Raw genomic sequence first — 115,343 nt, 5'->3', positions numbered from 1 at the left:
CACAGTTAATCAATTGTTTGTTGTCTCAAACTTACCCGAAAGACCGGGTAGAGTACTTGTTGGTGGACAATAATAGTAGCGATCGCACTCTCACCATCCTCAAGACATCTGCCGAAAACTGTCCGATTACAATTCGCCCATTGAGCGAAAATCAAATTCAAAGCTCATACTCTGCTCGTAATACTGGGATTCGCGCCGCTACAGGTGAAATTATTATTTTTACCGATGCAGATTGTCGTCCACAACCGCAATGGCTATATGCATTAATCCAGCCTTTTGTCAACAAAGAAGTGGTAATTGTCGCTGGTGAAATTTTGGCACTACCAGGCACAACTCTGCTAGAACAGCACGCAGATCGTCAAGAAACTTTGTCGCAAAAGCATACCCTTAACCATTCCTTTCGTCCCTATGGTCAAACGGCTAATTTAGCAATTCGACGCATTGCCTTAGAAAAAGCGGGTTTATTTCGTCCCTATCTTACCACTGGTGGCGATGCCGATATTTGCTGGCGGATTTTGGGGGAAAACATCGGGCGTTTGGAATTTGCTCCGAATGCGATCGTTCAGCACCGCCACCGCAATACACTTAAAGAACTGCAAAGTCAATGGCGACGCTATGGACGCTCAAATCGCTATCTGCACGAACTACACGGTGTAGATTTGATGCGAGATATTACACTCAAAGAATGCGGCTATCGTTTGGCACGTTGGTTAATCAAGGAAATACCAAGGGATATGAAAAAGGCGATCGCAGGTAAAGCCATCCTTGTAGATTTATTAAATACTCCCATTGGTTTGTTCACTGTTAGGGCGCGTGCTGCTGGGCAACGAGACGCCAAGTTGCCAGAAAATGCCAAGATAATTGAGCGACTGTAACAGTAAGCTAACGCCCCTATATATTGCACTATTTTCTGTGTAGACCGTCATTAGTCATTAGTCATTAGTGTTTACCAAGGACAAATGACAAAGGACAACCTCACTAGTAGATGTGCAATGTTTATAGGAATCCGGTTTGATTTGGAGAAAATATACGTAGGATGTGTTAGCACGGAGAGTACGGCATCAAACTCGTGTTCATAGTGCGTTACGAACTCCGTTCTAACACACTCTACAATACTTAATTTCGTTCAAAAATCAAATAGTAATCCTATATTTGCGTAACAGCTTATTAGGTTGGTTGTTTATTTTCGAGGATTTCTGTTGCTTTCTGCGCAGAAAGTGGTCGGTAGAATAAATAGCCCTGTACATCCTCACAATTAATAGATTTCAAGAACTCCAGTTCCTCTTCTTTTTCTACCCCTTCGGCTATTAACTTCAATCCCAAGCTGTGTCCCAAAGTAACTATCGCTTTGATAATATGAGCTACTTTGACATCCTGCGTCAAATATTGAATAAAAGATTTATCTATTTTCAGGTTGTGGAGTGGCAAAAGCTGTAGACGCGAGAGCGAGGAATGACCCGTACCAAAGTCATCAATGGAGAGGCAAACACCCATCTGCTGTAAATTCTTTAACACCGTTTTGGTAAAATCTAAATCCTCAATGGCTGTGGTTTCCATAATTTCTAATTCTAAAAAGTGCGGCTCCAGACCCGTTTGTTCTAAAACTGTAGCTATAGTCTCTACCAACTTGGGTTGGCGGAACTGCTTAAGAGAAAGATTAACAGCCATCGTTATGGGTGGCAATCCTGCATCTTGCCAGATTTTATTTTGAATACAGGCTGTCCGCAGCACCCATTCGCCGATGGGGACAATTAATCCACTTTCTTCGACCAGGGGAATGAAAACACTGGGTGCGACTAATCCCATCTCTGGGTGCTGCCAGCGCAATAGAGCCTCCATACCAGTAATTTCTTTTGTAATAATGTTTACGCGAGGCTGATAGTGTAGCGTAAATTCATTGCGTTCTAGGGCATAGCGCAAGCTCTTTTCTAAAGTCAAGAGTTCAGGATTTTTAGCACTGAGAGAAACACTATAGAATTGGTAGTTATTCCGCCCTTTGTCCTTGGCGTAGTACAAAGCAGCATCTGCGTGCTGGATTAGTGTTTCGGCGTCAGGACTGTTGCTATCAAGCAACGCAATACCGAGGCTGGCAGTCACATAAAGTTCATGGTCTTGGAGATAGAAAGCATCCTCCAATGCCTGTAATATTCTATACGCTACTAATGTTACCTCTTCAATATCATTGACTCGTGGGAGTAAGATAGTGAACTCATCACCTCCCCAACGGGCTATAGTGTCTCCGCTTCTGAGTGAGCCTTGTAATCTTTGAGCGACGCTTTGTAACAATTGGTCTCCCAGAGTGTGCCCCAAAGTGTCATTAATCACCTTAAAGCGATCCAGGTCGAGGAAGATCACAGCTAAACTTTCACCATTCCGAGTGGCGTTGGGGAGAGTTTTATTAAGTAGCTCATTAAATAGTAGGCGATTGGGCAACCCTGTCAGCATGTCATGTAGGGCTTGATAGCGAATCTTTTTTTCTACTTGCTGACGTTGCCGCGCACCAATGATACTGGCGGCCATCGTCAAAAGGGTAGATTCTTCGTGCTTTGACCAATGACGCTCAAAGGTGCAGTCTGCCAAGCCGAGGTAACCCCACAACTCATTCTCCAAGCAAAGCGGTACCAGAAGAAGGGATTGAATGCCATCTCGAATCAGGAATTCTTGTTCGGTGGCAGGAAATTGTTGGGTCAGTCCGCTAATCGACTTGCCGCTAGAGAGAACAGTGTACCAACGAGCTAATCCAGAACCTTGATAAGGCTGATTCTGCCAATATTTGTAAGTAGATTCAATAGAAGGATGTGTCCATTCAAACCGCAAGCTGACTACTATTTCTCCTGTAGCGGGATGGGGATGGTTCTGAAAAAGATAGGCACGATCTGCTTTGGCAGCTTCACCCAATACAGCTAGAGCTAGATCAATACCAGTTTCATAATTCATTTCCCCAAGCAAATAATTGGCTGCTTCTGCAACTGCCTGTAGCAAGCGATCGCGCTGACGTAGTTCGGCTGTGGCTTGTTTTTGCTCTGTAATATCCCTAATAATAAAAGTTCTAATTAAATCACTTTCAGGTAAGTAAAGAACGGATTGTTCAAAAACTTCTGTACCTACTTCCACCTCCCGCACAAAAGAATTTTTTTCTACATTTTTTGTACTTATAAGTCCTGTTAAAATCGGGTGTTTTGTTCCAATTTCCCTCAACTTGGGAAACTTGAGAGCTGCGGCTGGATTAAGATAAGTGACTCTTCCCTCCAAATCCATCTCAATGATTGGATTGGGGATGAGTTCAGGGAAGGATGCTAGGCGAGCTAAAGCAGACTCACTAGCTACTTCAAAGCTGGGATCGAGAGCTAAGGTTTGAAAAGGATTGGCAGGGCTACCTTGCTCTGATAGGAAACCAGATAAGTCTTCAACATCAAAAGATTCAGAAAATGCTTTTTCTGAAATGTTAGAAATAGCATAATATTTAGCTTGAGCTTGATTACTGCCAAAGGCAATGACATCTCCACTTCTAAGATTATGGGAAAAGCATTTAGTGCCATTGACAAATAAGCCATTAGTACTTCCCTTTCCCTTATAGTTACCATCAATAATCTGAAACCCATATTGATCAGTCTCTGGAACAGTTACTCGCAATAAAATTGCATGTTGCATTGATACTGACCGGGAAGACAAGATAATAGTGTTTGCGGGATGCCGCCCCAGAGAATAAGTAGTCTCTTGCAAGGGGACAGTTCGCCGACCTTGCAGGTCTTGAATGACCAACAGATGGCGTATTTTTTCCCGCTCGTTTCCTAGCATGATTGTTCCTCAATTTTTCATATTTTTATGTCTTTAGTCTGAATAATCCTACTCCCACAAGTTCCAATACCGTTAGGTTAAAGCCAACCTTTCTTAAAAAGCAGGGAATTCAGTTTTGCGGTAGAAGTTTTAGCTGTTTTCTCTATTCATGCATAATTTATAAATTTTCCCCCTTTGTCCATATCATCTCAGCTTGTCTTTCTTAGGATACCCAGAATAAAATCAAATGCTGAATAGAACACTTGGTATATTTGCGGATTTTTCTTCTGAATAGTAGAAAAATTCTGAATTAAATCAATAACAGTCTGATTTTTATTTTTTAATCAGTCAAATAGTTCTGTTTTACGCAATTAATTTTGCACAATAGATTAGAGCAAGGCAGGAATTAAATAAAGTGGGGGCATCCCAGTAAGGAAAAATATTTGAGGATTTGCAATCGCACGCCAGTTGCTTTAATGGAACGGGAATTCCAATTGGCGCAGCCTATGTTACAAAAGGCAAGGGAAGGAGAATGAACCCTTAAATTTTAAAAAGGATTATAGAATAAACTAAAATACAGTCCGTTTTCTTGTAATGTTCTATCATTCGAGTTAACAGATACTAAAGGAATGCCCCAGTCAAGACGAACGGTAAAGCGATCGCCTTGTGACCAACGCAACCCCAGACCAACAGAAGCTAGAGTATTAGGGCCGGGGTTCGGGTTTGTTGCACCAGAATTATTCCAGCCAACACCAAAATCCGCAAAGGGGACAGCCTGTAAGGTGCTATTTATCTGCGGTAAACGCAGAATCGGTACTTGAACCTCCGCAGAAACAAAGGTGGCGTTATCTGTCAGCAGATAATCTTGACGATAACCCCGAACGCTATCCAGCCCACCTAAGCCAATTTGCTCTATAGGTAAGAGTGTGGTGGATGCTAGTTGCGTATTTAAACGAAGTAAAAGTAAGGTTTGAGGAGCTAAAAGGCGTGCCCACTGCGCCTGCCCTTGCCAAGCAAAAAAACGGCTATCAGGACGATTTTGATTAACCGTGGCATTCAACACATCTAAACCCAAACTGAATTGAGAGCGTAGGGCGATGACTTCACGGCTGTTACGACTCGTCCATTCTTGGAAAAATCGTAAGGCAGATACCCTGGTGCGTCCCTGTTCATCAGCACCTAAACCGGGGAAAGGTAGTCGTACTTCTCTGAAGGGGAAATAAGAGGCTTTAGTTTCCCGTCGGGAGGCTGTTAACCCAAGGGCGAATTCTTGTGTGGGAGTTTGAACTATAGGCTGACGGAATGTCAATTCGTAGTAGCGAGATGCCGATTCGATATTTAAATCTTTGAAAGCAGGTTCAATGACATCACTTGATGTAGTGCCATAGTTGAAGCTAAGTGTCCCGTTGCGGGGATTGACAGGCAATGTGTAACTAGTGTCAAAGGAGTTGCTACCATCAGTGTTGGAGTATCCTAAACTCAGACTATCTCCAAATCCAAGTAAGTTGGCTTCATTCAATCGTAATCCACGGCGGAAACTGCCAACACTAGGCGATCGCCCATTATCAAGAATTATTGGGCTACTAAAGGTTTTTGCCTCGCTGATCTTGACTTCTAAAAGACTCGTACCAGTCCGCGATCCTGCGGTGAGTTCAGCAGTTACGTTTTTAATCAAAGGATTAAGTTGCAAAAGTTGCAGTGCCTCTAGTAGACGTTGCCGATTTAGAGGCGCTGATGTAGCTATTGCTAGTCGGCTACGGACATAATTCGGATTCAACCGCCGAGTTCCAGTTACCTGGATATCTTCTAATTTACCTTCGACCACCTGAATTTTTACAACACCGGATTGGATTGTTTGCGGTGGGATATAAGCACCAGAAGTAATGTAACCATTTTGTACGTATAAATCAGTAATTTTAGAACGTGCTTGATAGACTTCAGACAATGAGATCGGTCGTTTGGTAAATTCAGCAGTGGCGAGGGCTAACTCTTCGGGACTGAAGACTGTGCTACCAACAACTTCAAAACGTTCAACAACAATAGTTTGAGGAAGGTTGCCAGGGGGTGGTTCATCAGGTGTAGGAGTTGGTGCAGAGGGTGGAAATAGTTCTGCTGGCGGGGGGAGTGGCTGTGGTGGTTCAGGTGAAGGAACAGGTGAAGGTAAGGGTGGTTGGACATCCTGTGGTGGTGGGAGTTGTCGTGGGATAGAATTACTAGGTGGCAATTGTGTAGTATTAGCAGCCTGAGCTTTCACTGGACTAGAAGTTATGCTGCTGAGTAATAGAAGCATACTCAGTGGTAAGCAGGACACTATAAGATTTTGAGGATATTTATCAATCATCGCACTGGGCTATTTTTGTTAGAAACTATGGGATTATTCAAAGACTGTTTCAGATGTGAATCTTACTTCATCTGTTGTCACTAAAGTTGATATCTTGGGTAAATTTCAATTTAAAAGCTAAATAAACTAGTTATTGCAGACTTAAAAATATTGATGGTGTTCGAGCTGCATAAGCAAGCAGATATATTAGACATCTGGTGAAAATGATTGTAGAGACGTTGCAATGCAACGTCTCTACAAGGGTTTCAGGTAACGCATAATTAATTTCTGGAGATGTCTATTAGAATTATCTGTTGCTGCGCGAGTACGGCGTAAATCTACCTACTATCTCAACTAACAAGACTTAGGGCAAAATTCCTTTGTTAAAAGTAGACAAACTTGCGTTTTGTTATGGTTTAGGGTTACTGCATCAATACGATTCAGATAAGCTTAGGACTTACGCACACTCTACGAATTCTCGGCGCTCTTGGCGTCTTGGCGGTTCGAGAAATTAAGCTTTTTAGCAATTTTTGCGTAAGTCCTAAAGCTTTTTTCTTGCCCCCCTGCTCAAGAACAGCCTGCCTCAACGGATAAATTTATTAACCCAAGCGTATTGGTTACTGCATATCCCTTTGCTGAAACATTCCCATCAATTTACGTTTACGAGCGTGGGTTTGCATCAAGTTTTGACGATAGCTTAACCAGTCAGCTTTATTTCCAGATTCCAAGTAGGCGTTTCGTGCCTTTTTTAACCATTCAACTGCGTAGTAATAGTATTCGGCTTTACCTGCATCTATAATTTTTTCGGCACGGCAACGAGCATTAGCAATTACCCAACTAGGATTATGAGGGATAGCAGCATCCATGACTCGATGAATCAATTCTGAATTATAAGAACTGAGTTCACTAGCGATCGCAATTGCATCATCAATTAGCCCCTCATGCAAGAATATATCCACTTTGGCTGATTCTGTTCCCCCACCACTAACAGTACGAATAATTCTCAGCAGGTCTGTTTTGACACTTTCCCAATTTTCCCCAGCCAATTCTGCCATCTTCTGGTAGTCAAAAAAGGAGGGCTTCACTTGAAAAGCCGCCTTGATTGCTAATAAAGCAGCTTCACTATCACCCAACTCAATAGCCAAATCACTTGTCCAAATCCCCAATTCATACCGACACTTACCCGGTAAATTTAATCCACTCTGGGCTATACTTAGTGCTTGCTGTAATGCTCCTTGAACGCTGAGTGTTTTCGCTAGGGCAAAAGCTTCTTCCATTGAGTTCATTTGGGTTTGAGCAGCATCAATTGCTTCTTCTACCCTGCCTAAACGCCCTAGCATTGTTAGATACTGTTGGGTTTGTCCTTCTGCTTCTGCTAAATATAAGTATTCTTGGTAACGTTCCTGACGTTCGAGGATTTTTAGCCGAATTAGTGCCAAATCATCCGCGTAGTCTGGCACGTCTTCTTCCCAAGCTCCCCTTTCGGTAATATTACCTTGGAGAACTTGCACCAGTGGTGGATAATCCCAACCTTGGCGTAAAGCCTCCATAATCATGCCAAAATCAACATTCCACTCATCTTGCCAAGCTTCTAAATTTATTTGAATATCAACTTTTTCTTCTGGGGTGAGTTCAGCACTGAGAATTGCTTCACACCAGGCATTATTTAATTCTTCGATAAGTTCATCATTTTCGGCGCCGTATTCTGCAACATCATCCCAATTTTCCACACAGGTAGAGGTAATCGCTTCTAAAATGGCGATCGCATTTTTACCCTCTCCCCGTTCACTAAAATCTACCGCAGTTTGCACTACACTCAGCAATTCTTCACCAATTGGGTCTTCTTCGCACCCTTCCTCAAAGTAGCGCACGGTATCCTTAAGAATCTGCCGTACTTGCCGCCGAAAGGGAGCCGGATCAATAGTAATGTAGAGCAAGGGTTTTGTGGTTGTTTGCCTGTCAGTAGGATTAGTCATCCAACTTACATGGCGGTCAATCACCTCAATTAGTGGTGGGTCTTCTTTTACCAAGTCTTGCAGAAGTTTTTGAGTTTGTAAATAATCCAGGCTATTAAGTAATTCTTCTAGGGTGGGGCGCTTCTCAATGTTTTCTGGGTTACGCGCACAAACAAGCATCGTCGCTACAATGTGTTTGCACCACCCGTCAAAGTTGTAGGCACAGGTGCAGTTTGCTGAGGTTAACCCACTGCGATCAAAACTCAGGTTGACATGATAAGGTTTGGCTTCACTGCCCACAACATCTGCCTGAAGCAGATCGCCACGTAGGGTAACTGTATTGACAGCACCAGCCTCATAGTATGCCTCGCCCCGTTGGAAAGATTTGGCGTTGGCATGACGGCGGATAGTAAATTCACTAATTTGGGGAATAGACATCGAGCGATCGCCTGCGTAAATCTTCTGGATGAATCCTAAATCCAGCTTAGTGTTAGGCTAACGCGCTGTAAAGAAATTCAAAGTTATGGGCATGGGGCATGGGGCATTGGGCATTGGGCATTGGGCAGGGGAGAATTAGAACTTGAAGTTTCAACGAAAATCGGCACTTGAACTTCTCAACTCGGAATTTTCCGAATTCTAAAAGCATGTCACCTTGACAGGGTTACTCCAAACTCCATTTATAAAAAGCAATGTCTGACTATAGGAATCCGGTTTGATTTGGAGAAAATATACGTAGGATGTGTTAGCACAGAGAGTACGGCATCAAACTCGTGTTCATAGTGCGTTACGAACTCCGTTCTAACACACTCTACAATACTTAATTTCGTTCAAAAATCAAATAGTAATCCTATATATTTGACTATACAGAACTGAACTATATAGATTTGACTATAATTACTGAAAACATCCATATTTTCGTCAGAAGCGAGTGAATCATAATTTGAAGCAACGCCCGAACCTGAAATTAGTAAACAGTCAGCAGTGAACAGTTCTGATGGTCTATGGTGAGGAATTTAGAGTCAAGCAATAAAACTGATAACTGTTAAAGGGGTTGCGCTGATTGTCGGTCAAGTTGAGAATAAATAGGCGAAGCACACGGGGAAACTAACGTGAGTCAAGGATTTGATTACGATTTAGTAATTATCGGCGCTGGTGTAGGCGGACATGGCGCAGCCTTACACGCCGTAAGTTGCGGTTTGAAAACAGCGATTATTGAAGCTGCTGATATGGGAGGAACCTGTGTTAATCGGGGCTGTATTCCTTCTAAGGCGCTGCTGGCAGCATCTGGACGTGTGCGGGAGTTACGTAATGCCCACCACCTGAAGTCATTGGGAATTCAAATTGGTAGCGTGGAATTCGATCGCCAAGCGATCGCTAATCATGCTAATAATCTCGTCTCGAAAATTCAAGGCGACTTAACCAACAGCCTCAAACGTCTAAAAGTTGATATTATCAACGGTTGGGGAAAAATTGCTGGGGCGCAAAAAGTCTCTGTTACCGGAGATGGCGGTGAAAAAACCATCACAGCCAAAGATATCATTCTTTCTCCTGGTTCAATTCCTTTTGTGCCTCCAGGGATTGAAGTAGATGGCAAAACTGTCTTTACCAGCGATCAAGGCGTAAAGTTGGAGTCGCTACCAGACTGGGTGGCGATTATTGGCAGTGGTTATATCGGCTTAGAATTTTCTGATATTTACTCAGCTTTGGGTTGCGAAATCACCTTGATTGAAGCCCTAGATCAGTTAATGCCAGGATTTGACCGAGATATTGCCAAACTTGCCGAACGGGTACTGATTACCCCCCGCGATATTGAAACGAAAGTGGGGATATACGCTAAAAAAGTCATCCCCGGTTCACCAGTGGTGATTGAATTAGCAGATTTCAAAACCAAAGAAGATGTAGATGTCATCGAAGTAGATGCTTGCTTGGTGGCTACAGGACGCATCCCAGCGACCAAAAATCTTGGTTTAGAGTCTGTGGGCGTAGAACTGGATCGGCGGAATTTTATTCCAGTTGACGATCGCATGGCAGTGCTATCAGCAGGTGAAGTAGTACCGCATTTGTGGGCAATTGGCGATGCTAATGGGAAGATGATGTTGGCACATGCGGCTTCTGCTCAAGGCATCATCGCCGTAGAAAATATTGTTGGGAGGGAAAGAATAGTAGATTATCGCAGCATCCCGGCGGCGGCGTTTACCCACCCAGAAGTTAGCTATGTGGGCTTAACAGAAACCGCAGCTAAGGAGTTAGGACAAACCGAAGGTTTTGAAATCGCCACAAGTCGGAGTTACTACAAAGGGAATTCCAAAGCGTTGGCAGAAAATGAAGCCGATGGTATTGCCAAGGTAATATATCGCAAAGACACCGGAGAAGTCTTGGGCGTCCACATTTTTGGACTGCACGCCTCAGACTTAATTCATGAAGCCTCAGCTGCGATCGCAAACCGTCAATCTGTCCAAAGTCTCGCGCATCTAGTTCACGCCCACCCGACACTTTCGGAAGTGCTGGACGAAGCTTATAAACGAGCCATCGCAATTTAGGGAGTAGGGAGTAGGGAGTAGGGTATTTCCCTATTCCCCATTCCCCATTCCCCATTCCCCACTCCCCACTCCCCAATCCCCAATTATGCAAATCCGTCGCCGTTCACCTAACCCAGCTATTGATGTATCGATATTGCGTTATCAGGCTGTCGTACCTGATGCTGCGCCAAACAACATCTTGGAGGAAATTGTCTGGCAGAAAGAAATAGAATATGACCAAATGCGGGAAAAAGTTCCTTTGCAACAATTGCTAAAACAGGTAGTGACTGCGCCGCCAACCCGTGATTTTGTCGCCGCCTTACGGCAAGCTAAGACTAAGCCAGCATTGATTGCCGAAGTTAAGAAAGCTTCACCTAGCAAAGGTGTTTTACGAGAAGATTTTGACCCAGTAGCGATCGCCCTGTCTTATCAGCAAGGTGGCGCTAGTTGTCTTTCTGTGCTGACAGATGTCAAGTTCTTTCAAGGTAGTTTTGAAAACTTAGCCAAGGTTCGGGCTGCTGTAGATTTGCCCTTACTATGCAAAGAGTTTGTCGTTTATGCTTACCAAATATACTTGGCGCGGGTTCAGGGTGCAGATGCTATTTTGTTGATTGCCGCTATTTTGAGCGATCAAGATTTGAAGTACTTCCTTAAAATTGCTAACAACCTAAAAATGGCAACTTTGGTTGAAGTCCATAGCTTGGCAGAACTTGACCGTGTGTTAGCTTTAGATGGAGTCTCCTTAGTCGGAATCAATAATCGTAATTTGGAAGACTTCTCTGTTGACTTGCAAACTACTTGCCAACTTTTAGCTGCAAGGGGTAGCCAATTGCAGGAGAAAAACATCCTTGTTGTCAGCGAGTCAGGACTACACAACCCAGATGATCTGAGTATGGTACTGACAGCAGGTGCATCGGCTGTACTCATTGGAGAATCTTTGGTCAAACAACCAGATCCCGGCGCTGCGATCGCCCATATATTGCCGAGGAATTCATGAAATAAACACCCCTACGCCTCTTAGCATAAAGCAACTAACTGCATACAATAGTTGGTCAATTGGGTACACTATGCGTGGACACGCAGCACATTGCCATCAAATATCATCATATCTTTGCCAAACCTTCATTGCTAATCAACTCAAAGCCATAAACAACTAGTTATTTCTTATGTAACAATTTATTGAGAAAAGCCAAATGACTAATACAAAATCTCAAATATGAAATCAAAAGTTAACTTCATGGAGCAAATTCCTCTACCTTCTCCTATTCACTACGAACTTATACTTCAACTTTTAGAGAGACAAACCATGTTAGCTGTAAATGATAATCCAGATTTACGGCATCAGGTAAATCAACTAATTATTACTCTGCGTAAAGCTGCCGTACAGCAAAAACGCCTAGAAGAAATTTGCGAGTTTTCCTCTATGACTGTTGATCACCGTTGGTCAATCAACCATCATCACGATAACAAAGTTGTTGCTCCCGATTAAAGCTGATAACTTAATATCTCAACCTCAGATTTGGCATCTTTGTTAAGTTAGCTTACCAGCCTCAGAAAGTGTATCTCTGTATTAAACGAACCAGTATTCAAAACTTTCACTGCATTTACTTGACTCAAATGCAAAGTTTGAGGTGTGATTTAAAATGATTCTGTAACCAGAATCTCTGCTTTGTAAAAATATCTAGAAATGCTATAGGAATCCGGTTTGATTTGGAGAAAATATACGTAGGATGTGTAGCTGCGAGAGTACGGCATGAAAGCCGTGATTATAGTGCGTTACGAACTCCGTTCTAACACACTCTACAATACCTAATTTCGTTCAAAAATCAAATAGTAATCCTATAGATGAGAATTTTAAATAGGTAGTCAGTCTGAACGCTTAGATTATATTTGATAAACATTTTACTTTCCTATAGTTAATGTTCTAAATTTATAGATAGTTATTTTTTCTAATTTTTAACTTGATTCATTACAATTTATACAAAAGCTCTATTAATTCCGTATAAAAAATGTCATCTTTAGAAAAATTTTAGATGGGAAAAAGTTCATATTGATTTATAGGAAACTGTAGATCAGCTAAAATATTTATGAGATTCTCTCTCGAATTTAGCGAAAGATGAAATATAACAGCATTGATGAACTATTCAAAAATAATCAGGCTTGGGTTGCCGAGAAACTAGCAATAGACCCAACTTACTTTCAAGACTTATCAAGCGGACAAACACCACCTTTTCTATACATTGGGTGTTCTGATAGTCGTCTAGCATTAACAAGCTTTACTCGTACAGAACCAGGAGAGTTATTTGTACACCGTAATATTGCCAATCAAATTTCTCTAACAGATATAAACTTTTTAGCGGTTTTAGAATACGCAATTTTACATCTTCAAGTCGAGCATATTATCGTTTGTGGTCACTACGATTGCGGAGGAATTAAAGCGGCTTTAGAGGGGAGAACTATCGGAATTCTTGATAACTGGGTAAATCCGATTCGGGAACTGTATTTACAGAAACAAGAAGAAATTGATGCCTTGCCAACAAGAGAAGAACGTTTGAATCGTTTGGCAGAAATAAACGTTGTAGCGCAAGTAAAAAATCTTTACCAAACTTCCATTATGCGTCAGGTACTCTATGAGCGAAAAGCGCCTATGGTTCATGGCTGGGTGCTAGATATAAGCACTGGGTTAATCAAAGATTTGAACGTCTCAACTGTGCAATGGCAATTGCACATTTGCCCCTTGCTTCTAGAATTTAGACTCTATGCTATGTTAAAAAATGAGAGTTAATTCGGTATTTATCGACACATAAAAGCTCATATCTTTAAATTCCAAAGCTTTACCCAAGCTAGTCATCTTGCAGGTAATTTATTTTTCTCGTTTTCATACTCTGCATATAAATGTATTCATTGAGGCTCTGACTCAATTTATCACTATATGCAGAGCCTCAAAGCTACCCCTACAAAGAATTATTTCTTAGCAATTATCCATACTGCGTGAATAATTCCAGGAATGTAACCAAAAAGTGTCAAAACTATATTAATCCAAAAATCTATACCAAAACCTACTTGCAAAAAAACTCCCAGAGGCGGTACGAAAATGGCACACAAAATCCGAACTAAATCCATTTAAACCTCCTATTAATCTCCCAAAAAACAGCTTGTTGGCAAAGTGATTCACCAGTGTTCAAGCATATTTGTACCTTTCAAAGATAACATTCTCTCTCTTAATCTAGATCACGGTTGAGATGCGGTAAACCGCACTCAAGATTAGCCACCGCTAATTTTAGCTTTGTAACCTAGTTTGCTCAAAATCTCGACAATTTTTTGCTTGTGTTCGCCCTGAATTTCGATTTCGTTATCTTTAACTGTCCCACCTGTGCCGCACTGGGTTTTCAACTGCTTCACCAAATCAGCCAAGGTTTCTGGTTTGGCTTGAAAACCGCTAATCACTGTAACAGTTTTGCCTTTGCGTCCTTTGCGCGAAGCTTGTACTTTAAGATTTTGTTGTTGTGCGGGGAGTTCTGGAATTGGTCTTTCTGTGGCGGCGGAGTTGTCGTTGCCAAATTCGCGGTAGACAAAGCTTTTGTCAGAAGATTTGGGATTTGAAGAAGACATAAAATGACTGTTTAAGAAAAATTTCAAAGGCAGTGGAAACTTCTACGCAACCATTCTGCTGGGATATCAATTTCTAGGCTAACATCACAAATCCATTGCTAAGGATTCAAAGTAATTGGGCATGGGGCATTGGGCATTGGGCATTGGGCATTGGGCATTGGGTATCGAGGAAGATATTTAGCTTCCAGTCCCAAGATATAACCTGGATATGCCCTAGACTTTCTATAATAATTAAATCATTCTCGTCATTGCAAACAGCCCGTGACTACCACTCCCCTATCTCCAAACTCAACTGCTCAAGTTCCTGATACACTAGGTCGCTTTGGACGCTTCGGCGGTAAGTATGTACCTGAAACGCTGATGCCTGCTCTTACTGAACTAGAAACAGCTTATCAGCAATACCGCAATGACCCTGGTTTTCAAGCAGAACTACAGCAGTTGTTACGGGACTATGTAGGACGTGCCACACCATTATATTTCGCTGAACGCCTGACTGCTCATTATGCCCGACCCGATCGCACGGGGCCGCAAATTTACTTAAAACGCGAGGATTTAAATCATACTGGCGCTCATAAAATTAATAATGCCCTTGGTCAAGTATTGTTGGCAAAGCGCATGGGTAAGCAACGGATTATTGCCGAAACGGGTGCTGGACAACACGGAGTTGCCACAGCTACAGTTTGCGCTCGTTTTGGGCTGGAATGCATAATTTACATGGGCGTTCATGATATGGAACGCCAAGCTTTAAATGTGTTCAGAATGCGGTTGATGGGGGCAGAAGTGCGTCCGGTGGAAGCGGGAACTGGAACCCTGAAGGATGCTACTTCTGAAGCAATCCGCGATTGGGTGACAAATGTGGAAACAACTCACTACATTCTCGGTTCAGTAGCAGGGCCCCATCCTTACCCGATGATGGTACGTGATTTCCATGCAGTAATCGGCCAAGAAACTCGCGCCCAAGCAATCGAAAAGTGGGGTGTATTACCTGATATTCTCTTGGCTTGCGTGGGTGGTGGTTCCAATGCTATGGGATTATTTTATGAGTTTATGAATGAGCCTTCTATACGGTTCATTGGGATTGAGGCAGCAGGAGAAGGTGTCAATACTGAAAAACACGCAGCAACTTTGACAAAAGGACGAGTTGGTGTATTGCACGGAGCCATGAGCTATCTTCTGCAAGATGAGGATGGGCAAATCATTGAGGCACACTCAATTAGTGCGGGTTTAGATTACCCCGGTGTGGGGCCAGAACACAGTTATTTGAAAGATACTGGTCGCGCTGAATATTATAGTGTGACGGATGCAGAGGCTTTAGCAGCATTTCAGCGATTGTCAAAATTGGAAGGGATTATCCCGGCATTAGAAACAGCTCATGCGATCGCCTACCTCGAAACCCTGTGTCCTCAACTAACCGACAGTCCCCGGATTGTAATTAACTGCTCTGGACGTGGCGATAAGGATGTACAAACAGTAGCCAAGTTCTTAAATGATGCGTAAACATACATACAGCAGATTTCAAGTTCGTGAGGTATAGAAATAGCCCACCCGCTCTACCGCGCACCCTCCCCGATGCTTTGGGGAGGGTTGGGGAGGAGTGTAACTCATGTAGTTGCAAAACGCTGTATATAAAAAAATCTTTGGAAAAAGCAATTACGGATCAACAATTTCAACACCCGATGCTACCGTAACCCACTCATGACGAACGAGTTGGCACGCCAAAATTTTGCTCCAGCTTTGCTTCTGAATTCTTATTTCTGACTTCTTTTTCAACAGCTACAGAGATTGAAGCTTACGAACCGGATGCCAAGGTAATTAAGGAGCGGGAACAGTGGCGTGCGGAATATTTGCACAGGTGTTGCGCGTGGTACAGCAAGAGTTAGAAACCCTCAACAAAAGCTAGTAAAGCACCGCAGAAGTAAACTAACCATCCCAAATCAATGAAACCCTTGCGGTATAGGAATTACGAATTATGTCGCTTGCTTCTTGCCGAGGCAAGTATTACAAATTCCACGCAAGAGGTTTTCGTAGATAAATTTATGCCATTTATATCCCATTAGAACTTACGCATTGACAGAAAAGCCAAAATAACAGGTAGAGTTTTCAAGGCTGATAGCTAGATTTTTCAATGAGATTTTAGCGATGCCTGCGGCGGGCTACGCCTACGCACTCAATCAAAAGTGATTGATAAAAGCCCGAAACAACGTATTTAGGTTGATGCACAAGATAGTTATTTTGTACAGTGCGTAAGTCCTACCCATGTTACCCAATATTAGCCGTGGTAATACTTAGCACGCTATCTGTTCAGATTCAATAATAATTCATAGCAATTATCATTTTCTATGTATTAATACTGGCGAATATTATTATTCTTATGATTTTTTCTAACTCCTATTACTTAGATACAGAAATATTTGTGTATTACAAAATGAAGTTTTTAAAGTGGCTTAGATAGAAATAATCATACTAATGGTAGAGTGCAAAATTTTATAAGTAGCAATATTTTTTCCGTAATTCTATGCATTTGAAAGTCTACTGGTAGTTTTTGAACAAAAAACGCCATATATGGAGATATATAGACTTATAATCAAGTTGTCAGATTGATACTAGCTTGGTTAAGCTTTCTGGAGCTAAAGTTCCAGTTAGTTATCAACAAATGATTAAATCAACAATCTACAGCGTTGCTTTGGGCACTATCATTCTCGGTAGTGGAGCGATCGCTACTCCTGTAACAAATTCAACTTTGACGCCGACACCTTCAAGTGTATCAAATAGCACTGTTAAAATTGCAGCATCTAAAGTTGACACTGCTGCTTTAGAAGAGGAGGTTTTCAAACAAATTAATGACTACAGAGTTTCCCAAGGATTAAAAAAGCTGACTCGTAATTCTGCCATTGATAATCAAGCCAGGATTCACAGTCAGGATATGGCTCAAGGTAAAGTTCCCGCTGGACATACGGGATTTAGAGAACGTGTTATGGCAGTTGGTATTCCCTACAGTTTAGCTGGTGAAAATGTCGCTACTAACTATGGATATAGTGACCCTGTGACGACAGCTGTTCAAGGCTGGCTCAAAAGTCCAGCGCATCTTGCTACTATCAGAGGTAATTTTGAAACGACTGGGATTGGTGTTGCCGTTAGCAACAACAGTAGAGGCGAAATCTTCTTCACACAACTTTTCTTTACTCCTACAAAAACTTCTGCAACAACTCCTGCAAAAACTTCTGCAACAACTCCTGCAACAAATTCAACTTCTACACCGCCCTCTTCTAACGTATCAAATAATACTGGCAACCTTGCAGGATCTAAGATTGACACTGCTGCTTTAGAAAAGGCGGTTTTCAAACAAATTAATGACTACAGAGTTTCCCAAGGATTCAAAAAGCTGACTCGTAACACTGCCATCGATAATCAAGCCAGGATTCACAGTCAGGATATGGCTCAAGGTAAAGTTCCCTTTGGACATACGGGATTTTCAGAACGTATTAAAGCAGTCGGTATTCCTTACAGTTCAGCTGGTGAAAATGTCGCTAGTAACTATGGATATAGCGATCCTGTGACGACAGCTGTTCAAGGCTGGCTCAAAAGTCCAGGGCATCTTGCTAATATCAGAGGTGATTATGATAAAACGGGGATTGGTGTCGTTAGCAATAGTAGAGGCGAAATCTACTTCACACAACTTTTCTTTCGCTGATAGATTTGGTATAATTTAGGTTTTTTCTCAAATTCCCCAGACTTTAGCCTGCTAGCAAAGCTTTTGCTAGATATAAAATAATGTAGTTTCAATAACATTTGTCTATTGAATACTACATTATTTTTTTAGTAATTCATGAAAATCTTAAATTATCAGCAAAAATAACCGTAATTTTACGATGCTGACCTATTAAAGTATTGACCATTGCAAATCATTTTTTGTACTTCCTATACAAGGATGTAGCCAGATTGCCAAAATTCATCAATCCTTAATAGTATCGTGGTATATATCGTCGGAACAATAGGGTAGAGTATAAGTCTTATATCTCTACATATTACGCAATTTTCCATGTTCCGACAAACTGCTTTTGGCATCGCTTTAAGTGCGCTTGTCCTTGCTAGTGGGTTAACGACTGTTCCGATACCAAATCATCCTTCTACGAATACATCCACCCGTAATAAGCTGTTGTCGCTTTTTTCGAGTCAGGTTGCAATATCGACTCCTACTTTTAAGACTACGGAGCTAGAAAAATCCGTTTTTGAAGAAATTAATCGATATCGGGCTTCTAAAGGATTGCCAAAGTTGACCCTAAATGCAAATATCACTCGACAGGCAAGAATTCATAGTCAGAATATGGCTAAAGGTAAAACACCATTTAGCCATCAGGGATTTGAACGGCGAGTCAATGCTATCCCTATTCGCTACAGCAGTGCGGCGGAAAATGTTGCTTTCAATCGGGGATATAGTAACCCTGTGGATGAAGCTGTTACTGGTTGGATTAAGAGTCCGGGACATCTAAAGAACCTTAAAGGAAATTACAACCTCACTGGAATTGGTGTTGCTACTAATAATCAAGGTGAAGTCTACCTTACACAGCTTTTTTTTCGTACTAGGTAGATTTAATTTATGATTGTTTTGCACAATAATAATGTAGTGTCTGACAAGACTTATATTTGCTGGACACTGCTATTATTTTTGAACAATTCATGACATTACAAGATTTTCAGGTGAGCGATCGCGATCTGGGCGACGCAGCTCTAGTACAGTATTTAAAATCTACAGCGATCGCAGTTGATACAGAAACGATGGGATTACTGCCACAACGCGATAGGTTGTGTCTTGTCCAGTTGTGCAACGAATTCGGGAAAGTGACTGCAATTCGCATAGCCAAAGGGCAAGCTGATGCGCCAAACTTAAAAAAACTCTTGTCAGCGACGAATGTCGTAAAAGTGTTTCACTTTGCTCGCTTTGACCTTGCCACTTTGCGAGCTAATCTGGGGATTCAGGTTAGACCTGTTTTTTGTACCAAAATTGCTAGTAAATTAGCTCGTACTTACACAAATCGCCACGGGCTTAAAGATGTGGTGCAAGAGTTAGAACAAGTAGAACTGGATAAAAGCTCTCAAAGTTCTGATTGGGGTAACGCCGCTAGTTTGTCTGAAGCTCAACTGAGTTATGCTGCCAATGATGTGCGCTATTTACTTAGTGTGCAGCATAAGCTAACAGAAATGCTCAAACGAGAAGAACGTTGGGAAATTGCTCAAGAATGTTTTGAATTTCTGCCAACAATAGTTTCGTTAGATTTGTTGCAGTTTAAAGATTTGTTTGAACATTGAGTCAACACTAAACCTCTTGGAAAAGTTTTTGCTCTGGAGTACAAGCATTACAAGAGGAAATATTCTATCTTTTAATTTCTGAATTGTGACTTCTCTGACCATGAAAAATCAAGATTAGACCTCTTGGAAAAATTCTTTAACACCCACCCGTAACCTTTCCCCATAAACAAGGAGCGGAGATTTTAACATAAGCCAAAGGTAGAGTGGGGTTCTCATTATTGATTTATGCAAGAGGTCTATTGCTAATTTTCTAAGTTATTTTTCGCCTACGATCCAATATTGGAATCGTCATTGCCTTTAGGAGCGTTAGATTCACTAATGCCTTCTTTGACATTATTGACTCCCTCTTGAATGCCTTCCTTAAGATTACTGGCTCCCTCTTGAATATTATCCTTGAAGTCACTAGCTCCTTTTTTAATGGCTTCTGTCGCGGTAGGGCCTCCCTTTGGCAGAGTTTCTTGGTGAGTTTTTAAGCGATCTACAACATTGTAGTCATCTGCACCTGGGGGAGTTTTTGATTCAACAATGCCTTCTGTTGGGCCACCGATAGCCTTCCATGCAGCAAGACCACCTTTGAGTTGGGAGACATGCTCAAATCCATTAGAACGAAGTTGTTGCGCTGCTTGGGCGGATTCTTCTTCGTTAGCACCGTAAACGTAAATATCGCGGCTCTTATCTAAAGAAGGCACTGCACGTTGTACCAATTCATCTATTGGCATTGGCATAGCTCCTAAAATGTGACCTTCATTGAAGGTGTTGCGATCGCGCACATCCAGTATCGTAAAAGCTGGTTCGCCCCATTCTAGACGAGACTTCAATGTATGAACATCAGACTGTGATTCTACTGGTGGCTGTGGGGGAATTATGCCGCCGACTAAATTATTAACCATAAGTATCCCTGACTTGACGATATTGATAGCAATTTAACTGACTAAACATATTGAATTACTCTTTCTCTGGGCTGAATTTACTTAAAATATCTCTTAAGATAGACTATCTAATTAAAACTTTTTATACCATTGAATGCATTGCAAATTTAACCATATTAAACTATTTAAAAAAGTTATTTTGAGTTTTTATATTAATTGTATGAAATATATTTAAAGTTCTATTTGTGATATTTAATTACTGAAAAAAGATTGTGAATAAGGTTAAAATATTCAGCTATTAGTACAGTAATTATGTGCATTTTCAATATCTGCGATCGCTAACAATAACGCCTTATAACTTTTCATAATCAAATGAGTTACATCAGAGCAAGCTCCTCGTTTGCTCTTAGAGGATGTCTTAAAAGTCCTCAAGCCATTCTTCTTTAACCTCTTCTGTTTGTGTTGCGCCAGTTGCTAAAGAGCGGGAACGCTAAAAGCGTAGCAAGATCCCCGTAGGGGTACAAGTCGGGGAACCCTTTCGGCAGTCGCTCATGGGGTTTCCCCCAGACGCTCGTACCTCGCTAACGCTGCGCTATCGCCCTTGGCGTCTCCCCTTGGGAGAAGACCACCCTGCCTCACCAATGCACTAGCTTCTCTATGCCTCTGCGGTTAAATAAAAGACTTTTCAACCGCACAGACGCTGAGGGCGCAGAGAGAAAAAAGAGATTTTACCAGTTACCATTAAAAGGTATTTAAGTATTTAAATCTAAAATTGTACAATAAAAATCCAAAATTATACAAACTTCATAGAATCAATACTTATACAATTTATTAGCATTACAATGGCTAAAGTTTTGATAAACTTCATGGAAGATTAATTGTAAACAGTTACTACAGTAGCGATCGTACTCAGCAGAGACGCACGTGAATACACTATTAACAGAAACACGTAAAGCAAAACTGGCGCAACGAATCGCCCAATCTACAATAGGCAGCATTATGGTTATGGCTCCCACTACTACTCCTAAAATTCTGATCGTCGATGATGACTTTGGTGTGCGAAATCTGGTCTATCGTTTTTTAAGCCGGAAATATCAGATAGAGTCCGCAGCAGATGGTAAGACTGCCTTATCGTTGTTTGAGCAATTCAATCCGGCCTTAGTAATTCTGGATTGGAATTTGCCGGATCTTAATGGTTACAGCCTCTGCCAAGAAATGCAGAGCCGTACTAATGTTTTAGTGCTGATACTGACTAGTAGGACTGACGAGGCTGATAAAATTAAAATCTTAAGCGCAGGTGCTGATGATTTTATGACTAAACCGTTTAGTCTTGCAGAAGTTGAAGTTAGAGTGGAAGCTCTTTTAAGACGGATACGCTACATCAACCCCTCCCCAACACAACGAATCATTTTTAAGCAGTTAGCAATTAACCCAGAGGGTCGGGAGGTAACACTTAACGATAAACCTCTTGCTTTAACAGCACTGGAATTTAATATCTTACATTTTTTGGCAAGTCATCCTAATCAAGCTTGGAGTCGTCCACAACTAATCCAAAAAATTTGGGGTTGCGATTACGTAGGAGATGGCCGAGTGGTTGATGTGCATATTGGTCAGCTTCGTAAGAAGATGGAAGTCGATGCCAGCATACCGGAGTTTATTAAAACTGTGCGGGGCTATGGTTACAAGTTTGAAGTGCCTGACGAAAATACTCATTCCTGAGCTTTCTGATTTCAGAAGTGCTTATAAAAAGAATTGCTCGGATGAGTTAGCATTAGCATTATTGCTGATTTAAGCAGTTTTACTGAGGATTAACGGTATAACTTGCGTTGATTTGGAAAAAGGCTTTATTTAGTGCCAAAACCAAAAGTGCAAATATTGCCGATTTAAAATAGGTGATTTTGCCTTGTCACCTGAGTAAGTGAAAGATTTTCCTTACTTTGAAATTTATAAATCCACCAAAAATTACTAGAGTCAATCTAACGGATTTAACCGATAGCCGACTCAATGTAAGGCAAACCATTGTGCCGTTTCTCCATCAAAGATGAGTGTGCAGATAAGCTAATGAGCATTTAAGTTGCGTATAAGTAGGTCTGTAGCTCCTACTACAAGCAAATAAACCTGTAAAAATGAATGACGATTAGTTTACTATTTCGATCTCGTCAAATAGGCAGCTTTGGACTCTGACTTGTGTAGGCTAGCAAAAACCGTAGGCATGGCTCAACAAATCCTACAAGGTTAGCGGGGGCAAGTCAACGAAAAAAGTATACTTGGGTCTTGGCTTAACCTTTCAAATTTACCTTCCCTTCAAGCTTTGATCCATCTTGATGAGATAAAAATTTTTCACTACTGTGATAGCTTCTTCGCCATTTTTCCAGATGCTCTATAGATATTGATTTAGAAATGACGTTCACGCCATTTCCTCGCCAAGCAACTTCTGCATCTGTTGTGAAAACCCCACATTCTAATTGATCTAGCCTTATATTCCAATATTCACTAAATCGGCCTTTCAAAGTAATAACTTGCTCAAATACCTTGTTTCTGTGTTTATTTCTTCTTTTTCTTTCAGTAGCTCCTGTTGCTTCTGTATCAATAAACTTGGTTTCAATTAAAAACAGGCTTCCTTTAAAGGTCTGATAGACAAAATCACACTTTCCTAAATCTGTATAATCTGAAATTGGAGATTTTTCAAATAACAGTAATTCAGCACACGAGGGAAATAAGTCTTTAATATTCAGAAATAAATAAGCTTGCAATAGAAGTTCCTTATCATAAGGAAATAAGATAACTCCTTCAAAAAATTTTTTAATGTCCTCCTGAGTTTGGGGTTGAATAATTTTACAGTACGAAACAAATTTATGTAGCTCGTTCACGATCATCAAGTTATAACTCCTTCCCCTGGTCGCAGCCTTAAGGGTCTTAGCATAAAAATATACCACCGCCTCTAGGAAATTATCATCCGCATAAGTAACTAAAAAAACTATTATAAGCTTGGATATTTAAGGCAATTTACTGTTGACGGTTCAGTAAAACTGATTATTAAGCTGCTTTTCAGTATTGGTGGACTTTTCACTTTTGGCTTTAGATACCAGTCAGCGATTTGATATGAGCAGGAAAACTGGCATTTTGCAAAGCTTGAACGGTTATTCTAGAATCTTGTACGCAAAATTGCCAACCCAAACGAACAAGTTTTCGAGAATTTTCAGTTTGTATAATTCCAATCACTGGCATTTTTGCCTTTTCTTTGTCTCCTGAGTGTTCTTGCAAAATTATTTTCAAGCGATGTAGTTCATCGATATTACCTGCTTGCTGGGGATTTAATTCCACCATTACCATTTGTACTGTTTCCACTGGCTCTGCATCTTCAAGAATAAATTGAGTTTGCTCGTCACGTCGATCTACTTTTCCCCAAATAATCAATCTAGTGTCAACTTGAAGTAGGGAACTAATGCGTTCATAGGTTTTAGGAAAGACTACAGCTTCTGATTGCGTTGTGAGGTCTTCTATTTGCAAAATTGCCATTTGATCGCCTTTTTTAGTAACCACTTTTTTGACGTTATTTAACATGACAACTGCACAAAGCCTTGTCTCTTCCCTTTGCTCTCCCAGTTGCGAAAGGTTAATTGGAGTCAAAAGTGGTGTTATTTGCCGTAAGGATTTCAGTGGATGATCTGATACATAAAATCCTAATAATTCTTTCTCCATCTGCAACTTTTTCTGTGGTGGCAAGTCCATCACAGGTTTAGATTTTGGAGCAGTTTCAAAGGCATTATTTGCTCTTTTGGTGGGAGTAGAAGAAAATGCGTCACCTAATAAATCTAAAAGATTTCCTTGACCACTAGCTCTGTCTTTAGCGCGAGATTGTGCCCAATCATACACTAATTCTAAGTCGTTAATTAACTGTTGACGGTTGGGTTCAATTTTGTCAAATGCTCCACAGTAAATCAGCGATTCCATAGTGCGGCGGTTAACAGCACGTAAATCCACGCGATCGCAAAAATCAGCGAGGGATTTAAATCCTGTCTCATTTCTCGCTTCCAAAATACAAGCGATCGCACTCTGTCCCACGTTACGCACTGCCGAAAATCCAAACAAAATCTTTCCTGCCGTTGGCGTAAAATCAACACCAGAACGATTAATATCTGGCGGATCTATGGAAATACCCATATTTGTACAATTAGTAATATATCTCTGTACCTTATCGGTATCACCACTGTTAGCCGTTAACAGCGCTGCCATATATTCTAATGGGTAATTAGCTTTTAAATATGCTGTTTGATAAGTTACATAACCATAGGCAGTCGAATGGGATTTATTGAAACAATTGGAAGCTATTAACCCATTTTTGATCGCAAAATTATGGTCATGCTCAACCCCTATGTCATAGACATTTTGTTTTCCTAAATATTTGCGTGTGACTATTTTAATCATCCTAGCCTGTCCCCAAATTTTGCTAACTTGATAAAACGATGACAATTGTAATTCTTGTAATACTATAATAAAAAATTATATCACTATAAAACGCTGCTATACTCTTACACAAAAATAGCCAAGATATATCAAACTTTTGCCAAACCATTAGATAGACAGTTAATAGCTATGCAATTGCTGTTTTAAAGCTTATTGAACACGTTCCAATACATATTAATGCGCTTAATCAGATGCCTGCGGAGTGGAAAGAAGCAGGGGGATCTGTTCGCTGGAAAGAAAAGAATTGATGAACAATAATACCCTTTCTTCAAGTGCTTTCCCTATGCTTCCCCTGCTTATCCGATCGATATTGCTTTGTACATCCCGCTTCCATGCCTCTATCCAATGCCCAATGCGTCAGTTACTATCGTTGAAAAGTAACTCAGTATCAGAGGGTGTAACTAGGTGAAAGTCGCGTTGATCGTATTTTTGGTGGTGGTTGTGGCATTGTTTGTGGTAGTCGAGATCGGACTGCGATCGCTTTTTGGCTTTGGTAATCCTCTGATTTACATTGGCGATGAGCAGATTGGTTATTTATTGGCTCCTAACCAGCGTACCCGTCGGTTTGGTAATCGCATTGAGATTAATCAGTATTCTATGCGAGGTAATCCGCTTAAGCAGACACCTGCACCTTCTGGGTTACGAATTTTACTGTTAGGCGATTCTATTGCTAATGGTGGCTGGTGGACAGATCAGACTAATACAATATCCACAATGATGATGCGTTCTCTGGCATCATCCACTAATAATAGTTATCAGGAAGTAGAAGTGCTGAATGCTTCAGCTAACTCTTGGGGGCCAAGGAACGAGTTAGCTTATTTACAGAAGTTTAGCAATTTCAACGCCCAAGCAGTAGTGTTATTAATTAATACCGATGATTTGTTTGCTACTGCTCCTACTTCTTTACCAGTAGGACGCGATCGCAACTATCCCAATAGTAAACCTCCCTTAGCATTGGTGGAAGTGTGGCAACGTTATATCGTTAAGCAACAGCCAATTCCTGAAATGGAAATAGTGCAAAATGAAGCAGGCGATCGCGTGGGGATTAATTTGGAAGCGATCGGCAAAATTCAAGCCCTGAATCGCCAAACCAACAGCCAATTTCTCCTAGTCATGACTCCCTTACTGCGAGAAATTGGTGAACCAGGCCCCCGCGATTACGAAATTATTGCACGCCAGCGCTTGAACAATTATACTAAATTCCAACAAATTAACTATATAGACTTTTTACCGATATTCAATTCAATTACCAACCCGCAAGCTTTGTATCACGACCACATTCACCTCAACTTAGAAGGTAATAAAGTTGTCAGTGAAGTTATGGAGCGATCGCTTTTGGAAATTCTAAGGGAAATACCACATCCTCAGAGCTACTAAGGTCATCAATTCTATGCAAAAAAAGGTTCGTAGTGAGCGATTTATTGCTCAATTTCAAATGCCCATAAGCGGTGAGTCGAATTTATTTTGATGAAGCGAGACAATTCATATCTACTTATCCTCGGTATGATTACATCAGTAACAATCGAATTTGAGTTTTTTCTAAGATTATTTCTAGAGCTTTTTTTGCACTGGTAGTTTTAATAAAAATTTAACCCATATCTGTAAGATAACGACCAACTAATTTAAATTCATTCAGACAATATTCTCTAACTAAAATAGGAGTAATTCAGTTAATACTAAACCTTAAATCTTCAAGAAATACCCTAATTTCTGTAGATTTGTTTTTTATACCAGGAATTTAAACAATATGTTTAAATATTATTTTTAGTAAATCTCCTTGTGTAAAAGGCTTAGTTAAATAACCTGATGCTCTTACTATCTTAGCTTTAGCTCTATCTAGAAACCCTAATTTTTCTGACACCATAATCACAGGTGTATTTTTAAAATTTGAGTGTTTACGCAGCAAAGAGCAGAGTTCATACCCATCCAAATTAGGCATTGAAATATCCAACAAAATGATGTCGGGTTTAGTGTGAACAATCTGCATTAAAGCCTTTAAAGAATCGGTGACTCCCACAACAGAAAATATTTGCTCATCTAAATAACTTTTAATAGTATTCAATATTGTAGGGCTGTCATCAATACAAAAGATTGTGTAGATTTTTTTGTCAACAGGTGGTTTGGTGATTTGCTGACTCTTATGTTCATTGGTATTAATAGAGTAGGTTGGCGGCTTATAGCCGTTTATTGTAGACCAGTTTGGTGTACTTTTGCTTTTAGGTTTTAGCTCATTTATTTTGAACAATTCTGAAGGGTTTGATTGAGAAGTTGGCGATGTCTGACGATAAGCCGCTTCCCTTCGGGGTGTTTGGCATCGTTCAACTAGTAAGCGGAGATTCAGATGACAAAACTTTGGCATGTCATCCAGAAAGCTTTCAGGAATAAATTCATAGCTCCCCTCGTCTAAGTTCAGAAATGACTCTAGAACTTCTAGCGCCAATTGCTCTATCAGTATCGCCGCTTGAGAGGGACTGATATATTTCTGATTGACTAACCAACAAATCGCCAAATAATCTGGATTCGGTATTGCCTGATTTTCAATACCAGTTTCAAATATCACCCGTAATTGTTCGTGAATTTCACGAGGGAGAGTAGAAATTTGCTGACTCAAGCGTTGCAAATTTCTGTAAAGTGGCTCAAACATTTTCTCTGAATAGCAGGCATAAATTAGTTTACCCTCGTCTACATATATTGACCAAGAGCCTGATGTGCTAAATACCTGCAAACAACCAGTAACCGACTTACCAGTGATTTTTTTCAACAAAGATAAAGGCTGGAGCTTTTGGAAAAATCTGTATCTACTAATCGGAAGTGTCTTCATTAGGATGGTTTTGGAATAAAATTAACATTTGTTTGCACGTAAAATTAGTGAATTACCTTTTCGGAATTCACTACGACTTTGGTGGAAGCACTATCAGATAAATATAGCGGTCACATTTGAGTTAGTACAGAGATTCCACACCCCCCAACTCTTAATTCACCAATCTCTCTTAAGCTATAAAGCACGAGTTACAAATAAACCAATCCATGTTATTGCCCAATGGCAAAATGGCCTGACTGGTTGCCAGGATATAGTATTTCAAAAATTAGATTGGTTTTCTGTATCTTTCGCTAATCTAGCCAATCTAACAGTAACTCAAGTGCAACGCATAGACCATTGGCTCTCGCCCATCAGTCACAAAAGCATCATTGGTATCCGTATTTAGCAGCCTAAAATTGTAGATATACTTTAGTTTTCGTGCCAAAGTGGTTTTGCCTCTCGTGCTACAGTCGAAAGCGACCAAAATCTACTTTAATGTAGCGGAAAATGATTCTCCCTCAAGGCTTTTGAGCATTAAATCCACGCTGATGAACTATGTTTTTGCAATCGTGACGAAAGTTGTGAGGCACTTTTGCTAGAAGTTTATTCTTGAGGGTAACTTCTTCAAGAGAAAACGTATTATTAGAAACTAAGCATTAAAAAAGTTAAATGTCTTACTTAGGTTTGTGATTGTAGAGCAACCTTTAGTCTTGGGATTGGGTAAAATTATCACTTGCACAACAAGAATGGTAAACCTCCGACCAAAGATGAGTTAGCTGGTAATTGCCGCCCTGATGGTGTGTGGTGAGATGCAACGGGCAACCAAATCAGCAGAAGGGAATTTCTTCATAATTACTGGAGACGGTTTTTAATGTTGTGTGGGGCTAAATAGTCACCCTACACAATTTGAAGTGACAAATTCAAGAACTTGCAGCGAAATTCCTGATTGCTAATACATACCTGCAAAATAGCTCTTTTCGGCTAGATGGTAGATAACAAGTAAGTAACCACTAAAATTCAGATTACTATAATTTTCAAAAAAAGTTAGCGGAAATATATAAACTTCATGATAAATCAGTAAAGGAAACATGAAAACTAATTAATATTATTTTTCAGTATTTATTTGCTCGGAAGTCCGGGAAGGCTGAGAATGTACAGTTAAAGATAATTTTGTATGTTTATAGCCCACATTCCGCACCCAGAGTGTCACAATCGGTAATCACTTAACTTTTGACAGGTTTTGAGCTAAAAATTATGCTGACATAATTTTTAATCTCAGTTAAAACAAGGAGATTAAGTATATAAACTAGCTTTGTTTTATTCTAAAAAACAGTGAAAACACCTTTGTGACAGTTAGGGTGCGGAAGGTGGGTTATAGCAGTTTTCGGTTACGAAGAGAAAATTGTCTGCGTAGGCGTAGCCCGTCGTAGACATCGTATTCATCTATAAAGTAGATTTAGCAAAAAGACGCAAAGAATTTCTTTGCGTCTTTAGTGTGAGATTTAGAAGTAGATATTCTCACTGTTAAAATTCTCCATCCACTTAAACTTGCTCCCGCCAGCACCAGCTTAAAAGTGTACCACCTGCTACCAGCTTAACTATTTCCAGTACCCAATAACTGCCGTGCAGTATATTCATTGTCGATGGAATAGCAGCAGCAGCTTCAAATAGGTTGAGTTGAACTCCTATGGCGCACATCTGCGGAGTTAAGAAATAGGTGTCAAGCATAGCTATAGTTAGCAGCAGCACAGATAAAACAATACTGCCAATACTCCAGTGATATCGGGTTTTGCTCAGAGCTAGTGCCCCAGTCAGGACTACAGCAGCAGATAATAATTCCATCCGATTGAAGTTCCAAAAAATCGTATAGCCTGCTGTCGTAAAACCAGCTTGGCTCATCATGCCAGAAAGATAAAGGCTAGGCATAATTACCCAGTCTAAAACTAGACTAGCACTGAGCCAAAAGCCCAAAGTTAATATGATGCCGGTTTGCCAAATTGGTCGCTTGAATTCAAAGTTAGAAATAGCAGTCATAAAATAATTGCGTGTGTTGTATTTCTTAGTTTGTAACTTTACCAGCAGTTTGACAAGAAATATCAACTAACCTTTACAAAGCGATCGCTCTTAAATTATGAACTCAATCCCAAGATTTTTTAACCTAGATTGAGAAATATTAAGATTTTTTAAAAGTAATTTAAATAAATTTTGCCTGTTAGAAATACTCAATTTTTTATGTCGAAAGCAACTAAGCGATCGCGGCAACTGGAATGATGAATGATAAGTTGAAGTTTTAATTGATACAGAGACAGATTGCCAAAATCCTTCCTTAATTTGTTATAGCCTTCTGCCTTCTGAAGCATCCACTATGGCTTCAGTAAGTCGGCGAGAGAATTTCAATATATGTCAACTCAATTGTTTTAAACCCTTAAATTTATTTATGGGGTTTACTAAGTGAGCCTCCAGCATAGCTGCCTCCTGCCTTCTCATGCTGGTTTTCAAAAGTTTGTAGTTTACTGAACATTGTCTGTTTTATACGCAGACATGAATAATACCAAGTTGGTCGTATTATTTGCTCAAGAGCCAGTTTAGTAGAGATTTTGACTCTAAACAAGATTAATTTTGGCAGCCTTTCTTATATGATATCACGTTCAAATAAGCTAATTCCATCTCCTGTATAAAATATCTATCTTTAGACATAGTTTTGTCAAAATGTTTTGTTATTCACTACACTTCGCATGGTGGATTGACTTAAATCTATTTATATATGTTATGATTTGTGTTGTAATTTTAATTTATCATCTGGTAAATTATTTACTCAATTGAGCTAAAATAGCTTAATTGAGAACTTTAAAGGCAATTCAAGCAAACTTAGAAGTTTTTAACACACAAACGTTCCTTAAATAAAGTTAAAGTTTTGTTACTAGTAACTCAGATATTTTTAAATTCTAAATTTTTAGGAGTTACCGAGGTAGGTATGTTGAATACTGAGGAGTAACTTGATTGAATGAAAAAAGAATTCTACTGCCATTCTGAATAGAGTGTAGTGAGTCATATTCGTTTTTAACCATTTTATGGTTTAAGACTAAAACTAAAAAACAGCTAGCTGAGAATTAATTATGCCTGTAATCTCAAATGTCAACCTGGAGATAGATAATATGATTAGTTTACTAAGATAGAAATTTTGCAAAGTTTAATGGTGGGAAAGTTGCTAGAGACAAACATAGTGGAGTTAATAAAAATTCTGATAAACTTCCTAAAAGTCCACTGTTATTCTGAAGCAAATAGAAGATAGCGAGTTTAGCGATATAAGGCTTGATACTAATGGTAAAAAACAGCGAACTAACGATTAATCAGGGTTCTAGTCTCAAATTTAAGCTTGGAGACCAACGATACAATAGGTTTTCTAGGCTAGAATTTTTGCGGAATCGTACAGTTGGAAAGCCACTAAAATTCAACTATAGTAGAATAAACCTCGATTAAGATAAATTTTCCTCTTACTAAAGTCAATAATCCCGAAAGAAAGAATGCAAGTATTATGGCAAAATCTTGCTAATGGAAACTTTTGACTTCCGCCCTGCGGTACTATTTGACTAGTTCAGAGGCTATCTTAAATTAGAGACTAGCCCATCTACAAAATTTACTCCAATGAATGGTGTTGTTTAATAACATTGCCAGTCAGAAATATCAGTAAGCTTTTTTATTGAAAGCTCATTTAATGATGTCTCTAATCTCAAACGATAAAGAGCATTATTTCCTGCTGGCATACATTAGGGTAAATCGGAATTATTACCGAAATCTCACAATTTTTTAATTGGAACAAGGTCAAGACACATGAATAAAGTTCAAGCATCATTTGAAGCTACAGAATCTGCATTTCACGTCCAAGGTTATGAAAAAATCGATTTTAGTCTTGTCTATGTGAACGGTGCATTTGATATTAAAAACAGAGAAATAGCAGATAGCTATGCAAAATTTGGTCGCTGTCTGACTGTAATTGATGCCAATGTCCATGAACTTTATGGCGATCAGATGAGGTCGTATTTTAGACACTATGACATTGAACTGACAGTATTTCCGATCATTATTACGGAGCCAGCTAAAACCCTGGCAACCTTTGAAAGAATTGTTGACGCTTTTTCGGATTTTGGCTTAGTTCGTAAAGAACCAGTCTTAGTCGTCGGTGGTGGTTTAGTTACTGATGTGGCTGGGTTTGCTTGTGCTTCTTACCGTCGCAAGAGCAACTATATCCGCATTCCTACCACGTTGATTGGTTTGATTGATGCAGGTGTAGCGATTAAGGTAGCAGTTAATCATCGTAAGTTGAAAAATCGCTTGGGAGCATATCATGCACCTTTGAAAGTAATCCTAGATTTCTCATTTTTGAAAACCTTGCCAAAGGCTCAAGTTCGTAATGGGATGGCAGAGTTGGTGAAAATTGCTGTAGTGTCTAATTCAGAAGTCTTTGAACTGCTATACGAATATGGCGAAGAACTTCTTTCCACTCACTTTGGACATGTGAATGCGACACCGGAAATTAAAGAGATTGCCCACAAAGTCAATTATGAGGCAATCAAAACCATGTTGGAGTTAGAGACTCCTAACTTGCATGAACTAGACCTCGATCGCGTCATTGCCTACGGTCACACTTGGAGTCCTACCCTAGAATTAGCACCTCAAATACCCCTATATCATGGTCATGCGGTCAATATAGATATGGCTTTGTCTGCAACCATTGCAGCACAACGGGGCTATATTTCAACAGGGGAGCGCGATCGCATCCTAGACTTGATGAGTCGTATCGGTTTATCGCTCGATCACCCTCTACTAGATGGAGATTTGCTCTGGGATGCTACCCAGTCTATAAGCTTGACACGAGATGGTAAACAACGCGCAGCCATGCCTCGTCCAATTGGTGAGTGCTTCTTTGTCAACGATCTGACTCGTGAAGAACTTGATGCTGCTTTAGCTGAACACAAACGTCTTTGTGCTAAATACCCTCGTGGCGGAAAAGGTGTTGACGCATACATTGAAACTCAAGAAGCCAAGCTAGTAGGGGTGTGAAAATATGACGAGTGTTTTAGGACGAGAAACAGCTAGACCGATAACGCCACACAGTATCTTAGTAGCCCAGCTACAGCAAACTCTCAAATTAGCCCAAGAGAACAACATTCCCGTAGAGATATTAGATTCTTTGCGGCAGGGAGTTCAATTAGCGGCAGGTTTAGATCCCTACTTGGATGATTACACCACCCCGGAATCGAGCGCATTGACAGCATTGGCGCAAAAAACAAGCATTGAAGACTGGAGCAAGCGCTTCAGTGATGGTGAAACAGTGCGTCAACTAGAGCAGGAGATGCTCTCAGGACATCTTGAAGGACAGACATTGAAAATGTTTGTTCATATCACCAAGGCAAAGCGCATTCTAGAAGTAGGAATGTTCACAGGGTATTCAGCCTTAGCAATGGCAGAAGCATTACCAAGTGATGGGCAACTTATAGGTTGCGAAGTAGATCCCTATGTTGCTGAATTTGCTCAAGCTTGCTTTAGTGAGTCTCCCCACGGCGACAAAATCGTTGTGGAAGTAGCACCTGCCCTAGAAACACTCTACAAGCTGGCTGCGAGAAAAGAATCCTTTGATTTGATATTCATAGATGCCGATAAAAAGGAGTATGTAAAGTACTTTCAGACCATTTTGGATAGTAACTTACTGACTCCCGACGGTTTAATCTGTGTGGATAACACTTTGTTGCAGGGACAAGTTTACCTACCACCTGAACAGCGTACCGCCAACGGTGAAGCGATCGCTCAGTTCAACCGTATTGTTGCCGCCGATCCTCGTGTAGAGCAAGTTATCTTACCCATCCGAGATGGTATAACTCTGATTAGACGCGTTGTGTAATTGAGAGATGAGGAGATGAGCACAGAAGTCTAAGCCTTGGCTTAGACTTCAAAAGAATAATTTTTCGCTTGCTTCCTCATCTCCCTGAAGCTATTTTTTGTGATCACAGTTTTTGTATAAAATAAAACAGTACTTAGGAATATGAATCATGCCAGTACTTCGCATCCTTCATTTAGTTGGATCTGCATACAATCATTTTTACTGTGAGTTGTCACGCAATTACGCCCAAAGCTGTCTAGTAGCTACGGCAAATCCATCGCTCTATGACTTTCTGATTGCATACATCACACAAGATGGCCAATGGCGATTTCCTTCCTCTCTCAGTCCAGAAGATATTGCTGTCGCTAAACCGATGCCTCTATCAGATGCCATACAGTTTATAACAGCGCAAAACATTGACCTAATGTTGCCACAAATGTTTTGTCTCCCTGGAATGACTGACTACCGGGCATTATTCGACTTGCTAAAGATCCCTTATATAGGCAATACTCCAGATGTGATGGCAATCACAGCCCACAAAGCCAAAACCAAAGCTATTGTTGCAGCAGCAGGGGTCAAAGTGCCGAATGGAGAATTGCTCCGCCAAGGAGATGTTCCGACAATTACACCTCCAGTAGTCATCAAACCTGCAAATGCCGACAACTCTTTAGGGGTGTCCTTAGTCAAAGAAAAGAGTGAGTATGACGCTGCCTTGAAGAAAGCATTTGAATTTGCAGATGAAGTGATTGTAGAAACATTCATTGAAGCCGGTCGAGAAGTCAGATGCGGCGCTATTGTCAAAGATGGGGAGCTAATCGGTTTACCCCTTGAAGAGTATCAGATAGACCCGCAAACCAGACCCATCCGTAGCTATACTGACAAATTCAAAATACCAATCGAGGGCGATTTGGCTTCAACTGCTAAAAATTATGTCCCAGGTTGGATTGTGGATATTAATGACCCGATCACCCAAAAGGTTCAGCAAGAAGTAAAGAAGTGTCATTTGGCTTTGGGCTGTCGCCATTATAGTTTATTTGACTTCCGGATCGACCCACAGGGACAACCTTGGTTTTTAGAAGCCGGCTTGTTTTGTATTTTTGACCATAACGCGGTAATTGCCAGTACGGCGAACGCAGCCGGAATTCCTTTAAATGAATTATTTATGACGGCGATCAATGAAGCGTTGAGCATAACCTAATGTCAGGCAAATCACCTTTTTAGCTTTCTTGTGATTTGGAATAGCCAAGGTCTTTGCTAACGACAATTAATAGAACTCTAATGTCCACACTTGCTACAAAATAGAGCGATCGCCTAAAAATCTAATGACTTCAAGTGCGTATATAATACCTATTTGTACTCCAGACAATCCCCATCTAAAAAATAAAGAATAAATATTCTACATTTAGTAAAAAAATAGAGACGATGCGGAAAGAAGCCACTAGCAGTTTATTTTCCCATCTCAGTGATTATTCGCCACACTTGAAGAATTTTGTTGAGTCAATGAAGCATATATCATGTCACAATTACAACTATGAGGGAGCAAATTTTTGCCATATTCCAAAACTTGGGCACACTTGCATTACTAGCGATCGCATTTCCCTTTAACTGCACCGTCGTACTTGCATCGCTGCTGTGGAATTTTTTCACCAGATCAAATGCTAATCTTGTGGCATTGAACGAGAATCCTAAAAATATCTTGATCGGTGGTGGTAGAATGACCAAAACCCTTCAGCTTGCGCGATCATTTCACGCTGCTGGGCATCGAGTCATTTTATTTGATCTCGACAAATACTGGTTCAGTGGTTATCGATTTTCTAACTCTGTGGCTGCCTTTTACACAGTTCCTGACTCGCAAAAAGACTTAGAAGGTTATACTCAAGCCGTGCGGGCGATCGCTAAAAAAGAAAACATAGATTTTTTTGTCCCGGTAGGTATTTTTGCTGCCAGCTACTTTGACTCCGAGCGCAAACCAGTGTTATCAGGCTATTGCGAGAGTTTCCACTTCGATGCTGATACCATGAAGATGCTGGATAACAAGTTTACTTTTGCAGAAATTGCCCGCTCACTTTCGTTATCTGTTCCGAAAACCTTCTTAATTACAGATTCCGAACAAGTTCTTAAATTCGACTTTGCCAACGAAAAGCGCAAGTACATTCTCAAAAGTATTGTCTATGACTCTGTTTTACGCTTGGATTTGACCAAGCTACCAATGGAGCCTTACGAAAAAATGGCGCTTCATGTTAAAAGTAAGCCAATTAGTAAAGATAACCCTTGGATATTGCAAGAGTTTATTCCCGGTACAGAATACTGTACTCACGATACAGTGAGAAATGGGACATTAACGGTACATTGCTGCTGTAAATCATCTGCTTTTCAAGTCAATTACGAAAACTTTGAACACCCAGAAATTAAAGAGTGGGTGAGTCATTTTGTCAAAGAATTACAACTGACTGGACAACTTTGTTTTGACTTCATTCAGGCGGAAGATGGGACGATTTATGCGATCGAGTGCAACGCTCGCGCTCACTCTGCAATCACAATGTATTACAACCATCCTGGTTTAGCAGATGCCTATCTTAATAAAGAGCCTCCGGCTGAACCTCTGCAACCCCTGAGTGATAGTAAACCTACTTATTGGCTTTATCACGAACTTTGGAGACTTAATGAAATTAGATCGTTAAAGCAGTTACAAAAGTGGTTTAAAAATATTTGGCGAGGAAAGGATGCAATCTTTGAAGTTAACGACCCACTACCGTTCTTAATGGTGCATCACTGGCACATTCCTTTGCTATTACTCGATAGTTTGCGCTCCTTACGAACTTGGGTGAGGATTGATTTCAACATCGGCAAACTCATACAGTTTGGAGAAGACATAAAATATGGCAATACCTCTGCAACCCCTAAGTTATAGTAAGCCCAGTTATTGGCTTGAACACGAATAGAGACTTAATCAAATCAGCTCGTTATACCAACTTTATGTGAGGCTGCATAAAATAAGTTTATTGTTGGGCATGGAATTTCAAGCGTTTTATTCTGTGCATCTTCATAGAGAATTGGTATTAAAGAAGTTGCAATTGTTTAAAAGTATTTGACGAGGAAAAATACAATCTTTGATGTCACAATTATAACTATGAGAAAGTATATTTTTGTAGTGTTCCAAAACTTGGGCACTCTTGTATTACTAGCGATCGCATTTCCCTTAAACTGTATCGTCGTCTTAACATCGCTACTGTGGAACTTTCTTAAGCAACCATTCAATAAGTCAATTGTTGTCAACCCCAATTCCAAAAATATCTTGATTGCTGGCGCTAGAATGACTAAAACTCTTCAGCTAGCGCGTTCATTTCATGCTGCTGGGCATCGGGTTATTATAATTGACATTGAGAAATTCTGGTCAAGTGGTAATAAATATTCCAACTCTGTTGCAGGCTTTTATACCGTTCCCGATCCAAGCAAAGACTTAGAAGGCTATGTTGAAAGCTTACACGCGATCGCTAAAACAGAAAAGATCGACTTTTTTATCCCGGTAGCGATTTTTTCCGTTATTCACTATGATCAAGGCCAGCCACCATTACCAGATTTTGTAGAGTTTTTCCACTTCGATGCTGATGTCACGAAGATTTTAGATGATAAGTTTGCCTTTGCTGAAACAGCGCGATCGTTCGGTTTATCTGTCCCCAAATCCTTCAAAATTACCCATCCAGAACAAGTCATCAACTTCGACTTTTCTCACGAGAAGCGCAAATACATTCTTAAAAGCATCCCCTACGATCAAATACGTCGCTTGAATCTCACCAAGCTACCTTGCGCTACCTCAGCAGAAACAGCAGCATTTGTCAATAGTCTACCCATCAGTGAAGAGAATCCTTGGATTATGCAGGAATTCATCCCTGGAAAGGAATACTGCACTCACACTACCGCGCGAGATGGAGAGTCAAGAATGTACTGCTGCTGTGAGTCATCCGCTTTTCAAGTCAACTACGAAAACGTTGATCAGCAAGAAATTATGCAATGGGCGACTCATTTTACCAAAGAACTGGGAAAAACCGGGCAACTTTCCTTTGACTTCATCCAAGCAGAAGACGGAACTGTTTACGCGATTGAGTGTAATCCCCGGACTCACTCCGCCATTACTATGTTTTACAATCATCCAGGAGTAGCGGATGCCTATCTTGGTAAAGAGCCTCTGGCTGAATCTTTGCAGCCTCTTGCTGATAGTAAGCCAACCTATTGGCTGTATCACGAAGTTTGGCGGCTGAATGAGATTAGAAATTTTGAGCAACTGCAAACCTGGGTAAGAAATATCAGGCGTGGGAAAGAAGCAATTTTTGAGGTGAGCGATCCCTTACCCTTCCTAATGGTACATCACTGGCAGATTCCCTTACTGATTCTCGACAATTTACGAAGACTCAAAGGTTGGATCAGAATAGATTTTAATATGGGTGAGCTTATCGAATGATACCAATCCCCATTCTAAAGTCTAACCTAGTATGCTCCACATTACCTTCTGGTCTGGGGATGCCCTTAACTTCTAGAGGTCAAGGATTAATACATTCTTGTCAACGGCTGGTTGCATTCGTTGTACCCAGAAGACAATGATTTCTACTTAGTATAGAAGGATGCCTTTAAAAATAATAATTAAAGGTTTGTGGTGAGGGCTGAAGCCCTCTGGTGCGTCCGCTACATTTAAGTTATGTTCGGTAATAACACTCACTGTTGTTGAGTGCGGTTCTTGCACAAGAATAGAGCGTCAAAAATGGCACTTATTTTTCCTGGAACGTCCAGACTCCTTCATCCCAATCTGATTCTGTTGGGGGTGATTGTAACCAATGCTGACAACGCAACAGATGCAACATAGCAGCTTTGTCATGGTTATCAACTGCTAAAACTTTGGCAAACTCTGCTCTAGCAAAGGAAAACTGCCGCTTGAGGTAATACTCGCGTCCTTTATGATAATGCTCAATCACTTGCAATTTTTCGCTTTCAATGGGGTTGGAACGCAAACCCAGTAATTCGTATATGGCTACTGGTTCGTTTCTACCCTTGACACGAATGTAATCTAGTTCCCTAGCCCAAATCTGATCTTGGCAGGGCTTAAAAGTGTTATCGCTAATAATAATGTCGCAACCATATTGTTTACTAACACTTTCTAATCGAGAGCCAAGATTAACGCCATCGCCAATAGCGGTAAATTCCATCCGCTTACTAGAGCCGATATTCCCACTAATTACGGTATCTGAGTTGATACCAATGCCGATTTTAATTTTGGGCTTATCATCTCTATAGCGACGCTGATTAAATTCGTGCAGACGATGGCGCATTTCTAAGGATGTTTGCACTGCCATCCAAGCGTGTTCTTCCAATGGTAGGGGAGAACCAAACACAGCCATGATCGCATCGCCGATATATTTATCAAGAGTGCCTTTATGTTTAAAGACTGCCTCCACCATTGATTCAAAATATTCATTAAGCATACTCACCACTTCTTCTGCTTGTAAGTTTTCCGTTAAAGTGGTATAGCCGCGAATATCGGAAAATAAAATCGAAACTTCTTTACGATCGCCTCCTAGTTTAGCGTCATCTAATTTCAGCAATTCTTCGGCTAATTCCTGAGTCATGTAGCGGTACATCGTACTCTTGAGCCGCTTTTCATCGCTGATATCTTCCATTACCACCAGCGCCCCCCGGACTTGCTCTTGATCGCTAGCATCAGCTATTGTGTTAATCGATAAATTGATACTGTGCTGTTCTGTACCAGTGCTTAGGAGTGTGCGATCGGGGTAATATTGCTGGCGGCCTTTTAAGTCGGCTGCATGTAAAGCATCCTGATACCACTTGCTAAAGTCACCTTCTTTGATGCCGATCGCATCAGTAACTAATTTACCTTCTAAACGTTCTTCTGGCTCCAGCCCTAGCAAACGTTTGGCACTTTCATTAGCAGCGATAATTAACCCGGCTTTATCAGTGGAAACTACTCCATTGGAAAGACTACGCAAAATATCCCGTTGCATTTGTTCTTGTTGCTTAACTGTGGCAAACAACTGAGCATTTTGCAGCGCTACTCCCGCTTGAATATTAAAAGCTTCCATAAATTCTTCATCGTTGCGATCAAAGCTAGCTTGGAAGCAATCGGGAGCTTTGGGCCAATCAGCTGGATTATAAGGTGGAAAATCCCCAGTTTTCTTTTTATTTACTAATTGGGTAACGCCAATCAGTTGTTGATCGGCATTAAATACTGGCATACAAAGCAAGCTACAAGTGCGATAGCCATTTTGCTGATCGAGTTGTTTGGCAGTATCAGAGTCAGGATGGTGGTACAAATCAAAGGCAATATTTAATTTTTTGCCAGAAGCCGCTACTATACCAGCAAAGCCTTTACCTACGGGGACTCGTAACTCCTTAGTTGAACCATCATCTTGGGTGATTTTCGTCCACAATTCATGGCGATCGCGATCTATTAACCATAGTGTACTGCGATCGGCATTCATCAGTTCCTTGGCTTCATCCATCACCCGCTTCAGGGTATCTTCTAAGTCGAGACTGCTTTGAGATAAAGACTTGATCGCCTTCATCAGCGCCGCCACTGCTCTTTGTTTTTGAGTGGCGACATAAAAAGAGCGCGAAGATTCTAAAATCAGGCGAATCGAAGGGGCAAATTCTTGAAATAATTGTTCGTCACCACAGATAAAACCTTTGGTATCAATCCGCTCTGCAAGTGGAACATCAGGATTATTCCCATATTTTAATTTATTCAGTAATTGCACTACCGCAACTAACTGTCCATGTTCATTCAATAATGGCAAAGCCAGCATGGTGTAAGTGCGGTAGCCAGTTCTTTTTTCTTGTTCTTGGGCAAAATGCGATCGCGGATCGTTATAAAAATCAAAGGGAATATTAATAACTCGCTTGAAAGTGGCGACTTCTCCAGCAATGCCTTTATCGGCGGGGATGCGAATTTCTAAAGAGCGATCGCCCTCTCCCTCAGCCAGAATCGACCAGAGTTCTTGTTTTTCTTCATCCAATAAAAATATCGTCGTCCGGTCTGCCCCCAGTAATTCCCCGGTTTTTAAGGTAATCGAATGCAACATTTCTTGCAGAAGAGTTTCAAATCCCTGAGAATCCAGCATTGACAGCGTTTGATGGACAATCTGTAATTTTTGCTCAACATCCTGAACGACCTGTTTAAAAGTATCTTGAGTCAGAGGAGCAAGAAACGTAGAAAAAGTTCCTTGTCTTGTGGCAAGAGCACCCACAGGAGCAGAATTTGCTTGTAATTCGAGGCTTTCTTGGTTGTGAACACCAATAATTAAATCGGTGGTCTCCCCACAACTTCCTTGATACACTGACATAATAGGTTTTTTATATAGCAGGATGAGATTTTAGATGTAACAATGCAACTAAGTTTATGTAAGTGGTGCTAAAAGCAACAATTCCTTGATGTTATCCATAGTTTAATCGCTTGTTTAGCTAGCGTCATCCTGGGAAGTAAGGTGGAAGCCAATTACTTATGACTACAGTACAGATGTAGTAATACTCAGAACCTTTGCTACCGTTTACACATAAGTCTTGTGAGAACCGTCAATTTTGTATTGAGAAGAAGTCAGAACTTGCAGGGCTATTTCATTCTCATCACACCCTGAAAAGGTTTCTTCCCCACTCCCTGTTTACGCAAATAATTTCAAAAATCAAAGTAGGCTGCTATATTAAACTTATGTAAAGCTTAAGTATTATTAAGCTCAAAAACGTTATTGATAATATATAATTTTTACTTATATCTTTTGAGATGCGTTTCTTTAATAGAAAAATATTGATTTTACAAAATAACAATGATATTGAAATTTAACTTAACGAGAATATTGTATATATCTAAAAAATATTGTAAATTTTTCTAAAAAAACAGGAAATTTCAAAAAATACTTAATTAAAATTTATAAACGTTGTTACCAGTATTAGAAATTCAAAAGATTACATTTTTAAGATTTGATAAGGAATTTGACGTAACTTTTAGTTCATGTTAATTAAGTAATTACAAAGATTACAGCAATTACAGCTAAGTTAATATGGGAAAATAATTAAAATAAATTTTGACTCAATTACTTACCATTTGCATAATCAATAATTAACCAAATCAATAAATAATATTTTCTAAGTAATATTTTATATTGATTAGGTTAATAAAAATATCAGTATTTAGACTTAGAGTTTTAAGTAATCTACATTGAACTTATAAAGAGTTCTGTGACTAAGGCCGAAGTTAGGAATTTTAGGAAAAATAATATGGCAGTTATTTTCGGCACTACAAATCCTGACACCAGAAATGGGACATCGGGAGATGATACGATATATGGTTGGGCTAATGGTGGTAATGCCAATAGTTTGTCTGGTAACGATACCCTGAATGGTGCAGATGGTAATGATAATCTATTTGGCGGGACGGAAAACGACAGTTTAATCGGTGGACTTGGTAATGACACACTTGATGGTGGCTTGGGTACTGACACCTTAAATGGGGGAGTAGACGACGATACTTACATCATTGACAGCGCTACCGACACCATTACCGAGGCTACTAATTCAGGCATAGATACCGTCCGGTCTTCTGTCCCCTACAAACTGGGTGCCAATTTGGAGAACCTGAGACTGAGAGAAGGTAGCGCCATCAATGGGACAGGTAACAGTCTTAATAACATAATATTTGGTAATACTTCTAACAACATTCTGAATGGGAGAGCAGGCGATGACACGCTAGATGGGAACAATGGCAATGATACCCTCAATGGTGACGAGGGCAATGATAGTTTACAGGGCGGGCCCGGTAATGACGTACTCAACGGCGGGTCTGGAAACGACATCCTCATCGGTGTTTTCCCTGGCAGTCCCCTTACACCTGGATTAGGGGAGACTGATACCTTAACTGGGGGCGTTGGGGTAGATAGATTTGTCCTTGGGGACGCTATAAATGTCTACTACGACGATCAAAACACTACGAACGCTGGTTTTGGGGACTTGGCTACTATTACTGACTTCAACACTAGTGAAGATCAAATACAACTCCAAGGCTCTCAACTAAACTACCGCTTGCAATCTGTTGGAGCAAATACACAAATATTTTTAGACAAACCTGGAGCAGAGCCAGATGAGATTATAGGTATTGTCCAGGGGGTAGTAAACCTCAAACTTGATAGTAACGATTTCCTTTTCTTTGAGCAGGAAAATGCTGGACAAGCTACAAACAATACACTAGCCAGTGCTGAAGTATTGGGTTCTTTATCATCAGGCTCAGACGTTAATTACTCAGGTGAGTTAGTAACAGTTCAACCGGGGGATAATCCCGATTTCGACTTTTTTACATTTTCTCTCTTCAATCCAGGCACTGTGACTATCACTGCGGCGACAACAGATGATACAGTTATCGGACTGTTTAACAATGCTGGGATTTTACTACAAAGTGATGACGATAGTGGCCCCGACTTTGGGTCATTAATCACCGCTTCATTGGTTGCTGGAACCTACTCAATTTCAGTGAGTAAATATGCTTTCTTCCCCCAAGATGGCGGAACTTTCTCCGGCTCTAGTGATAGCAACCCTGCTCCTTATACGCTAGAAGTTAGTTTGGCATAAGAATGTTGTCAACTTAAAAAAGTACTGCATAATAAGGCTGATTGAGGGATACTTTTACTACTAGTTAGAGGGATACGACCATGTGTCCCCTTTCCCTAACAAAAGACTTTGCTCATTTCAACTCAGAATCTCTAAAATTGTTTCCTTTCTCAGGAAGATTTAGCAACAAAATCATCTGACTCTTTTATGAACAAAATAATGAATAGCATTAACTCATCCAACCAAAAGCAACGCAGATTTATTGGCAAGTTTGCTCTCAAAAGCTACTTTGTTGCCGCTAAAACGCTGTTATTTACAATAGTTCTATTAAATTATGGCGCTACTGGAGTAGATGCTGCACCTAAAGCCCTGCGTCCTGATATTCAGATTCGCAATGTTATAGATACCTTATCAGTTTCTCCTTCTGTTCGGATTGTAAAAGATCCACGAAACAATACCCTCTATTACCTCAAACAAAATGGTGACATTTATCGAGTCAATTTAGGCTTGTCTAATAGTACACTTGTGTACACCTCTAGCGATCATAATCTAGGTGAGACTCAAGGTATGGCCATTGGCCCTAACGGCACAATTTATTTGGTGGGCAATGCAGACCTTGTGAATAACCAGACCAAAGCAATTATTGTTAAAGGCGAAATTAAGTCGGGTACAGAACAGCGCGTCTGGTCTATCTTAGCTAAGAGTGCAGGCTATCCCAAAAGCAAAACAGCATACGATCATCGCTTCAACGGCGTGGTTGTTAGCCCGGATGGTAACTTTATCTATGTGAATAGCGGTTCTCGTACCGATCACGGTGAAGTTCAGTCTGTTAATGGGTTATATCCTAATACTCGCGAAGTCGGATTAACCGCCTGTATACTGCGTCTTCCTACTAATGGCAAAAATCTTTTTCTGCCAAACAATCGAGCAGCTTTAAAGACAGCTGGCTATATTTTTGCAGAAGGAACACGTAATACTTTTGACATGGCCTTTGCGCCCAATGGAGATTTATTTGGCACAGAAAATGGCCCGGATCGCGACATGTCAGAAGAATTAAATTGGCTCCGTCCAGGTGGTAATTACGGCTTTCCCTGGCGGATTGGCGGGACAGACAACCCACAACAATTTCCCAATTACGATCCTGCCAAAGACCTTTTATTAAGCCCCCAATTTAACGCTGTCCAAAGGGGCTACTTTCGTAACGATCCAACCTTTCCTGCTCGGCCTGTAAACTTAATTGAACCAATTCCTAATTTTGGGCCGGACGCAGACAATTTCCGTGATCCTGTAGATGGAAAAGTCAAAGACGCTAGTGTTCTTGGGCAAAGTGTAAGCACTTTTTCAACACACCGTTCTCCTTTAGGCTTGGTTTTTGATACACAAGGAGTACTAAGTCCAGAATTCAACAGAGATGGATTCATGTTGAGTTTTACAACAGGCGATCCAACAGGCGAAACACTACCAGGCCCTTTTAAAGATGCTGGCCAAGACCTACTGCATTTAAAGTTAACTAAAGTAGGAACTAACTATAAATTGAATGCTACCCGCATTGTTGAAGGTTTTAGTAATCCCATTGACGCTGCGATTATCGGCAATAAAATTTATGTTATAGAATATGGTGGAAATCAAGGAATTTGGGAAATCACTATGCCGACTAAATAAAGCAGACTGAGGATTACAGTCTTACTTTTATAGTGCCACCCGAACGTGGTTGAGGCAGAAAGTCCTTAGCAATGGGAGATAACAAGCAGATGCCTTGGTTCGTCAAAATTGAAGAAGGGAAAGTCGATAAACCTACCTTTGACCAATATGTACCTGCCCACAAATCCTATATTCAGGACTTGATTGCTAAAGGACACAAAGCGCGAACAGGCTATTGGGCAGAGCAAAGAGGCGGGATGTTACTGTTTGAGGCAGCCTCAAAGGAGGAAGCAGAAGCAATTGTAGCTGATGACCCGTTAGTGAAACACGGCTGCGTCAACTATCAGCTTTATGAATGGCGGATTGTTATGGAATAACACACACATTACTGACTTTTAATGTTATGCTTTTAGAAGACCTGGATCTATGCGATCGCAACACCCAAACCTTGTCAGAACCGGAAGGTAGCAGCAACACGGGAGGCTTGTGATAGGCTTAGTCTCCGGGTCGCCCTATTTGTAGGAGCGGTCAGGGACAATGGCTGGTTTTGGAGATATTGTTCAAAAAGCTTTTTACCTTGGTGTTGGATTAGCTTCTTACGCAGGTGAGAAAGCAGGGGGAAAATTAGCCGAAGTGCGATCGCAAGTCCAAAAACTGGCAGATGAAATGGTGGCAAAGGGCGAAATGAACACAGAAGAAGCCCGCCGCTTCGTTGAAGATATGATGAAGCAAGCCCAACAGTCACAAACATCTGGTGAAACCTCTGAAAAAACACCTCCTTCTGAACCTCGCCGCATTGAAATTTTAGAGGAAGATGAAGAACCAACGGTGAAAGAGGGATCAAGTGATGATAACACGGAAAAATTACGCGAAGAAGTGCTAAAACTGCAAAACGAGTTAAAAAGATTGCAACGCGATCAATAAAAAGCATTATTGGAGCGAAATATTAGTAATAAGTGGCATTTTGACATGGCACTTCAGATAGAAACTTGATAAAATACATTGCTTAGTGTGTACTCTAGTTCTTTAAGCCAGAAAACACAAAGCGTCCTGTTTATAGCCTGCAAAGGTGTCAAGTTTATGGAACAGTGGCAAAAAGATTTAGTAGAGATCGTTGAAACAGTGGCTGATGAAGTAGAGCGTTTCTTCCTGGGAATGGGTGAAATGGTAGACGCTTTTTTTGAGCTAACGGAAGAAATCACCGAGCAAGTCCCTAACATTGCCATTGAAGTCGATCAGTATTTACAGGATTTGACTGAACCAATGTTTGAAGCTTACTGGGAACTGGAAGACATTGTAACAGATATAGATCCAGGTTTTCCTTATTCAGTTGAACCCACAGCCGAAAAAAATCCCGCCTGTATTGGTTGTACTCACTACCACGGTCAAGTTTATAGTGGTAATTTGTTAGTTTGTGCCATGCATCCCCACGGTTGTGAAGATGAGAATTGTCCAGACTGGGAGAAGGAAGAGTATTGAGTGGGGAGTTAGGAGTTAGGAGTTAGGAGTTAGGAGTTAGGAGTTAGGAGTTAGGAATAAAATTAATAAAAGGACGTAAAGATAAGTAAAATAACAAATGACAAATGACAAATGACAAATGACAAATGACAAATGACAACTGACAAATTATCTGAAAGTGTAATCCAGGCAAGCCAAGAAATAAAGTATGGCGAACGGGAGATTGCAGAAGGTAAATTAATTACCTTTCCGAATCCGCGTGTGGGGAGGCGATATGATATTAGCATTACTTTGCCGGAATTTACTTGTAAATGTCCGTTTTCTGGTTATCCCGATTTTGCGACAATTTACGTTACATATATACCTGATGAACGGGTAGTGGAATTGAAGGCGCTTAAGCTTTACATTAACAGTTACCGCGATCGCTACATTTCCCACGAAGAATCTGCCAATCAAATTTTGGATGATTTTGTAGCTGCTTGCGATCCGTTGGAAGCCACTGTGAAAGCAGATTTTACGCCTCGCGGTAATGTACATACCGTAGTTGAAGTGCGTCATCATAAGTACCCATAATCAAAACTTTGGCTTGTAGTGAGGATTAAAGTTCTCCTACAAGACACTAGGCGAATAAAATTAGCACTTTTTACTCAGGTTGATCAAATAACGCGATCGCCTATCCTAAACTAAAAACTATTTATTCTCCAATCCTCTTTGCAGCAGATTGTACTTGAAGGACAACTTTTTGAGACAAAGGAATATATCCGAGTTCCAAACTGGATTTTTGCCCGTCAATTACAGCCCAATCAATAAAGTTTTTCAGCGCTTGAGCTTTGACTCGGTTTGGATATTGGTGATAAGTTAAAAGCCAGGTGTAAGTAACGATAGGATAAGACTGGGCATCTGTAGGATCGGTGATAAAAGCAATCAAGTTATCGGCAGGTAATTTTACTGCCTCTAAGGTTTGAGCTACAGATTCTGGTGTCGGCGTAATATAATTACCAAATTTATTTTCCAAAGCAGCCATAGGGAGTTTATTTTGTTTGGCGTAGACGTATTCTACATAACCAATAGCTCCTGGTATCTGTTGAATTAAGGCGGTGACACCTTCGTTACCCTTTCCACCAATTCCTACTGGCCATGCTACAGATTTACCTGCTGCAACTTTGCTTTTCCATTCTGGACTTATCGCACTTAGATGTTGCGTCAATACGTTTGTAGTCCCACTACCATCAGTTCGGTGTACTACCTGAATTGGTAAATTGGGCAAATTAACCCCTGGATTAGCTGCGGCTATTCTCGGATGATTCCAATTTGTAATTTTTCCAAGGAAGATATCTACGTAGACTTGGCGTGATAGCTTTATACTAGTTGGCGGATTGACTTGAGAGGACTGAAATGAGGGTTTAAGGTTATAAGCCAGCACAACAGAACCAGCAGTTATGGGTAAAGCGATCGCTCCCCGTTTTATCTTGGCTGCTTGTTCATTTGTAATTCCTACATCACTAGCTGCAAAGTCCACAGTACCTTCGATGAGTTGTTGCACTCCAGCACTGCTTCCTATCGCTTGATAATTAATTTCCACATTGGGATTTTGCTGGTTGTAATCTGAAAGCCAGCGTTCGTACAAAGGTGCAGGAAAACTTGCTCCAGCACCTACAAGAGAAACACGGTTGATGTTTCGATTATTTGTAGTGCAAGAAGTAATATTCAATAAGATAGCTATTAACGGTAGAAGGTAAACGTGTCCCTTGAATTGAAGTTGAGCAGACATAGAAATCTTTTGTTCCAATGTTTAATAAATACCTCTAGTAATTTCCCAATTTGTAGAAATTTTGAAACGCAAAGGGGCGCAGAGGCTAACGCAAAGGAACGCAAAGCAATCCTCTGCGTTCCTCTGCGATTTCCTTTGCGCGACGGTAGTCGCTACAACGGGGGGAACCCCCGCAACGCGCTGCCTCCCCTCTGCGTTTAAACTTCAATCGCCGCCTCTTTCTCCTCACCTTTTTGCTGTGAACTCAGCCGATCTAAAATCTCTAAAACCTCTTGTTCAAAAGCAACTTGGGCGCGATTAGTTTTGCCACCAACGTACAAGCGATCGCCTTTTTGCAATGCCCATATTTGTGAATGAGAAAAGTAACTCATCACCACACCCAGCATTAATAAACCAAACCCTGAGTAAACAATTGGTATACCTGGATCGGCTTTAATTTGTAAGCCAGTGCTACCAATGACATCCAGAATTTTTAGCTTCACGCCATTAATTTCGGTGGACATCCCAGCGCGGACAGTATCAACAAGTTTGCCAGTAGCATCATAAATCAACACCATCCCTTGCAAGTCTTTGGCTAGCAAAGAGACACCCTCACTCAAATCCGGTTTCGTAGGAACCCACGTTCCCCAAATGCGCCCTTGGCCGTTGGTATTCAATTGCGCCATTGGTAACTGAAAAACCGGGCTGTTGTTAAATTGAACGCGAACACCCGCAATTCCCCAATCAGTTTGATAGAAAGTGATGCCATGATAGCGTAGAGGCTCGTTGACAAAAATCTTCTTATGGTCAATTTCCTCCCCCTGCTTATTCAAGACAGACATATCCGAATAAAATTGATCGATGCCGCCAGATGGTGTGTAGTCAATCCAAAAACGATTAACTCGCACAGACCAATCTTTCGGGATTTTTGCGGCTAAAGGGCCAGCATCGACAATATTTGTTACTTGAAATGTATCGCCACTAGCAACCATTTCCTGGGCCAAAAACCCAGTCATCGCTCCCCAAATTCCCCCGATCAGAATAGCGACGATACCAATATGAACGATAATTGGGCCGATGCGTCCGACTATTCCTTTGCGGGCGTAAAGGAGATTTTCTTTGTCTTGATCTGGAAAAACTTTATAGCGGCGTTTCTGTAATATTTGGCTAAGAGAATCCAAGGAACCAGTATCTAGTTCTGCACTTAAAGCTAACTTTTGAAATTGCCGTGGTTCGTCGTAATATTTCCAGCGTTGGGCAGCTTTTAAGGCTGGTAACTGTCGGGTAAATGAACAAGCAGTTAAGCTAGTGCCAAATAAAATGAGTAATGCTAAAAACCACCAAGTACGATATACATGGTCTAACCCAACTACCTGAATTACCTTCCAAGTTAAGAAACCAAATAAAGCTGGATGTTCTGGGTAGTTAGCCTGGTAAAATGCGGGTGATTGACCTTGCTCAATTACAGTACCCGTGGAGCTAAAGATTGCAATCAATAGCAATAGTGCGATCGCTAGTCGTAAGTTAGTCAGTACGGGCAAAAGCTCTTGCCGTAAAAACTGCCCAGGTACTGCCCACCATTTTAATTCTTTCGACGCTGAATCTTCTAAAGTCATTATGTGTAAAATCTAACAAAGGTGTTGAAAAAGGGACTGAGGATTAGGGAGTGGGGACTGGGAAAATTGTTTGGGGATTCAGACCACTACCCAAGTTTTGTTGCAAGAGCGTTTGCACGAGAAGAAAACTTTTCCCAATCCCCAGTCCCCAGTCCCAGAGCGCCATTTCTCCCTGATAAAGCCGTTGTTGGGGAGGAATGGCGCGACCCGTTGATATTAAAAACTGTTAAGGGGAATTCGAGAAATTAAAGAAAATACACCGAATCCTACCAACAGCGCTCCGCTAACTGGGTTAATCCAACCAGACCAGCGACGTAATTCTAGTAACTTTTTAATTGAAGCTGTAAAAGTACCCGCCAAAATTAATGGTGCTACATAACCGGCTGTATAAGAAAGTAGCAAAACAGCCCCTAAAATTAAGTCTTGTGTATTGGCAATCCAACCCAACAAACTAGCTAAAACAGGCGTGCTACAGGGGGAGGCGACTAAACCGAAAGTCAGCCCCAGCAAATAAGAACGCAATCCGGCTGGTAAATCTTGCGAAATCCAATTCGTTTCGCCCAAGGATGGAAATTGTAGAGGTAGTGCTTCTAATAAGTTCAGCCCCATGAGAATGGCGATAATGCTGACGATAATCGGCAAACCAATTCCTACTTGACCGTAGACTTTTCCTACAAAAGCTGCTATGATACCAAGCCCTGCCAAGGTAGTTGCTAATCCTAAAGCAAACCAAGTTGATTGGGCAGCTGCTTGCAAGCGACTTTTAGCTTCATAACCGCCGATGTAACCAATAGTAATTGGCAGCATAGAAAGCATACAGGGTGTGAGACTGGTAAGCAAGCCAGCAGCAAAGATGATACCAACACTCATCACGCTAAGGTGTGTCAATTGGTTAGAAACAAGGCTGTTGGCAAATTGTTCTAGTTGGTAAACTTGGGTTTGCAGGTTATCAAGCATGGGAGTTTTTGAGCGGGAAATGCTTACTCTGCTTGAATTTTAGCTTATTTTTCGTTTGGGAGTTAGCAGAACGTAAATTATCCAAACTTAATATCATTTAAATTTCATCTGCCCAAGGAAATGTATCTAAAATACATTAAGCTCGAACTATATTTGAAGAAGCACGGCTGGAGTATTTGGCATGATGATTGCATTACCCGGATTTCAAATTGTCACTTTGTTAAAAGCAGGGGTAAAAGCAGTCATATACCGTGGAATTAGGGTTAAAGATCAGTGTCCGGTAATTATTAAAGGGTTACGTCCAGAACAGTGTACACCCAATAATATTGAACAAATCAAACATGAGTATGCGATCGCACAAAGGTTAAACACCGCAGCCGTAGTTAAAGCTTACGCCTTAGAGATGCATCAGGGAATCCCTTATTTAATTATAGAGGATTTTCAGGCGCGATCGCTCGACCAGTTACTAGATCAATTTCAACAGCCTGTCTCGTTTCTGAAAATTGCCATTGAAATCACTAGTAAACTTGCACAAATTCACACTTATCATATTGTCCACAAGGATATTAAGCCGCAAAATATCTTAATTAATCTCGAAAATAATCAGGTTAAAATTGCCGATTTTGGAATTGCTACCTTCATTCCATATCAGCAGCAAATAATTAGCAGTTCCAGTCGAATTGAAGGTAGTCTACCATATCTATCACCTGAGCAAACCGGGCGAATGAATCGAGGAATTGATCATCGCAGCGATTTATATTCTCTAGGAATCACCTTTTATGAAATGCTTACAAGCCAGCTACCATTTCAAGGCAAAGATCCCTTAGAGTGGGTGCATTGTCATATTGCCAAATCTCCACCATCTCCAAAAAAGTTAAATTCTGATATTCCCCAAATCCTCTGTGATATTATTAGCAAATTGCTGTCGAAGGTTGCAGAACAGAGGTATCAGAGTGCTTTAGGTTTGCAATTCGATCTGGAACGGTGCTTAAAACAGTTGGAGACAACGGGAGAAATTCAATCTTTTATTTTGGGTGAGCAAGATATCTCAGAGCGTTTTCAAATTCCTCAAAAATTGTATGGGCGAGAACTAGAGATTGGCAAGCTTTTACAAGCATTTGAGCGAATTATTAGCCAAGGAAAACCAGAACTCGTTTTAGTTTCTGGCTATGCTGGGGTTGGTAAATCTTCTTTAGTAAAAGAGATTCACAAGCCTATTGTGCGAGAACGCGGAGTTTTCATCTCTGGTAAGTTTGATCAATACAAACGAGATATTCCTTACTCCACTATTGTTCAAGCTTTTCAAACACTTGTTAGACAAATTTTAACGCAGCCCGAAGCTCAACTTCTCACTTGGAAGAAGCGAATACAAGCAGCGTTAGGGAACAATGGTAGACTAATCACAGATGTAATTCCAGAAGTTGAATTAATCGTTGGAGAACAGCCTCCTATACCAGAGTTGGGGCCTGCCGAATCTCAAAATCGATTCAATTTGGTATTTCAGAATTTTATCAGCGTCTTTGCTCAAAAAGAGCATCCGCTTACTGTTTTTTTAGATGATATGCAGTGGGCAGACAGCGCAACTTTAAATTTAATTCAAACCGTTATTACTGGGTCTAGTATCCAATATCTTTGCTTCATTTTGGCTTTTCGAGATAACGAAGTAGATGTTGTACATCCCTTTAGTTTAATGATAGAGAAAATTTGCCAGTATGGAGCCAGAATAACTGAAATTATCCTTACGCCCTTGAATCTTGTTTATGTAAATCAGTTGATTGCTGATACCTTGCATAGTTCAGTAGAACAAGTAGAACCTCTTGCTCAATTGATTATCCAAAAAACTGATGGTAATCCTTTTTTTCTCAATGAGTTTCTGAAAACACTGCATCAAGAAAATCTGCTGAGTTTTGACCGCCAGCATGGTATTTGGCAATGGAATTTAACTCAGATTGAAGCCCAAGGTATTACAGATAATATTGTTAGTTTGATGATTGGGCGGATGCAAAAACTGCCAGCCGCAACTCAACAGGTACTTAAGTTAGCCTCTTGTATTGGTAATCGTTTTGATTTAGAAGTTTTAGCGATCGTTGGTGAACAATCTATTGAAGAAACAGCGAATGCACTTGTTGATGCAACTTTAAGAGGATTAATTATCCCCATAGAGTCAGATGAAACTGCCCAGAAAAACTATCGTTTCTATCATGACCGAGTTCAACAAGCTGCATACTCGTTAATTGCTGATGAATCAAAGTCGGTAGTTCACTTGAAAATTGGACGGCTTTTGCTAAAAAATGCTAGTCCTGAACAAGTAAACGAGCAAATATTTGATTTAGTTAATCAACTCAATTTTGCTGTGGATCTAATTATTGAACAGACAGAAAAAGATGAATTGCTACGGTTAAATTTAATTGCTGCGAATAAAGCAAAAGCCTCTACAGCCTACACTCCTGCTAAAAAGTTTTTTAGCGTTGCCATGAATCTTTTAGCTGAAAATGCCTGGATTGAACAATATGAACAAACATTTACGCTATTCAGAGAGCTAGCTGAGTGTGAATTCCTAACAGGAAATTTAAAACAAGCGGAAGAATTATTTGAATTACTATTCATGAAAGCAGCATCTTCTGTAGATAAATCTAATATTTATATGCTGCAAATCAGACTCTATCAAGTTGCAGGAAGATATGAAGAGGCGCTGACATTGGGATTAGAAGCTTTAAAACTTTTTGGGGTGACATTCCCTGATACAAATGAGGAAGTGCAAGGTGCGATCGCAATTGAAAAAAACCAGGTATTAACCAATTTAGGTAACAGGCAAGTCTCTGATATAATTAATGCTAGATTAATCCAAGATCCAAATATTAAAACAGTGATTAGTCTTTTGACAACTTTGGGATCACCAACTTATCTTGGTAGACCTGATCTCTTTCCCTTAGTTGTACTTAAAGCAGTTAACTACTCACTCAAGTTTGGTAATACAGAAAATTCCTGTTTTGCCTACAGCATGTATGCCATGTTGTTGGTTTCCATCTTCCATGATATTCCTACAGGTTACGCATTTTCTGAAATGACAATTCAATTAAATGAAAAGTTGCATGACTTGAAACTTAGAGGAGTTGTTCTGCACATTCATGGAAGTCATATTAACGTTTGGCGTAACCATATTTTTACCGATATTTCATTTTTAGAACGCGGATTTATCGGCTGTGTGGAAGCTGGTGATGTGACGATGGCGAACTATAACGGTTATCAAGGCTCCTGGCAAATTATCCAGTTAGGTTTTCCACTTGCAGAAACATACAAATCTCTAGAAAAATATACTGTATTCGCCCGCCAATCTAAACATGAGACTGTCTATCAAACAATCAAACTACAGCAGATGCTACTGATGAATCTGCGCGGACTAACTCACCATAATCTGACTCTTAGTAATGATGAATTTGATGAAGCATCAGCTTTGTCTATTATTACCGATGCAGGTTTTGTCAGTGGGATTATTTTTTATCATATTATTAAATTAATTATATTTTTTACTTATGGAGAATATACAGAGGCATTTAATTCTGCCTTAAAATTGTCTAAATTTCCAGTTAAAACACTAGCATCACTAATTGAAACAGATTACATTTTATATTACTCACTAACTCTCACGGCTCTTTATCCAGCAGTATCTGAGCAAGAACAAAAACAGTTCTTACAATCCCTGGAATTCTATCAGCAGCAATTGCAATACTGGGCTAATCATTGCCCTGCAAACTTCTTGCACAAATCTCAATTAGTAGCTGCCGAAAGAGCTAGAATTGAAAATAGAGACTTGGAAGCAATGCGTTTGTATGAGCAATCAATTGCTTCAGCCCGTGAGCAGGGATTTGTGCAATATGAAGCTTTGGCTAATGAGTTATGCGCTAAATTTTATGTAGAACGGAAGTTTGAATTAATTGCCAAAACCTACTTGCAAGAATCTAAAAATGCTTATGTACGCTGGGAGGCATCTGCTAAAGTTAAACACCTTGAAGAATCCTATCCTCAGCTATTGCCACAACAACAGTTTATCTCTAACGGCACGTTTTTCAGCACAGGTGAACAGCTAGATTTTTTATCAGTCGTTAAAGCGTCCCAAACTATATCTAGTGAAATTGTGTTTTCGCGGTTGTTGAAGACCTTAATGCAGATTGTTCTTGAGCAAGCAGGAGCAGAAATTGGTTATTTATTGCTTGAATATGAGCAAAATTTGGTTATCGAAGTAGAAGCTAAATTTAATCTTCAAGCAGAAACGCTCAATGTTTATCAACCTGTATTAGAAGGTGAAATTTCACAGGTTATTCCGCAATCAATGCTAAATTATGTTCAGCGAACTCAAGAAGCAGTGATTTTGCAAAATGCCACTGAGCAAAATCTGTTTTCTAAAGATGAGTATATAATCCGAAAGCAACCTAAATCTGTACTTTGTTTACCGATCGCGCTTAAGTCAAAATTAATTGGTATTTTATATTTAGAAAACAATCTTATTTCTAGCGCCTTTACACATGACAAGCTTTACGTACTAGAAATATTGACAGTGCAAATTGCTATTTCTCTAGAAAATGCTCGTCTTTATCAAGGTCTAGAAAATAGTCAAGAAAAACTCAATTTAGCGTTGAAATCTGCCCAAATCGGTGTTTGGAGTTGGGATATTGCCAACGATCGCTTTGACTGGGATGAGCAGATTTATCAACTATTTGGGTTAACACCTGAAACCTTTGTTGGCACTGCTGAAGCAATTTTAGCTCGTCTGCATCCAGATGATCGGGGATTACTGGCTCAATCGTTGAGCCGAGCGATTAACCAAGGTGTAGAGCATGATTTAGAATACCGAATTATTCGAGATAATAACAGTATTCGCTACCTAGCCTGCCGAGGAAAAGCCTTTTTCAACGAAGCAGGTAAAGCAACACACATGAGTGGTGTTGTGCTTGATATCACAGATCGCAAACAATCTGAAGTTGAACGTATCCAACTGATTCAAGAGCAAACCGCGCGACAGGAAGCAGAAGCCGATCAGCAACGGGCAACATTCTTAGCTCAAATCAGTGCAACCCTTACCTCTTCCCTTGATTACGAAAGCACATTAGCAAGTGTGGCAAAGCTGGCTGTGCCTTACTTCGCTGATTGGTGCGGCGTCGATCTGCTGCAAGACAACCAATCAATTAATCGGGTAGCAGTTGCTCACCGAGATCCAGAGAAAGTGAAACTTGGTTGGGAACTTTATCAGCGTTATCCTCGAAAGTTAGATGCACCTGAAGGTGTGCCTAAAGTGCTGCGTACTGGACTTGCAGAAATGGTAGCTGAAATTTCAGATGCAGCTCTAGCAGAAGCTATCCCAGATCCAGAACATCTGCGGATTCTGCGTGAACTTGGCTTAAAATCATGTATTATTTTGCCCTTGATGGCCCGCGAAAGAATTTTTGGGGCAATTTCCTTTGTAACTGCTGAATCAGAACGTCGTTACAGCACAGCTGACTTGTCACTAGCAGAAGATGTTGCCCATCGAGCTGCGATCGCCATTGATAATGCCCGCCTTTACCAAGAAGCGCAGCAAGCACAAAAAACAGCAGAACGAGCATTAGAGCGCATTGCCCGTCTTCAATCGATCACGGCTGCTCTTTCAGAATCGCTGACACCAGCCCAAGTATCTGAAGTCATTGTAGAGCAAAGTATGGCTGCCTTGGGAGCCAATTCTGCCCTCGTCGCCTTGGTGAATGAAAGTAAAACTGAACTAGAAATTGTGCGTGCGGTTGGCTATAACCAAGAGTTGGTAAACACTTGGCGGCATTTTGCTATTGATTTACCCTCTCCCTTAGCAGAAGCTGTGCGGACTGGGCAACCTATTTGGGCTGAATCAACAAAAAATCGGATCGCTCGTTACCCTCATTTAGCTGAAGCTTACTCCAAATATAATTTTGAAGCCTGGATTTCTATTCCATTGATGGTAGAAGGTTGGGCAGTTGGCGGTATAACTTTAGGATTTGCCCAGCCTCAACAACTGAGTGGAGAAGATCAAGCGTTTCTTTTGGCGATTGCTCAACAATGTGCCCAAGCGATCGCTCGCGCCCATCTTTACGAAGCCGAACTAACGGCGCGAAGTGCTGCTGAATCAGCAAACCGCATCAAAGATGAATTTCTCGCTGTGCTATCCCATGAATTGAGAACACCGCTTAACCCAATTTTGGGTTGGACAAAACTGATGCGAACCCGCAAACTTGATCAAGCAACAAGCGATCGCGCCCTCGAAACCATTGAGCGCAACGCCAAGTTACAAACCCAATTGATTGAAGATTTGCTTGATGTCTCTCGCATCCTTCAAGGTAAACTTAACCTCAACTTCTACCGCATTAATTTGATATCAGTTATTGAAGCTGCGATCGAGACAGTGCGTTTATCAGCACAGGCTAAGTCCATCGAGATTCAGACAATTATTCAGCCTAGTCTAGGGCCAGTTTTAGGCGATGCCAATCGATTGCAACAAGTTTTTTGGAATATCCTTTCTAATGCCATTAAGTTTACTCCTACTGGGGGACAAGTAAAAATTAAATTAGAGCAAATTGACTCACAGGTACAAATCTGCGTCACTGACACAGGGAAGGGGATTGCGCCTGAGTTCTTACCTTATGTCTTTGATTATTTCCGTCAAGCAGATAGTGCCACAACTCGAAAATTTGGCGGTTTAGGTTTAGGATTAGCGATCGTCCGGCATCTTGTAGAACTTCATGGGGGAACTGTTCAAGCCCAAAGCTTGGGCGAAGAACAAGGAGCAACTTTCATTGTCAAAATTCCATGCTTACAGGATGAAAGTAAAGGAATCAAGGATGCAAAAGATAACTCTTTACTTGTGGAAGATCAGTCCTTACCCTTGTCTGGCTTAAAGATTCTCGTGGTGGATGATGACGCAGATATGCGAGAGTTTTTGCCTTTCATGCTGGAGCAATATGGTGCAACTGTGACTGTTGTAGCCTCAGCCATTGAAGCTTTAACTGCACTGAGTCAATCCCAGCCAAATTTGCTCATTAGCGATATCGGGATGCCAGAAATGGATGGTTACATGCTGATGCGACAGGTGAGGAGTTTGCAACCAGAGCAAGGTGGGACAATTACAGCGATCGCTTTAACTGCCTACGCTAGTGAGATAGATCATCAGCAAGCGATCGCTGCTGGATTTCAACAGCATATTTCCAAGCCTGTAGATCCAGAAGAATTGGTGAAGGCGATCGTATTATTAATTAATGGTGCTTTGAAGCGTCAGGCATAATTGCCTCTTGAAGATTTACGCCATTGAGGTTAGCTCCTCTAATGTCGGCTCCTCTGAGGTTAGCACCTCTGAGATTCGCGCCTGCCAAATTTGCGCCTCTAAGGTTAGTCCAACTCAAGTCAGCTTCACTTAAGTTAGCTTCACTTAAGTTAGCTTGCAATAGATAAGCACCACTGAGGTGAACCTTGTTTAGATTGGCTTTGTACAGTTCAGTTTTATAAAGATAAGCCCCCAATACTTCTGCCTCATACAAACTCGCCTCGCACAGATCAGCCGCAATCAAGTTAGCTTCAATAAGGTTAGCAAAAGAGAGATTAGCCCGTATTAGCTTCGCTGCACCTAAATCGGCATCTCTCAAGTTAGCGCCTCTTAAGTCAGTTCCAATTAGATTAGCATGAGCGATCGCAGCTCCTCTAAGATTTGCCTCACTCAAGTCTGCTCCAATGAAATTAGCATGACTCAAATCTGCCTGTGTAAGTACAGCACCACTCAAGTTAGCAACACTGAAGTTAGCATTACTTAAGTTAGCTTCAATAAGCAAGGCATTGTAGAGGTTGGCACTACTCAAATCAGCACCACTGAGATTTGCTCGCACAAGTAAAGCATTACCCAAATCCACCTTGCTCAAATTTACCCCCTGGAGATTCGCGCCTCTGAAGTTATCCCCTTGCAGGTTTGCGGCGCTGAGGTCTGGTTCAATCTGAGGATTTTTCTCTCTCCATTCAATCCATGTAACTGCACCTGCTTTCAGTAAAGCTAGATGCTCTCGATTTGCCATTTTCTCTCCTTTACTCCTGACGACCACCTAGAGGATTTGCCCGACCAGCTACACTTTCAATAGCCGTTAACGCTCCCGCCGCACCTGCTAGAATATCCTGTTCTTGTCCACCTAAGTAAAGCCGTCCAAAGCTACCTACAGCTTGAACTTCAAGAATATTAATCCTCGCTGCTTTCTCCGCTTCATTGGCAGCCAGGGCGGCATAAGCAGCAGGCTCCACTTCTAATACATATAGTGTTTGTCCTGCTAGTAATAGCTGTCCCCGACGCGTGCGATTAATGAGTTGTGTTTGATAAGCATCAATGTTGCGGATAATCTGGCTAGAAATAACACGCGGTTTGAGACATTCCTCTCTTCGGACTCCCAGTGCCGCCAAAATTGCTTGACCAGCAGCTCGCGTTTCGCCTTGGGAGCTAGAATGAACTTCCAATAGTCCGTACAGTCGTTCAACTACCTGTACTCCCGGACGGACAGAGGCAGATTTCAGAGCTATATCTGTAATTTTATTAATTTCGATACCAGGAGAGATTTCAATCCACAGTGATGTATCCCCTGGTAATGGTAAGAAGCCTTGAGCTACTGTTCCCATATATGCTGCATGTTGAGGTTGCAGGCTGTCGAGAAATACGAAACTGCGTAGTTCTATTCCCAAGATTTTGCTCTCCAGTCATAAGGGTAAAAGTTATCTATTGCAAGATAGAAGCGCCTAATTTGGGGCATTTTTGCCACAAGTGCAGGATGGAAAAACACAAAGTAGAAAAATTTTGCTGTCGATAAATTTTACGCCTGAGAAGTATTCTGGCAGGAAAAACCGCCTTGACAATTGTACAAGCTTTATTACACACAAATCGCTGTCTGCAATGCCCAACTGGTCTTGACTTACTGATAAACTTGATGTTACAAAAAAGTCCAATAGCTAAACTGATGCGGGAAAAGTCCACTGGACTTCTGCGGATATCTTCAAAATGCTGCCAAAATCCCAGCTAATCAAACTCACAGTACTAGGATTTATACATTGACAAAGTAGACAAGTAGTGGCTTTGGTGGAAACAAGAAAATATCCGAAAATCAGCAACTTCAGTTTGGAGATTAAGTATACACCTACCAAAATGAGATGCACTCATTGCTAAATCATGGTAAATACAAATTTAAAACTAAGATTTAAACCCGTTTCTCACAGTTGGGTTGCTCTGCATCCACAACCTAAAGGAGTAATTCAATTTATTGCAGGGGCTTTCTTTGGTACATTTGGCCCCATGATTTTTTATCGCTATCTGCTGCAATGCCTATATGAGCAGGGATATACAATTATTCTTTTGCCGTTTAATTTTACTTTTAATCATTATGTAGAAGCTGGTTTCCTCATGAGAGAGCAGTATGAAATTCTGCCAGAGCTTGTGAGGATGGCAAGCGTTGAAGGATATGATTATGAAGCTTATCTAGATGATAAAAACTTTTCTTGGATTGGACATAGCCTTGGCTGTAAATATATCTCCCTGTTAGAAGGATTTACTGCTTTACCTCCAGAGCCTCAAGATAGAGAAAAGTTTATTCGGAATCTGCTATCTTATACTTCGGATGAGTCACAAATAGAAAGTGTTATTGCAGACATTAACCTTCTCTTTGAGGAACTTAAACAAAAAATTGTAGAAGATCGGAAGCTAATTTACAGTTACGTAAATCGGGAAATCAAAATTAACAGTGTCTTCATTAAAGGGCAGGCTTCTGTCCTATTAGCACCTGCCATTGCTGATACAGGGAGCGCAATTCGTCCTCAGTTTTTAGCGAATCTCATCGATAATCTGGGTTGGGGTGTGAAACCAACCGTTGAAGAGACCCAAAACTTAATTAAGGATAGTGGTTTATTTAATATCATGGGTTTAGTTTGTTTTCAATCTGATAATATTGCTAAAGTAACCTGTGAGTGGTTTACTAATATTCTAAAAAAACCACCCCAAAAATTTGTACAAACTGTAAAGGGTGGACATTTAAAACCATTAGGTATTCAACTAGGCAAGGTTGTAATTAATCTTTTTAATCGACCTTTTATTGAATCAGTGGAAGAACGAAATAGAGGCTTTGAATCTCATGTAATTCAATTAATTGAGGAACTAAAAAAGAATAAATAACAAAAGTACTGAAAGTTCCAAAATCATTAAGTTAATAATATAGCGCTTCTTAAGCAAAAAGACAGATTGCTTTCTCAATTTGCCTTTTTGCTTTTTAAAATGAGCAATTTACCCACTGATCATAGTTATTGCTGTTTTGTACAAACCATTAGTTATTGAGCATGAAGTAAATTACTGCTTTTTCTCTATTGTCTCACCCTCTTTTATAACAATCCTAACTCTTCTGGAAAGCCTAGCATGATGTTTAAGTTTTGGATTGCGGCTCCCGATGCACCTTTGCCCAAATTATCGAGACGAGCAACTAGCAATGCTTCTTTGGTAGTGTCATTGGCGAATACAAATACCTGAACAGTATTAGTGCCGTTCATTGCGTAGGCGTAGCCCGTCGTAGACATCGCATCCAAAAATATTCCGTCTCGCAGCAGTGTAGAATCTTGGTATGGAGCAACCTGGACAAATTTTTCACTTTGGTAGTAGTTAACAATTGCTTGATGAATAACCTCACCTGATGGTGGATTATCCAAAATTCCTAACGGCAAAGGTATCTGAACCAGCATCCCTCGCTCAAAATCCCCTACTGCTGGTACGAATAGCGGCGGCGATGCTAACTCTGAATAATAATGCATTTCCTTGACATGCTTATGTCCAAACTGCAAACCGTAGATACCATAAGGATAGAGCGACTCTCCTCCAGCCTCCTGTTCATGGAAGGTATGGTATTGCTTAATCAGATTCTTTCCGCCACCAGAGTAACCTGACACTGCATTGACGGTGATGGGAAAATTGCTCTTTAAAATTCCTTTAGCAATCAACGGACGGATACAGGCTAAAAATCCTGTAGGATAACAGCCTGGATTGCTGACAAACTGAGCGCTGGCGATTTTCTCTCGCTGTCCTGGATTGAGTTCAGGAAAACCATATACCCAGTTATTAGCTGTGCGATGGGCACTACTAGCATCAAGGATTTTAACCGTAGTACTACTTACTAAGCTAACAGCTTCGCGGGCTGCATCATCAGGTAGGCAGAGAATGACAACATCAACGGCATTAATTAATTTAGCTCGCTCAGTTGCATCCCTACGTTTAGATGCCTCAATGCTAACTAACTCGATATCATCCCGTTGATTGAGGCGTGAGTAAATATGTAAGCCAGTGGTTCCTGATTCCCCATCAATAAAAATCTTAGGTTTAGCAATCATGCGTCCAGCATCCTGATCTGTGAGTAGTATTATGCAGTAAATCAATTCATGCTGGTCAAATTGCTTGCTTTTTGCTCAGTCAGGAGTTGATTTAGGGAGAAAGCCAGGGCAAACGCATCTAAAGTATAAGAATCCTTTGACAAGGTTAAGGCGTTTAATTCCCCTGTCTAAAAAGGGTAGCACGTTCAGGGTAAGCACGTTTCAAATAGTAGCGATCGCTTGATTAAACCAAGTCTTAACCTACCCATAAAGTATAGGATAATTAGCTTTAAGTACTAAAACGTAATCTGCGGAAGCATTATATATTTGAAAAGATCAGATTTATTAGCTTTTGGAATTTCTTAATTATGAAGCCTAACTTAAAAGACATTGCTGGTAGTTCTCCCCGCCGTCAAATTCTCAAAACTGCTTTTACCTTTGTGACTGGTTTAACCGCCACATCACTGGTTTCTTTTTTGATGCCCAAATCCACAAAGCCAGCACAAGCAATTGTTGTGCAACAACCAAATGAGTTTGAACTTGAGGGCGAAGGTACTAAGATTGAGTATTCGATTCTCAAGGGAGTTCCACAGCTTGATTACAGAACTAAAAACATTTCCACTCGTTTTAGTGGTAACGAAATTCAGACATTAGCTACTGATATCGGTACACTAGTGACAGTTATTATTAGCAAGCCACCAAACCCTGACTTTGGAGGAAATGTAGTTAAACTGAGCTTACTTTTGCCAATTATTAACCTATTTATCGGCAATGCAGAAACTCCTGTCCAAACCGAAGCCATTTTAACTACTCAAAAAACATCAGGATTTATTCGTACTCCCCTGTCTGGACAATTACAGTCATATCAGACTATAGTACTCCGGGGAACTGCCAAAGCAAACGCATCTTAAAATTGCATCCAAAAATGCAGTATAGATTAACGCTGCTCTGGATTTACACCAGAGCAGTTTTATCTTGTACAGGCTCTCTGACCACAGCTAAAAACAACTAAATCGGTGAATCAACTAAAAGTTCTGGGGTGGGAGTGGTTTTCCTTGGCTCTTAGAAATATTAACTACATTTAAAGCTTTGGCAATTGCAATAACGTCATTCGCAGAGGTAAAAGTTAAATTTAAATTTTTTGTGTTGCTCACGACATCTAAAAAATAATGAGTATGTTATGTTACTGAGCGAGATCATTAATTATCTCATTTTCAGCAATTAACTTAAGTGTGAATACAGCCCTTACGGTATAGTCATCCAAAGGATTTCTAAATCCTTCCTGACCAAGACTATACTAAAATTTCTGGTGATTTCTCACTAAAAGCTAGTTATGAATAACGAATTGAGAGTACCTAATTTTACAACTAATTTGTGAAATCAAGTACTACAAAATCCGTTACTCCAAGCCATTCAAGCTGTTTTCGATTGTATGGAATAGATATCTGTTAAGGAGCAAAGTATTGCGTCCCATAGCTGGTTGCATCCATACGAAAATCGCTATACCCAGTTTGAGGGATATCCATAAAAATAAATCTCCAGCTTTATTAAAACGAATAACCGACTACGCCGACACTGAAACTACCTTCGGCGGAGCAGTTCTCAAAGAGTAGGTTGGAGATTTATTTCTGGTTCGTGTCTGAGCAAATTTTTGTAGGAGTTAAGTGAACAAGATGAACCTGTACAAACAACGTCAAAGCAAAAATAGCGTATTGATTTTGACTTCTCTGGCTGTGTTGGCGTCTCCATTAGTATTGCCCTTACCACAAGCCTCTGCACAAACATTAACGACCGTCGTAAATTTTAACGGTACTAATGGAGCGGCCCCAAGAGCAGGTGTGTTTGCAGGGAAAGATGGCAATCTTTATGGAACCACTTCCGCAGGTGGTTCGCAAGATAGAGGAACAGCATTCAAATTAACTGGTACTAATTTTAGTACTCTGACCACACTAGTTAACTTCACTGGAACCAATGGAACTAACCCAGTTGCTAGATTATTCCAGGCAAGTGATGACAATCTATATGGTGCAACCTTTACAGGTGGTACAAATAACCTCGGTACATTGTTTAAGTTGCAAAAACCGAATTTTACAAACTTGACAACTCTTTTAAATTTCAATGGCACTAATGGAGCCAACCCAGCAGGTCGATTGATTTCAGGTAGCGATGGCAGCTTGGTGGGGATAACTTCTGCTGGTGGGGTCAACAGCAAAGGAACTGTATTCAAGATTCCTCTGACTGGTGGTGTCCCTACTATCTTAGTTAACTTCAACGGTACTAATGGAGCAACTCCATTAGCAAGGTTGCAATTAGGTAGTGACGGAAACTACTATGGCAGCGCCTCAGCAGGTGGAGCAACTAATGATGGTGTGGTATACAAGTTAACTCCCGCAGGAGCAATAACTTCATATAACTTTAGTGGCGCTAATGGGCGAAATCCCCGGTCTGCATTAATTGAAGATGGTGGATTTCTTTATGGCACAACTTTTCTGGGTGGAGCCAGTAATCGAGGAGCTATATTTAGGTTTCCGCTCGGTGGCGGTACACCAGTTTTAGTTGCCAGTTTCAATGGTACCAATGGGGCCAACCCCACAGCTGCACTCACAAAAGGAAGCGACGGTAACTTTTACGGTACGACTTCTACAGGTGGTGCAAATAATAAAGGAGGCATCTATCGGTTGACACCTGGAGGAACCCTCACTTTGTTGTTTAGTTTTAATGGCACGAATGGGGCAACGCCAGAGTCCACCCTAATTCAACTTGCTAATGGTGCATTTTATGGTACTACCTCTGCTGAAGGCGCTTCTGGACAAGGAACTGTGTTTAAATTTACACCATAGCCTCAAATACAATCTACTTGCTAAATAAATAGTAGAACGTAGATTAGATAAATTTAGATTTTTCCATTTTCAGATAGTTAGGCTGACTGACTATCTGAAAGTGGAAAAGACATTCGCAGATAACCAAATACCTTCATGATGAAGCAAAATAATTAATCAGATTGTTACTGAGAAACTGTCAAAAGTACAATCTGATTTTTTGTTTTAAGAATAGACCTCTTGCATAATCAAAAATAATAATCCCACGCCGCCAAAGCTACACTTTGTCTCTCCTGCTTATCTGAACTAAGGCTACTCCTCCCAAGCGAGAGTGCGTTTCACTGCCTTTTGCCATGTAGCAAAATTGGACAATGGAGCATCGCTCCCCGGCTCAAACACACGTTCAATTTGCCGTTGTTCCACCAGTGCTTTATAGCTCTGCCAAAATCCTACAGCTAAACCTGCTGCAAATGCTGCACCTTGAACGGTCGTATCACGCATTACCGGACGTTCAACTGGAATACCTAATACATCCGCTTGGAACTGCATCAGAAAATTATTCTCGCAAGCACCACCATCTACCGTTAATCGCCCAACTGGAGTACTACTAGAGGCATTAATCGCCTGTACTACTTCCAGAACTTGATAAGCGATCGCTTCCAACACGGCGCGAACTAGATGCTCTGGTTGTACACTGGCGGTAATGCCGAAAAAGGCTCCCCTGGCGCTCATATCCCAGTAAGGTGCGCCTAGTCCACTAAATGCAGGCACAAAGTAGACTCCGCCATTATCTCTTACCTGATTTGCCATCGCTTCACTTTCAGCAGCAGTTTTAATCAGCTTCAGGCGATCGCGTAACCATTGAATACAAGCTCCACTAGTAAACATACTACCTTCTAAGGCATAGCCTACATCTAAAGTTCCCTTTGGATTTGCTTGTGTCCATGCCACTGTAGAAATAAGTTGATGGTGTGAGCGCACAATTTGATCGCCTGTATGAGCGACTAAAAAGCTACCAGTACCGTAAGTACATTTCATCAAACCGGGGCGATCGCAGCCATGACCAAATAGAGCAGCTTGTTGATCCCCCAAAATCGCAGTAATCGGAATTTCAGCACCCAACAAGGTAGCATCAGTGACTCCAAATACTCCTAAACTAGGCTGAATTTGGGGCAAAATATGCGCCGGAAGCTGAAATAGTTCAAGTAAGTTCTCATCCCACTCAAAGGTTTTGAGATTCATCAACATTGTCCGGCTGGCGTTGCTGTGGTCAGTAGCATGGACTTTACCACCTGTGAGGTTCCACAGCACCCAGGTATCAATAGTGCCTGCTAAGACATTATTCAGGTCAATATCTGTAAACTTGTCTAATAGCCACCTAAACTTAGTAGCAGAAAAGTAGGCATCGATGATTAATCCGGTGCGATCGTAAATTTCATTAGCGTAGCCTTGCTGTTGTAATTGGTGGCAAAGGGGAGCAGTGCGGCGATCTTGCCAGACGATCGCTCTATGGAGTGGTTTACCAGTAGTTTTGTCCCAAATCAAACAGGTTTCACGCTGTACAGTTAGCCCCAAAGCTGCGATCGTAGATGGAGTAATCTGGGCATTATCAATTGCGGTTTGCATTACCCAACACGTATCCTGCCAGATTTGTTGAGGGTCATGTTCTAACCATCCGGGCTGAGGATAATACTGAGTTAGTTCTTTGTATGCCTGTCCAACAATCTTGCCGTCTGCGTTAAACACAAAGGCGCGGTTACCTGTCGTACCTAAGTCCAGTGCTAAGATGTAGCCCAATGATTGAGTTATGTTGCCAAGTGTGTGCATAGCTGCTTTGACATGCTGCGTAGGCGATTTTAGCAATACACGTCAAATTAGATATACATTATTTTGGGTACATTTTGAGTTACCTGTTGAGATAGCGTTGCGCTTACCTTGCTGTGTCCGCCTCAAATCCCAGATCCTTCACAACGTTGCAGGACGCTGTGCATTTGAATTATGTGTAAGTAAATCGACACAAAAAATTATGATATAAATGCTGCGATCGAGGGAACATTACACATAACTTTATACTAGTTTTAGTATTAATTTCTGTGACAACGTACAAAGTGTCACGTTCTTCAAGTTTGATTACGATACTAAAGTTTTATACTTCGCATATCAAAAGTAATACTAATAATAAAAGTTAAAACTATCAAAATACAACAAAACTTTAGCATGTTCAAACTTCACCTAAATCGAAATGCACTACTAGCTTTGTTATTGCTTGTGCCAGTTCCGAGCATTGGTGTTGCAACTCAACTGTATATGCTCCCCGGCTTGAAAGGACATTTAGTAGCTTTATTATCTAAAATCTGGATGTTGGTACTACCCATTATTTGGTTGTTATTTATCGATAAAGAGAATTTAAAAGCCCAATATCCTAAAAGACGCGATTTGTTGGCTGGAGTTGGATTAGGGCTACTGATGCTATGCATCATGTTGATTGTTTATTGGCTACTGGGCGCAAAGTGGATAGATGTTGAATATGTTCGTGATAGAGCAACGCAAGTTGGATTGGACAGTTTTGTGGTTTACTTAGTAGGTTCAGCCTACTGGATATTTGTCAATTCTTTACTTGAGGAATTTGTCTGGCGTTGGTTTGTCTATCGCAAATGTGAAATGTTGGTATCGAGTCCTTTAGCTGTAGTACTATCTGCACTGTTTTTTACGATTCATCACATTGTTGGTTTGGCAGCTTACTTTGACTGGCGTGCAACAACATTATGCTCATTGGGTGTGTTCCTAGCAGGGGCGATTTGGTCATGGTGCTACTTAACTTATTGCTCAATCTGGCCTGGATACATCAGCCATATTTTTGCAGATATAGCAATTTTCTTAATTGGCTGGCAACTTATTTTTGCTTAATAAAGATGTCACATTGCTTCTTTGTATAAGTACGCTCAAAATTCAAAATTCCAAGTCATCAATCTACAAGAAAGTAATTAATCAAAATCTTTCAATATCATGTGTTTTTTTAAGTCAAAACTGATTACACCTTCTTCTTGTAATTTGCCGATCAATCGTGTAATTGTTACCCTGGTAGTGCAGCAAGCGCTAGCAATATCTTCGTGAGTAAAGCGAACACTTAGGCGAGTTCCCTCCGGCACAGTTTCACCAACTTCCCGTTTCAAAAGTTGTAATAGATGGTGCAAGCGCTCTTGTACCCGTCGTCTTCCAGAAATGACTAGAAAAGATTCTGTTTGGCGTAAGCGCTGATTAATTTTTGGTAAAAGGATATGGCTCAGGTTGGGAGAAGCTGCTATCTCTGCTGCATAAATTGACACCAACTCAACATCAGAGAGGGCTGTTGCTTGGTAAATGTTTAAAGATGTTAAACTAGAGCCAAAAACCATTTCTGCTGTTGCCAATCCTATTAAAATTTCTTCACCAGTTTCACAGTAAGTACTAAGTTTGACCAAACCCTGACAAACATACAAAACTACTAATGGGTTGAGGGGAATAGTTTCTCCTTTAGAGAATTTCTGTACAGGACGATCATACAAGAGGTTGCTATCATTTTTAACTACTGCTGATTCTACCCCTTTCCGTTCAGAAATATTACGTAAGATCCAGCGTAAAGAGGTTGCCTTACCCTGCGGATTCTGGGCAACTGCCACTGTCAAAGCTGCATCAAATAACTCACCATGATGTTGTTGCAAGCGTATCAATAGCTCTTTAACTCTGTCTGATTGAGATAGTTCTATAAGTTCGGTACGAAGGTGCTGACGTTCTTCTAGAGGGACGAAGTTAATCATTGGTTTACCCACCAAAAATTGCTTTGAAACATTGAGCAATTTAACTGCGGTGAAGTTAGCTTCTTGGATAATTCCTTCTGTATTAGTCACTAAATAGGCGTCAGGCGCAAAGTCGAATAATTCTTGATAGTGTTGGCGTTCTGATTCTAACCAATTCCGTGTTTGTATTAGTTCCTCATTTTGTTGATGGAGTTCCTCTGCTGCTAACTGCACTATCTTTGAAGTGTTATAGAGTTCTTTAAAAGCTTGCGGCAGCAGTTCAGGTGAAATCCAAGGTAATACACTAGCAGTTTGGTATAAATCTGCTAAACGATTGTGCAATGTTTCTGAGCGTTGGATAAATTTTTCTATGTTCACCTTAAATTCCCGCTACTTACTTGCAAAGTTGAAGCAAAAAATCTACTAGGTAAATTATTGGAAAAATTGCAGTATTTCATATTATAAATTTAACTAGTTCTAAACTGCAATTATTATTCAATAGAACCTATAAGAATATGTCTATATCTAGGTTTTCAACAAGTTATGTCTCATAGTACTACAGACAGTTGGTATAGTAGTGTAAATGACATGTATTGTATTTAACCTAGATGAGTAAAGCAGATTAAATCTAGGGAATTAGAGAGTGTGCATTGATAACTTTTGCTACTCAGATGGTTTTTACAAAAAGCTTACAACATTTTGCTAAGTATTATTTCTACCTTTAGTGGGAAGATTTGGTAAACTTAGCTAAATACGAATGCAAAATCGGTTGACCCCAGATTATGCTAATTTGTGATTAAGCTTAATAAGCCAGTCATAATTATGACTCGGAGAGAAATTAGATGAAACAGCACAGTTAGAAAACTCTGAATCTCAACTTTAAGTTCCTGTTCTTGTTTAACCCAATTTTTCATTTTCCCAATGAATGATTTATTACTAATAATAATTATTTCCATGATTACTTAGAATAACTAATAATTTTTTCCCCAACTTCCATCACAAGCATCAACCTACTACTACCAAAGATATATAGTTTAAGTTAAGTTTATTTGTAATTATGAATACATTTTTTCCACAAAAAGATTCGTGACTTCTTACCAAAAGTCAGAAATCTGAGCTTTTGGACTTTCACAAGTCTATGAAGTAACTATATGGCATAAGCAAAAGTAAGACTAATGGATATTAATAAATTAAATTTATTTGTATAATAAATTACATAACAAGTTAACAATTATCCGCCTCTTTAGTTAGAGGATAAATCAACCAATAAGCTGGTGTAATTTAAAAATGCGTAACAGCTTATCAACGCGCAAGTTATTAAGGAGTGATGGGTGAGGTGTAAATACTATAAAATCTCATCTCGTCACTTTTTTTACTTACTTCAGTTCACAAGGCTTATCAACTAATTAAATTACACACAAAACTATATTAAGTAATATAAAATTATTGTAATCGATTTCGTAGTAAGGATTTCAGTCATTATTTTGGGACTAGAGTTCTTACTACAAACCTTTAATTATTTACACCGTTTTACTTAAATATTCATAATTCACCATACATATACTTAGGTTTTTTAAAAAATCAAATCTGATTGCTATAGACAGATGAGTATCCATTCCGGAACGCATACAGGTACTTTGATAAAAGTCACTTCATAAAAATCAGGTTTTATTAAAACTTTATATATTTTTGGTTGTAGTTCATTAAATATACGATTTATTGGCTAATTTACTGAAAATCGCGTTTTTCAAAAACTTCAGTAAAATTCCTATTTTAATAATAAAAAAATACGACTAAATTATTAATAGTTAGTGCTGACTTAATTGATGAATAAGCGTCAATGATTTCAGGTGTATCTAATTGCAGGCTTTCTGTAAGCTCAATTCCATAATTCTAGAATAACCTCTTTCTTAAAAGAAGAGCAGAGTTTAGCTTTCCCCAACCCTACAAGGGTTGGGGGTGTTTTGTTAGGTCTACATTGCAATACGCTTGGGTTAAAGATTTTAGCTATGTAGAGAGGTTGCAATGCAACCTCTCTACAAAGGATTTGGGGCTTAACTGAAATGTATTGGTCTAAATGTGAGGCATACTCTGATTTGCTTTATCCTTGCAGTTGACAGAGCAATAAACCAAACCATTGATTTGAATCTGTCCACACTTGGAGAGGTAATAAACCTTGTGCGCTGAGTTGCTGCTTGATAATATTGAGGTCAAATTTACGGGAAATTTCGGTGAGGATAGTCTCACCTAATGCAAAATTAACCTTGAGGTTAAGAGCGCGTAATTCTACAATTTGCGATCGCAAGCTGCGTAAATGCATTTCTATTTGATGTTCATTTTCATTGTAAAATGCCCAGTGTTCAAACTGGGTGGTATCAAAATTCCCCTCAAACTGTTGATTTAAATGCTCCAGTATATTGAGGTTAAATGCTGCCGTTACTCCCTGACTGTCGTTATAAGCTGGTTCCAAAATCTGTTTCGGCTTTCGTAAATCTATCCCCAACAAGAAATACTCACCTACTTGTAGGGCTTCTGTAATTTGAGAGAAGAATACATCACATTCATTAGGCGTAAGATTACCTAAACTACTACCAATAAAACAAATCATCCTGCTGGGTAATTGCGTCGGTAGGAGTTTTGCAAGGGCTAATTCATAAGTTGCCGCTAAAGCATAAACTTGCAGTAAGGGATAATCTCTTAATAACTGCTTGGCGCTACTTTCCAATATACCTGCACACACATCAATTGGTAAGTAGTGCAAGGGATAGTCTAGCTGCTGGTAGGCATCTAGTAAAATGCGGGTTTTGATAGAATTGCCACTGCCAAGTTCTACTAATTCACAAGCGCCAGTTATCTTGGCAATTTCACCAGCATACTGTTGTAAAATCGTTGTTTCTGTGCGTGTGAGATAATATTCTGGTAAATCACAGATTAGCTCAAATAGCTCAGAACCACGGTCATCATAAAAGTAAGAGGGGGGTAGAGATTTAGATGTTTGAGTTAATCCCTTCACTACATCACTCCCAGTACTAGGTGCAACTATTTGAGTTGCTCCTATCAAACACTGCATCTGCAAGCGTTTTTCAACGGTGTTTTGAGAAGTAACGTTCCTGTTGAGAGCTTTAGATATCGACATTAAACCTCCGTATGCTTGGCGTAATAGATTACCTGTAATGGCAAACCTTTACTCTAATTAGTGAAACACATAGCCATAGCTAATAAAATCATGCTTGAGCAATATTGCTCAAGCTTTAAAGCTATTTTTAGGAATTTCCTGATTCAAATGACAATATAGCGGTTTTCCTTTATATAAGGTACATCGGTAGGGGGACGAATACTGCCGTGCCCCTATGTTGTGTTGTTGAGGCTCTGAACTCTAAGTTCTATCCTTAGAACTCGGAACTTCATGCTCAGAACTATTTAAGCTTACCCTGAGAACTCGGATGTTCTAAACTGGAACTACATTTAAAAATTAGATAGGAGGTAAACAACAATGCTACGAACTATTGAAGGAATTTATAAAAATGGCAAAATTGAACTAGCTGAAACACCACAAGGTATTACTGAAAGCAGAGTCTTTGTTACTTTCTTAGAAACAAAAGCCACGACTTGGCCAGAAACAATTATGCAACATCAACGTGTAGTAGAAAGTATTATTTTTGAGTCCTACCGAGACGAACTCCTACCACCTAACGAATTCGAGTTGCAATGAGGGGTTATTTAGTTAATACCTGCGTAATTAGTAATTTTTCAAACGAGAAAAAATACTATAAAGCTATTAAAATCTACTACCCAAATTAGAAGTATTTTAAATACAACAGGTACTACTATCGGTTTTTATGAAATATTAATTGCAGCAACAGCACTAACTCATAATCATATTTTTGTAACATCTAATGTTCGATAATTTGAAAGAGTACCTAGCTTGCAAATAGAGAATTGGCGTTCTTATTAAATTACATATCAATGTATTGGAAATGGGGCTTTAGACTATTAATTGTATTTTTAGGGCTGTGGCTACTCCTGGATCTGGGTTCTCGCATGGGAGCAGAGATTTTTTGGTTTCAGGAAGTTGGCTATCTCCAAGTATTTTTGTTGAGGGTGGTAACTCGTGGTGTTTTGTGGGTAGTGGTGGCTGGGATAACTGCTGCCTATCTACTGCTAAACCTGGCTCTAGCACAACGGCTAAAATATCCCCAGTCGCTGAAGATTGAAGAAGTCAGGCGTGAGGAAGCACAACTGAGCAGTGAATTAAAAAATTTTCTCAGTCCTCATTATCCGAGAGGCAACGAAACCCGGACACTTACGCCGCAACCCTTTAAACCATTCAGATTGCGCTGGTTATTACCCCTAGCTTTGGTACTAAGCTTGTTGATCGGGTTAATGCTGGCTCACTATGGTCAAATTGCTTTTTCTTACTGGCATCCTCCAGTAAATAAAGCTAGTCAACCCATTCTTGCCTTATTTCGACCAGAGACAATTTGGCACCTCTTGAGGCAGATTTTCTCTCAAGTATCGTATCTCGGTTTAATTGGGGGAGTAGCGATCGCAATTTTAATCTATCCCCAATTTTTACTAACTGCGATCGCACTTCTCTTCAGTCCAATTTTTGGGTTGATCGTATTCCAAAACTGGGCGAAGGTGCTGCAATATTTCCACCCCACCCTTTTCAACAGTACTGAGCCTTTATTTGGTCGAGATATCAGCTTTTACGTCTTTTCTTTACCCTTTTGGGAACTGTTAGAACTCTGGCTGATGGGATTATGTTTGTATGGCTTTGTCGCTGTTACCCTTACTTATCTCTTGTCGGCTGACAGTTTGAGTCAGGGGATTTTCCCCGGTTTTTCACCCCAGCAGCAGCGTCATTTATACGGTATGGGTGGCTTGTTGATGCTGGTAATGGCTTTTAGTTATTGGCTGAGTCGCTATGAACTGGTGTATTCTACCCGTGGAGTAAGTTATGGTGCTAGCTATACCGATGTGACAGCCCAGTTGCCAGCTTACACCGTCTTGTGCATCGTGGCAGTAGCGATCGCAACTTATCTACTTTGGCGAACATTTTTCTGGAAACCCAAATCTCAATATCGTCGTTTAGTATTTTACGGTTTAGGGGTTTATCTAGTACTAGTTGTAGCAGCTGATGTTGTTATACCTGCTGTGGTGCAATCTTTAATTGTTCAACCTAATGAGTTACAACGAGAGCAACCCTACATTCAGCGAACTATAGCTTTAACTCGCCAAGCATTCGATCTAGAGGCGATCGATGCCAGAACCTTCAACCCCCAAGGAACACTAACTGAAGCTGATATTCAAAATAATGACTTGACAATTCGGAATATTCGCCTTTGGGATCAGCGCCCACTGTTACAAACTAACCGTCAGCTGCAACAAATCCGGCCGTATTATCGGTTCCCCGATGCCGATATTGATCGGTATACTCTGAAAACAGATGTAACTTCACGCCGACCATCAGCTCCCCAAAAACCGCCAGAACCGGAGCAGCAAGCAGCTGAACCAACAGAACGGCGGCAGGTACTGATTGCTGGACGAGAACTAAACTACAGTGCAGTACCACAGGAAGCTCAAACATGGGTTAACCGCCATTTAATTTATACCCACGGTTTTGGGTTCACTGTTAGCCCAGTTAATACAGTTGGCCCGGGTGGGCTACCAGAATATTTTGTCAAAGATATTAGCGGTAATAGTAGCGCTCTCACAACTTCCAGTGAAGCCATTCGTGACAGTATTCCCATTGGGCAACCCCGAATTTATTACGGTGAAATAGCCAATACTTACGTGATGACTGGCACAAGAGTTAGAGAGTTAGACTATCCCAGTGGTAGTGACAATGTTTACAACTCTTATGATGGTCTAGGTGGTGTTGAAATCGGTTCAGCATGGCGACGCGTGCTGTTTGCCATGTATTTGAAGGATTGGCAAATGTTATTCACACGGGACTTTTTGCCTGAGACAAGGGTGTTGTTCCGGCGAAATGTGAAGCAACGTATTCAAGCGATCGCACCTTTCCTCAAATTTGACAGCGACCCTTATTTAGTGGCTGCTGCTGCAAATCTTGATTTACCAAGTAATCCCAGTTATCTTTACTGGATTGTTGATGCCTACACAACAAGCGATCGCTATCCTTACTCAGACACTGGTAGCGATGGGATCAACTACATCCGTAACTCAATCAAGGTAGTGATTGATGCATACAACGGCAGTGTTAATTTTTATATTGCTGATCCCAGCGATCCGATAATTGCCACTTGGTCAAAGATATTTCCCAACACCTTCAAACCGCTCAGTGCCATGCCAGTTAGTCTCCGCAGTCATATTCGGTATCCGGTGGACTTTTTCAAAATTCAATCTGAGCGGTTGATGACCTATCACATGACTGATCCCCAGGTATTTTACAATCGGGAAGACCAGTGGCAGATTCCTAACGAAATCTATGGCAGTGAAGCCCGTCCGGTAGAACCGTATTATGTGATTACTAGTCTACCCACCGTACCCTTTGTTGGCGCAGCCTCTCGTAGAGAAGAGTTTATCCTGCTTTTACCCTATACTCCCAGACAACGGACTAATTTAATCGCTTGGTTAGCGGCGCGATCGGATGGCGAAAACTACGGTAAGTTATTGTTATATACTTTTCCTAAAGAAAGACTGATTTACGGAACAGAGCAAATTGAGGCGCGAATTAACCAAGACCCAGTAATTTCTCAGCAAATTTCCCTGTGGAATCGCCAGGGGTCGAGAGCTATTCAGGGCAATCTATTAGTAATTCCCATTGAGCAATCACTGCTGTATGTTGAGCCAATCTATTTAGAAGCCACACAGAATAGCTTACCTACTTTGGTGCGGGTAGTTGTGGCTTACGAAAACCGAATTGTCATGGCACAAACCTTAGAACAAGCATTGCAAGGAATTTTTAAACCAGAGGTTACGCCAGCCCCGCCGATTATCCGTCCCTTTGAAGAAGCAGCCCCACCAGGTTAAGTGATTTTAAGGCTAAATAGTTACATAGCAGGTAATAGTGAGCGATCGCCATTAACAAAATTTATTGGAACAGACATAGTTTAATGGGTCAACATAAAGTAATAGACACTAAAAGCTAATGGACATGGTACAAAGTAACCAACTAGAGATTCGCCACATTAGTCCTGAAGTGAGGAAGTTGATTAAAATGTACGCCGATGTTAATAACTGTACGCAGTCTGAGATGTTGGAACGCATGATTTTGGAGTGGGATTCCCAACAAAGCCAGAGCGAACGACCGCCAGGAGATGAAGATGAATAGCTTTCTTGGACAATCTTTAGTCAGCTTCTAGGGAGAGGCTTTCAGAAATTTGGCTCTTTAGTTGGAGAAAAACTTTTTAGAGATTGGGTCTTGTTTGAGGGACTGAATAAAATCCCTCAAAGTCATCATGCTGCCTGTTAAGGTGAATTTAGGAGTGCCATTTTGAGCAACGATTCTCACTTCACCATCTTGGATCTGAATCTTATTTTTAATACTATCCCATAGAGTCTCGAAGCTCTGATCATCGTTGCAACCACTGGCTTCAAGGAATCTTTGGCGTACTTCTGTTTTTAGTGCTAGTGCTTCTGCTGCTTGAGTCCGCGCCTCAAAGTGCTTAATTACATCCTCATAAGCACTCTCCCTAAGAGTTTTGTTTTCAGCCTGGACTTGCTGTAACTGAGTTTTTACGGCTTGCAGTTGGGACGCTAAAGCAGCTGATTTGTGGTATTCAACTTTTAAGGCTTGCTTTGCATTGGCTAACAAAGTTTTATAATCTAGCTGATCTTGATTTTTTTCGGATTGCATTTTTATCTCTCGATCAACAGATTTTTAGTTATCAACTCTCGTCAGTTATATGATAAAAACTGGCGAGAGCTTAGTAAATATTCTCTATGTTATCTAAGTATTAGTTAGTTCACCAATAATGGTGATTCAGAGCTAGGATTCTCTTGAATACTACTCAGACTAGAACTAATGTGGGAGCGGATAGCTCGTTCATAAACACTAGTCTGCTGAGTGCGTACCCCTACAGCTTGATATATTAAGTTAACATCTGGGAATTCAGACCAATACATCAAAAAAATGTCTTTAGCTGGAGTAATAATTTCATAATTATTCTCCTGTCTTTTCTTTCTAAGTTTACAATTATTTAGTTGCAATTTTTGTCTGAATAGTTGTTCAAATTCTGAAATTAAATCTGAAGTATTTTTCATGGTTTATACACGTTAAAACGTGTTAATTATGCAAAGACTATCTGGTGATATTACTAAGTATGACACTTCAGATACCTCTTACTATATAGTGTATCAGTTATCGGGTATTTGAGAAGAGGATTCAGAGGCAGGCTCTGGTAGAAAAGAGGCTATGCGATCGCTGCGATCTGTTGATCAGGATTTTACTTAGCACAACTTTGGTATTTATTCACTTATACTTTAACAGTTTGGCTTAGATCCATATTCCTCGGTCGAAGCAAGCTATGCATAGCCTCTGGTATAGAAGCGGCTTGCCGTGAAGCATCGCTGTTTCAGTGTAGCTAGTTAGCAGAGACACCCTATATAATCACACAGCTAAATCATATTCTCTTTAGAGCTTTAGGGGGCAATCAGTACTTACAGGCTACAGCCTGGGACTTCAAGACCCTCTGCAAAGCTGATTAATTCCAAGTATTCTGGATTTTCTACGAACTTTTTGGCTGCTAGCAATCCGGCAATGCTCCAAGTTTGATAAGTTCTAGCTTCTTTGCCAATCAAACGACCATTGTTGCCATCGTAGTATTCTGGGAATTTATCCTTAAATAAACGCCTTTCGGCAATGGCGATCGCTGCTTGGGCAAGTTCTGTTCGACCTGCTTTCAGTGCCGCAGCAGTAAATAACCACAGTAAAACGGGCCAGTTACCGCCGTTGTGATAAGACCAAGCCCTGTTTTTAGAATCACATCCTGTAACAATTCTCCACTCTAAACCTTCCATTGCTGGAAAGCAGATTTTAACAGGCATGTAGCCGATCAAGTCTTGCCAACGTTGGGCAAATAAATTCATAATGCTTTGAGATTCTTTTTCACTTGCTAAGGAAGCTAAGATTGCCATCAGATTTCCCAGAGCAAAAAAGCGAAAATCTATCCGTCCCGGCCCCAAATTTCCCGCTAAATATCCTCCAGTTTCGGGCAACCACTCGGTCAACCAAGTGGGGATTGATTCTGAGTTGATGTTGAATTTATTAACAATTTCTTTACCAAATTCGTTATCCTTGTAACGATAAATTTCCCCCAATCGCTTCAGGTCTAACCAGTAATAGTTGCGGATATGATATTTCAAAGATCCCAATCGCCTATTGACTTTGCTAAGGTAGGTATCACCATCCCCATCTGGTAAAACCAATTCACTAGCAGCCCTGAGAGACGCATAGAATAATACTTGAATTTCTAGAGGATGTTCGTAGACTCCCATGCGACGGTCAATCATAAACGCGCCATCGGGAACTAACATTGTTGGGTACATAGAAAAGCGATGTACCAAACAAAGATCCAAAATTAACTTGATTCCCGCTTGAAAATCTGGCTGACGCGCTAGAGTCAAATCGCCGGTAGCTTTTTCATAAGCGCGTAGCAAGAGAATCCACCACATACAAGAATCAATTGGGGGAACACGAGCGATCGCCAGTTCACCAAAATCAGCGACTAAAAATTCCTCATTCCCATTAGAATGTACTTTGAAACTTGCAGGCATTAATCCCGCTCCTGGTTCAAAGCAGTCTATCTGCTTTTCATGACTTTGTAATTTCAGTGTTTCTACTAAGAAGTTACGCACAATCTCTGCTTTGCCGTGCATGAGAAACACTAAGGCAGAAGGGACAAAATCGCGGAGGAAGCACTGATCATAATTGAGTGCATCTGACTCCGCATCTCTGGCGGCTACAGTACCAATGGGTTTTCCCTGGTAATAAATTATCGACTCTTCCAACAATTCCCAGGCTTCTGCTTCGAGCAGACTGTTCTTATTGATCGCGCTAGTCATGGGCGTTTAATTCCACTAATGGTATGTATCGGCTCAATTGTGGAAAGTACGCAAGCCTTACTTCAACGAACAGGCAGGGGGACATGACTTCATCAAGAACTGCTGTGGAGCAGAGCAGAATATAGGTCTGAATCTCCCACAACAACCAAGCGTAGTTCTCGTACCATACGGAAAGCTAAGGCAATAGGCAGGGTGTTTACGTAGCTCTACCTTTGGCGCAGCCTCTCCAAGAGTTGGGTCAACCGTCGAATCCCCTTTCTGTTCTATCCCCCTTGCTCCCTGCTCCCTGCTCCCTTGCCTCTCTTTCAAGCTGACCAGCTTTCTCGGAAGTCAGCATACAGAGTCAATCCACCATCTATGAATAGGGTTTGTCCGGTGATGTAGGCGGCTTCATCCGAAGCTAAAAAAGCTACTGCGGCTGCCATCTCCTCTGAGGAGCCAGCACGCCCCATTGGGATGTGACTTTCCACGATCGCCTTTTTTTCAGGATCATCTATCCAGGCTTGATTTATTGGCGTGACTGTTGCTCCGGGGGCAATGGCGTTGACACGAATACCTTGCTTGGCATATTCCAATGCTAAAGTTTTGGTTAGGTTTTCCATACCGCCTTTGCTAATGGAATAACTGATATACATGGGTCGCGGAATAATTTCGTGAACGCTGGAAATATTAATAATCACCCCCGGACGATTAACAGACAAGAGGTGTTTAATAGTTTCACGGGCGCAAAGATAAGCACCCCGGAGATTGACTGCAATTACCCGGTCAAAGTCTGCTGTGGTAACTTCGTGGGATGGACTTTCTGTTTGAATGCCAGCATTGTTAACTAGAATATCTAAACTGCCAAATTCCTTGACTACGGTGTTAACCATCTCAACAATGTCTGATTCTTGGGAGACATCTCCCTGAACCGGTAGCGACTTCACACCACAAGTTTCGATATTTCCGCAGGCTTTTTGCAATGCCATCTCTTCCGTGTCTGCCGCAGCTTCGGGGTCTTTGCGGTAATTGATGGCGATGTTGCACCCTTCTTGAGCAAGTCTGATAGCGATCGCCTGACCAATACCTGAAGTTGCACCTGTAATTAAAGCATTCTTTCCTTTTAACCCTATCATATTTCCTGCCTAAGCTGCCCTTACTTGAATTTGCACCAGTCAAAAAATTTTGGATTTTAGATTATTCTTTTTAGTATTAAACTTGCTGTTGTCAACCCCCAATAGAGGTAATTTAAAAATATAAAGGTTCTCGTTTGCATGAAGTACATTTCATCCCTAACAGCAATTCTTTGCAAAGAGCTACGGTGTAAACACAAATTATACGATTACCTAAAAGTCTTCTAAAACCTCACCGTGCCCTATGGGACATCTCTCTTCTTAGTAAGGAAAAGCACAGGTTTTGCATAAGCAAAACCAGGGTGAGGTATCTCAGGGGCAATGGTATTAGTCCCTAGCGCAAATTTGCTGGCACTTTGTCAGGAACTACCCAATAGTAAATAGTTTTACCCTCTACAGTCAGCGTCTGGTCTGGTTTCCAGTCGCCCATATCGAAGGCATGGGAGACAATGCGAGTACCAGGTTTGAGTTCACTCAATAGCTTGGGACGAAGTTTGAGGTTAATTTCAGGCAGCAAGTAAAGTGTAACTACTGTTGCTTTACTAAAGTCAGTCTTGAACAAGTCTTGTTGGACAAACTTCACGCGATCGCTTACTCCTGCCTTCTTGGCATTTTCATTAGCTTCTTTAATGCGTTGGGGGTCAATATCTATGCCAAAACCCTGCGTACCAAACTTTTGTGCCGCAGTATTAACAATTCTGCCATCACCGCTACCAAGGTCGTAAAGCAGATCATTTTTACCCACTTTTGCCACTTTCAACATTGCATCTACCACTGGCTGTGGCGTAGGCACATAAGGAACATCGCCAGGGCGTTCTTGTGGTTGAGTTGTGGGAGTTGTCGCAGCTGGTATTTCGGTTTCGGTCTGACCTGTTAAAGTAGAAGGTTGTGTCCCGGCTTCCAAATCTTGCTGTTGCGGCGCACATCCAGCAATTCCCAAGCTGGTAATACTAACGCCTGTAACCAGTAAAAACAGAATTTTTTTGAAGTTCATCAATTTTCTCCTTGATTCAGTAGCTTGTGGTTAGTAGTTAGTAAAACAACTGATAGTGATGGAATTTTGAATTACTTATAGTGTGAGGCTTAGGTTGCAAAATCCAAAATCTTTCGATTTTTTAATTGAAAGTCTTTTAAGTCCTACCTTGGCGATAGTTATTCCAGAACAACAGGGGGATACCTGCTGCCACAACTAAAACACCTGCAACTGCTCCCACACCTGTATAAACCAAGCTGGAATAAAGCAAGTAAGCGCAGACGGCACAAAAGAGTAATGGTGTGAAAGGATAAAATGGCACGCGGAATGGGCGCACTATGTGGGGTTCGCGGATTCGCAATACTAAGAGTGATATCCCGGAAAGCAAGAAGAAGAACCAAAATATCGGGGCGGTGTAATCCACCATTGTTTCAAAGCCTTTGCGAGTGAGCGTGCCTAAAAAAATCAGTGCTAAGGTGATCGCAGCTTGCAATAATAAGGCATGGGTAGGACTACTAGGACGTTGTTGCCAGCGTCCCATAAAACCAAATAGCGAAAAATCCTGTCCCAGTGCGAAATTGGTACGCGCTCCGGTAAAGATTGTGGCGTTGGTTGCTCCTAAAGTAGCGATCGCAATCAATACACTGATAAACAAGGCTCCCGGTTCGCCCCAAAGAGAGCGCATTAAATCTGCGGCTACTGCTTCTGACTGGGCCATGTTTGCTAATCCCAACCCCCGCAGGTAAGCCAGATTGATGAGTAAGTAAATGGCAGTTATGATGCCAATACTCCACATTAGCGATCGCACAATATTACGTCGTCCATCTTGAATTTCTGCCGAGATGTAAGCTGCTTCATTCCAACCGCCGTAAGAGAGTAGCACAAACACCATCGCCAATCCCCACGTTCCTGATGATGCAGATTCCACAGGGGCGGCAGAATTGGGAATGGCGGTAAGCCCAAAAATTACTACCAGCAACAAACCCAGAACTTTTGCAGCACTCAGCAAGTTTTGTGTCCACTTACCCTGCTGCAAACCGATGATGTTCAAAGCAGTCAAAAGTGCGATCGCTATGGCTGCATAGATAGAAGACGAAAATGTTCCTAGCCGCCATATCTGAGAAACATAATCGCCAAAAACAAATGCCAACAGAGCAATGGAACCAGTTTGAATCACTGTCATGCGCGCCCAGGCAAATAAAAAGGCGACTCTTTGCCCGAATGCACGTTTCAAATAATAGTAAGCACCACCAACATCGGGATAGACAGTGGCTAACTCTGCATAGCACAGCGCTCCTATCAGAGATACCACACCACCAATTAGCCAAAAAAGCATTACAGCAATATCACTCCCTGCTTGATTTGCCACTAAAGCAGGGGTTTCAAAAATCCCCGCCCCAATGACAATACCGACAATCAGAGCCACTGCGTCTGGTAATCTTAGCGATGGCTTAGGTGCTGCCACTTCTGTTGTTGCTGACTGCTGAAGCAAACTATAGTCTTTACGTCTACTCACATTAATTCCTTATTAGTGTTGAGTGGGGACTCGCCGCTTTGTTTCATCTTTTTTTGCACTGTTTTACCTATATCTCTATAGTTCAAAACAAATGTGACTCAAAAATGACAATCCTCAGTGATATGCCTGCAAACGGGAATATCCATCTCGCCACATTCAGAGCAGTCTCTCTACAGCGATCGTTCCAATTTCTATTGCTAGACAACATCTATGGTTTTGATAACAATAGCAACTTAATGTGAGACAAGGAACAATGCCCCAGTTTACTGTTAAGCCCCTAATGTCATCTATCTACCTCTGATTTTTTTCAGAAGTATTTACATTATTAACTTGTCTTAATTCTGGTAATAGGCTAGAAAATCTAACTCAATAAAACGTCTTCCTTTAGTGATATTTATACTAGTCTAGAGAATGATTGACTAATAGTAGGTAATCGTGCTTCGTTTTATCAAATAGCTAGAGACAGCGATCGCCTAAAACTTCAGATTAAATAACAAAAATCTTTTTTTACCTTTATTCCTTTAGTATCTGCTACTGGGAAAAAGTAAAATATCTATCAATTCGCCAATCACCAAACCTAATATTGCTACGACTGTTAAAACCCAAAATGAATCTGGCTTGTCGAAGCCAGAAAAGCGCATTTCCAAATCAGCTAGAAGCGTAGTTGCTAGGGGTATGAGAAAAAGCCTTAATAATAGCGACCAAGTTGCTACAAAAGCAATTGATATACTCAAAAATAATATAACAGCTAAAGTTCTAGACCCAAATTCAACTAAACGCTCTAACCAAGAAATACTTTTCCGCGCTACAGCTATAACCATAGCAGCGACAAAAGCTCCTACTAACCAAATAATATGATGAGCAGCAAGATACCATCCCAGGAGAGTGTAAGCCAGCCATAGTAATACTAAAGGCATCAAAGGAATCCTGTTAAAAAATTCCACATTCATACTGCTAGGGCTTGTAAAAATACCAAGTTAATATCTTAATTGTAGTCAAACATTTGTTACTACTTAAACATCTAAATATATCAACTTTGCTCAGGATGTTCCTCTACCTACAGGACAAATTTAAATTCTTTGTGACAAATGATCTACTTAATGTTTCTATTGGGATATCTGAACCTTAGACGCTTAGAAGGTAATACGCTTGGGTTAGTGTAAAAACCTTAAGTTGCGTGGGTTTGGTTGAGGAATAAACCCAACAGATCGGGGACTTTGTTGGATTATGCTTTGCTTAACCCAACCTACAATTTTTCATAAAGCCAAGCGTATTGGCTTACAAGGTCTATAGCAACAACAGCTTGCTAAATCAGAAAATTTATACTTAGTAAATCAAAGTTATATTTAAAACATATATAACTATATTAAGAACAAAAGTACTAGATTATAAAATACTACTAACGTATAAGTAAATTGATTTTGATTCTCAGCTATTTGCCATGAAATTTAAACAAGAGGTAGTTATAATTCACCGTGTACAACTTTGATAACTGTCCACAATAGTGTTGCATGTCTCAAGCTCATGGTAATATTATTTTACTGTTAGGAGATATTATTTTATACATCAACTTTTAACCATGCTGAAACAGTTAGTTAAGTGCGCTACCTCCAAAAAAGAAAAATTATTCAACCCACCAAGGAAACCCACAAAAGCGCCAACGTGCAAAGCACAGAGCTTTTAAAATTATGCTTATATAAGGTACTAGATAGCTCACAAAATCTTTTTTGAGAAATCATTAGAGCTAGCTAAGAAGGTATAGAACCCTCTTAAAATGGCAAAAAATTAGACAAGAGTAAATAGAAAAATTTTGACACTAAGTCAGTTGTTTTTCGGATATGTAAAAATATCGAAAAGCCAGATTTGTCTTGTAAATAAGACATTAATATTGTGTGTTTTATTTTAGATATTGATTTCTCTTTGTGGGTAGTTACCTATATAAAATCCCTATTTCATTGTCGAAAACTTAAGTTACCTCGACCAAATGAAGGAAACACTTAAATCTAAAAAAGGATTTAGAACTGCTAGATCAATCTTGATTTAGTAATGACTCGATTCTTAACAACATCACCAAAAGTAACAGGAAAAACATGAATATTATTGTTCGTTTGCTTGGAGCGATCGCTCTCCAAATATCTGCGATCGCTACGATGTCTACTATGGCAATAGCTAATGACAAGCCTCTGCCTGTCGATACCCAGCAGACTCCTGCTGCTGCTCAACAGAAAACAACGCAGAGGATTTGCTCTTTAGATCCCATTGATAATTTATTACCTCCAGTACAAACAAAAGCAAGTAATTCTTTGCTTTCTTACCTTGGAGAACAAGGTTTTATACAGAATCAAGAGGGTTCTTGGGTCTGTTATGCGAATGATCCTAAAAAAGAAGGGCGTTACTTTACCCTATTTAAGGTTAAACAAGTTGATGGCAGGCTCATAGCAAGTTCTTTCCTAGATGAGGGCAGTCTGATTCAGGGACAGGAAAATCGTAGTTTGGACTTCTTTATGATGCTGATTAAGCGTCATACAAATACTAGTCCAGAGAACCGTCAAGGTATACGTAGGTATTTAGAAGCCTTTGTCTCGTTAGTAAAAGAAGGCAAGATCAAACCCACACGTCGTGGGTTTCTTTTCGATCAACCAAACCGGGGATTGGTGTTATATCACACGCTCTCATCAGGAAATCTCAAAGGTACCGGAATTACAATCAACATTTCTTTACCTAAGAGTTGAATGAACTAGGGAGTGGGGAGTCGGGAGTGAAATAAGTATAGATGGGGATTCAAACCTCACTCAACTCGTAAAGAAATTTTCTCCCAATCCCTAATCTTAACTACCAAGGATAGGAATACTGTTTGCAGACTCGGTGAGTCTGCTGTATTGCTGCGACCCATTGGATTTATAGAGCTATTAATATCAACCCCACGGACTGAAAGAGGGACGTGAACAATCAATAAAATTGCTGTCATTTAATGGAGGTGCATCTTGCCTAAATCAATCGTTCAAAGAATTGCAATGCCGTTTGCGGAGCATTTTGTAGAGAAGGGGGTTCGGTTTGCGACCATCGTATTTTCATCTATTGCAGTAGTACTCACTACGTATCAATCTGCTTTTGCACAACTCAATATTGGACGCTATGGTATCCAACCAGGACTGGAGTATGAGTATCTCCAGTACCAAATCAATAACCAGAATCTGAGCCAGATGCGAGTCATTCCTGGATGTGATGTGGGATTTGGTCTGACTTGCAATAAAACTGGATCGGTAATCCAGCGATTACTAGATTCAAACGAGGGGACTAGCTATCAAAACCTCTTGATCCGAGCAGCTGGTGGGGAAAAAAACTTCCAGAATTTCGCTAGCTTTTACGGTAACAATCCCAATCTCTCTAAAGTGCCTTACGCCTCATTTTGGAGAAACCAATCCCCCGGAATCATGGATAGTTCTCAATACCTTCTTGGACAACCAGTTGGTCGGAATCCAGTAGAAGGACTCGGACTTGTAACCAAGCAGTTCTACTGGTCACCATACTCAGGAACCAATAACTCGGTTAGCCTCCGTAATGGATTACTAGACTTGAAGTTGTCATACGGACGACTACTCTTTGAGGAAGCCTCAAAAATTCCCAATATTAAGGAGCAGATTCAGTCTTTAGGTCTGTCGCCAGAGATGACAAATTTCTATTTCAATAAAATCTCTACAGGCTTGAATGCGTTGAATTCTGGAAATCCAAGCCAACTCCAACAGAGGATTTTTGAAGTACTATCCTTTCCATACTCTGAAAATGGTGGGGAACTCGGACGTCCCATAAACGCGATTCCACAGGAATTTAGTCAGCTCTTGGGAGAAGATATCCCAGGAGATATATTGCTGAGTGATAATTCGCTACCGTTGGATGGAGAAGTAATGAACCTCGATACTTCCCCTGCCTCTATGGGAGATGTTTTGGTACAAGACAGTCCTGATTCCTTTCCACTTTGGCCAATATTCGGAATTGGGGGTCTTGCTTTAATTCTGCTTCTACTACTGAATGGCGATAGTTCTTCAGCTCAAGCATCTGTTTCATCTGTTTCTTCAGGAAATCCACCTTTGTCTCTCACCAACACAGGCGAATGCGATCTGACTCCTAGTGGTAATGGTTCTGATCACACACAGATCATTGAGGTTCCGTGTAATGTTACTCCTAAAACCCCTACGGAAGTGAAGAAGGTAGTGGAGCCATCAATGATCAAAGCGCTTTTATTGCTAATTGTTCTACTATGCATAGTCGGTTACAAACACCGCTCTTTAAAAATCCGTAATTCATAATTCTTACAGCAGCTTTAATTTCTGTAAGGGTACAGTAATGCTCATTGGTGTCAACTTAAGGTAAAAGTCATGTCTCGCCTGGAACTGATGTTTCAGGCGGGTGAGGAAGCCAACAGTTAAGGTATTTCTAGGCTTTTGTTGACATGTATGAGAATATTGTGCCCCTACAGTGCAAGTCTATTTACCTGGCGATCGCTCGTAAAAGTATTCAGGACTTACGCAACTGGCAATACTGGGTAGGTTTTGCCTAAAAAATAACTCTAATGTATGTTAGGTTGAGGAACGTAGACCCTTTCGCAAAGCGTCTGCTAGAATCGTCTTTAGACAACCAACTTTCACTATTAGACTCAGAATGAATTCTGAACCGGGCTAGATCACAGACAATGAAATAGCCATGGACTTATTTGTCAAGTAATTCGAGCAAAAATACTCAAAAAAATTAATCACTGCCAATGTATGGGGCCATTTACATGCACTCCAAAAGCCCCATCTTCAGCGAAAACCTTCTACTAAATAAGCTACCAATGCAAAAATCATTGCATTCAAAACTTTTGTAATAAATATAACTTACAAAGTCGCATGGTTTTGATGTTAAGAAACTTTATAAAAATATTTTTGCATATATTATTATAACATAAAAGCATCTATAGGAATCCGGTTTGATTTGGAGAAAATATCTGTAGGATGTGTTAGCACAGAGAGTACGGCATCAAACCCTTGATAATAGTGCGTTACGAACTCCGTTCTAACACACTCTACAATACCTAATTCCGTTCAAAAATCAAATAGTAATCCTATAGTTAAAAGCTCATAATCTAATTTCTCCCCTTGGGTATATAACTTAAAAATATAAGCAAAACTCTTGACAGATATGGCTGAAGTTTTATTTTGTTAAACCTATAATTAAACCCTTATAAACATTAGAACTTGAACTACTGAAAAATGTGTAGTGATTTGTTTATTAAAAAACAGATCAATAAACATAAATCCTAAATATCATTATTTTCCAAAATCTTTTGATGTTTACATCTGTAATATGGAAGATTTATAATTTTGTCATGATTTACGTAAAATCAAGTCTTGTCTATAGAATTATGCTGAATTTTATTCCTAAAAAAATGTCTAAATGTTCTTAAATAAACAGTGCTATCAACATAATTACGATGACACAGTAATAATAAGTATATGTTTCCAAATAACTAGTTGGCTAACAAAAATCAAAATCCTAAAGACATATAGTAAAGGTAAATAATATGTATCATTCTCAAATGTTGCCGAACAATGTAGCAGCCAATAGTAACTTACATCAAGTAATCGTGAGTGAAGCAACAAAAGATAAAGCACAAACACATGAATTAACTATTACTGATATAGTGATATCTTTATCTCCTGTTGGCTTTGTAATTAGTTGGATGGTTTTTTTCCTAATATTGCGAAAAATCCGGGCATTTTTAGATTATAAAATGGTGTTTCCTACCAAATCTTTACACAAACTTCCCTGTAAAAACTGTAGTTTTTATTCTAATAATCATTATTTAAAATGTGCGGTAAACCCTTCTATTGTTCTCACTGAAGAAGCGATGAATTGCTCTGAATACTCGCCCAGTAAGAAAAATTCTTCCTCCAAAAATCCTTTTGTCTAGATATAATAATTATTAATCTGATACCGCATAAGTAACAAAAGCTACATCTTAAGTAAGTTCCTTGGCTAGTAACGCCTTGGTTCGGATAGCGATCGCTTGTCTTTTTCCATCACGTTTATCTAGCTGTACCTTGATTAAATTGAATTACTAACCAAGTGAGATAAGTACCGAAAGCGCTATATCTTCCTAATGCACCGCAACAGTTGAAGATGGTACTTTACTATTTACCCATTATTCAGCTTACTTTTAATCTGTCTGTAGATAGCTGCAATGTTGCGAGCATCATCAATGCCACGATGGTGTATACCTTTTAATTCTATCCCCAACTCATTGAGAGCCTGTGCCATGCCAAATTTTTTAGACACACTAAGATATTCTGAAAATTCTTCTTTGATATTGATGTGTTCGGAACTAAAAGGATAAGGGAAATTATGAAACGCGCAATCTTGAATAAATTGCTTCTTGTCGTAATTGCCCCAAGAGCAAAAAATATGATTGGGAAATGAATAAATCCATTCTTTGAAGCGAGAAATTGCCTTTATAAATTTTGGCGCTTCCTCAACATCTTGCTGCCGAATACTAGTCAATTTGGTACAAAAATCTGTCAGTTGCGGATGTCTTACAGGTTGAATGAATTGCTGAAACTCAGAATCAATTTCCCAGGTTGCTCGATTGAGCATCACTGCACCAATTTCGATAATTTCCATTTCATGACGGGGAATAGTCCCACTATCACAGCACGTAGCCTCTAGATCGACGATAAGATAATAGTGGGATATTTTAATTTCCATATTAGATATTAGTAATAAATTATATTTTTATTTAGGGAGATAGGGAATTTAGATTGATGAAAAAGGTTTAACCCAACGAAGTTGAATAGCGACATTAAGAGCGATCGCACCTAATGCAAACCACAACACACTTTCTCCCGCCAACACCAAAAAAGGCCAAATTGTGCTGTTGGAATTCCAGCCAAGTTCTATCTGAGTTAATCCCCGTACCAAGCCAAAGGCTAGTACACCACCAGCTTTGAGTTGGAGATTTTTATCTGAGCGGATGATATAGCGGTAGGTGACACCAAATAATAAGCCAGTAAAAGTTGCAACTGCACCACTTACCCACAAGTGCCAGTCAAGATCATTTTGCAGACATGCGAGTGTCTGAAAATGCTTTGCCAGTACGAAAGTATTCAACAGACTAGAAAGAGCAAAAGCAAAACACACAGATAAACCCCCAATTATTCCAGCTTTCAGGGATTCTAGGCGTTCTCTCATCAGTTGAGCATCTAAAATTGAGTTCACTCTATATAGAAATTAGGGATTAGGTCTTGAGATTTTCCTTCCTCTTCAGTATGATAAATGCTAAAGCAGCTTTGTAATTAATTAAATCCTGCCCTTATGCGGGAATTTTGATAATAAACTCGCTTCCCATACCTGGTTGAGAATTTACTTCTAATACACCTTTGTGTTTCTCTACAACTATTTGATATGCGATCGACAAGCCAAGTCCAGTACCTTTACCAACAGTTTTTGTGGTAAACAACGGCTCAAATAAGCGCTTTTTTAACCGTTCAGGAATACCAATCCCATTGTCAGCAATCCGAATTATAACCAATTGTTCAGAATCTATTTCTGTTGCAATTTTAATCTGAGGAATTAGATTGCTCATTTTGCCTAGCATTATAGCTTCATCAAGGGCATCAATTGCATTTGCCAAAATGTTCATAAATACTTGATTCATCTGCCCGATATAGCAGTTTACCTCTGGCAATACTCCATAATTTTTAATAACCTCAATGCCGGGACGTTCGCCATTAGCTTTGAGGCGGTGTTGCAATATCATTAGTGTACTATCTAGACCTTGGTGTAAATCAGCAGATATTTTGGTATCACTATCCGAGCGAGAGAAGTTGCGGAGTGAATTAGAAAGGTTCTGAATTCGTTCGCTTCCTACTTCGAGAGAGTTCAAAATTTTTACCATATCTTCAAGAACGAAATTAAGATCCAAGTCCTTAATAGCAGTAGTAATTTTGGCTGTTGGGTTGGGATACTCTTGTTCATACAGTAAAAGCAACTTTGTTACTCCTGAAATGTATTCTTGCAAGGGTGGAATATTGCTGGAAATAAAGTTGATGGGATTGTTGATTTCATGCCCAATACCAGCGATTAACTCTCCGAGTGTTGATAGTTTTTCTTGTTGCACTAGTTGGACTTGGGCTTGTTGCAAAGCCTTGGTGCGATCGCTAACTTGTTGTTCCAAAGATTCAGTCAATTGTTTGAGTTGTAAATGTACGCGCACTCTAGCAATGACTTCCTCTTGTGCAAACGGTTTTGGGATATAATCTACTGCTCCAAGGGAAAATCCCTTCGTTTTGCTTTCCGTATCCGCTAAAGCAGTGGTGAAAATAATCGGAATGTTTTGGGTAACAGGATTGGCTTTAAGGCGGCGACAAGTTTCAAAACCGTCAATACCAGGCATTTGTACATCCAGCAAAATCAACTCTGGTTGATTACGTTCGGCTTGAGCGATCGCAGTTTCTCCATCGACTGCAACACGGAAACGAAATCCTTCACTATTGAGTGCTTCACACAGGACAGATAAATTTGTCGGATTATCATCCACAATCAAAATAAATCCGTTATTTGCAGTTTTACCCATGATTAATTTTAAATTGGAATTTAACTGAAATTAATTGATGTATTCTTGAATAAAAGAATTCAGAAGTCAGGAGTTAGAATGGGCTAAACGCCCCGTTATCGCTAACAGAATCGAATCAGCATATAGCAATCCGATTTGATTTTTGAATCACTTGTAGAAGTAAGGGACTGGGGATTGGGGACTGGGGACTGGGAAGAAGGAATAAAAGTGTACTGAGTTCTGTTCAAAAATCAAATATGAGTCCTATAGTAAATTAGTAATTTATTAACTTACTGAAGCTATTGATTAGGAAATTGGTATAGTAATAAAACGAACTGATGCGCTTTCTGCTAAACCATGAAATATTGAAATATTTTTGCAGATTGTCTCATTTATTCTGACTCTTGAATACTTACAATAAAAGTTTCCAGACGTTTGAGTTGGAAATTACTAGCAAGTTGGACAATATGCTGGGTAAAAATGCTTAACTGCTTATCAGATGCAAAAAGTTTTTCAGCAAGTTCTAAAACTTTTTGAATATCGCCGTCTTGTGTCAGATCAAGTAACTCTTGTAAAACCTCTTTAGCAGGATAAATCATCTCATTTGATTGATTTAAACCACCTGTATAAGTTTTTTTTTATTGCGTCTACCTTAACGTTAAAAATCCATTCCAGTTGCAAAAATTGTCGTAGTATTTCCAGCAGAGTTTCAGCTTCTATAGGCTTTGGTAGAAATGCATCTGCACCGATATCAATACTCTTGTGCTGGTCGATAGCAAATACGCTGGCTGACGAAGCGATAACAGCAATCTCTTTAAATGGCCCAGACTGGCGCAAACGTTCGATCAACTCAAATCCATTCAATACAGGCATCACTAGATCAGTGATAATCATGTCCGGTTTGTAGACTAGAGCCTGTTCCCATGCTTCCTCACCCTGACTAGCTTCTACAACAGTAAACCCAACAGGCTCTAGTAAATTTACAATTACTGATCGGTTTTCCCATTTGTCATCTGCAATTAAAATGGTGCGCCTTTCTCCTTGATAACCAATAATGGTTCCCTGCTCAACCACTCTAGAAACCTTTGCCCAGTCTTTAGATTCTGGCAATTTTGCCTCAAACCAAAAAGTGCTACCTTTACCTAAGATACTTTGCACCTGAATTTGACTACCCATCAACAAAACAATTTGTTGGCTAATTGCTAATCCCAAGCCTGTACCTTCAGATTGTCGTTTCTGATTTCCCACTTGCTCAAAGGGCTGAAAGATTTTCTCGGCTTGTTCAGGGATTATACCCGTGCCAGTATCTATTACCTGAAAGCGAATTTTGTAATCAGTTTTTCCATTGGCGTTTGATTCTTGATTAATGACCTGAACTTTGAAAGTGACACTACCTTGATTAGTAAATTTGATCGCATTACTAAGCAAGTTAATCAGTACTTGCCGCAAGCGTTTTTCATCAGCATGAATGCCTATTGGCAAATCAGGATCGAGTTCGACATGAAATGCGATGACTTTTTGTTCTGCTCGGATACGACAAATTTCAGTCACGCTATCTATAAAGGCAGGCAGGTAGAAATCTACAGGATACAATTCTAGTTTTCGGGCTTCTATTTTAGAAAGATCCAGGACATCATTAATTAGGGTTAAAAGATGGGAACCACATTGATAAATAATGCCAACTCCTTTGCGTCCTTTCTCACTTAAAGATTCTGTGCGTTGGAGAATTTGTGTATAGCCCAGAATACCGTTAAGAGGTGTGCGTAGCTCATGACTCATATTGGCGAGAAATTCACTCTTGGCTTGGCTGGAGTTTTGAGTGACTTCCTGTGCAACGCGTAGTTCTTTCTCGATGTGCTTGCGTTCTACAATTTCAGTTGAAAGCGCTCGATTGATCACTTCTAACTGCGCTGGGCTGGGTAGTGTTAGAGCTTGAGGCATGAGATAAAATAATGCAAATGCCGTATATATTGAAATAATGGCAGTTAAAGCTTTTAAACCACCTGCAATCCAATAGTCTGGATGCCAAAGCGTCCAAATATCCATCAAGTGTCCAGTACCGCAGGCAATGATAAAAGCACCAAATAACATAAAGACTCCATTGAAAGGAACGTCTTTGCGCTTGGAAATAAAGTAAATCAGTAGGAAAGGAATGGAATAATAGGCAAGAGCGATCGTGGCATCAGAAGTAATGTGAAGCCAAACTAATCCAGTTTTCCACAGATAACAATGTCCGTGGGCAACAAAACCATTAGAGTGGAAAGGATAGTTGAAAAACGTCGGCATGATACTAGGGGTTCCTGGATTTGAAATATCTACGCATAAGCCTAGTATTCCCAAACTATCAAGTGGGAAAGCGCGATCGCTAAGTTTTTACATTTGTCTTTATTAACGAACTTTGGGGGTTTAAGTCCCCAGCAAGATAGGCAGCACGTTTTGTGTCGGGGTCTAAATCCCCGTCACAAAACGTAATTGCGAATTGCGTTAGCGGAGCGGGGCGTTAGCCCATTGCGAATTGCGAATTGGTTTAATGCCTGAAGTACCAGCGTACCAATAAAAAATGGTGTAGGCGCAGCCCCCACTTCGGCTGCGCTCAGTACAAGTCAGTGACCATTGTAGACATCGCACGTCCAACTTATAATCTCATTTATAAACAAATCTGAGCCTGCCCAATCCCTGTATGATAGATATTAGAAACCTTTTGTAATTATTTGAAAAGCGGGACTATGGAGATTTTGACACTAGGTTGGGTATCACTGTTAGTTGTGTTTACTTGGTCAATTGCAATGGTAGTTTGGGGACGTAACGGACTGTAGAGGCATCGTGGAAAGTCCATTTTTGAGTATTTTAACAATAGTAGCCCTAGTGCTACTCGTAGTAGTCACTGGTGGTATTGGTTATTTGACCGTGGCAGATTGGCGCGATCGCCGTCGCCGAGATGATGACAAACGCAGTAGCCGCAGCGCCACTCCCAAGCGGCGATAATTTTCTCGTGGTTGAGAAATGTTTTTGTAGGGACACGATATTATCGTTTCCCTACACTATTTTTTATGGGATTTCCAGAAAAGAACTGTTACCTTTGCGATCGCAACGGGAATCATGAGATAGAAGACTTCCAATATTTAAAGTCCCACTGGGAATGGAAAACTCCTCTACGACTCAACCCATAGAACCAAATTCAGAACAGCAAGAATCTCATTCAGATGTGACATCCTCCTTACATCAGAATGAGCAACAAAAAGCATTATCTGGAGTTATTGCCCGCATCCGCGAGTCTCTAGATATAGAAACCATCTTCAAAATTACAGTCACTGAAGTTCGCCAGCTTCTGAAAAGCGATCGGGTTGGCGTGTTTCGTTTCTATCCTGATTTGGCATGGGAAGGGGAATTTATCTATGAAGATGTGGCAACAGAATGGGATTCGGCACTAGCAGCCAAATTGCGCGACCACTGCTTTAGTGAGGAGTTCGCAGGGCTATATCAGCAAGGTCGGATTAGAGCAATAGCTGATATTTATCAAGTTAATGCTAGTGATTGCTACATCCAGATTTTAGAAAGATTCCAAGTACGTGCTAGTATAATTGCCCCCTTAATCAAAGGTAAAGATTTATGGGGATTGCTGTGTATTCATCAGTGTAGTAACCCTCGGCAATGGGAAGCATCAGAAATTGAGTTTGTGCAATTAATCGCCGAACATCTGGGAGTTGCTTTACAGCAAGCAGATTACCTAGAACAAGTAAAACTACAATCAGCAGAACTAGCACAAGCAAAAGCCAGAGAAAAAGCAGCCCAATGGCAAAAAACCATCGCCATAACCATTGAGAAAATTCGTCAGTCTCTAGACTTGGAAAACATTTTCCACACAACCACCGGAGAACTTAGGCAACTGCTAAATGCTGACCGCGTGGCTATTTATCGCTTCAATCCCGATTGGAGCGGTGAATTCGTGTTTGAATCAGTAGCAGAGGGTTGGATTTCCCTCATAGATGAGCAATTGCAGCGACCGGAAGTGAGTGAAAACGTCAGTGAATGTAGCGCCAAAGATTTAGCTAAACCTCCAGTCGCTGACACCTACTTACAAGATACAGAGGGTGGTAGCTTCAGTCGCTGTGAAGTGTACCGTGTTTGTAATGATATTTACAATTCAGGCTTTAGCGATTGCTACATTAAAATCTTAGAGATATATCAAGCAAGAGCTTATGCGATCATTGCCATTTACCACGGTCAGAAGCTCTGGGGCTTGCTAGCAGTGTACCAAAATGCCAAAACTCGTGATTGGCAAAAAGATGAGGTTTACTTGCTTACCCAAGTGGGTACACAACTAGGTGTAGCTTTGCAGCAAGCGGAATTTATCCAACAAATGCAAACCCAAGCAGCAGAGATTAGCAAAGCTGCCGAAAGACAAAGAGCCTTAGCAAACACAGTAGAAAAAATTCGTCAATCTCTTGATATTGAAGCCATCTTTAAAACCACAACTCAAGAAGTCCGTCGGTTATTAGAAGTAGAACGAGTAGCAATTTATCGCTTCTATCCTGATTGGAGTGGCGAATTTGTCGCTGATTCTATTGTTGATGGCTGGACACCAGTGGTTAAGCCACAGCCTGTGACAGAAGGCGTTTTTGTACAAGGAAAGCAAGCAGGCAAGTATGCACGAAATGAAGTTTTCGTCCCAATTTCTCAGGGCGAAAAATTGTGGGGATTGCTAGTAGCTTATCAAAATTCCCAGCCTCGTTATTGGCAAGATGAGGAAATCAACTTATTGGCACAAGTTGGCGCTCAATTGGGGGTAGCATTACAGCAAGCTGAGTCTTTGAAACAGATGCAGGTGCAAGCCCAAAAACTGGCTCAAGCTGCTGCACGAGAACGGAAAGCAGCCGAAAGAGAAAAGGCATTAGCCGCAACGGTGGAGAAAATTCGCCAGTCTCTTGATATTCATACTATCTTTGCCACCAGTACAGAAGAAGTCCGGCGACTATTGGAAGTTGATCGAGTCACAATCTATCGATTCGGGGCTGATTGGAGTGGCGAATTTGTTGCTGAGTCTTTAGCCCAAGGTTGTATACCAATAAGGGAAATTGTACCTGTAGTTGCAGATGATTACTTACAAGAAACGCAAGGCGGAAGGTTTGCTAATGCCAAAAGTTGTGCCATTAAAGATATTTACAGCGCCAATTATTCTATCTGTCATATTGCCCTGCTTGAGCTAATGCAGATTAGGGCATATATGATTGTGCCGATTTTTCAGGGCGAGAAACTTTGGGGATTACTAGCAGCTTATCAAAATATCAAGCCCCGTGATTGGCAAGAGGATGAGGTAGATTTGCTGATGCAGATTGGTACTCAGTTGGGGGTAGGACTTCAACAAGCGGAATTACTCGAACAAACTCAACGTCAAAAAGAAGAAATTACTCAGACTCTTAAAGAATTACAGCACACTCAGAGCCAATTGATTCAAAGTGAAAAAATGGCAGGTTTAGGGCAGTTAGTTGCTGGTGTAGCACATGAAATTAACAACCCGATTAGTTTCATCTATGGCAACATTACTTATGTTACTGAACATGCCGAAAATTTATTAAAATTACTGCGCCTCTATCAAAAACAGTATCCTAAGACAACAGGAGAAATTCAAAAGCAAGCAGCAGCACTGGATTTAGATTTTATTAGTGATGACTTGCCTAAAATTTTGACTTCAATGAGGATAGGGACAGATCGCATCTCTCAACTAGTCTTATCATTGCGAAGTTTTTCTCGACTCGACGAAACAGGAATGAAGCCCGTTGATCTTCATGAAGGCATCGACAGTACTTTGTTGATTTTACAACATCGACTGCAACCAGAGACTAATTCTTTTGCTATTGAGGTAGTTAAACAATATGGTGAATTACCTCCATTAGTCTGCTATGGGGCCCAGATGAATCAGGTGTTTATGAATATTCTTAACAATGCGATCGATGCATTAGAAAACACAGAAAAAGCTGCAAAAATAATTGACAATCCTAAAATATGGATTCGTACAGAAGTGATATCCGGGAATACGATTCTAATTTGGATTGCTGATAATGGTTGTGGAATTCCAGAGGTTAAGCGATCGCGCATTTTTGAACCTTTCTTTACCACCAAACAACCTGGACAAGGTACTGGCTTAGGGTTATCTATTAGCTACCAAATTATTGTGGAAAAACACGGCGGTAATATCAAGTGTGTTTCTGAACCTGGCAAAGGCTGTGAATTCTGGATAGAAATCCCAATGAAACGAACAGTTAGTTAAAAAAATCAGATGATGCCAACTCTACCAGACAGTACGCGTAGCTCTGCTGTTGCAGATATTCTCGTCAATTCAGGCGATTCAATTGGATAACATCGAAGTAATGTTAAAATTATATATCCATAAAGGAGAAGATTATGAACAATCAATCTGTTCCTAAAACCAATAGTCTCTATGCACAAGATTATCATTTGTGGTTAGAACACACTGTTGATTTATTAAAAAACAAAAATTTTTTAGAATTAGAGTTAGAAAATTTAATTGAAGAAATTGAAAGTATGGGAAGAAGTGATAAAAATGCTTTAAGGAGTAATCTTAGAGTGCTTTTAATGCACCTTCTCAAATACAAATTTCAACCCCAGAACCGATCCAATAGCTGGTTATATACAATCTATGAACATCGTCAAAGATTACAAGAAGCATTTGTAGATAGTCCTAGCTTAAAATACTATTACACGGAAGTTTTTGACAGTTGTTATCAACACGCTAGAAAAGAAGCATCTATTGAAACAGGGCTTCCTCTGTCTATTTTTCCTAAAAACTATCCTTTTTCTATTGATGAAACTTTAGATTCTGACTTCTTCCCAAATTAATTATAATCACAGAGTAGAGATTTTGCTGGCGATGCCTTTGGCGGGCTTCTCTACGAGACGCTACCCGAACGCCTACGCAGTGTGACGATTTTTCAGGCGATCGCTTATTATAATTTCACTAGCATTAGTAATATAAGTTGCTCTATGAATTAATATGGAAACTAAAGAAATTCTCCAAGCACTCCCAAACCTGAGCATAAGCGATCGCCTGAAGATAGCTGAGTCAGCCCTGCAATTAGTTCTTCAAGAAAAACACTCACTTACCAAAGATGAGCAAAAACGCCAATTAACACTAGCGGTAGTGACAGCTATTGCAGATTATGCACCTGGTAGTGAATTAAATATATTCTCTGACTTAGAGGGAGAAGACTTTTGTCATTATCCAGATAAAGACTTCTACAACTCAGGGAATTAGGAGGCAACAAATGACTATACAGCTACAATTGAAACCAGAAATAGAGGCTCGGCTGATTGCTGAAGCTGCTGCACAAGGTTTATCAGTAGAGGCTTATCTTGCATCTCTGATTGAAAAAAGTTTAACCAGCCATGAAGAAAGTTTTTTTTATCAAGTATCAACTCAGGAAGAATGGGAAACTATATTAACAGATTTAATAAATAGTCCTGCTTTTTCTTTAGCACCAGCACTTTCAGATGCAGCGATTAGTCGAGAGAGTATTTACACCAGAGAAGATGAAATGTTATGAGCTATTTGGTGGATACTAATATTTTACTGCGTTTGGTGCAGAAGAATAGCTCAATGCACTTTGATACTCAAAAAGCGATATTGATGCTTAAGAGACAAGGGGAATTCTTATATATAATTCCACAAAATCTCATTGAGTTTTGGGCTGTTGCTACAAGACCAATTAATAGTAATGGTTTAGGTTTATCCACCGCTCAAGCAGTAGAAGAAACTGATAAACTTAAGAAGATATTTATACTACACCTTGATACACCTGCTATTTTTGGTGAATGGGAATCTCTAATTATTAAATACCAAGTCATGGGAAAACAGGTGCATGATGCACGTTTAGTTGCGGCGATGATAACACACCAGATTACACATCTACTTACATTTAATATTGATGACTTTAAACGTTTTTCTGCAATTGTAGTTGTAGATCCGCGCAGTGTTACACCGCAGTCTTAATTATATTGCTAGAGCGATGCCTTCGACGGGCTTCTCTACGAGACGCACTCGCGGTATTCTTTGTACTTTTGCGTCAGATGTAATTTTTCAACAAAAAAACTTGCCTTAGAAGCATCATATCCCCAAGGCAAGCCAAATCTCTAATCGTTTCTTTACTTTGCGCTCTTTGCGCCTCTGCGGTTCGTTAAAGTTGTTTCACTTCCGAAACCAACTTCGCCACCATATCCTTCGCGCTACCAAAAAGCATCGTAGTTTTATCCTTGTAGAACAACTCATTATCTACACCGGCAAAACCCGTACTCATCCCGCGCTTAATTACAATCGTCTGCTTCGCCCGATCTACTTCCAAAATCGGCATACCATAAATCGGGCTATTTGTATCACTCCGTGCCGCCGGATTTACCACATCATTTGCCCCAATTACTAAAGCCACATCCGCTTGATCGAACTGGGGATTAATATCATCCATGTCGTATAACTGCGTATAAGGCACATTTGCCTCTGCCAGCAACACATTCATGTGCCCTGGCATTCTCCCAGCAACGGGGTGAATGGCATACTTGACATCAACGCCCATTTTTTCTAATTGATCTGACAATTCCCGGACGCTATGTTGCGCTTGGGCAACTGCCATACCATAACCAGGCACAATTACCACAGAACGCGCATAACCCAACATCATCGCCCCTTCTTCGGGATCGATACTGCGGACGGTTTGATCGATCGCAGCACCACTAGCAGCAGCACCACCAGAACTAGATCCTGTACCAAAAGCGCTGAACAGCACACTGAAGAGAGAGCGGTTCATCGCCTTACACATAATTTCGGTGAGGATTAAGCCAGATGCTCCTACCAAAGCACCAGCGATGATCAACATATTGTTCATCACCACGAATCCAGCAGCAGCAGCCGCCACACCTGACAAGGAGTTCAACAGCGAAATTACCACCGGCATATCGCCGCCACCAATGGGGATGACGAACATCACACCCAGCACTAAGGAAACAGCTACCACCCCCAAGAATATGGGTAAGCTATCTGGTGTAATGATTAAATAGACACTGCCTACCAAATAAGCACCCAGAAGCAACAGGTTAAATGGTTGCTGGAAAGGAAATGTAATCGGGGAACCGCTAATTAAACCTTGCAATTTAGCAAAGGCTAAAAAACTACCTGTGAAGGTAACACCACCAATTAACACGTCCAATAGCATGGAAATGTTCACATCTAGGGGTACGGGTGCGCCAGAATCCAATAATCGCCAAAATTCGGCAACAGCTACTAATGCTGAAGCCGCACCGCCTAAACCGTTGAGTAAACCCACCATTTGGGGCATTTCGGTCATTTGGACTTTGTAGGCAACGATCGCACCAATTCCCGATCCAATCGCCAAGCCTAACAATATCATCTCGTAGTTCAACACATGCCGATCCAGCATTGTTGCCACAATTGCCAGCAGCATCCCCACAGATGCAATCACATTACCATTTCGCGCTGTAGCTGGTGAACCCAGCTTTTTCAAACCAAAAATGAATAAGGATGCAGCGACTAAATATGTCAGCTGAATGCCAGTTGGTAAAAAGTCGCTCACGCCTTAATCTCCTTCTTCTTGAACATTTGCAGCATTCTATCTGTGACTAGAAAGCCACCTACAACATTTACTGTAGCTAGTACTACAGCAATTAAACCAAGAATTACTGATACACTTGTTTCTCTAGCACCTGATGCCACTATTGCCCCAAGTACCGAAATGCCAGAAATCGCGTTTGAGCCTGACATTAAGGGCGTGTGTAAAGTCGGTGGGATTTTATTGATGACTTCAAAACCGATAAAAGATGCCAATACAAATACAAACAAAGCAGCAAGTAATGCCTCTGTCATGAAATCAAAACTCCTTTTAGGAATGGGTATTGGGTACTGGGGATTGGGTACTGGGGATTGGGTATTGGTGTATTGGGTACTGAGAAAGTATTGCTAAGTATCTATTTCCTAGTCCCCAGTCACTAGTCCCTAGTCCCTAATTCCCAGTCCCTAATTAACCGCCGGTTGTTGAGTATTCAAAGCTTGTAGCGCATCTCGCACTCGTTGATTGCGAATTTCACCAGCATGGGTAACGCACGCTGCATCAACGATGTCGTCGCTAAAGTCCACCTGCAAAGCTTTGTCTTTAATTAGCAATTGCATCAACGAAGTTACGTTCTTGGCATACAATTGGCTGGCGTGAATTGGCATCGATGATGGGAGATTGATGGGGCCGATAATTGTCACGCCGTTCCAGACAATATCTTTACCGGGTTCGGTGCAAGCGCAGTTACCACCCTGTTCAGCAGCCAAATCCACAATTACTGAACCTGGTTTCATTTGTGCCACCATTTCTTCTGTAACTAGCCGTGGTGCTTGTCTCCCAGGTACTTGGGCGGTAGTAATTACGACATCAGAATTTTTGATGTGTTCAGCAACAACTTCTTGAGTACGTTGTTTGCTAGCCTCAGAGATTTCCTTGGCGTAACCGCCAGCAGCAACGGTTTCTTCGTCTAATTTGACTTCAACGAATTTTGCCCCTAAGCTTTGCACTTCTTCTTTGACGGCGGGACGGATATCAAAGGCTTCTACTACTGCTCCCAAGCGTCTGGCGGTAGCGATCGCTTGCAATCCGGCTACACCAGCACCCATAATAAATACTTTCGCTGGAGCGATCGTGCCTGCGGCTGTGGTTAACATCGGAAAATATTTCGGTAATGCAGCTGCGGCAATTAATACAGCCTTGTAACCTGCTAATGAAGCTTGCGAGGACAAAGCATCCATACTTTGCGCCCTGGTAGTACGGGGAATCATTTCCATACTCAAGGCTGTAACTTTCCGATTTGCTAGTTGCTGTGCTACAACGGGGTTTCCCAAGGGATTAAGGAAACTGACTAAAACAGCCCCTTCCTTTAACAAATCAATTTCTGAGCGTCCATCTTCTCGTTCTTGCGGTGGGCTGACTTTCAACAGAATATCTGTTTCGCCCCATAATTTGGCAGTATCGCTGATTATTGTGGCTCCTACGGCTTCATAGTCAGAATCGCCAAAAAATGATCGTTCTCCTGCACCTGCTTCTACCCAAACTTCCAAACCTTGTTTTACCAATCGAGCAACGGTGTCAGGAATTAATGCCACACGACGTTCACAAACTTCAATTTCTTTAGCAACTGCTATTCTCATGAAATCTCCTGAAGATAAATACCTAATCTCTGCCAAGTAAGCGATTGTCTAGATGAGGGATATCCTGCACTCACAGTACTTAGACAGGAACATCACCCATGAATTTTACTTGTAGATTGAACAAAAGAAACTTTCCTCTCCCACTCTTAGCTGTCCAGGCAAAGCCTGACTTTGCCGTTCGCAGATGTCATATTTTCAGATAGTTGCAAACAGGGTTACGTATTGCACATCCTAAATTGATTCCCAAATTTTGCATCTTTATCTTCAGCTTGTTTTCGGGATTAAGAAATTTTGGTATTCCTTTCTTATAGAGTAATATTGACCAAATTTTGAAAGCTTTATAATTTCCAAATCAAATTTTAATAATTACGACTCTGATTCCAACTTATTTTAATCAATTTAGTCCAACTTAACAGGCGATCGCTGATAGCACGCCTCAATTTTTATAACAAAATTCTCAAATTTAGATACACTTGTACATATTTGGAAACACAATCTAATCCCAACCGTGTTTATATTGAGTTCAAAATTTGACCAACATACTCATCAAATCATTACTCTGTAAGGGTAATGAAGTCAATCGAGTACATAGTAAATTTATGACTAAGTAATTTTGCTGCCGCCTAAAGCTCAGTAAAGATGGCACTTTTTTTTGTTATAGAACGTCAATTGTCAGGAAGTCAGTAGTAAAGTTTAGTAACGAATACTAACACACAGTTATTTTAGATAACAGATTTATATTTTGGTAGAGGAAGCCTGATTATGCGACGTTTACTTTCTGCTTTAGCCGTGACTAGCTTTCTGGTTACTGGATTACCAGCCTTGACTTGGGCGCAAAGCTTACCTGGATTTACACTGTTTAGCGGTGTCAAACAAGAAAATCAGCTACCCTTTAGGTTAGATTTTGGTGGACAAGCCAATGGTTGGGATCGTTACATATTAAGGATTCCAGCCCAAAAAATGAAATTGGCTGTTGGTCAATTTGCCATTACTTACCCTGATTATTACAAAGGAACTTTTGACCAGAAAAAAATTGAAGTCCGAGTCAAAGGTAAAGCCGTTCCGCTTTCTGAGGTGAAATGGGACAAAGAAGGTAAGCTGATTAATATTTTTCCCGAAGAGCCAGTACCAGCAGGTAGTGGAGTTGAGGTAGTCTTATCTAACGTTAAAAATCCAGCCTTCGGCGGAGTTTACTATTTTCGCTGTCAAGTTCTCTCCCCTGGCGATGTGCCACTATTGCGCTACATGGGTACATGGATTTTGAGCATTAATTAACTTTGGGGAGTGGGGAGTAGGGAGATGAGGGAGCAGGGGAGGCAGGGGAAGCAGGGGAAGTAGGGGAAGCAGGGGCAGGGGAGACAAGGGGACAAGGGGACTTAAATTAGAACTTGCAACAAGTGTTTCCCCTTGTCCCCAATTCTCAAGAGTCCCCAAGTCCTCTTTCCAATGCCCTATTCCCTATTCCCTAATAAAGTAATATAATTGAAGATTGTGGGTTTTTATAAAAATCACCTAACAGGAGAAGAGTATGAAAAGAACATTAGGCGGCACTAGCCGTAAGAGAAAAAGAACCTCTGGTTTTCGCGCTAGGATGCGGACACCAGATGGCAGGAACGTGATTAGCGCCAGGAGAAGAAAGGGGCGTCACCGTCTAAGCGTTTAGGGCTTATCTAAGCTAAAAGAGCATCTGTGGCTTTGCCTAAAGCAAATCGGCTAAAATCCCGCAAGGATTTCCAGGCAGTTTTCCGGGAAGGAATTCGGCGTCATGGCTCTTATTTAACATTGAGAGCCTTAAAGCCTTTATATTCAACAAAACCTTCTTTGGACACTGCCACCCAGACAACACAAGCAACTGACTCAGCACATCTTGCCAGCACGCGGATTGGCATTTCGATAAGCACAAAAGTAAGCAAAAGGGCAGTGGTTCGCAACCGAATCAAACGGCAAATTACTTCTGCTTTATATAGCTTGCTGCCCAAATTATCACCAGGATGGCGGCTAGTGTTCATTGTTAAACCCACAACAGCAGAATCTAAGTGCGTAAGCCCACAATTTCTGCAAGAATTAGAGCAGTTGTTGGCACAAGCTGAGGTGTTCGATGGGAATTCGTGAAGATGTTTATTATGAAGGTGGCCCCCATATTGGGGATTTGATTGTCAACCTGTTGATTGGGCTAACCATTGTCGGGATACCATTAACAGTTGGGGCAATTGTCAGAGCATTGTGGCTGCGTTTTCGCATCACCGATCGCCGAATTACCGTGACAGGAGGTTGGCAGGGACGCGATCGCACTGACATAATTTACTCAGAAATTGTCAAAGTCGTTACAGTTCCACGTGGCATTGGCTTGTGGGGAGATATGGTACTAACCCTAAGAAACGGCAGTCGTCTAGAATTGCGGGCAATTCCTAAGTTTCGGGAAGTCTATGACTACATCAACGAAAGAATTGCTGCAAAAAATCCCGAATATAGCGCTGCTGCTAACAAGTGATGGGAGTAGGGAGCAGGAGAGCAGGGGGAGCAGGGGAAGCAGAGGGAGCAAGGAAAAAATAACTAATGCCCAATATCCCAATGCCCAATGCCCAATGCCCCTTTTGGATGTGCGGCTATCCGTAGCAAAGGGTAGTCGCACATAATTTATGATTTAGATAAATTAGATTCAGTTAGTTTACAGTACCTCAGGTTGAATTCAGAATAATGGATTTTGGTATCGGCTTTCTCTCGAACAACGTGATGCTGCCAATCATAGATTTTTTCTATGGTATTGTGCCTAGCTACGGATTGGCGATCGTTGCTTTGACCCTGATAGTCCGCTTCGCGCTCTATCCCCTGAGTGCTGGCTCAATTCGCAACATGCGGAAAATGCGAATTGTACAACCTCTGATGCAGAAGCGGATGGCAGAAATCAAAGAGCGCTATAAGGATGATCCGCAAAAGCAGCAAGAGGAAATGGTCAATGTTCAAAAAGAATTTGGCAATCCTTTAGCAGGCTGTTTTCCATTACTAGTGCAAATGCCGGTCTTATTAGCGCTGTTTGCCACTTTACGGGGTTCGCCTTTTGCAAGTGCGAACTACAGCGTTAACCTGCAAATCTTTCCCGCAGAACAAATCGAACAAATTCAACCGCAAGCCTTTGCCACTGCTCCTCAAAATATTTATATTGCTGATGGAGAACACGTTAAAGTAGCTGCCATCCTTCCTAGTGGTAACAAATTAACGGTGGGAGAACAAACTAAGATCCAATATCAAACCGTTGAGGGCAAACCATTTCAGGTACTCTTAGCAGAACACCCAGAAAATAAGCTCATTCCTGATTGGAAAGTCACCAAAGGTGAAGATAGGATAAAAATTGATGCCCAAGGTAATGTAGAAGCCTTGCAACCAGGAGAAGTCACTATTCAAGGAACAATTCCTGGATTAGCAGCAGACAAAGGCTTTCTATTTATTGATGCTTTAGGAAGGGTTGGCGCAACTGATCCAGATGGTACAATCCACTGGGATATCGTCGCTATGATCGTCTCCTTTGGAATCAGCCTTTATGTTAGCCAAATGCTTTCTGGGCAAAATTCCAGTGGTGGCAATCCGCAGCAAGATACAGTTAACAAAATCACTCCAGTTATTTTTTCTGGAATGTTTTTGTTCTTCCCCTTACCAGCAGGGGTACTGATGTATATGGTGATTGGTAATATCTTCCAAACCGCCCAAACTTATCTTCTATCCCGCGAACCTCTACCAGAAGAACTGCAAAAAATTGTAGCAACCCAAGAGAAAGAAGCAGTAGTCGCAGAACAAAAGGCATTGCCATTTGAACCAAAAAGTGCTAAGAAAAAGGCAACAGGGGGATCATGAGCAATATTTCCATGCAGCGAGGTCAGCAGTGGTTAAAAACCCTGCTGGAACTCACTGGAATACCTTCTGAAATTCAGGGTCATTTAGAAACTGCCCAATCTCAAGACGGCGATTCTCCAGAACCAGATAACTACTGGTTAACAATTGACCAAACTAATTTGACGACAGAACAAATCCAGGGCTTAATTGGTGCTGATGGTTCTGTGTTAGATGCGATTCAGTATCTAGCGAATTCAGTTTTAAACCTAAGTCAACCCCCGGAGGAACAAGCCTCTTACACCATTGAGTTAAATGGCTACCGGGTCAAAAGAGAAGCCGAAATTCGCGCATTAGCAGAAGCAGCAGCCGATGAAGTGCGCTTTTCTGGTAGAGAAGTGGAAATCAAATCCCTCAGTTCTGCTGAACGGCGACAAATCCATACCTTCTTGAAGGAGTTTGGAGATTTAGAAACTTTCAGTCGCGGTAAAGAGCCGCATCGTAATCTGGTTGTCCGTCCAGCTTCGTTGGAAGGAGTTGGGAGTTAAGAGTTGGGAGTTAGGAGTTAGGAGTTAGGAGTTAGGGAGTTAGGAGTTAGGAGTTAGGAGTTAGGAGTTAGGAGTTAGGAGTTAATTGAAAACTCTTAACAATATAATTTCTTTCAAAATTTCTCTTGTTCTTAAGAGATAAAATTAAAAATGTAGTACCAGTATTATTGCTGGTAATGAAGATAAATTTTTAGTGAGGATGTCTCACAAATCCTATGGACGCAATTTTTATTCCGCAGCTAACTAGAGCATCGGAGCGGACAGAGGAAGTTCAGGTTCAGGAATTTCTGCCTGGTCTGGAAACGTTGACACCAGTTCGCGGTCATGTGCGGGTTGAGCATCATGGCAATTACCTGGAAGTGTCCGCTCAGGCAGAAACAATTATTACTTGTACCTGCAATCGCTGTTTGCAGCAATACAATCGACGTTTAGGGCTTGATACGAAGGAAATCATCTGGTTAGACGAAACTGCAAATCAGGTAAATGACTTGCCCTTAGAACGGGAAGTAATTATGGAAGAGTTGGTTGAAACCCTGCCACCTGATGGTTATTTTTATCCCAACGAATGGCTGTATGAGCAGATGTGCTTGGCAGTACCTCTGCGCCAGTTGTGCAGCCGGAATTGTCCAGGTATTCCTGTAAGTAGTACAGTTGATAATTCTGATATTCCTGAAACTCCAGTTGATAACCGTTGGGCTTCTCTGGAAGCTTTGAAAAAGCAACTTCCAGGGTAGTAATTTGGTAATTTCATCAGACTTAAATCTGCACCTAGATGAACTAAGCCTGTTTATACAGGCTTATCGTTTTATATTTTATTAAATACTTCTTATAGCGTTTTCTAAGCAACTAAAGTAAAATCAAATCTTAGTTTACCCATTTTTTTCCGTACTGCAAATACAACTTTATTTGCTCTTCCTAATGTTAATGTATTCTTTGAGTAAGCGCATCTTAAATACTATTGAAAAGCGGGTTTAGAAACATAATATTGGGATAAACAAGCAACTATAATATTCAGCATATAGTTATTATCCATAGCGGTTTGATTTGATTTTTGACGATTACTACGTTTGCCAAAATTAAATGTTATCAATCACCTAATGATTTAAATTCTGCTGACCACAAAAGAGCGATCGCCTTTAAAAAATATCTCACACAGAGCGATCGCACTCGTAACCGCTATAGACTGGCCGATGTTGGTTTTTTAGTTGTGAGAGGCGATACAAACCTGAACAATGAGAGAAGAACTAATAACGATAGCCAAATATGAACTTCCGTGAAGAGTTTAAACTGCTGCTACGCGCCCGCTACCCTTTGATTTATATTCCAACTTATGAAGAAGAACGGGTAGAAGCAGCTATCCGGGAAGAAGCAACCAACCAGGGTAATCGCCCAGTCTATACTTGGGATTTTGTCGATGGCTACCAAGGAAACCCCAATGATGTTGGGTTTGGGCGACGTAACCCGTTGCAAGCTTTAGAATTTATCGAAAAATTACCAGCTTCCGCACCTGCGGTATTGATTTTACGAGATTATCATCGCTTTTTAGATGATGTAGCGATCGCTCGCAAACTCCGCAATCTGTCCAGACTTCTGAAGTCGCAACCAAAAAATATTGTACTATTGTCGCCACGCATCGCCATCCCTGACGATTTAACCGAAGTGTTGACAGTCGTAGAGTTTCCCTTACCCGCCGCCGCAGAAATTAAAACTGAGGTGGAACGCTTACTACAAAGTACTGGTAACTCACTTTCTGGCAAAGTTTTAGATGACTTGGTGCTATCTTGTCAAGGGCTTTCGATGGAACGGATTCGCCGAGTTTTGGCGAAAGCGATCGCTACCCACGGTGAATTGCGACCAGAAGATGTGGATCTAGTTTTGGAAGAAAAACGTCAAACTATCCGCCAAACCCAAATCTTGGACTTCTACCCCGCCACTGAGCAAATTTCTGATATTGGCGGACTGGATAACTTGAAGGATTGGTTGATTCGGCGGGGGGGTTCATTTACTGATAAGGCACGACAGTACGGATTACCGCACCCCCGTGGTTTAATGTTGGTGGGTATTCAGGGAACTGGTAAATCGTTAACGGCAAAAGCGATCGCTCATCACTGGCATTTACCCTTGCTACGTTTGGATGTGGGAAGGTTATTTGGTGGTTTGGTGGGTGAATCAGAATCTCGGACTCGCCAAATGATCCAAGTAGCTGAAGCCCTCGCTCCTTGTATTTTGTGGATTGATGAAATAGATAAAGCTTTTGCCGGACTTGGTAGCAAAGGTGATGCCGGAACAGCCAGCCGTGTGTTTGGTACTTTTATTACCTGGCTAGCTGAAAAAAGCTCACCTGTGTTTGTCGTCGCCACCGCCAACGACATCCAAGCTTTACCGCCAGAAATGCTCCGTAAGGGGCGATTTGATGAAATTTTCTTTGTGGGTTTGCCCACCCAAGAAGAGAGAAAAGCAATTTATGACGTTCATTTATCCCGATTGCGCCCCCATAACTTAAAAAGTTATGACATCGAAAGGTTAGCTTATGAAACGCCCGATTTTTCTGGAGCAGAAATTGAGCAAACTTTAATTGAAGCGATGCATATTGGATTTAGCCAAAACCGCGACTTTGCTACTGATGATATTTTAGAAGCAGCCAGTCAGATCATCCCCTTGGCACGAACTGCTGTAGAGCAAATTCAGCAACTCCAAGAATGGGCTGCTGCTGGGAGAGCGCGTTTAGCATCTAAACACAATCCTTTAAGCGAACGCCTCCGGCGCACTACGTGAATGCATTCAGTACAATAATTGGTTAGTTAATAATTGCTAGTCAATAGTCAACAGTTAATCATGAATTACTATTGACTATTGACCACTGGTGATCAGGTTTTAAAAAATATGTTGTCTGGCTTAATAAAGTTTATACTTGGGTTTTTCTTAGCGATCGCTGTCTTAATCGGTGGCGGCGCTGCAATTGGACTCTATTTCATGAATCGCACCGGCATACCCCCTGCCAAACCCGTTTTTTCTAATGATAGTCCCTCGGTGAAAGCCCAAGCTCCCAAAGCAACTGAGCCTGGAGGAGCTAAATCCACTCCTAAACCTGGGACAAAGGCTGAACCGTCTCCAAGCCCAAACTCCACTCCCACAGAATCACCAAAGGCTACCCCATCACCAAAACCATTACCATCGGGAGCTTACCGAGGGCGCGTTAGTTGGCGTGAAGGCTTGAGTTTGCGATCGCAACCAAATCAAGAAGCTGAAAAAATTGGTGGGGTTGCTTTTAATCAAAAAATTATTATTTTGGAAGAAAACCAAGATAAATCCTGGCAAAAAATTCGTTTGGAAGGTAGCGAACAAGAAGGTTGGGTGAAAGCAGGTAATACTCAAAAAGTTGATGAGAAACCAGAAGATACACAACAACCAGAGCGATAACAATAATTTACAACTTTTCCATAAATAAAGTTAGTTGCTCTGAAACCCTTGCAAGAACGGCTGCCCTCCCCCCTGTCTCTTCTGGTTAATTACTTGTAAAGAACCATCAGCAATTCCAACACAACACAGAGCAAGCCGTATAATTAGGTGTAGTCATAACTTGAAAAAAACAAGTGGAAACAGGGGTAGATAGCTATTTAACCAAGCTTGCCTCAGTCTACGAGGCATCCAAAAGCGTCAAGGTTGTTCCTAGCGTAGCTAATTTCAAATTCAAGAATTTGGAAAAGTTATATAGTGGTGCAGCGATGCGTCTTTTATCCGTAGCGCTGATTACGTGGCTCCTGAGTATTGCTGGACAAGCCTTAGCACTTCAGAAAATAGGAAGTAATGGTGCTGAAGTTAGCACTAGTCAGAGATGTTTAAAAAAGTTAGGCTACTTTAACGGCCCAGTGACTGGCAAGTTTGCTAGCTTGACTCAGAATGCTGTGATCAAATTTCAGCAAGCCAATAGAATCCCTGCTGATGGTGTTGTGGGTGCTAGTACGCAAAGAGCCTTGCAACGAGCATGTCAAAGTAGAACTTTTAGCAGGAGTTTCTCTCCGACTCCAAGCAGAGCAAAGCTTTCTACTCAACAAGTGAAAGAATTACAAGTGCGTTTGCGGCAGCTAGGTTATTTTAATACTGCTGCCACTGGGAATGTTGGCCCAATGACCAAAAAAGCTGTCACCCGATTCCAACAAAATTACCGCCTACCTGTTAATGGCATCGCCAATGCTCAAGTTTTAGAAGCAGTACGTAGAGCCTCTACTGGTGGATATACTACTCAACAACCAGGCAGAAGTTATCTGACTGTAGGCGATCAAGGAGAAAATGTCAGATTAGTTCAAGAGCGTTTATCGCAGTTGGGTTTCTCTAATACCAATCCTGACGGCTTTTTCAGCGATTACACTAGAGGATCTGTGATTGCATTCCAGCAATCATCTCGCCTGAATTCTACTGGAAATGTAGATTGGCAAACTTGGGAAGCATTAGGATTGAATAACTCGAATGCAAGCAATTCTACTGAGACGAATGGTTATGTATTTTCTAGTAATAATGACTATGTAGCACCTCAGACTAATCGTTATGCATTGCCTCCTACCAATGGCTACGTTGTACCTGTGAGTAATGGCAACACATTAGTTGCTAATAATCCCTACAGAGTAATAGTGCCAATTTCCAATAATGATACTTTGAGTAAAGTGCAACAATATATACCCACTGCTGTCACGGAACAATCTCATCTAGGGGATTATGTGAATGCTGGGGCATTTAGCGATCGCGCCCAAGCAGAAACCCTAACGAAAAAGCTTCGCTCATTAGGTATTGATGCACGGGTAAAATATAATTAAATTGACAAACTCAACTGGGAACCCTCTTGAGTTTTATTCACTTCAATCCTGGCTTGGAAAGCTTCTTTGAGGTGGGGCATGTGGGTGACAGTGAGGATGCAGGCAAAATCGGATGCGATCGCATTAATCGCTGCAATCAAGCGATCGCATCCTTCAGCATCCTGTGTACCAAAACCTTCATCTACAATCAACAATTGCAAAGCCGCCCCCGCCCGTTGCGCTAATAATTTTGCCAAAGCCAAACGGATGGCAAAGTTAATTCTAAAAGCTTCTCCACCAGAGTAAGTTTCATAAGCTCGTGTTCCTCTAGAATCGGCAATTAAAATATCTAAGGTGTCTATCAGCTTGGCATTTTTCTTGGTTGATTTAGCACTACGCCCAGCTTTTTGAGTAATAAATTGTACATGGAACTGATTACCACTCAGCCGCGAAAGCAGTTGATTTGTCTCAGCTTCCAGTTGCGGTAACACATTTTCAATCATCAGTGCTTGGATACCATTTTTACCAAAAGCTTGCGCTAATTCCTGATAAACACGACATTCCTGCTTGCAAGATTGTAATTGCTGCTGCTGTTGTTCATACTGAATTTGTAGCGTTTCTAATTGATGCGCCAACTGCTCTAAACGCCCTAATTTGGCAATTTGCTCATCGAGTTGCCGTCTGCGGATTGCTAACTGCTGCTCTATAGCTTGAATTTGGGCAGATGGGTTAGCTGTTGCTTGTAATTGCTGGATAATGCTTTCGATTTGTCCGCCGAGTTTTTGCCGTTCGGTTACTCTGGCGCTTCTGGAATCCTCTAAGTCTTGCAATCTCGCCTGGAGTTGCGGATACTGCTGCTGGGCTGATAGGAGTTGTTGATACCGCAAATGCCAAGATTGAGCTTGGCGGACAGCTATACGTAGATTGTTGTGCTGCTCAGAACTGTAGCCAATTTCAGTAATGTGACGCTCAAGAGCCGCAATTTGTTTAGCACATTCAGAATCAATCTGATCCTGCTGGATTTTGGCTTGTAATTGAGCAATTTGGGATTGTAATTCTGGTTTTCGGGCTAATAGTTGCGCTTGTCGCTTAGTAGCATCTTTAATCTGCCCTTGTTTAATTTCTGCCCATCGCCACCGCTCAACTTCACTCCGGGCGAGGGCGTGGTCTTGTTCATTATAATTAACTTGTTGCAAATATTGGTCTAGCTGCCGGAGTTCGGCTTGTTTATCGGGAGCGTAATCACCAGCTTGGAGCGATCGCTCTAAATGTTGTTTTTCAGCAGCAATTTGTTGTAACTGTTGTTGCACATCAGTTGTAGCTTCTAACTGGGCTGCTAACTGTCCCCGTTGTTCGCGTAAACCATCGTAGCCCGCCAATTGTTGAGAAATTTCCCGATATTCCTGCCTAAGTACCTGAATTTCTCTGTCAGATACAGCCATTTGTTCTCTGACTACCCAAAACTGCCCTTGGGTATCCTCTAACTCAGCCTGAGTTTTTTCTACTACGCGACTCCAGTGATGTTCGTCTAAAGGACGCTCACATAATGGACAAAGTGCTTCAGGATTTTGCAGCATTTGTAATTTCTGCTCTAATTCTCCCAGCAGTTTTTCATAGTCGCGTTGATGAGCTTGCAGACGTTCGATAAAGTGCCGCCTTTCTTGCCCTTTTTCTTGCACTCGTTGTAGATAAACCCGCTTTTTCTCCAGTTCCTCAATCTGGATTGCTACATCCATCACCGCTTGTTGCAGTTGCGGTTGGCGGCGGTGCTGGCGTTGTAATTGGTTCTCAGTACTTTGGAGTTGTTCGAGTCGCGCTACTAAACCAGCATGAGTGCGATCGAGTTGGCTTTGTAAAGTTGCTCGTTGTTGCAATAAGGGAGTAACTTGCATTTGCAGTTGATCTAAACGCGCAACATGGTGACGGGCTGCGGTTAGTTGTGACAAAGCAGCTTCTACTTCACCTGATTTAGTCAGAGTTTGCTGAATATCTCGCTCTTGTTGCTGCAAAGCTTCAATTTGGGCTTGGGCTTGTTGCAGTTGCCGTTCGATTTCGTGAATTTGTTTGGTAAGCTGTTGTTGCTTTTGTTGGCGAGTCTGTTGGGTGCGAGTATATTCTTCAAATTTGGTAGCAAAAGCTTCTTCTTGAGATTGGAGACTTTGATATTGGGCGTATCCAGCTTTAATTTCAGCTTCTTGGTGTAATATTTTTTCTAAATCTGATAGTTGAGAGCCAATAGCTGATTGTTCTTGTTGGAGGCGATCGCAGTCTTGGCTAAGATTTTGATATTGCTGCTTTACAAAACTGAGTTGTTGTTCCCAGTTTTGGCGCTGGTGCTGGACAACTTGCAAACTTTGTAATTGAATATTATCAAATGCTTGTACCTGTTGCAGTTGGTTGAGTTCGGCTTCTAACTCGACTCTTTGCGCTTGGGTTGCCTCACGTTGTTGCAGCTGAATTTTAATCGACTCCAAAGAACGCTCTAACTCTACTGCCCTTGCTTTGAACTGACGAGAAGATTCCTTTGCCCGTTCTTCCAAATCATCATACTGATTGAGTTTCAACAACTCCGCTAAAATTTCTTTACGTTCCGTCGGGCGTTTGAGCATGAACTCATCGGCACGCCCTTGACGTAAGTAAGCAGAATTAATAAATGTATCGTAATCGAGCTTAATGTGTTCTAGAATCAAATCTTGGGTTGCTCTTACCCCTTTGCCAGTGAGTGAGCGAAACCCAGATGGTATTTCTATTTGAAATTCCAGAACGCTAGTACCTCCCCGAATTCGGGTACGAATCACCCGATATTTTTGCTGGTTGCTTTGAAAAGTAAAATCAACTCGAACTTCTTTCGCACCAGAATAGATCACATCATCTTCAGCAGTGGCGCGGCTTTCACCCCAAATTGCCCAAGTGATTGCTTCCAAAAGTGAAGATTTACCTGCACCATTGGAACCCGAAATACAAGCCGTATGCAAACCACGAAAATCTAAAGTTGCATCACGGTAACTAAGAAAGTTTTTGAGGATAAGTTGTACTGGGATCATTCACGCTATAGCGCCACATCTACTTTTAATAGTTAACAGTACAGATGCACTGTTTGTTAGTTTAGCTATCTAGATATCAGGTTTCTAGTCTTGAAGACATCAATTTTACAAAAATTAACAATAGAGCGAGTTAATTTTTCTTGTTGCATGAAGAAGTTTTGCTGTCTTCGGAAAAAAATGAAACTCATCTGGAGGCTTTTAGTTTTTTCTTTCTGTTGTCTGAGAAGAAAACATTCTTATTTGATTTGTGAGAATTGAAAGTTACAGATCCCTGACTTTTCAAATAAATCGGGGATCTTGTCTCTTAGGAATTATTTAGGATTGTCATTGGCTAATTGCGATCGCGATCGCTTGACCTTGACCGAGGTATTAAAAATTCAATATATGTACTTATAGCAAATTTTGTTAAATCTAGAAATTGAGGGCGACTCTTTTCGTCGATAACTGCAAGAGTGAGAGAACCAATCACCATAATCAGAGTTATAACAGCCAGCACTTCATCTCTTGAAGGAAATTTCTTAGATAACATTAGCCCACTCCTGAATTAGTTGATTCAATACATTTATTGTCTCAACTGTGACTAAGAGATTTCGCTTAAACTTAGGCTGACATCCTAACATTGCCTTACATATCTGTAATCTTTAGATGTAAACTGGCTTTTAGGTAATTGTGAGATTAAGCAATGCAACCGTTACCGCGTAACTTTTTAACTGATATGGCTCGTGAGCATAAGCTTTCTCCAGAGCAGGAAGAAGCTTTTGTAGAACTATATAGTAGGAAAAATGAATGCAAACTAGAGGTTTCAGAAGCTCTCCATATTTCGGAAAATGCTTTTCGCACTCGTATGACTGCTGTTTATAACAAGTTCAAGATTGATGGCAAAGGCCCAGGTAAATTTTATAGACTGCACAATTCTCTGATTCAGAAGTACCAGAAATCTAATACTTCACCAATTCCATCAGCTCCCGAAATAAATATAGATGCACTAGTCCAAGAAGTACGCGAAAAAATAAAACCTCAGATTCAAAAACGCTGCGGCACAATACGGGTGCTAGATATGAGTCAACCCATTGGATTGAATGACATTTACACCAGCGTCAATATATTAGAGAAAATCATTGGACAGCAATGGTTAGGAATTGATGAATTATTACAACACTGTAGCAGCAAGGATTTTGACCTCCTTGGACTTAACAGAATTTTTGAAAAACGAGTGCTA

86 protein-coding genes, 1 other RNA gene and 2 pseudogenes (2 of these 89 running past the window's edge) are annotated in these 115,343 nt (G+C 40.7%); 53 read left to right on the top strand and 36 right to left on the bottom strand.

Annotation, left to right across the window (positions count from 1 at the left end; all coding sequences use genetic code 11):
• A protein-coding gene (locus CDC33_RS14600; RefSeq protein WP_109009066.1) for a glycosyltransferase family 2 protein crosses the window boundary here: on the top strand, positions 1 to 875 show its 3' portion. The gene continues 94 nt to the left of window position 1, outside the view; only the last 875 of its 969 coding nucleotides appear in the window; its start codon lies off the left edge, out of view; its stop codon occupies positions 873 to 875.
• Positions 876 to 1,167: 292 nt separating this feature from the next.
• On the opposite strand, the gene CDC33_RS14595 is transcribed toward CDC33_RS14600, so the two are convergent.
• The 3 genes from CDC33_RS14595 to CDC33_RS14585 all read right to left on the bottom strand — a co-directional run bounded on the left by CDC33_RS14595 (position 1,168) and on the right by CDC33_RS14585 (position 8,490).
• On the bottom strand, positions 1,168 to 3,798 hold the full coding sequence (locus tag CDC33_RS14595; protein ID WP_109009065.1) for an EAL domain-containing protein: 2,631 nt from the start codon (positions 3,796 to 3,798) through the stop codon (positions 1,168 to 1,170).
• Between the two features lie 526 nt (positions 3,799 to 4,324).
• A complete protein-coding gene (locus CDC33_RS14590; RefSeq protein ID WP_181374012.1) occupies positions 4,325 to 6,118 on the bottom strand; it encodes a ShlB/FhaC/HecB family hemolysin secretion/activation protein in 1,794 nt (597 codons plus the stop codon).
• 596 nt (positions 6,119 to 6,714) lie between these two features.
• Positions 6,715 to 8,490 carry an SWIM zinc finger family protein gene (locus tag CDC33_RS14585; RefSeq protein ID WP_109009064.1) on the bottom strand — a complete coding sequence of 592 codons (1,776 nt, stop codon included), beginning with the start codon at positions 8,488 to 8,490 and terminating at the stop codon, positions 6,715 to 6,717.
• A gap of 671 nt (positions 8,491 to 9,161) precedes the next feature.
• Here CDC33_RS14585 and lpdA point away from each other — a divergent pair.
• The 4 genes from lpdA (at position 9,162) to CDC33_RS14565 (ending at position 13,356) form a co-directional block, all read left to right on the top strand.
• Positions 9,162 to 10,592, top strand: a complete 1,431-nt coding sequence (gene lpdA / locus CDC33_RS14580; protein ID WP_109009063.1) for a dihydrolipoyl dehydrogenase — start codon at positions 9,162 to 9,164, stop codon at positions 10,590 to 10,592.
• A gap of 85 nt (positions 10,593 to 10,677) precedes the next feature.
• On the top strand, positions 10,678 to 11,568 hold the full coding sequence (gene trpC / locus CDC33_RS14575) for an indole-3-glycerol phosphate synthase TrpC (protein WP_109009062.1): 891 nt from the start codon (positions 10,678 to 10,680) through the stop codon (positions 11,566 to 11,568).
• A gap of 240 nt (positions 11,569 to 11,808) precedes the next feature.
• Entirely contained in the window at positions 11,809 to 12,060 is a 252-nt protein-coding gene (locus tag CDC33_RS14570; protein WP_100903113.1) for a DUF5340 domain-containing protein, read from the top strand.
• Positions 12,061 to 12,687: 627 nt separating this feature from the next.
• Entirely contained in the window at positions 12,688 to 13,356 is a 669-nt protein-coding gene (locus CDC33_RS14565) for a carbonic anhydrase (protein WP_109009061.1), read from the top strand.
• 179 nt (positions 13,357 to 13,535) lie between these two features.
• Here CDC33_RS14565 and CDC33_RS14560 read toward each other — a convergent pair whose 3' ends face one another.
• Both CDC33_RS14560 and CDC33_RS14555 read right to left on the bottom strand, forming a co-directional pair.
• Complete coding sequence (locus CDC33_RS14560) at positions 13,536 to 13,694, bottom strand: YqaE/Pmp3 family membrane protein (RefSeq protein WP_012410519.1); 159 nt, start codon at positions 13,692 to 13,694, stop codon at positions 13,536 to 13,538.
• 141 nt (positions 13,695 to 13,835) lie between these two features.
• The gene (locus CDC33_RS14555) at positions 13,836 to 14,183 is read right to left on the bottom strand and encodes a translation initiation factor (protein WP_109009060.1); all 348 of its coding nucleotides are present in this window, start codon (positions 14,181 to 14,183) and stop codon (positions 13,836 to 13,838) included.
• A gap of 261 nt (positions 14,184 to 14,444) precedes the next feature.
• On the opposite strand from CDC33_RS14555, the gene trpB reads away from it, so the two are divergent.
• From trpB to CDC33_RS14535, 4 genes are all read left to right on the top strand, one after another.
• The gene (gene trpB, locus CDC33_RS14550) at positions 14,445 to 15,680 is read left to right on the top strand and encodes a tryptophan synthase subunit beta (RefSeq protein WP_109009059.1); all 1,236 of its coding nucleotides are present in this window, start codon (positions 14,445 to 14,447) and stop codon (positions 15,678 to 15,680) included.
• Positions 15,681 to 16,836: 1,156 nt separating this feature from the next.
• A complete protein-coding gene (locus tag CDC33_RS41655; protein ID WP_369694299.1) occupies positions 16,837 to 17,874 on the top strand; it encodes a CAP domain-containing protein in 1,038 nt (345 codons plus the stop codon).
• A gap of 348 nt (positions 17,875 to 18,222) precedes the next feature.
• Entirely contained in the window at positions 18,223 to 18,771 is a 549-nt protein-coding gene (locus CDC33_RS14540; protein WP_109009058.1) for a CAP domain-containing protein, read from the top strand.
• Between the two features lie 89 nt (positions 18,772 to 18,860).
• Positions 18,861 to 19,490, top strand: coding sequence for a ribonuclease D (locus CDC33_RS14535; protein ID WP_109009057.1), 630 nt, complete (start codon positions 18,861 to 18,863; stop codon positions 19,488 to 19,490).
• A 443-nt stretch (positions 19,491 to 19,933) separates the two neighbouring features.
• On the opposite strand, the pseudogene CDC33_RS14530 reads toward CDC33_RS14535, so the two are convergent.
• Positions 19,934 to 20,380, bottom strand: a pseudogene (locus tag CDC33_RS14530) (rhodanese-like domain-containing protein); the annotation flags it as partial.
• A gap of 978 nt (positions 20,381 to 21,358) precedes the next feature.
• On the opposite strand from CDC33_RS14530, the gene CDC33_RS14525 reads away from it, so the two are divergent.
• Complete coding sequence (locus tag CDC33_RS14525; RefSeq protein ID WP_109012577.1) at positions 21,359 to 22,078, top strand: response regulator transcription factor; 720 nt, start codon at positions 21,359 to 21,361, stop codon at positions 22,076 to 22,078.
• Positions 22,079 to 22,638: 560 nt separating this feature from the next.
• Here CDC33_RS14525 and CDC33_RS14520 read toward each other — a convergent pair.
• A complete protein-coding gene (locus CDC33_RS14520) occupies positions 22,639 to 23,235 on the bottom strand; it encodes a hypothetical protein (RefSeq protein ID WP_109009055.1) in 597 nt (198 codons plus the stop codon).
• Between the two features lie 202 nt (positions 23,236 to 23,437).
• On the bottom strand, positions 23,438 to 24,787 hold the full coding sequence (locus tag CDC33_RS14515) for a helix-hairpin-helix domain-containing protein (protein WP_109009054.1): 1,350 nt from the start codon (positions 24,785 to 24,787) through the stop codon (positions 23,438 to 23,440).
• A 444-nt stretch (positions 24,788 to 25,231) separates the two neighbouring features.
• Between CDC33_RS14515 and CDC33_RS14510 the strand changes: the two genes are divergently transcribed.
• Complete coding sequence (locus tag CDC33_RS14510; RefSeq protein WP_109009053.1) at positions 25,232 to 26,203, top strand: SGNH/GDSL hydrolase family protein; 972 nt, start codon at positions 25,232 to 25,234, stop codon at positions 26,201 to 26,203.
• Between the two features lie 361 nt (positions 26,204 to 26,564).
• On the opposite strand, the gene CDC33_RS14505 is transcribed toward CDC33_RS14510, so the two are convergent.
• Positions 26,565 to 27,647 (bottom strand): response regulator, encoded by a 1,083-nt coding sequence (locus CDC33_RS14505; RefSeq protein WP_109009052.1) that lies wholly within the window; start codon positions 27,645 to 27,647, stop codon positions 26,565 to 26,567.
• Between the two features lie 1,521 nt (positions 27,648 to 29,168).
• On the bottom strand, positions 29,169 to 29,660 hold the full coding sequence (locus tag CDC33_RS14495; protein WP_109009050.1) for a hypothetical protein: 492 nt from the start codon (positions 29,658 to 29,660) through the stop codon (positions 29,169 to 29,171).
• A gap of 1,797 nt (positions 29,661 to 31,457) precedes the next feature.
• On the opposite strand from CDC33_RS14495, the gene CDC33_RS14490 reads away from it, so the two are divergent.
• The 5 genes from CDC33_RS14490 to CDC33_RS14470 all read left to right on the top strand — a co-directional run bounded on the left by CDC33_RS14490 (position 31,458) and on the right by CDC33_RS14470 (position 37,963).
• Complete coding sequence (locus CDC33_RS14490) at positions 31,458 to 32,687, top strand: sedoheptulose 7-phosphate cyclase (RefSeq protein WP_109009049.1); 1,230 nt, start codon at positions 31,458 to 31,460, stop codon at positions 32,685 to 32,687.
• Between the two features lie 4 nt (positions 32,688 to 32,691).
• On the top strand, positions 32,692 to 33,525 hold the full coding sequence (locus CDC33_RS14485; protein ID WP_109009048.1) for an O-methyltransferase: 834 nt from the start codon (positions 32,692 to 32,694) through the stop codon (positions 33,523 to 33,525).
• 148 nt (positions 33,526 to 33,673) lie between these two features.
• Positions 33,674 to 34,702, top strand: coding sequence for a D-alanine--D-alanine ligase family protein (locus CDC33_RS14480; RefSeq protein WP_109009047.1), 1,029 nt, complete (start codon positions 33,674 to 33,676; stop codon positions 34,700 to 34,702).
• A 333-nt stretch (positions 34,703 to 35,035) separates the two neighbouring features.
• Entirely contained in the window at positions 35,036 to 36,415 is a 1,380-nt protein-coding gene (locus CDC33_RS14475) for an ATP-grasp domain-containing protein (RefSeq protein WP_109009046.1), read from the top strand.
• A gap of 219 nt (positions 36,416 to 36,634) precedes the next feature.
• Entirely contained in the window at positions 36,635 to 37,963 is a 1,329-nt protein-coding gene (locus CDC33_RS14470; protein WP_109009045.1) for an ATP-grasp domain-containing protein, read from the top strand.
• A gap of 304 nt (positions 37,964 to 38,267) precedes the next feature.
• On the opposite strand, the gene CDC33_RS14465 is transcribed toward CDC33_RS14470, so the two are convergent.
• Positions 38,268 to 40,853, bottom strand: coding sequence for a GAF domain-containing protein (locus tag CDC33_RS14465; protein ID WP_109009044.1), 2,586 nt, complete (start codon positions 40,851 to 40,853; stop codon positions 38,268 to 38,270).
• 928 nt (positions 40,854 to 41,781) lie between these two features.
• Here CDC33_RS14465 and CDC33_RS14460 point away from each other — a divergent pair.
• The 7 genes from CDC33_RS14460 to queF all read left to right on the top strand — a co-directional run bounded on the left by CDC33_RS14460 (position 41,782) and on the right by queF (position 46,776).
• Positions 41,782 to 43,125 (top strand): calcium-binding protein, encoded by a 1,344-nt coding sequence (locus tag CDC33_RS14460; RefSeq protein ID WP_109009043.1) that lies wholly within the window; start codon positions 41,782 to 41,784, stop codon positions 43,123 to 43,125.
• A gap of 198 nt (positions 43,126 to 43,323) precedes the next feature.
• A complete protein-coding gene (locus tag CDC33_RS14455) occupies positions 43,324 to 44,766 on the top strand; it encodes a PQQ-dependent sugar dehydrogenase (protein ID WP_181374011.1) in 1,443 nt (480 codons plus the stop codon).
• Positions 44,767 to 44,855: 89 nt separating this feature from the next.
• Positions 44,856 to 45,122 carry a YciI family protein gene (locus tag CDC33_RS14450; RefSeq protein ID WP_109012576.1) on the top strand — a complete coding sequence of 89 codons (267 nt, stop codon included), beginning with the start codon at positions 44,856 to 44,858 and terminating at the stop codon, positions 45,120 to 45,122.
• 38 nt (positions 45,123 to 45,160) lie between these two features.
• Positions 45,161 to 45,257: signal recognition particle sRNA small type (gene ffs / locus CDC33_RS14445), an RNA gene on the top strand.
• Between the two features lie 25 nt (positions 45,258 to 45,282).
• Complete coding sequence (locus tag CDC33_RS14440) at positions 45,283 to 45,669, top strand: phasin family protein (protein WP_109009041.1); 387 nt, start codon at positions 45,283 to 45,285, stop codon at positions 45,667 to 45,669.
• 156 nt (positions 45,670 to 45,825) lie between these two features.
• The gene (locus CDC33_RS14435) at positions 45,826 to 46,224 is read left to right on the top strand and encodes a hypothetical protein (protein ID WP_109009040.1); all 399 of its coding nucleotides are present in this window, start codon (positions 45,826 to 45,828) and stop codon (positions 46,222 to 46,224) included.
• A 132-nt stretch (positions 46,225 to 46,356) separates the two neighbouring features.
• Positions 46,357 to 46,776 carry a preQ(1) synthase gene (gene queF / locus CDC33_RS14430; protein WP_109009039.1) on the top strand — a complete coding sequence of 140 codons (420 nt, stop codon included), beginning with the start codon at positions 46,357 to 46,359 and terminating at the stop codon, positions 46,774 to 46,776.
• A 121-nt stretch (positions 46,777 to 46,897) separates the two neighbouring features.
• Here the strand turns inward: queF and pstS are convergent, their stop codons facing one another.
• From pstS to CDC33_RS14415, 3 genes are all read right to left on the bottom strand, one after another.
• On the bottom strand, positions 46,898 to 47,974 hold the full coding sequence (gene pstS / locus CDC33_RS14425) for a phosphate ABC transporter substrate-binding protein PstS (protein ID WP_181374010.1): 1,077 nt from the start codon (positions 47,972 to 47,974) through the stop codon (positions 46,898 to 46,900).
• Positions 47,975 to 48,171: 197 nt separating this feature from the next.
• Positions 48,172 to 49,569, bottom strand: coding sequence for a cytochrome c biogenesis protein (locus tag CDC33_RS14420; protein ID WP_109009037.1), 1,398 nt, complete (start codon positions 49,567 to 49,569; stop codon positions 48,172 to 48,174).
• Between the two features lie 216 nt (positions 49,570 to 49,785).
• The gene (locus tag CDC33_RS14415) at positions 49,786 to 50,526 is read right to left on the bottom strand and encodes a cytochrome c biogenesis protein CcdA (RefSeq protein ID WP_109009036.1); all 741 of its coding nucleotides are present in this window, start codon (positions 50,524 to 50,526) and stop codon (positions 49,786 to 49,788) included.
• Positions 50,527 to 50,707: 181 nt separating this feature from the next.
• Here CDC33_RS14415 and CDC33_RS14410 point away from each other — a divergent pair, with 181 nt between their 5' ends.
• The gene (locus tag CDC33_RS14410) at positions 50,708 to 57,808 is read left to right on the top strand and encodes an AAA family ATPase (protein WP_109009035.1); all 7,101 of its coding nucleotides are present in this window, start codon (positions 50,708 to 50,710) and stop codon (positions 57,806 to 57,808) included.
• Here the strand turns inward: CDC33_RS14410 and CDC33_RS14405 are convergent.
• Both CDC33_RS14405 and ccmP read right to left on the bottom strand, forming a co-directional pair.
• Entirely contained in the window at positions 57,780 to 58,586 is an 807-nt protein-coding gene (locus tag CDC33_RS14405; protein ID WP_109009034.1) for a pentapeptide repeat-containing protein, read from the bottom strand. The genes CDC33_RS14410 and CDC33_RS14405 overlap by 29 nt on opposite strands.
• A gap of 10 nt (positions 58,587 to 58,596) precedes the next feature.
• Entirely contained in the window at positions 58,597 to 59,238 is a 642-nt protein-coding gene (gene ccmP, locus CDC33_RS14400) for a beta-carboxysome protein CcmP (RefSeq protein WP_109009033.1), read from the bottom strand.
• 481 nt (positions 59,239 to 59,719) lie between these two features.
• Here ccmP and CDC33_RS14395 point away from each other — a divergent pair, with 481 nt between their 5' ends.
• Positions 59,720 to 60,715 (top strand): DUF1350 family protein, encoded by a 996-nt coding sequence (locus CDC33_RS14395; RefSeq protein ID WP_109009032.1) that lies wholly within the window; start codon positions 59,720 to 59,722, stop codon positions 60,713 to 60,715.
• 203 nt (positions 60,716 to 60,918) lie between these two features.
• Here the strand turns inward: CDC33_RS14395 and argC are convergent, their stop codons facing one another.
• Positions 60,919 to 61,911, bottom strand: a complete 993-nt coding sequence (gene argC, locus CDC33_RS14390; RefSeq protein WP_109012575.1) for an N-acetyl-gamma-glutamyl-phosphate reductase — start codon at positions 61,909 to 61,911, stop codon at positions 60,919 to 60,921.
• 350 nt (positions 61,912 to 62,261) lie between these two features.
• On the opposite strand from argC, the gene CDC33_RS14385 reads away from it, so the two are divergent.
• Positions 62,262 to 62,804, top strand: coding sequence for a hypothetical protein (locus tag CDC33_RS14385; protein ID WP_109009031.1), 543 nt, complete (start codon positions 62,262 to 62,264; stop codon positions 62,802 to 62,804).
• A gap of 762 nt (positions 62,805 to 63,566) precedes the next feature.
• Positions 63,567 to 64,733 carry a choice-of-anchor tandem repeat GloVer-containing protein gene (locus CDC33_RS14380; protein ID WP_109009030.1) on the top strand — a complete coding sequence of 389 codons (1,167 nt, stop codon included), beginning with the start codon at positions 63,567 to 63,569 and terminating at the stop codon, positions 64,731 to 64,733.
• 291 nt (positions 64,734 to 65,024) lie between these two features.
• Here CDC33_RS14380 and glpK read toward each other — a convergent pair whose 3' ends face one another.
• On the bottom strand, positions 65,025 to 66,539 hold the full coding sequence (gene glpK, locus CDC33_RS14375; protein ID WP_109009029.1) for a glycerol kinase GlpK: 1,515 nt from the start codon (positions 66,537 to 66,539) through the stop codon (positions 65,025 to 65,027).
• 390 nt (positions 66,540 to 66,929) lie between these two features.
• Here glpK and CDC33_RS14370 point away from each other — a divergent pair, with 390 nt between their 5' ends.
• On the top strand, positions 66,930 to 67,619 hold the full coding sequence (locus CDC33_RS14370) for a CPBP family intramembrane glutamic endopeptidase (RefSeq protein ID WP_109009028.1): 690 nt from the start codon (positions 66,930 to 66,932) through the stop codon (positions 67,617 to 67,619).
• A 77-nt stretch (positions 67,620 to 67,696) separates the two neighbouring features.
• Here the strand turns inward: CDC33_RS14370 and CDC33_RS14365 are convergent, their stop codons facing one another.
• Together CDC33_RS14365 and egtD are read right to left on the bottom strand one after the other, a co-directional pair.
• Positions 67,697 to 68,866, bottom strand: coding sequence for a helix-turn-helix domain-containing protein (locus CDC33_RS14365; RefSeq protein WP_109009027.1), 1,170 nt, complete (start codon positions 68,864 to 68,866; stop codon positions 67,697 to 67,699).
• A 1,723-nt stretch (positions 68,867 to 70,589) separates the two neighbouring features.
• Positions 70,590 to 71,624 carry an L-histidine N(alpha)-methyltransferase gene (egtD, locus tag CDC33_RS14360; RefSeq protein ID WP_109009026.1) on the bottom strand — a complete coding sequence of 345 codons (1,035 nt, stop codon included), beginning with the start codon at positions 71,622 to 71,624 and terminating at the stop codon, positions 70,590 to 70,592.
• Positions 71,625 to 71,981: 357 nt separating this feature from the next.
• On the opposite strand from egtD, the gene CDC33_RS14355 reads away from it, so the two are divergent.
• The 3 genes from CDC33_RS14355 to CDC33_RS14345 all read left to right on the top strand — a co-directional run bounded on the left by CDC33_RS14355 (position 71,982) and on the right by CDC33_RS14345 (position 75,785).
• Entirely contained in the window at positions 71,982 to 72,200 is a 219-nt protein-coding gene (locus CDC33_RS14355; RefSeq protein ID WP_109009025.1) for a hypothetical protein, read from the top strand.
• A gap of 254 nt (positions 72,201 to 72,454) precedes the next feature.
• Positions 72,455 to 75,484, top strand: coding sequence for a UPF0182 family protein (locus tag CDC33_RS14350; protein WP_109009024.1), 3,030 nt, complete (start codon positions 72,455 to 72,457; stop codon positions 75,482 to 75,484).
• Positions 75,485 to 75,602: 118 nt separating this feature from the next.
• Entirely contained in the window at positions 75,603 to 75,785 is a 183-nt protein-coding gene (locus tag CDC33_RS14345) for a hypothetical protein (RefSeq protein WP_109009023.1), read from the top strand.
• Positions 75,786 to 75,842: 57 nt separating this feature from the next.
• Here CDC33_RS14345 and CDC33_RS14340 read toward each other — a convergent pair whose 3' ends face one another.
• From CDC33_RS14340 to CDC33_RS14310, 7 genes are all read right to left on the bottom strand, one after another.
• Positions 75,843 to 76,310 carry a hypothetical protein gene (locus CDC33_RS14340; RefSeq protein WP_109009022.1) on the bottom strand — a complete coding sequence of 156 codons (468 nt, stop codon included), beginning with the start codon at positions 76,308 to 76,310 and terminating at the stop codon, positions 75,843 to 75,845.
• 104 nt (positions 76,311 to 76,414) lie between these two features.
• Positions 76,415 to 76,717: a hypothetical protein gene (locus tag CDC33_RS14335; protein ID WP_100900794.1), complete on the bottom strand. Its 303-nt coding sequence runs from the start codon at positions 76,715 to 76,717 to the stop codon at positions 76,415 to 76,417.
• Between the two features lie 396 nt (positions 76,718 to 77,113).
• A complete protein-coding gene (locus CDC33_RS14330; protein WP_109009021.1) occupies positions 77,114 to 78,517 on the bottom strand; it encodes a glycoside hydrolase 100 family protein in 1,404 nt (467 codons plus the stop codon).
• A 305-nt stretch (positions 78,518 to 78,822) separates the two neighbouring features.
• Positions 78,823 to 79,632, bottom strand: a complete 810-nt coding sequence (locus CDC33_RS14325; protein ID WP_109009020.1) for an SDR family oxidoreductase — start codon at positions 79,630 to 79,632, stop codon at positions 78,823 to 78,825.
• 331 nt (positions 79,633 to 79,963) lie between these two features.
• Positions 79,964 to 80,623 (bottom strand): class I SAM-dependent methyltransferase, encoded by a 660-nt coding sequence (locus CDC33_RS14320; RefSeq protein WP_109009019.1) that lies wholly within the window; start codon positions 80,621 to 80,623, stop codon positions 79,964 to 79,966.
• Positions 80,624 to 80,759: 136 nt separating this feature from the next.
• Positions 80,760 to 82,118, bottom strand: coding sequence for an APC family permease (locus CDC33_RS14315; RefSeq protein WP_109009018.1), 1,359 nt, complete (start codon positions 82,116 to 82,118; stop codon positions 80,760 to 80,762).
• A gap of 521 nt (positions 82,119 to 82,639) precedes the next feature.
• On the bottom strand, positions 82,640 to 83,068 hold the full coding sequence (locus CDC33_RS14310) for a hypothetical protein (protein WP_109009017.1): 429 nt from the start codon (positions 83,066 to 83,068) through the stop codon (positions 82,640 to 82,642).
• Positions 83,069 to 84,208: 1,140 nt separating this feature from the next.
• Here CDC33_RS14310 and CDC33_RS14305 point away from each other — a divergent pair.
• The 3 genes from CDC33_RS14305 to CDC33_RS14290 all read left to right on the top strand — a co-directional run bounded on the left by CDC33_RS14305 (position 84,209) and on the right by CDC33_RS14290 (position 88,068).
• Positions 84,209 to 84,850 carry a hypothetical protein gene (locus CDC33_RS14305; RefSeq protein ID WP_109009016.1) on the top strand — a complete coding sequence of 214 codons (642 nt, stop codon included), beginning with the start codon at positions 84,209 to 84,211 and terminating at the stop codon, positions 84,848 to 84,850.
• A 252-nt stretch (positions 84,851 to 85,102) separates the two neighbouring features.
• Positions 85,103 to 86,425, top strand: coding sequence for a hypothetical protein (locus CDC33_RS14295; protein WP_244919233.1), 1,323 nt, complete (start codon positions 85,103 to 85,105; stop codon positions 86,423 to 86,425).
• Between the two features lie 1,253 nt (positions 86,426 to 87,678).
• Positions 87,679 to 88,068 (top strand): hypothetical protein, encoded by a 390-nt coding sequence (locus tag CDC33_RS14290; protein WP_109009013.1) that lies wholly within the window; start codon positions 87,679 to 87,681, stop codon positions 88,066 to 88,068.
• Positions 88,069 to 88,292: 224 nt separating this feature from the next.
• On the opposite strand, the gene CDC33_RS14285 is transcribed toward CDC33_RS14290, so the two are convergent.
• The 4 genes and pseudogenes from CDC33_RS14285 to CDC33_RS14270 form a co-directional block, all read right to left on the bottom strand.
• The gene (locus CDC33_RS14285; RefSeq protein ID WP_109009012.1) at positions 88,293 to 88,859 is read right to left on the bottom strand and encodes a 3'-5' exonuclease; all 567 of its coding nucleotides are present in this window, start codon (positions 88,857 to 88,859) and stop codon (positions 88,293 to 88,295) included.
• Between the two features lie 48 nt (positions 88,860 to 88,907).
• Complete coding sequence (locus tag CDC33_RS14280; protein WP_109012574.1) at positions 88,908 to 89,342, bottom strand: hypothetical protein; 435 nt, start codon at positions 89,340 to 89,342, stop codon at positions 88,908 to 88,910.
• A gap of 121 nt (positions 89,343 to 89,463) precedes the next feature.
• Positions 89,464 to 90,726, bottom strand: coding sequence for a hybrid sensor histidine kinase/response regulator (locus tag CDC33_RS14275; RefSeq protein WP_109009011.1), 1,263 nt, complete (start codon positions 90,724 to 90,726; stop codon positions 89,464 to 89,466).
• 371 nt (positions 90,727 to 91,097) lie between these two features.
• Positions 91,098 to 92,991 (bottom strand): annotated as a pseudogene (locus tag CDC33_RS14270) (ATP-binding protein).
• A 440-nt stretch (positions 92,992 to 93,431) separates the two neighbouring features.
• On the opposite strand from CDC33_RS14270, the gene petN reads away from it, so the two are divergent.
• The 7 genes from petN to CDC33_RS14240 all read left to right on the top strand — a co-directional run bounded on the left by petN (position 93,432) and on the right by CDC33_RS14240 (position 98,713).
• Entirely contained in the window at positions 93,432 to 93,521 is a 90-nt protein-coding gene (gene petN / locus CDC33_RS14265; RefSeq protein ID WP_012408302.1) for a cytochrome b6-f complex subunit PetN, read from the top strand.
• 22 nt (positions 93,522 to 93,543) lie between these two features.
• Positions 93,544 to 93,690 carry a hypothetical protein gene (locus tag CDC33_RS38715; RefSeq protein ID WP_219930117.1) on the top strand — a complete coding sequence of 49 codons (147 nt, stop codon included), beginning with the start codon at positions 93,544 to 93,546 and terminating at the stop codon, positions 93,688 to 93,690.
• 154 nt (positions 93,691 to 93,844) lie between these two features.
• Positions 93,845 to 96,973 (top strand): GAF domain-containing sensor histidine kinase, encoded by a 3,129-nt coding sequence (locus CDC33_RS14260; protein ID WP_109009010.1) that lies wholly within the window; start codon positions 93,845 to 93,847, stop codon positions 96,971 to 96,973.
• A 134-nt stretch (positions 96,974 to 97,107) separates the two neighbouring features.
• A complete protein-coding gene (locus CDC33_RS14255) occupies positions 97,108 to 97,563 on the top strand; it encodes a DUF29 domain-containing protein (RefSeq protein ID WP_109009009.1) in 456 nt (151 codons plus the stop codon).
• A 154-nt stretch (positions 97,564 to 97,717) separates the two neighbouring features.
• On the top strand, positions 97,718 to 97,978 hold the full coding sequence (locus CDC33_RS14250) for a hypothetical protein (RefSeq protein ID WP_109009008.1): 261 nt from the start codon (positions 97,718 to 97,720) through the stop codon (positions 97,976 to 97,978).
• Between the two features lie 10 nt (positions 97,979 to 97,988).
• A complete protein-coding gene (locus tag CDC33_RS14245; protein ID WP_109009007.1) occupies positions 97,989 to 98,267 on the top strand; it encodes a hypothetical protein in 279 nt (92 codons plus the stop codon).
• Positions 98,264 to 98,713 (top strand): type II toxin-antitoxin system VapC family toxin, encoded by a 450-nt coding sequence (locus tag CDC33_RS14240; protein WP_109009006.1) that lies wholly within the window; start codon positions 98,264 to 98,266, stop codon positions 98,711 to 98,713. The genes CDC33_RS14245 and CDC33_RS14240 overlap by 4 nt, the downstream gene beginning before the upstream one ends.
• A 184-nt stretch (positions 98,714 to 98,897) precedes the next feature.
• Here CDC33_RS14240 and CDC33_RS14235 read toward each other — a convergent pair whose 3' ends face one another.
• The 3 genes from CDC33_RS14235 to CDC33_RS14225 all read right to left on the bottom strand — a co-directional run bounded on the left by CDC33_RS14235 (position 98,898) and on the right by CDC33_RS14225 (position 101,917).
• A complete protein-coding gene (locus tag CDC33_RS14235; protein ID WP_109009005.1) occupies positions 98,898 to 100,304 on the bottom strand; it encodes an NAD(P)(+) transhydrogenase (Re/Si-specific) subunit beta in 1,407 nt (468 codons plus the stop codon).
• The gene (locus CDC33_RS14230) at positions 100,301 to 100,594 is read right to left on the bottom strand and encodes an NAD(P) transhydrogenase subunit alpha part 2 (RefSeq protein ID WP_109009004.1); all 294 of its coding nucleotides are present in this window, start codon (positions 100,592 to 100,594) and stop codon (positions 100,301 to 100,303) included. Before CDC33_RS14230 ends, CDC33_RS14235 begins: the two co-directional genes overlap by 4 nt.
• A gap of 150 nt (positions 100,595 to 100,744) precedes the next feature.
• On the bottom strand, positions 100,745 to 101,917 hold the full coding sequence (locus CDC33_RS14225) for a Re/Si-specific NAD(P)(+) transhydrogenase subunit alpha (protein WP_109009003.1): 1,173 nt from the start codon (positions 101,915 to 101,917) through the stop codon (positions 100,745 to 100,747).
• 762 nt (positions 101,918 to 102,679) lie between these two features.
• Here CDC33_RS14225 and CDC33_RS14220 point away from each other — a divergent pair.
• The 11 genes from CDC33_RS14220 to CDC33_RS14175 all read left to right on the top strand — a co-directional run bounded on the left by CDC33_RS14220 (position 102,680) and on the right by CDC33_RS14175 (position 111,101).
• On the top strand, positions 102,680 to 103,192 hold the full coding sequence (locus tag CDC33_RS14220; RefSeq protein WP_109009002.1) for a DUF2808 domain-containing protein: 513 nt from the start codon (positions 102,680 to 102,682) through the stop codon (positions 103,190 to 103,192).
• A gap of 253 nt (positions 103,193 to 103,445) precedes the next feature.
• Positions 103,446 to 103,580 carry a 50S ribosomal protein L34 gene (gene rpmH / locus CDC33_RS14215; protein ID WP_094327629.1) on the top strand — a complete coding sequence of 45 codons (135 nt, stop codon included), beginning with the start codon at positions 103,446 to 103,448 and terminating at the stop codon, positions 103,578 to 103,580.
• Between the two features lie 26 nt (positions 103,581 to 103,606).
• Positions 103,607 to 104,029 carry a ribonuclease P protein component gene (gene rnpA, locus CDC33_RS14210; RefSeq protein WP_109009001.1) on the top strand — a complete coding sequence of 141 codons (423 nt, stop codon included), beginning with the start codon at positions 103,607 to 103,609 and terminating at the stop codon, positions 104,027 to 104,029.
• Positions 104,016 to 104,408, top strand: a complete 393-nt coding sequence (locus tag CDC33_RS14205) for a PH domain-containing protein (protein WP_109009000.1) — start codon at positions 104,016 to 104,018, stop codon at positions 104,406 to 104,408. Before rnpA ends, CDC33_RS14205 begins: the two co-directional genes overlap by 14 nt.
• Before the next feature lie 206 nt (positions 104,409 to 104,614).
• Positions 104,615 to 105,766 carry a membrane protein insertase YidC gene (gene yidC / locus CDC33_RS14200; RefSeq protein WP_109008999.1) on the top strand — a complete coding sequence of 384 codons (1,152 nt, stop codon included), beginning with the start codon at positions 104,615 to 104,617 and terminating at the stop codon, positions 105,764 to 105,766.
• Entirely contained in the window at positions 105,763 to 106,290 is a 528-nt protein-coding gene (locus tag CDC33_RS14195; protein ID WP_109008998.1) for a Jag family protein, read from the top strand. The genes yidC and CDC33_RS14195 overlap by 4 nt, the downstream gene beginning before the upstream one ends.
• Positions 106,291 to 106,505: 215 nt before the next feature.
• On the top strand, positions 106,506 to 107,024 hold the full coding sequence (locus CDC33_RS14190) for a YceD family protein (RefSeq protein ID WP_109008997.1): 519 nt from the start codon (positions 106,506 to 106,508) through the stop codon (positions 107,022 to 107,024).
• Positions 107,025 to 107,341: 317 nt separating this feature from the next.
• Positions 107,342 to 107,557, top strand: coding sequence for a hypothetical protein (locus tag CDC33_RS37800; protein WP_146195814.1), 216 nt, complete (start codon positions 107,342 to 107,344; stop codon positions 107,555 to 107,557).
• Positions 107,554 to 109,065, top strand: coding sequence for a Ycf46 family AAA ATPase (locus CDC33_RS14185; RefSeq protein ID WP_109008996.1), 1,512 nt, complete (start codon positions 107,554 to 107,556; stop codon positions 109,063 to 109,065). The genes CDC33_RS37800 and CDC33_RS14185 overlap by 4 nt, the downstream gene beginning before the upstream one ends.
• Positions 109,066 to 109,173: 108 nt before the next feature.
• Positions 109,174 to 109,710: an SH3 domain-containing protein gene (locus tag CDC33_RS14180; RefSeq protein ID WP_109008995.1), complete on the top strand. Its 537-nt coding sequence runs from the start codon at positions 109,174 to 109,176 to the stop codon at positions 109,708 to 109,710.
• A gap of 173 nt (positions 109,711 to 109,883) precedes the next feature.
• On the top strand, positions 109,884 to 111,101 hold the full coding sequence (locus CDC33_RS14175; protein WP_109008994.1) for a peptidoglycan-binding domain-containing protein: 1,218 nt from the start codon (positions 109,884 to 109,886) through the stop codon (positions 111,099 to 111,101).
• Here the strand turns inward: CDC33_RS14175 and sbcC are convergent.
• Together sbcC and CDC33_RS14165 are read right to left on the bottom strand one after the other, a co-directional pair.
• The gene (gene sbcC, locus CDC33_RS14170; RefSeq protein ID WP_109008993.1) at positions 111,098 to 114,124 is read right to left on the bottom strand and encodes an exonuclease subunit SbcC; all 3,027 of its coding nucleotides are present in this window, start codon (positions 114,122 to 114,124) and stop codon (positions 111,098 to 111,100) included. The genes CDC33_RS14175 and sbcC overlap by 4 nt on opposite strands.
• A gap of 331 nt (positions 114,125 to 114,455) precedes the next feature.
• Positions 114,456 to 114,653 (bottom strand): hypothetical protein, encoded by a 198-nt coding sequence (locus CDC33_RS14165; protein ID WP_109008992.1) that lies wholly within the window; start codon positions 114,651 to 114,653, stop codon positions 114,456 to 114,458.
• A gap of 153 nt (positions 114,654 to 114,806) precedes the next feature.
• Here CDC33_RS14165 and CDC33_RS40435 point away from each other — a divergent pair, with 153 nt between their 5' ends.
• Positions 114,807 to 115,343, top strand: partial view of an NACHT domain-containing protein gene (locus CDC33_RS40435; protein WP_109008991.1) — the start only. The gene runs 1,890 nt beyond the window's last position; only the first 537 of its 2,427 coding nucleotides appear in the window; it begins with the start codon at positions 114,807 to 114,809; the stop codon falls past the right edge of the window.

The organism is Nostoc commune NIES-4072 (assembly GCF_003113895.1).
GTDB classification, from domain to species: Bacteria; Cyanobacteriota; Cyanobacteriia; order Cyanobacteriales; family Nostocaceae; genus Nostoc; species Nostoc commune.
The sequence above is the reverse complement of the archived record's forward strand: the minus strand, read 5'-3'. Positions and strand labels throughout refer to the sequence as shown.

Excerpts from the sequence above, each read along its gene's own strand:
- CDC33_RS14595 (WP_109009065.1), bottom strand. The coding sequence starts at position 3,798 with ATGCTAGGAAACGAGCGGGAAAAAATACGCCATCTGTTGGTCATTCAA.
- CDC33_RS14590 (WP_181374012.1), bottom strand. The coding sequence starts at position 6,118 with ATGATTGATAAATATCCTCAAAATCTTATAGTGTCCTGCTTACCACTG.
- CDC33_RS14585 (WP_109009064.1), bottom strand. The coding sequence starts at position 8,490 with ATGTCTATTCCCCAAATTAGTGAATTTACTATCCGCCGTCATGCCAAC.
- trpC (WP_109009062.1), top strand. The coding sequence starts at position 10,678 with ATGCAAATCCGTCGCCGTTCACCTAACCCAGCTATTGATGTATCGATA.
- CDC33_RS14570 (WP_100903113.1), top strand. The coding sequence starts at position 11,809 with ATGGAGCAAATTCCTCTACCTTCTCCTATTCACTACGAACTTATACTT.
- CDC33_RS14565 (WP_109009061.1), top strand. The coding sequence starts at position 12,688 with ATGAAATATAACAGCATTGATGAACTATTCAAAAATAATCAGGCTTGG.
- CDC33_RS14560 (WP_012410519.1), bottom strand. The coding sequence starts at position 13,694 with ATGGATTTAGTTCGGATTTTGTGTGCCATTTTCGTACCGCCTCTGGGA.
- CDC33_RS14555 (WP_109009060.1), bottom strand. The coding sequence starts at position 14,183 with ATGTCTTCTTCAAATCCCAAATCTTCTGACAAAAGCTTTGTCTACCGC.
- CDC33_RS41655 (WP_369694299.1), top strand. The coding sequence starts at position 16,837 with ATGATTAAATCAACAATCTACAGCGTTGCTTTGGGCACTATCATTCTC.
- CDC33_RS14540 (WP_109009058.1), top strand. The coding sequence starts at position 18,223 with ATGTTCCGACAAACTGCTTTTGGCATCGCTTTAAGTGCGCTTGTCCTT.
- CDC33_RS14535 (WP_109009057.1), top strand. The coding sequence starts at position 18,861 with ATGACATTACAAGATTTTCAGGTGAGCGATCGCGATCTGGGCGACGCA.
- CDC33_RS14525 (WP_109012577.1), top strand. The coding sequence starts at position 21,359 with ATGGTTATGGCTCCCACTACTACTCCTAAAATTCTGATCGTCGATGAT.
- CDC33_RS14520 (WP_109009055.1), bottom strand. The coding sequence starts at position 23,235 with ATGATCGTGAACGAGCTACATAAATTTGTTTCGTACTGTAAAATTATT.
- CDC33_RS14515 (WP_109009054.1), bottom strand. The coding sequence starts at position 24,787 with ATGATTAAAATAGTCACACGCAAATATTTAGGAAAACAAAATGTCTAT.
- CDC33_RS14505 (WP_109009052.1), bottom strand. The coding sequence starts at position 27,647 with ATGAAGACACTTCCGATTAGTAGATACAGATTTTTCCAAAAGCTCCAG.
- CDC33_RS14495 (WP_109009050.1), bottom strand. The coding sequence starts at position 29,660 with ATGACTGCTATTTCTAACTTTGAATTCAAGCGACCAATTTGGCAAACC.
- CDC33_RS14490 (WP_109009049.1), top strand. The coding sequence starts at position 31,458 with ATGAATAAAGTTCAAGCATCATTTGAAGCTACAGAATCTGCATTTCAC.
- CDC33_RS14485 (WP_109009048.1), top strand. The coding sequence starts at position 32,692 with ATGACGAGTGTTTTAGGACGAGAAACAGCTAGACCGATAACGCCACAC.
- CDC33_RS14480 (WP_109009047.1), top strand. The coding sequence starts at position 33,674 with ATGCCAGTACTTCGCATCCTTCATTTAGTTGGATCTGCATACAATCAT.
- CDC33_RS14475 (WP_109009046.1), top strand. The coding sequence starts at position 35,036 with ATGAGGGAGCAAATTTTTGCCATATTCCAAAACTTGGGCACACTTGCA.
- CDC33_RS14470 (WP_109009045.1), top strand. The coding sequence starts at position 36,635 with ATGAGAAAGTATATTTTTGTAGTGTTCCAAAACTTGGGCACTCTTGTA.
- CDC33_RS14465 (WP_109009044.1), bottom strand. The coding sequence starts at position 40,853 with ATGTCAGTGTATCAAGGAAGTTGTGGGGAGACCACCGATTTAATTATT.
- CDC33_RS14460 (WP_109009043.1), top strand. The coding sequence starts at position 41,782 with ATGGCAGTTATTTTCGGCACTACAAATCCTGACACCAGAAATGGGACA.
- CDC33_RS14455 (WP_181374011.1), top strand. The coding sequence starts at position 43,324 with ATGAATAGCATTAACTCATCCAACCAAAAGCAACGCAGATTTATTGGC.
- CDC33_RS14450 (WP_109012576.1), top strand. The coding sequence starts at position 44,856 with ATGCCTTGGTTCGTCAAAATTGAAGAAGGGAAAGTCGATAAACCTACC.
- CDC33_RS14440 (WP_109009041.1), top strand. The coding sequence starts at position 45,283 with ATGGCTGGTTTTGGAGATATTGTTCAAAAAGCTTTTTACCTTGGTGTT.
- CDC33_RS14435 (WP_109009040.1), top strand. The coding sequence starts at position 45,826 with ATGGAACAGTGGCAAAAAGATTTAGTAGAGATCGTTGAAACAGTGGCT.
- queF (WP_109009039.1), top strand. The coding sequence starts at position 46,357 with ATGACAACTGACAAATTATCTGAAAGTGTAATCCAGGCAAGCCAAGAA.
- pstS (WP_181374010.1), bottom strand. The coding sequence starts at position 47,974 with ATGTCTGCTCAACTTCAATTCAAGGGACACGTTTACCTTCTACCGTTA.
- CDC33_RS14420 (WP_109009037.1), bottom strand. The coding sequence starts at position 49,569 with ATGACTTTAGAAGATTCAGCGTCGAAAGAATTAAAATGGTGGGCAGTA.
- CDC33_RS14415 (WP_109009036.1), bottom strand. The coding sequence starts at position 50,526 with ATGCTTGATAACCTGCAAACCCAAGTTTACCAACTAGAACAATTTGCC.
- CDC33_RS14410 (WP_109009035.1), top strand. The coding sequence starts at position 50,708 with ATGATGATTGCATTACCCGGATTTCAAATTGTCACTTTGTTAAAAGCA.
- CDC33_RS14405 (WP_109009034.1), bottom strand. The coding sequence starts at position 58,586 with ATGGCAAATCGAGAGCATCTAGCTTTACTGAAAGCAGGTGCAGTTACA.
- CDC33_RS14395 (WP_109009032.1), top strand. The coding sequence starts at position 59,720 with ATGGTAAATACAAATTTAAAACTAAGATTTAAACCCGTTTCTCACAGT.
- CDC33_RS14385 (WP_109009031.1), top strand. The coding sequence starts at position 62,262 with ATGAAGCCTAACTTAAAAGACATTGCTGGTAGTTCTCCCCGCCGTCAA.
- CDC33_RS14380 (WP_109009030.1), top strand. The coding sequence starts at position 63,567 with ATGAACCTGTACAAACAACGTCAAAGCAAAAATAGCGTATTGATTTTG.
- glpK (WP_109009029.1), bottom strand. The coding sequence starts at position 66,539 with ATGCACACACTTGGCAACATAACTCAATCATTGGGCTACATCTTAGCA.
- CDC33_RS14370 (WP_109009028.1), top strand. The coding sequence starts at position 66,930 with ATGTTCAAACTTCACCTAAATCGAAATGCACTACTAGCTTTGTTATTG.
- egtD (WP_109009026.1), bottom strand. The coding sequence starts at position 71,624 with ATGTCGATATCTAAAGCTCTCAACAGGAACGTTACTTCTCAAAACACC.
- CDC33_RS14355 (WP_109009025.1), top strand. The coding sequence starts at position 71,982 with ATGCTACGAACTATTGAAGGAATTTATAAAAATGGCAAAATTGAACTA.
- CDC33_RS14350 (WP_109009024.1), top strand. The coding sequence starts at position 72,455 with ATGTATTGGAAATGGGGCTTTAGACTATTAATTGTATTTTTAGGGCTG.
- CDC33_RS14345 (WP_109009023.1), top strand. The coding sequence starts at position 75,603 with ATGGACATGGTACAAAGTAACCAACTAGAGATTCGCCACATTAGTCCT.
- CDC33_RS14340 (WP_109009022.1), bottom strand. The coding sequence starts at position 76,310 with ATGCAATCCGAAAAAAATCAAGATCAGCTAGATTATAAAACTTTGTTA.
- CDC33_RS14335 (WP_100900794.1), bottom strand. The coding sequence starts at position 76,717 with ATGAAAAATACTTCAGATTTAATTTCAGAATTTGAACAACTATTCAGA.
- CDC33_RS14330 (WP_109009021.1), bottom strand. The coding sequence starts at position 78,517 with ATGACTAGCGCGATCAATAAGAACAGTCTGCTCGAAGCAGAAGCCTGG.
- CDC33_RS14325 (WP_109009020.1), bottom strand. The coding sequence starts at position 79,632 with ATGATAGGGTTAAAAGGAAAGAATGCTTTAATTACAGGTGCAACTTCA.
- CDC33_RS14320 (WP_109009019.1), bottom strand. The coding sequence starts at position 80,623 with ATGAACTTCAAAAAAATTCTGTTTTTACTGGTTACAGGCGTTAGTATT.
- CDC33_RS14310 (WP_109009017.1), bottom strand. The coding sequence starts at position 83,068 with ATGAATGTGGAATTTTTTAACAGGATTCCTTTGATGCCTTTAGTATTA.
- CDC33_RS14305 (WP_109009016.1), top strand. The coding sequence starts at position 84,209 with ATGAATATTATTGTTCGTTTGCTTGGAGCGATCGCTCTCCAAATATCT.
- CDC33_RS14290 (WP_109009013.1), top strand. The coding sequence starts at position 87,679 with ATGTATCATTCTCAAATGTTGCCGAACAATGTAGCAGCCAATAGTAAC.
- CDC33_RS14285 (WP_109009012.1), bottom strand. The coding sequence starts at position 88,859 with ATGGAAATTAAAATATCCCACTATTATCTTATCGTCGATCTAGAGGCT.
- CDC33_RS14280 (WP_109012574.1), bottom strand. The coding sequence starts at position 89,342 with ATGAGAGAACGCCTAGAATCCCTGAAAGCTGGAATAATTGGGGGTTTA.
- CDC33_RS14275 (WP_109009011.1), bottom strand. The coding sequence starts at position 90,726 with ATGGGTAAAACTGCAAATAACGGATTTATTTTGATTGTGGATGATAAT.
- petN (WP_012408302.1), top strand. The coding sequence starts at position 93,432 with ATGGAGATTTTGACACTAGGTTGGGTATCACTGTTAGTTGTGTTTACT.
- CDC33_RS14260 (WP_109009010.1), top strand. The coding sequence starts at position 93,845 with ATGGAAAACTCCTCTACGACTCAACCCATAGAACCAAATTCAGAACAG.
- CDC33_RS14255 (WP_109009009.1), top strand. The coding sequence starts at position 97,108 with ATGAACAATCAATCTGTTCCTAAAACCAATAGTCTCTATGCACAAGAT.
- CDC33_RS14250 (WP_109009008.1), top strand. The coding sequence starts at position 97,718 with ATGGAAACTAAAGAAATTCTCCAAGCACTCCCAAACCTGAGCATAAGC.
- CDC33_RS14245 (WP_109009007.1), top strand. The coding sequence starts at position 97,989 with ATGACTATACAGCTACAATTGAAACCAGAAATAGAGGCTCGGCTGATT.
- CDC33_RS14240 (WP_109009006.1), top strand. The coding sequence starts at position 98,264 with ATGAGCTATTTGGTGGATACTAATATTTTACTGCGTTTGGTGCAGAAG.
- CDC33_RS14230 (WP_109009004.1), bottom strand. The coding sequence starts at position 100,594 with ATGACAGAGGCATTACTTGCTGCTTTGTTTGTATTTGTATTGGCATCT.
- CDC33_RS14225 (WP_109009003.1), bottom strand. The coding sequence starts at position 101,917 with ATGAGAATAGCAGTTGCTAAAGAAATTGAAGTTTGTGAACGTCGTGTG.
- CDC33_RS14220 (WP_109009002.1), top strand. The coding sequence starts at position 102,680 with ATGCGACGTTTACTTTCTGCTTTAGCCGTGACTAGCTTTCTGGTTACT.
- rpmH (WP_094327629.1), top strand. The coding sequence starts at position 103,446 with ATGAAAAGAACATTAGGCGGCACTAGCCGTAAGAGAAAAAGAACCTCT.
- CDC33_RS14205 (WP_109009000.1), top strand. The coding sequence starts at position 104,016 with ATGGGAATTCGTGAAGATGTTTATTATGAAGGTGGCCCCCATATTGGG.
- yidC (WP_109008999.1), top strand. The coding sequence starts at position 104,615 with ATGGATTTTGGTATCGGCTTTCTCTCGAACAACGTGATGCTGCCAATC.
- CDC33_RS14195 (WP_109008998.1), top strand. The coding sequence starts at position 105,763 with ATGAGCAATATTTCCATGCAGCGAGGTCAGCAGTGGTTAAAAACCCTG.
- CDC33_RS14190 (WP_109008997.1), top strand. The coding sequence starts at position 106,506 with ATGGACGCAATTTTTATTCCGCAGCTAACTAGAGCATCGGAGCGGACA.
- CDC33_RS14185 (WP_109008996.1), top strand. The coding sequence starts at position 107,554 with ATGAACTTCCGTGAAGAGTTTAAACTGCTGCTACGCGCCCGCTACCCT.
- CDC33_RS14180 (WP_109008995.1), top strand. The coding sequence starts at position 109,174 with ATGTTGTCTGGCTTAATAAAGTTTATACTTGGGTTTTTCTTAGCGATC.
- sbcC (WP_109008993.1), bottom strand. The coding sequence starts at position 114,124 with ATGATCCCAGTACAACTTATCCTCAAAAACTTTCTTAGTTACCGTGAT.
- CDC33_RS14165 (WP_109008992.1), bottom strand. The coding sequence starts at position 114,653 with ATGTTATCTAAGAAATTTCCTTCAAGAGATGAAGTGCTGGCTGTTATA.